The sequence below is a fragment of the Sporosarcina sp. AD_1 genome (assembly GCF_057373025.1).
The window spans coordinates 1-115,343 of the sequence record NZ_JBPVIR010000002.1; the positions used below are offsets into that span (position 1 = coordinate 1).

117 protein-coding genes and 1 other annotated feature (1 of these 118 running past the window's edge) are annotated in these 115,343 nt (G+C 45.7%); of the genes, 104 read left to right on the forward strand and 13 right to left on the reverse strand.

Annotated elements, in window-relative coordinates; genetic code table 11:
• From ACSW3C_RS03210 to ACSW3C_RS03220, 3 genes are all read right to left on the reverse strand, one after another.
• The coding region (locus tag ACSW3C_RS03210; protein ID WP_486560891.1) for a hypothetical protein at positions 1-181 on the reverse strand (181 nt) is incomplete at its 3' end.
• Positions 151-279 (reverse strand): hypothetical protein, encoded by a 129-nt coding sequence (locus tag ACSW3C_RS03215; protein ID WP_486560893.1) that lies wholly within the window; start codon positions 277-279, stop codon positions 151-153. The genes ACSW3C_RS03215 and ACSW3C_RS03210, both read right to left, overlap by 31 nt.
• A 151-nt stretch (positions 280-430) precedes the next feature.
• Positions 431-1,345, reverse strand: coding sequence for a COX15/CtaA family protein (locus ACSW3C_RS03220; RefSeq protein ID WP_486560895.1), 915 nt, complete (start codon positions 1,343-1,345; stop codon positions 431-433).
• A 323-nt stretch (positions 1,346-1,668) separates the two neighbouring features.
• On the opposite strand from ACSW3C_RS03220, the gene cyoE reads away from it, so the two are divergent.
• The 7 genes from cyoE (at position 1,669) to ACSW3C_RS03255 (ending at position 8,187) form a co-directional block, all read left to right on the forward strand.
• Positions 1,669-2,586 carry a heme o synthase gene (cyoE, locus tag ACSW3C_RS03225; protein WP_486560896.1) on the forward strand — a complete coding sequence of 306 codons (918 nt, stop codon included), beginning with the start codon at positions 1,669-1,671 and terminating at the stop codon, positions 2,584-2,586.
• A gap of 98 nt (positions 2,587-2,684) precedes the next feature.
• On the forward strand, positions 2,685-3,749 hold the full coding sequence (coxB, locus tag ACSW3C_RS03230) for a cytochrome c oxidase subunit II (protein ID WP_486560897.1): 1,065 nt from the start codon (positions 2,685-2,687) through the stop codon (positions 3,747-3,749).
• A gap of 32 nt (positions 3,750-3,781) precedes the next feature.
• A complete protein-coding gene (locus ACSW3C_RS03235) occupies positions 3,782-5,656 on the forward strand; it encodes a cbb3-type cytochrome c oxidase subunit I (RefSeq protein ID WP_486560898.1) in 1,875 nt (624 codons plus the stop codon).
• Positions 5,656-6,282 (forward strand): cytochrome (ubi)quinol oxidase subunit III, encoded by a 627-nt coding sequence (locus ACSW3C_RS03240; RefSeq protein WP_486560899.1) that lies wholly within the window; start codon positions 5,656-5,658, stop codon positions 6,280-6,282. The genes ACSW3C_RS03235 and ACSW3C_RS03240 overlap by 1 nt, the downstream gene beginning before the upstream one ends.
• A gap of 1 nt (position 6,283) precedes the next feature.
• On the forward strand, positions 6,284-6,631 hold the full coding sequence (locus tag ACSW3C_RS03245; RefSeq protein WP_238084314.1) for a cytochrome C oxidase subunit IV family protein: 348 nt from the start codon (positions 6,284-6,286) through the stop codon (positions 6,629-6,631).
• 148 nt (positions 6,632-6,779) lie between these two features.
• On the forward strand, positions 6,780-7,694 hold the full coding sequence (gene ctaG, locus ACSW3C_RS03250; RefSeq protein WP_486560900.1) for a cytochrome c oxidase assembly factor CtaG: 915 nt from the start codon (positions 6,780-6,782) through the stop codon (positions 7,692-7,694).
• Positions 7,695-7,725: 31 nt separating this feature from the next.
• On the forward strand, positions 7,726-8,187 hold the full coding sequence (locus tag ACSW3C_RS03255; RefSeq protein ID WP_486560902.1) for a DUF420 domain-containing protein: 462 nt from the start codon (positions 7,726-7,728) through the stop codon (positions 8,185-8,187).
• Between the two features lie 45 nt (positions 8,188-8,232).
• On the opposite strand, the gene ytvI is transcribed toward ACSW3C_RS03255, so the two are convergent.
• On the reverse strand, positions 8,233-9,291 hold the full coding sequence (ytvI, locus tag ACSW3C_RS03260) for a sporulation integral membrane protein YtvI (RefSeq protein ID WP_486560903.1): 1,059 nt from the start codon (positions 9,289-9,291) through the stop codon (positions 8,233-8,235).
• Positions 9,292-9,395: 104 nt separating this feature from the next.
• Complete coding sequence (locus ACSW3C_RS03265) at positions 9,396-9,761, reverse strand: YugN family protein (protein ID WP_238084305.1); 366 nt, start codon at positions 9,759-9,761, stop codon at positions 9,396-9,398.
• Between the two features lie 328 nt (positions 9,762-10,089).
• On the opposite strand from ACSW3C_RS03265, the gene ACSW3C_RS03270 reads away from it, so the two are divergent.
• Positions 10,090-11,175 carry a CAP domain-containing protein gene (locus ACSW3C_RS03270; protein ID WP_486560904.1) on the forward strand — a complete coding sequence of 362 codons (1,086 nt, stop codon included), beginning with the start codon at positions 10,090-10,092 and terminating at the stop codon, positions 11,173-11,175.
• Here the strand turns inward: ACSW3C_RS03270 and ACSW3C_RS03275 are convergent.
• Complete coding sequence (locus tag ACSW3C_RS03275) at positions 11,156-11,896, reverse strand: amino acid kinase family protein (protein ID WP_486560905.1); 741 nt, start codon at positions 11,894-11,896, stop codon at positions 11,156-11,158. The genes ACSW3C_RS03270 and ACSW3C_RS03275 overlap by 20 nt on opposite strands.
• A 77-nt stretch (positions 11,897-11,973) precedes the next feature.
• On the opposite strand from ACSW3C_RS03275, the gene ACSW3C_RS03280 reads away from it, so the two are divergent.
• Together ACSW3C_RS03280 and ACSW3C_RS03285 are read left to right on the forward strand one after the other, a co-directional pair.
• Positions 11,974-13,416, forward strand: coding sequence for a UDP-N-acetylmuramoyl-L-alanyl-D-glutamate--2,6-diaminopimelate ligase (locus ACSW3C_RS03280; protein ID WP_486560907.1), 1,443 nt, complete (start codon positions 11,974-11,976; stop codon positions 13,414-13,416).
• A gap of 87 nt (positions 13,417-13,503) precedes the next feature.
• Positions 13,504-13,944, forward strand: coding sequence for a YlbF/YmcA family competence regulator (locus ACSW3C_RS03285; protein WP_486560909.1), 441 nt, complete (start codon positions 13,504-13,506; stop codon positions 13,942-13,944).
• 447 nt (positions 13,945-14,391) lie between these two features.
• Here the strand turns inward: ACSW3C_RS03285 and ACSW3C_RS03290 are convergent, their stop codons facing one another.
• Positions 14,392-15,300, reverse strand: a complete 909-nt coding sequence (locus ACSW3C_RS03290; protein WP_486560910.1) for a glycerophosphodiester phosphodiesterase family protein — start codon at positions 15,298-15,300, stop codon at positions 14,392-14,394.
• A gap of 138 nt (positions 15,301-15,438) precedes the next feature.
• On the opposite strand from ACSW3C_RS03290, the gene ACSW3C_RS03295 reads away from it, so the two are divergent.
• Positions 15,439-15,711, forward strand: a complete 273-nt coding sequence (locus tag ACSW3C_RS03295) for a YlbG family protein (protein WP_486560911.1) — start codon at positions 15,439-15,441, stop codon at positions 15,709-15,711.
• 3 nt (positions 15,712-15,714) lie between these two features.
• On the opposite strand, the gene ACSW3C_RS03300 is transcribed toward ACSW3C_RS03295, so the two are convergent.
• Positions 15,715-16,107, reverse strand: a complete 393-nt coding sequence (locus tag ACSW3C_RS03300) for a DUF7147 family protein (protein ID WP_486560913.1) — start codon at positions 16,105-16,107, stop codon at positions 15,715-15,717.
• A 92-nt stretch (positions 16,108-16,199) separates the two neighbouring features.
• Between ACSW3C_RS03300 and ACSW3C_RS03305 the strand changes: the two genes are divergently transcribed.
• The 3 genes from ACSW3C_RS03305 to coaD are packed head-to-tail and all read left to right on the forward strand — an operon-like array spanning position 16,200 to position 18,658.
• A complete protein-coding gene (locus ACSW3C_RS03305) occupies positions 16,200-17,621 on the forward strand; it encodes a stalk domain-containing protein (RefSeq protein ID WP_486560915.1) in 1,422 nt (473 codons plus the stop codon).
• Positions 17,618-18,166, forward strand: coding sequence for a 16S rRNA (guanine(966)-N(2))-methyltransferase RsmD (gene rsmD / locus ACSW3C_RS03310; RefSeq protein WP_486560916.1), 549 nt, complete (start codon positions 17,618-17,620; stop codon positions 18,164-18,166). The genes ACSW3C_RS03305 and rsmD overlap by 4 nt, the downstream gene beginning before the upstream one ends.
• A gap of 9 nt (positions 18,167-18,175) precedes the next feature.
• On the forward strand, positions 18,176-18,658 hold the full coding sequence (gene coaD / locus ACSW3C_RS03315) for a pantetheine-phosphate adenylyltransferase (protein WP_486560918.1): 483 nt from the start codon (positions 18,176-18,178) through the stop codon (positions 18,656-18,658).
• A 64-nt stretch (positions 18,659-18,722) separates the two neighbouring features.
• On the opposite strand, the gene ACSW3C_RS03320 is transcribed toward coaD, so the two are convergent.
• Positions 18,723-19,610 (reverse strand): hypothetical protein, encoded by an 888-nt coding sequence (locus tag ACSW3C_RS03320; protein ID WP_486560920.1) that lies wholly within the window; start codon positions 19,608-19,610, stop codon positions 18,723-18,725.
• Positions 19,611-19,854: 244 nt separating this feature from the next.
• Between ACSW3C_RS03320 and ACSW3C_RS03325 the strand changes: the two genes are divergently transcribed.
• Positions 19,855-20,901 carry a SepM family pheromone-processing serine protease gene (locus tag ACSW3C_RS03325; protein ID WP_486560922.1) on the forward strand — a complete coding sequence of 349 codons (1,047 nt, stop codon included), beginning with the start codon at positions 19,855-19,857 and terminating at the stop codon, positions 20,899-20,901.
• On the opposite strand, the gene ACSW3C_RS03330 is transcribed toward ACSW3C_RS03325, so the two are convergent.
• Complete coding sequence (locus tag ACSW3C_RS03330; RefSeq protein WP_486560924.1) at positions 20,902-22,128, reverse strand: nucleotidyltransferase; 1,227 nt, start codon at positions 22,126-22,128, stop codon at positions 20,902-20,904.
• A 118-nt stretch (positions 22,129-22,246) separates the two neighbouring features.
• Between ACSW3C_RS03330 and ACSW3C_RS03335 the strand changes: the two genes are divergently transcribed.
• The 47 genes from ACSW3C_RS03335 to ACSW3C_RS03565 all read left to right on the forward strand — a co-directional run bounded on the left by ACSW3C_RS03335 (position 22,247) and on the right by ACSW3C_RS03565 (position 71,593).
• A complete protein-coding gene (locus ACSW3C_RS03335; RefSeq protein ID WP_238084276.1) occupies positions 22,247-22,780 on the forward strand; it encodes a YceD family protein in 534 nt (177 codons plus the stop codon).
• Positions 22,781-22,803: 23 nt separating this feature from the next.
• Entirely contained in the window at positions 22,804-22,977 is a 174-nt protein-coding gene (rpmF, locus tag ACSW3C_RS03340; RefSeq protein WP_184206909.1) for a 50S ribosomal protein L32, read from the forward strand.
• A 130-nt stretch (positions 22,978-23,107) separates the two neighbouring features.
• Positions 23,108-23,869: an enoyl-CoA hydratase/isomerase family protein gene (locus tag ACSW3C_RS03345; RefSeq protein WP_486560926.1), complete on the forward strand. Its 762-nt coding sequence runs from the start codon at positions 23,108-23,110 to the stop codon at positions 23,867-23,869.
• Between the two features lie 118 nt (positions 23,870-23,987).
• Positions 23,988-25,349 (forward strand): acetyl-CoA carboxylase biotin carboxylase subunit, encoded by a 1,362-nt coding sequence (locus tag ACSW3C_RS03350; RefSeq protein ID WP_486560928.1) that lies wholly within the window; start codon positions 23,988-23,990, stop codon positions 25,347-25,349.
• A complete protein-coding gene (locus ACSW3C_RS03355) occupies positions 25,346-25,561 on the forward strand; it encodes a biotin/lipoyl-binding carrier protein (protein WP_486560930.1) in 216 nt (71 codons plus the stop codon). Before ACSW3C_RS03350 ends, ACSW3C_RS03355 begins: the two co-directional genes overlap by 4 nt.
• A 34-nt stretch (positions 25,562-25,595) precedes the next feature.
• Positions 25,596-27,146: an acyl-CoA carboxylase subunit beta gene (locus tag ACSW3C_RS03360; RefSeq protein WP_486560932.1), complete on the forward strand. Its 1,551-nt coding sequence runs from the start codon at positions 25,596-25,598 to the stop codon at positions 27,144-27,146.
• Positions 27,147-27,219: 73 nt separating this feature from the next.
• A complete protein-coding gene (locus ACSW3C_RS03365) occupies positions 27,220-28,137 on the forward strand; it encodes a ketopantoate reductase family protein (RefSeq protein WP_486560934.1) in 918 nt (305 codons plus the stop codon).
• Positions 28,125-28,514: a DUF3397 family protein gene (locus ACSW3C_RS03370; RefSeq protein ID WP_486560935.1), complete on the forward strand. Its 390-nt coding sequence runs from the start codon at positions 28,125-28,127 to the stop codon at positions 28,512-28,514. The genes ACSW3C_RS03365 and ACSW3C_RS03370 overlap by 13 nt, the downstream gene beginning before the upstream one ends.
• Before the next feature lie 96 nt (positions 28,515-28,610).
• A complete protein-coding gene (gene bshC, locus ACSW3C_RS03375; protein ID WP_486560936.1) occupies positions 28,611-30,227 on the forward strand; it encodes a bacillithiol biosynthesis cysteine-adding enzyme BshC in 1,617 nt (538 codons plus the stop codon).
• Positions 30,228-30,627: 400 nt separating this feature from the next.
• Positions 30,628-31,059: a division/cell wall cluster transcriptional repressor MraZ gene (gene mraZ / locus ACSW3C_RS03380; RefSeq protein WP_238084259.1), complete on the forward strand. Its 432-nt coding sequence runs from the start codon at positions 30,628-30,630 to the stop codon at positions 31,057-31,059.
• A 53-nt stretch (positions 31,060-31,112) separates the two neighbouring features.
• Positions 31,113-32,045, forward strand: a complete 933-nt coding sequence (gene rsmH / locus ACSW3C_RS03385; RefSeq protein ID WP_486561485.1) for a 16S rRNA (cytosine(1402)-N(4))-methyltransferase RsmH — start codon at positions 31,113-31,115, stop codon at positions 32,043-32,045.
• Positions 32,046-32,059: 14 nt separating this feature from the next.
• Positions 32,060-32,431: a cell division protein FtsL gene (gene ftsL / locus ACSW3C_RS03390; RefSeq protein ID WP_486560938.1), complete on the forward strand. Its 372-nt coding sequence runs from the start codon at positions 32,060-32,062 to the stop codon at positions 32,429-32,431.
• Between the two features lie 35 nt (positions 32,432-32,466).
• Positions 32,467-34,650, forward strand: a complete 2,184-nt coding sequence (locus ACSW3C_RS03395; protein WP_486560940.1) for a penicillin-binding protein — start codon at positions 32,467-32,469, stop codon at positions 34,648-34,650.
• 57 nt (positions 34,651-34,707) lie between these two features.
• The gene (locus tag ACSW3C_RS03400; protein ID WP_486561487.1) at positions 34,708-36,621 is read left to right on the forward strand and encodes a penicillin-binding transpeptidase domain-containing protein; all 1,914 of its coding nucleotides are present in this window, start codon (positions 34,708-34,710) and stop codon (positions 36,619-36,621) included.
• 159 nt (positions 36,622-36,780) lie between these two features.
• Positions 36,781-37,758, forward strand: a complete 978-nt coding sequence (gene mraY, locus ACSW3C_RS03405) for a phospho-N-acetylmuramoyl-pentapeptide-transferase (protein WP_238084252.1) — start codon at positions 36,781-36,783, stop codon at positions 37,756-37,758.
• Positions 37,755-39,104 carry a UDP-N-acetylmuramoyl-L-alanine--D-glutamate ligase gene (gene murD, locus ACSW3C_RS03410; RefSeq protein ID WP_486560941.1) on the forward strand — a complete coding sequence of 450 codons (1,350 nt, stop codon included), beginning with the start codon at positions 37,755-37,757 and terminating at the stop codon, positions 39,102-39,104. Before mraY ends, murD begins: the two co-directional genes overlap by 4 nt.
• Before the next feature lie 30 nt (positions 39,105-39,134).
• Positions 39,135-40,229 (forward strand): putative lipid II flippase FtsW, encoded by a 1,095-nt coding sequence (ftsW, locus tag ACSW3C_RS03415; protein ID WP_486560942.1) that lies wholly within the window; start codon positions 39,135-39,137, stop codon positions 40,227-40,229.
• A 12-nt stretch (positions 40,230-40,241) separates the two neighbouring features.
• Positions 40,242-41,024, forward strand: a complete 783-nt coding sequence (locus ACSW3C_RS03420) for a cell division protein FtsQ/DivIB (protein ID WP_486560943.1) — start codon at positions 40,242-40,244, stop codon at positions 41,022-41,024.
• Positions 41,005-41,727, forward strand: a complete 723-nt coding sequence (locus ACSW3C_RS03425; RefSeq protein ID WP_486560944.1) for a DUF881 domain-containing protein — start codon at positions 41,005-41,007, stop codon at positions 41,725-41,727. The genes ACSW3C_RS03420 and ACSW3C_RS03425 overlap by 20 nt, the downstream gene beginning before the upstream one ends.
• Before the next feature lie 31 nt (positions 41,728-41,758).
• Positions 41,759-42,478, forward strand: a complete 720-nt coding sequence (locus ACSW3C_RS03430) for a DUF881 domain-containing protein (RefSeq protein WP_486560945.1) — start codon at positions 41,759-41,761, stop codon at positions 42,476-42,478.
• A gap of 2 nt (positions 42,479-42,480) precedes the next feature.
• The gene (locus ACSW3C_RS03435) at positions 42,481-42,852 is read left to right on the forward strand and encodes a small basic family protein (protein WP_248511412.1); all 372 of its coding nucleotides are present in this window, start codon (positions 42,481-42,483) and stop codon (positions 42,850-42,852) included.
• Between the two features lie 95 nt (positions 42,853-42,947).
• Complete coding sequence (gene ftsA / locus ACSW3C_RS03440; protein ID WP_238084236.1) at positions 42,948-44,234, forward strand: cell division protein FtsA; 1,287 nt, start codon at positions 42,948-42,950, stop codon at positions 44,232-44,234.
• 43 nt (positions 44,235-44,277) lie between these two features.
• Positions 44,278-45,447, forward strand: coding sequence for a cell division protein FtsZ (gene ftsZ / locus ACSW3C_RS03445; protein WP_248511408.1), 1,170 nt, complete (start codon positions 44,278-44,280; stop codon positions 45,445-45,447).
• Positions 45,448-45,635: 188 nt separating this feature from the next.
• On the forward strand, positions 45,636-46,490 hold the full coding sequence (locus ACSW3C_RS03450) for a sigma-E processing peptidase SpoIIGA (RefSeq protein ID WP_486560946.1): 855 nt from the start codon (positions 45,636-45,638) through the stop codon (positions 46,488-46,490).
• Positions 46,480-47,190 carry an RNA polymerase sporulation sigma factor SigE gene (gene sigE, locus ACSW3C_RS03455; RefSeq protein WP_184206871.1) on the forward strand — a complete coding sequence of 237 codons (711 nt, stop codon included), beginning with the start codon at positions 46,480-46,482 and terminating at the stop codon, positions 47,188-47,190. Before ACSW3C_RS03450 ends, sigE begins: the two co-directional genes overlap by 11 nt.
• A gap of 97 nt (positions 47,191-47,287) precedes the next feature.
• Entirely contained in the window at positions 47,288-48,070 is a 783-nt protein-coding gene (gene sigG / locus ACSW3C_RS03460; RefSeq protein WP_375709175.1) for an RNA polymerase sporulation sigma factor SigG, read from the forward strand.
• A 321-nt stretch (positions 48,071-48,391) separates the two neighbouring features.
• Positions 48,392-48,637, forward strand: a complete 246-nt coding sequence (locus ACSW3C_RS03465; RefSeq protein ID WP_486560947.1) for a PRC-barrel domain-containing protein — start codon at positions 48,392-48,394, stop codon at positions 48,635-48,637.
• 70 nt (positions 48,638-48,707) lie between these two features.
• Positions 48,708-49,394 carry a YggS family pyridoxal phosphate-dependent enzyme gene (locus ACSW3C_RS03470; protein WP_486560948.1) on the forward strand — a complete coding sequence of 229 codons (687 nt, stop codon included), beginning with the start codon at positions 48,708-48,710 and terminating at the stop codon, positions 49,392-49,394.
• 2 nt (positions 49,395-49,396) lie between these two features.
• The gene (locus tag ACSW3C_RS03475) at positions 49,397-49,840 is read left to right on the forward strand and encodes a cell division protein SepF (RefSeq protein WP_486560950.1); all 444 of its coding nucleotides are present in this window, start codon (positions 49,397-49,399) and stop codon (positions 49,838-49,840) included.
• Positions 49,841-49,866: 26 nt separating this feature from the next.
• A complete protein-coding gene (locus ACSW3C_RS03480) occupies positions 49,867-50,154 on the forward strand; it encodes a YggT family protein (RefSeq protein ID WP_486560951.1) in 288 nt (95 codons plus the stop codon).
• Positions 50,155-50,225: 71 nt separating this feature from the next.
• Complete coding sequence (locus tag ACSW3C_RS03485) at positions 50,226-51,002, forward strand: YlmH family RNA-binding protein (protein ID WP_486560952.1); 777 nt, start codon at positions 50,226-50,228, stop codon at positions 51,000-51,002.
• An 89-nt stretch (positions 51,003-51,091) separates the two neighbouring features.
• Complete coding sequence (locus ACSW3C_RS03490) at positions 51,092-51,598, forward strand: DivIVA domain-containing protein (RefSeq protein ID WP_238084216.1); 507 nt, start codon at positions 51,092-51,094, stop codon at positions 51,596-51,598.
• 51 nt (positions 51,599-51,649) lie between these two features.
• Positions 51,650-51,863: a binding site (T-box leader), on the forward strand.
• A 79-nt stretch (positions 51,864-51,942) separates the two neighbouring features.
• Positions 51,943-54,702, forward strand: coding sequence for an isoleucine--tRNA ligase (gene ileS / locus ACSW3C_RS03495; RefSeq protein ID WP_486560953.1), 2,760 nt, complete (start codon positions 51,943-51,945; stop codon positions 54,700-54,702).
• 178 nt (positions 54,703-54,880) lie between these two features.
• Complete coding sequence (gene lspA, locus ACSW3C_RS03500) at positions 54,881-55,357, forward strand: signal peptidase II (RefSeq protein ID WP_486560954.1); 477 nt, start codon at positions 54,881-54,883, stop codon at positions 55,355-55,357.
• On the forward strand, positions 55,357-56,271 hold the full coding sequence (locus ACSW3C_RS03505) for an RluA family pseudouridine synthase (protein ID WP_486560955.1): 915 nt from the start codon (positions 55,357-55,359) through the stop codon (positions 56,269-56,271). The genes lspA and ACSW3C_RS03505 overlap by 1 nt, the downstream gene beginning before the upstream one ends.
• A gap of 212 nt (positions 56,272-56,483) precedes the next feature.
• Positions 56,484-57,023, forward strand: a complete 540-nt coding sequence (pyrR, locus tag ACSW3C_RS03510) for a bifunctional pyr operon transcriptional regulator/uracil phosphoribosyltransferase PyrR (RefSeq protein WP_248511823.1) — start codon at positions 56,484-56,486, stop codon at positions 57,021-57,023.
• Positions 57,024-57,050: 27 nt separating this feature from the next.
• A complete protein-coding gene (locus ACSW3C_RS03515) occupies positions 57,051-58,337 on the forward strand; it encodes a solute carrier family 23 protein (RefSeq protein WP_486560957.1) in 1,287 nt (428 codons plus the stop codon).
• Positions 58,338-58,537: 200 nt separating this feature from the next.
• Positions 58,538-59,416, forward strand: coding sequence for an aspartate carbamoyltransferase catalytic subunit (locus ACSW3C_RS03520; RefSeq protein WP_486560958.1), 879 nt, complete (start codon positions 58,538-58,540; stop codon positions 59,414-59,416).
• Position 59,417: 1 nt separating this feature from the next.
• Positions 59,418-60,695 carry a dihydroorotase gene (locus ACSW3C_RS03525; protein ID WP_486560959.1) on the forward strand — a complete coding sequence of 426 codons (1,278 nt, stop codon included), beginning with the start codon at positions 59,418-59,420 and terminating at the stop codon, positions 60,693-60,695.
• Positions 60,695-61,795 (forward strand): carbamoyl phosphate synthase small subunit, encoded by a 1,101-nt coding sequence (locus ACSW3C_RS03530; RefSeq protein WP_486560961.1) that lies wholly within the window; start codon positions 60,695-60,697, stop codon positions 61,793-61,795. Before ACSW3C_RS03525 ends, ACSW3C_RS03530 begins: the two co-directional genes overlap by 1 nt.
• A complete protein-coding gene (carB, locus tag ACSW3C_RS03535; protein ID WP_486560963.1) occupies positions 61,788-64,985 on the forward strand; it encodes a carbamoyl-phosphate synthase large subunit in 3,198 nt (1,065 codons plus the stop codon). Before ACSW3C_RS03530 ends, carB begins: the two co-directional genes overlap by 8 nt.
• Positions 64,982-65,758 (forward strand): dihydroorotate dehydrogenase electron transfer subunit, encoded by a 777-nt coding sequence (locus ACSW3C_RS03540; protein ID WP_486560964.1) that lies wholly within the window; start codon positions 64,982-64,984, stop codon positions 65,756-65,758. Before carB ends, ACSW3C_RS03540 begins: the two co-directional genes overlap by 4 nt.
• A complete protein-coding gene (locus tag ACSW3C_RS03545) occupies positions 65,755-66,669 on the forward strand; it encodes a dihydroorotate dehydrogenase (protein WP_486560965.1) in 915 nt (304 codons plus the stop codon). The genes ACSW3C_RS03540 and ACSW3C_RS03545 overlap by 4 nt, the downstream gene beginning before the upstream one ends.
• Positions 66,666-67,376 carry an orotidine-5'-phosphate decarboxylase gene (gene pyrF, locus ACSW3C_RS03550; protein WP_486560966.1) on the forward strand — a complete coding sequence of 237 codons (711 nt, stop codon included), beginning with the start codon at positions 66,666-66,668 and terminating at the stop codon, positions 67,374-67,376. The genes ACSW3C_RS03545 and pyrF overlap by 4 nt, the downstream gene beginning before the upstream one ends.
• Positions 67,376-68,005: an orotate phosphoribosyltransferase gene (pyrE, locus tag ACSW3C_RS03555; RefSeq protein WP_486561489.1), complete on the forward strand. Its 630-nt coding sequence runs from the start codon at positions 67,376-67,378 to the stop codon at positions 68,003-68,005. Before pyrF ends, pyrE begins: the two co-directional genes overlap by 1 nt.
• Before the next feature lie 142 nt (positions 68,006-68,147).
• Positions 68,148-70,376 (forward strand): S-layer homology domain-containing protein, encoded by a 2,229-nt coding sequence (locus ACSW3C_RS03560; protein WP_486560967.1) that lies wholly within the window; start codon positions 68,148-68,150, stop codon positions 70,374-70,376.
• Positions 70,377-70,906: 530 nt separating this feature from the next.
• The gene (locus ACSW3C_RS03565) at positions 70,907-71,593 is read left to right on the forward strand and encodes a hypothetical protein (RefSeq protein ID WP_486560968.1); all 687 of its coding nucleotides are present in this window, start codon (positions 70,907-70,909) and stop codon (positions 71,591-71,593) included.
• Here the strand turns inward: ACSW3C_RS03565 and ACSW3C_RS03570 are convergent.
• The gene (locus ACSW3C_RS03570; RefSeq protein ID WP_486560969.1) at positions 71,527-73,218 is read right to left on the reverse strand and encodes an Rqc2 family fibronectin-binding protein; all 1,692 of its coding nucleotides are present in this window, start codon (positions 73,216-73,218) and stop codon (positions 71,527-71,529) included. The genes ACSW3C_RS03565 and ACSW3C_RS03570 overlap by 67 nt on opposite strands.
• A 214-nt stretch (positions 73,219-73,432) precedes the next feature.
• Here ACSW3C_RS03570 and gmk point away from each other — a divergent pair, with 214 nt between their 5' ends.
• From gmk to spoVM, 13 genes are all read left to right on the forward strand, one after another.
• Positions 73,433-74,050, forward strand: coding sequence for a guanylate kinase (gene gmk, locus ACSW3C_RS03575; RefSeq protein WP_238084177.1), 618 nt, complete (start codon positions 73,433-73,435; stop codon positions 74,048-74,050).
• Positions 74,051-74,054: 4 nt separating this feature from the next.
• Positions 74,055-74,279, forward strand: a complete 225-nt coding sequence (rpoZ, locus tag ACSW3C_RS03580; RefSeq protein ID WP_486560970.1) for a DNA-directed RNA polymerase subunit omega — start codon at positions 74,055-74,057, stop codon at positions 74,277-74,279.
• Positions 74,280-74,511: 232 nt separating this feature from the next.
• Positions 74,512-75,732 carry a bifunctional phosphopantothenoylcysteine decarboxylase/phosphopantothenate--cysteine ligase CoaBC gene (gene coaBC, locus ACSW3C_RS03585; RefSeq protein WP_486560971.1) on the forward strand — a complete coding sequence of 407 codons (1,221 nt, stop codon included), beginning with the start codon at positions 74,512-74,514 and terminating at the stop codon, positions 75,730-75,732.
• A complete protein-coding gene (gene priA, locus ACSW3C_RS03590) occupies positions 75,722-78,136 on the forward strand; it encodes a primosomal protein N' (protein WP_486560972.1) in 2,415 nt (804 codons plus the stop codon). The genes coaBC and priA overlap by 11 nt, the downstream gene beginning before the upstream one ends.
• Positions 78,137-78,150: 14 nt before the next feature.
• Positions 78,151-78,657: a peptide deformylase gene (gene def / locus ACSW3C_RS03595; RefSeq protein ID WP_486560973.1), complete on the forward strand. Its 507-nt coding sequence runs from the start codon at positions 78,151-78,153 to the stop codon at positions 78,655-78,657.
• Positions 78,654-79,598 carry a methionyl-tRNA formyltransferase gene (gene fmt / locus ACSW3C_RS03600; RefSeq protein ID WP_486560974.1) on the forward strand — a complete coding sequence of 315 codons (945 nt, stop codon included), beginning with the start codon at positions 78,654-78,656 and terminating at the stop codon, positions 79,596-79,598. The genes def and fmt overlap by 4 nt, the downstream gene beginning before the upstream one ends.
• Entirely contained in the window at positions 79,595-80,956 is a 1,362-nt protein-coding gene (rsmB, locus tag ACSW3C_RS03605; RefSeq protein WP_486560975.1) for a 16S rRNA (cytosine(967)-C(5))-methyltransferase RsmB, read from the forward strand. Before fmt ends, rsmB begins: the two co-directional genes overlap by 4 nt.
• 26 nt (positions 80,957-80,982) lie before the next feature.
• Positions 80,983-81,735, forward strand: a complete 753-nt coding sequence (locus ACSW3C_RS03610) for a Stp1/IreP family PP2C-type Ser/Thr phosphatase (protein WP_486561491.1) — start codon at positions 80,983-80,985, stop codon at positions 81,733-81,735.
• A 2-nt stretch (positions 81,736-81,737) separates the two neighbouring features.
• On the forward strand, positions 81,738-83,720 hold the full coding sequence (pknB, locus tag ACSW3C_RS03615) for a Stk1 family PASTA domain-containing Ser/Thr kinase (RefSeq protein ID WP_486560976.1): 1,983 nt from the start codon (positions 81,738-81,740) through the stop codon (positions 83,718-83,720).
• Between the two features lie 18 nt (positions 83,721-83,738).
• Positions 83,739-84,623, forward strand: coding sequence for a ribosome small subunit-dependent GTPase A (gene rsgA / locus ACSW3C_RS03620; protein ID WP_486560977.1), 885 nt, complete (start codon positions 83,739-83,741; stop codon positions 84,621-84,623).
• A 2-nt stretch (positions 84,624-84,625) separates the two neighbouring features.
• Positions 84,626-85,294 (forward strand): ribulose-phosphate 3-epimerase, encoded by a 669-nt coding sequence (gene rpe / locus ACSW3C_RS03625; RefSeq protein WP_486560978.1) that lies wholly within the window; start codon positions 84,626-84,628, stop codon positions 85,292-85,294.
• Positions 85,291-85,947, forward strand: a complete 657-nt coding sequence (locus tag ACSW3C_RS03630) for a thiamine diphosphokinase (RefSeq protein WP_486560979.1) — start codon at positions 85,291-85,293, stop codon at positions 85,945-85,947. The genes rpe and ACSW3C_RS03630 overlap by 4 nt, the downstream gene beginning before the upstream one ends.
• Before the next feature lie 14 nt (positions 85,948-85,961).
• The gene (gene spoVM / locus ACSW3C_RS03635; protein WP_207962124.1) at positions 85,962-86,108 is read left to right on the forward strand and encodes a stage V sporulation protein SpoVM; all 147 of its coding nucleotides are present in this window, start codon (positions 85,962-85,964) and stop codon (positions 86,106-86,108) included.
• Between the two features lie 60 nt (positions 86,109-86,168).
• Here the strand turns inward: spoVM and rpmB are convergent, their stop codons facing one another.
• Both rpmB and ACSW3C_RS03645 read right to left on the reverse strand, forming a co-directional pair.
• Complete coding sequence (gene rpmB, locus ACSW3C_RS03640; protein WP_184206806.1) at positions 86,169-86,357, reverse strand: 50S ribosomal protein L28; 189 nt, start codon at positions 86,355-86,357, stop codon at positions 86,169-86,171.
• Positions 86,358-86,566: 209 nt separating this feature from the next.
• Entirely contained in the window at positions 86,567-86,908 is a 342-nt protein-coding gene (locus ACSW3C_RS03645) for a hypothetical protein (protein ID WP_486560980.1), read from the reverse strand.
• Positions 86,909-87,392: 484 nt separating this feature from the next.
• Between ACSW3C_RS03645 and ACSW3C_RS03650 the strand changes: the two genes are divergently transcribed.
• From ACSW3C_RS03650 to topA, 29 genes are all read left to right on the forward strand, one after another.
• Positions 87,393-87,752, forward strand: a complete 360-nt coding sequence (locus ACSW3C_RS03650) for an Asp23/Gls24 family envelope stress response protein (protein WP_238084145.1) — start codon at positions 87,393-87,395, stop codon at positions 87,750-87,752.
• Between the two features lie 18 nt (positions 87,753-87,770).
• On the forward strand, positions 87,771-89,438 hold the full coding sequence (locus ACSW3C_RS03655; protein ID WP_486560981.1) for a DAK2 domain-containing protein: 1,668 nt from the start codon (positions 87,771-87,773) through the stop codon (positions 89,436-89,438).
• Positions 89,439-89,679: 241 nt separating this feature from the next.
• The gene (sdaAB, locus tag ACSW3C_RS03660) at positions 89,680-90,342 is read left to right on the forward strand and encodes an L-serine ammonia-lyase, iron-sulfur-dependent subunit beta (RefSeq protein ID WP_486560982.1); all 663 of its coding nucleotides are present in this window, start codon (positions 89,680-89,682) and stop codon (positions 90,340-90,342) included.
• A 12-nt stretch (positions 90,343-90,354) separates the two neighbouring features.
• Positions 90,355-91,263 carry an L-serine ammonia-lyase, iron-sulfur-dependent, subunit alpha gene (sdaAA, locus tag ACSW3C_RS03665; protein ID WP_486560983.1) on the forward strand — a complete coding sequence of 303 codons (909 nt, stop codon included), beginning with the start codon at positions 90,355-90,357 and terminating at the stop codon, positions 91,261-91,263.
• Positions 91,244-93,292: an ATP-dependent DNA helicase RecG gene (recG, locus tag ACSW3C_RS03670; protein ID WP_486561492.1), complete on the forward strand. Its 2,049-nt coding sequence runs from the start codon at positions 91,244-91,246 to the stop codon at positions 93,290-93,292. The genes sdaAA and recG overlap by 20 nt, the downstream gene beginning before the upstream one ends.
• A 306-nt stretch (positions 93,293-93,598) precedes the next feature.
• Positions 93,599-94,183 (forward strand): transcription factor FapR, encoded by a 585-nt coding sequence (fapR, locus tag ACSW3C_RS03675; protein ID WP_486560984.1) that lies wholly within the window; start codon positions 93,599-93,601, stop codon positions 94,181-94,183.
• Positions 94,180-95,175 (forward strand): phosphate acyltransferase PlsX, encoded by a 996-nt coding sequence (gene plsX / locus ACSW3C_RS03680; RefSeq protein ID WP_486560985.1) that lies wholly within the window; start codon positions 94,180-94,182, stop codon positions 95,173-95,175. Before fapR ends, plsX begins: the two co-directional genes overlap by 4 nt.
• Complete coding sequence (gene fabD, locus ACSW3C_RS03685; protein ID WP_486561493.1) at positions 95,169-96,113, forward strand: ACP S-malonyltransferase; 945 nt, start codon at positions 95,169-95,171, stop codon at positions 96,111-96,113. The genes plsX and fabD overlap by 7 nt, the downstream gene beginning before the upstream one ends.
• Positions 96,113-96,859, forward strand: coding sequence for a 3-oxoacyl-[acyl-carrier-protein] reductase (fabG, locus tag ACSW3C_RS03690; RefSeq protein ID WP_486560986.1), 747 nt, complete (start codon positions 96,113-96,115; stop codon positions 96,857-96,859). The genes fabD and fabG overlap by 1 nt, the downstream gene beginning before the upstream one ends.
• A gap of 98 nt (positions 96,860-96,957) precedes the next feature.
• On the forward strand, positions 96,958-97,194 hold the full coding sequence (locus ACSW3C_RS03695) for an acyl carrier protein (RefSeq protein ID WP_184206791.1): 237 nt from the start codon (positions 96,958-96,960) through the stop codon (positions 97,192-97,194).
• Positions 97,195-97,331: 137 nt separating this feature from the next.
• Positions 97,332-98,099, forward strand: a complete 768-nt coding sequence (gene rnc, locus ACSW3C_RS03700; protein WP_486560987.1) for a ribonuclease III — start codon at positions 97,332-97,334, stop codon at positions 98,097-98,099.
• Positions 98,100-98,101: 2 nt separating this feature from the next.
• On the forward strand, positions 98,102-101,662 hold the full coding sequence (smc, locus tag ACSW3C_RS03705) for a chromosome segregation protein SMC (protein WP_486560988.1): 3,561 nt from the start codon (positions 98,102-98,104) through the stop codon (positions 101,660-101,662).
• A 27-nt stretch (positions 101,663-101,689) separates the two neighbouring features.
• Entirely contained in the window at positions 101,690-102,682 is a 993-nt protein-coding gene (gene ftsY, locus ACSW3C_RS03710; protein WP_486560989.1) for a signal recognition particle-docking protein FtsY, read from the forward strand.
• 86 nt (positions 102,683-102,768) lie between these two features.
• Positions 102,769-103,101 (forward strand): putative DNA-binding protein, encoded by a 333-nt coding sequence (locus ACSW3C_RS03715; RefSeq protein ID WP_486560990.1) that lies wholly within the window; start codon positions 102,769-102,771, stop codon positions 103,099-103,101.
• A 13-nt stretch (positions 103,102-103,114) separates the two neighbouring features.
• On the forward strand, positions 103,115-104,470 hold the full coding sequence (gene ffh, locus ACSW3C_RS03720; protein WP_486560991.1) for a signal recognition particle protein: 1,356 nt from the start codon (positions 103,115-103,117) through the stop codon (positions 104,468-104,470).
• A 103-nt stretch (positions 104,471-104,573) separates the two neighbouring features.
• Positions 104,574-104,846, forward strand: coding sequence for a 30S ribosomal protein S16 (gene rpsP / locus ACSW3C_RS03725; RefSeq protein WP_060209070.1), 273 nt, complete (start codon positions 104,574-104,576; stop codon positions 104,844-104,846).
• A gap of 15 nt (positions 104,847-104,861) precedes the next feature.
• On the forward strand, positions 104,862-105,095 hold the full coding sequence (locus ACSW3C_RS03730; protein ID WP_486560992.1) for a KH domain-containing protein: 234 nt from the start codon (positions 104,862-104,864) through the stop codon (positions 105,093-105,095).
• 105 nt (positions 105,096-105,200) lie between these two features.
• Positions 105,201-105,716: a ribosome maturation factor RimM gene (gene rimM, locus ACSW3C_RS03735; RefSeq protein WP_486560993.1), complete on the forward strand. Its 516-nt coding sequence runs from the start codon at positions 105,201-105,203 to the stop codon at positions 105,714-105,716.
• On the forward strand, positions 105,716-106,453 hold the full coding sequence (gene trmD, locus ACSW3C_RS03740; RefSeq protein ID WP_486561494.1) for a tRNA (guanosine(37)-N1)-methyltransferase TrmD: 738 nt from the start codon (positions 105,716-105,718) through the stop codon (positions 106,451-106,453). The genes rimM and trmD overlap by 1 nt, the downstream gene beginning before the upstream one ends.
• Before the next feature lie 130 nt (positions 106,454-106,583).
• The gene (rplS, locus tag ACSW3C_RS03745; protein WP_184206775.1) at positions 106,584-106,928 is read left to right on the forward strand and encodes a 50S ribosomal protein L19; all 345 of its coding nucleotides are present in this window, start codon (positions 106,584-106,586) and stop codon (positions 106,926-106,928) included.
• A 105-nt stretch (positions 106,929-107,033) separates the two neighbouring features.
• Entirely contained in the window at positions 107,034-107,591 is a 558-nt protein-coding gene (gene lepB / locus ACSW3C_RS03750) for a signal peptidase I (protein ID WP_486560994.1), read from the forward strand.
• A gap of 20 nt (positions 107,592-107,611) precedes the next feature.
• Complete coding sequence (gene ylqF, locus ACSW3C_RS03755; RefSeq protein ID WP_486560995.1) at positions 107,612-108,490, forward strand: ribosome biogenesis GTPase YlqF; 879 nt, start codon at positions 107,612-107,614, stop codon at positions 108,488-108,490.
• Between the two features lie 135 nt (positions 108,491-108,625).
• A complete protein-coding gene (locus ACSW3C_RS03760) occupies positions 108,626-109,456 on the forward strand; it encodes a ribonuclease HII (RefSeq protein WP_486560996.1) in 831 nt (276 codons plus the stop codon).
• Positions 109,404-111,341, forward strand: coding sequence for a hypothetical protein (locus ACSW3C_RS03765; protein ID WP_486560997.1), 1,938 nt, complete (start codon positions 109,404-109,406; stop codon positions 111,339-111,341). Before ACSW3C_RS03760 ends, ACSW3C_RS03765 begins: the two co-directional genes overlap by 53 nt.
• Positions 111,338-111,643 carry an EscU/YscU/HrcU family type III secretion system export apparatus switch protein gene (locus tag ACSW3C_RS03770; protein WP_486560998.1) on the forward strand — a complete coding sequence of 102 codons (306 nt, stop codon included), beginning with the start codon at positions 111,338-111,340 and terminating at the stop codon, positions 111,641-111,643. Before ACSW3C_RS03765 ends, ACSW3C_RS03770 begins: the two co-directional genes overlap by 4 nt.
• A gap of 94 nt (positions 111,644-111,737) precedes the next feature.
• Positions 111,738-112,898 (forward strand): ADP-forming succinate--CoA ligase subunit beta, encoded by a 1,161-nt coding sequence (gene sucC / locus ACSW3C_RS03775; protein WP_248511307.1) that lies wholly within the window; start codon positions 111,738-111,740, stop codon positions 112,896-112,898.
• Positions 112,899-112,916: 18 nt separating this feature from the next.
• Positions 112,917-113,819, forward strand: coding sequence for a succinate--CoA ligase subunit alpha (gene sucD, locus ACSW3C_RS03780; RefSeq protein ID WP_486560999.1), 903 nt, complete (start codon positions 112,917-112,919; stop codon positions 113,817-113,819).
• Between the two features lie 67 nt (positions 113,820-113,886).
• Positions 113,887-114,762, forward strand: coding sequence for a DNA-processing protein DprA (gene dprA, locus ACSW3C_RS03785; RefSeq protein WP_486561000.1), 876 nt, complete (start codon positions 113,887-113,889; stop codon positions 114,760-114,762).
• Between the two features lie 175 nt (positions 114,763-114,937).
• A protein-coding gene (topA, locus tag ACSW3C_RS03790) for a type I DNA topoisomerase (protein ID WP_486561001.1) crosses the window boundary here: on the forward strand, positions 114,938-115,343 show its 5' portion. It continues 1,673 nt past the right edge of the window; 406 of the gene's 2,079 nt are visible here — the first part of the coding sequence; its start codon is at positions 114,938-114,940; the stop codon falls past the right edge of the window.

The following is a 115,343-nucleotide window of genomic DNA, read 5'->3' on the forward strand; positions in this document are numbered from 1 at the left end:
ATATCCGTGGCCGAACCACTCGTATATTCTTACAACCGTTCGTATCCCTCGCCCAATTGCTCGTATATTCTTCCAAGCGCTCGTATCCGCCGAACCACTCGTATGTTCCTCTAACCGCTCGTATCTGCGGCCGAACCACTCGTATATTTCTCATAACCGCTCGTATCCGTCGTCGAACCACTCGTATATTCCTCTAACCGCTCGTATCCGCCGCCGAACCACTCGTATATTCGTCCAACCGCTCGTATCCGTTGCCGTACGCATCCCGCGTCTACTCATATCTTCCTTCCAAGTGCTCGTCCGTTCTCAGTAACTGTTTAAATCCCTGTGTTTCGACAGGGGATACCTATGGAACAATGAAGCCAGCCATTAAGAAAGGACTATCCTGAAAGTCAGCTTCACTGACGATCGAGATAGTCCCTTTTCCATATTATTTGTCCCTTTGGCGGCTTCGTGAAATTAGCAATACCATATAAGTCAGCAAACCGAATAGCAATGTGACAAACAAGGAATGCAGCAAAGCCAGATACAAGTTAAGTCTAGTCAAAACAACGGATGCTCCTGCAAGGACTTGCATAGTGACAAGGATGAAAGCGATGATCCATCCCCAATAAATAATACGGGAGTTTTTATAGTTCCGGTACGCATGGAGAGCTATGATGGCAATCCAGATGAAAATCAATGCTGCGGCAAATCGATGGCTCATTTGGATCCATTCCCAAAAGTTTGCGGGAAGCTGGAAGTCTCCATTGCGGCACATCGGCCAGTCGGTACAGGCAAGTTCAGATTCGGTATGCCGTACAAGTGCTCCGGTGTAGATGACGAGATAAGAATAAATTGTCACGCCAATCGTATGCCATCGCATTTTTTTACCAATGATAATCTTGTCCGCATCGAACTTCTTGTCCACTTCGAAAATCAGAAGTGTTAACAGGAACACGGAGGCAAATGAAATTAGTGATATGCCGAAATGCAGAGCGAGAATAAAGTCTCCTTGGCCCCATAGTACTTGGGCAGCTCCAATCAGTGCCTGAAGAATTAAAAAGAATAAAGCCATGAATGAAAGGAATTTTGTCTCGCGTATATGGCCGATCGATCTCCACGACCACACAGATAAGATGAGAATAAAGATTCCAACTGCTCCGGTGACTAACCGGTGGGAGAATTCGATGAGCACTTCTGGTGTGATTTCATCGGGAATCAGTTGTCCGTTGCAGCCAGGCCAATGTCGGCCGCAGCCCATGCCGCTGTCTGTTTTTGTGACAAGCGCACCGCCGAGGAGGATTAAAAGCATCCCGATCGTGGAGGCGACTGCAAACCACTTCAAATATTTATGATAACGCAAATTTAGCACCTTCTTTGTGAATGATGACCATCGTGCAAAAAGGCCCTGTTTTTTGATGATAGCGAAAAAGCCGGCAAAAAACAACGTCCATTGGGTGAAAAGTGAGCATTCTATGTCCTTTTCACAAATTGTTCATAAAAAAGCCCCTTTAACTTCACAAAAGGTATACGGAAATGATTTACTATAGATAGGGTGAAGGGGTAATTATGTCGAAGTATTGCGCATTCTTAGCTGTTTTTTTGTTTAAGTATAGAAATCAGCGCAGGATTTCGATATAGTTAAATATAGTGGCTATTGCCGACATCATGGAAAGGAGGGTAACTATGTCAAACGGTCGAACGATATCAACGTCCACTGAAACGTCCGTCGAATCGGCTTCCTTATTAAAAGATTTTCTAGCACTCATTAAGATCGGCATTGTCAATTCAAATCTCATAACGACATTTACAGGCTTGTTCTTGGCAATCCGGCTGGCTGATAAGAGCTTCATCCAAAACTTGGATCTGCTTATCTATGCCTTGCTTGGTACTGCTTTGATCATTGCCGGGTCTGCAGCTTTGAATAACTTGATTGACCGGGATATTGATCCCATCATGTCAAGGACAAAATCACGTCCGACGGTGACTGGGCGATTCAATGCGACGGCTGTGTTGGCACTTGCACTCACTTTCTTGGCAATTGGAGAAATCATGCTGTTCCTTGCATCCGCTACAGCAGGATGGCTGGGGCTTGCTGGCATTTTCAGCTACGTTGTGCTCTATTCCATGTGGTCCAAACGGAAACATGTGGGCAATACAGTAGTAGGAAGTTTGTCAGGCGCGATTCCGCCGCTGATTGGTTGGGCTGCAGTTGAACCGTCTCTTGGAATGGGCGCGTGGGCTTTGTTTTTAATCATGTTCGCTTGGCAGCCGCCGCACTTTTATGCGCTTGCTATGCGAAGAACGGAAGAATACCGTGCCGCGAACATACCGATGCTGCCAGTTGTAAAAGGTTTTGCAAGAACGAAGAGATCGATATTCGGATGGATTCTGATCTTATTCCCATTGCCATTCCTATTATCTGAACTTGGCATCGGATTCATCATCCTAGCCACACTATTGAATGTAGGCTGGCTATACTTAGCGATCAAAGGCTTTAAAGCAAAAGAGGATCTGAAATGGGCGACTTCCATGTTCGTTTATTCTTTGAACTACATGACGATCCTTTTTGTCTCCATGATCATCTTTTCTATTTTCATTTAAAGGCGGGAATTTCTTCTTTTTGACAGGAATTCATTATAGAGAGGTCTAGCGTCCTCAGTAAAAGAAAACATTTTTTAGAAAGAGAGGTATACGAAGCGATGATGAAAGGACTCAAAAAATGGCGTCTCTTTTCTCTATTAGCAGTTCTTACGGTTTTCCTTGCAGGATGTGGACAAGAAGAACTTTCCACGCTTCTTCCGGCTGGTCAGGTCGGTAAGGATCAGTTCAATCTACTGCTATTATCATCAGGAATCATGTTACTGGTCATTATTGTTGTAGTAGCAATCTATCTGATCGCCCTATTCCGTTTCAGACGTTCGAAACTAGGTGAAGATCATATTCCTGAACAAGTGGAAGGAAGCCATACGCTTGAGCTTGTATGGACGATCATCCCGATTCTTCTTATTTTGCTTCTTGCTGTACCGACAGTTTATTACACGTATAAACTTGGAGATGTTTCAGCAATGGGAGCAGTTGATGATGAAGGGAATCCTGAAAATCTAGTTGTCGATGTTACAGCTAAATTATACTGGTGGGAATTTGAATACCCGGATCTAGGAATTGTAACTGCACAGGAACTCGTTGTACCGACAGATGAAAAGGTTTACTTCAACCTACTTGCTGCTGATGTAAAGCACTCCTTCTGGATTCCGGCAGTTGGCGGTAAGATGGATACGAACGTTGAAAACGTCAACAAATTCTATTTGAAATTTGACAAAGATTCCACTGACCTGAAGGACGGCGTCTTTTACGGTAAGTGTGCGGAGCTTTGCGGACCGTCTCACGCTTTGATGGATTTCAAAGTAAAGACAATGCCTCGTGCTGATTTTGATAAGTGGGTTGCTGCAATGCAAGCGACGAAAGATGAGCAAGTTGTAGCGAACCCGCAAGGTGAAGAAGTATTCCAAAAGAGCTGTATCGGTTGTCATGCAAACTCAGGAGTTGGAGAGGGCGGTGCTCAAGGACCGAACCTTGCTACTTTTGGGGATCGCAATCGAATTGCCGGTTATATGGACCATACAAAGGAAAAATTGATCGATTGGATCAAAGATCCTCAAACACATAAACCGGGCAACACAATGCCAGCTTTCCAAGATCAGCTTTCAGATGAAGAACTGGACGCGTTGGCTGAATACTTAATGGGATTATCAGTAGAAAAATAATTTCCACTTGAATTTGTAGAGGAGGTAACAAAGTGAGTTCAGTTGCTCAAAAAAAGGGTTTTGGCGCAACGCTATGGGATTGGCTGACAACAGTCGACCATAAGAAGATCGGAATCCTTTACTTCCTTGGAGGCGGATTCTTCTTCGTTGTCGGCGGAATCGAAGCGATGTTGATCCGTTGGCAGCTCCATAAGCCAAACAACGATTTCGTCAGTGCGGGACTTTTCAATGACTTGATCACGATGCACGGAACGACGATGATTTTCTTAGCGGCCATGCCGATTTTATTCGGATTTATGAATGCCATAGTACCGCTTCAAATTGGAGCACGGGACGTTGCGTTCCCATTTATTAACTCGTTAGGTTTCTGGATGTTCTTCTTCGGAGGATTATTCCTGAACATTTCTTGGATTTACGGTGAAGTGCCGGATGCAGGATGGACTTCTTACGCGTCCCTATCCCTTGCATCACCTGGCCATGGTATTGATTTCTACGCTATCGGGCTTCAAATAGCCGGTGGTGGTACGTTGATGGCGGGGATCAACTTCCTGGTCACGATCATTAATATGCGTGCACCAGGGATGACTTACATGCGTATGCCATTGTTTACATGGACGACGTTTGTAGCGTCTGCGATGATTCTCTTCGCATTCCCTCCATTGACAGTTGGTTTGTTCTTCTTGACATTTGACCGTATGTTCGGAGGTAACTTCTTCCATCATGCGATGGGTGGTAACACGATCATTTGGGAGCATATTTTCTGGATTTTCGGTCACCCTGAAGTTTACATTCTAATTTTGCCGGCCTTCGGTATTTTCTCTGAGATTTTCTCTACATTCTCAAGGAAACGTCTATTCGGTTATCCATCCATGGTATTCGCGACTGTCCTTATCGGATTCCTCGGATTCATGGTTTGGGCTCACCACATGTTCACAGTTGGCTTAGGACCGACAGCGAACGCAATCTTTGCGGTTGCTACAATGGCGATCGCTGTTCCGACAGGGGTTAAGATCTTCAACTGGCTCTTGACTATGTGGGGCGGTAGCATCAAAGTGACGACACCAATGTTGTACGCGCTTGGATTCATCCCATCATTCGTAATGGGTGGAGTTACAGGTGTCATGCAAGGTGCTGCACCACTTGACTATCAATTGCACGATTCTTACTTTATCGTTGCCCACTTCCACTACGTAATCGTTGGTGGGGTTGTGCTTGCGATCTTGGCAGCGACTCACTACTGGTGGCCAAAAATGTTTGGTACCATGCTGCATGAAGGCCTTGGAAAAGTGACATTTGTGTTCTTCTTCATCGGTTTCCACATGACATTCCTTATCCAGCACTGGTTAGGATTCTGGGGTATGCCGCGCCGAGTATGGACATTCATGGACGGCCAAGGATGGAATATGGCGAACTTTATCAGTACGATCGGTGCTATTCTCATGGCAATCGGCGTTATTGTACTCGTCATTAACATCATTATTACATCTGTTAAAAATGTTAGAGTTTCCAATGACCCATGGGGTGACGGACGTACACTTGAATGGGCGATTGAATCTCCGCCTGTTTATTACAACTTCCCGACAACACCGCTTGTCCGTGGATTGGATACAGTGTGGATCGAGAAAATGGAAGGAAATGAAGCCGGTTATACAGCAGCGGAGCCTGTTAAGGATATTCACATGCCGAATGGTTCCATCATTCCGTTTTTGATGTGCGTTGGCTTATTCGTTGCTGGTTTCGGTGCGATGTTCCGTACGGAAACAAGCTGGGGACTTCCAGTTCTTATCATCGGTCTAGCTTTCACATTTGTCTGCATGTCGGCCCGTTCATTGATTGATGACACTGGCTATTACATTAAAAAAGATGAATTGCTTCGTGATATGAAGCGCAAAGGAGGTCAAGCATAATGGATTTGAATAAAAAATTCACTCCAGAAACATGGCCTGATCATCCGGAAAAAGCGACACTTGAAGCAAAAAATAAGTTTGTCGGCTTCTGGCTATTCCTTGGGGGGGAAACAATTCTCTTCGCAACTTTGTTTGCGACGTATATCGCGCTTAAAAACTCCGGGCCAAGTGGTTTCGGGTTTAGCACGCAAGAACTTTATGAATTGCCACTTGTTTTTGTTATGACGATGTTGCTTTTAACATCCTCTTTAACAAGTGTTTATGCTATGTATCACCTTCGGAACTACAACTTCAAAAAGATGCAGCTTTGGCTTGCAATCACAGCATTGCTTGGTCTCGGCTTCCTTATGCTTGAAGTATATGAGTTCTCCCACTATGTGAAAATCGGATTTACTTTTGGCAACAGCGCATTCAGTTCGTCCTTCTTCACATTGGTAGGAACTCACGGTTTCCACGTTGCGATTGGTCTTGTTTGGATCACATTACTTATTTTCCGTAATGCGAAAAGAGGCTTGAACCTTTATAATGCAACTAAGTATTACACCTTCTCGCTTTACTGGCACTTCATTGACGTTGTGTGGGTATTCATCTTCACTGTAGTCTACTTGATGGGAGTGATAGGTTAAGATGGCAGAGATCGAAGTTTACAAAAGGACGCCTGCTGAGCAGGCCATGTTGAAGAAACGGGCAAAGCAGTCGATGAAAGGCCAAATCATGATGTTTTCCCTCATGATCTTCTTGACTCTTATTTCGTTTTCGATGGTTGTCGCATTTGAAAGTGGGGTAGCTGGTTTCTCCAAATACTTCGTTGTTCCAATGCTGATGCTTTTCGCGGCTGTCCAAGTCGGTTTACAGTTGTATTATTTCATGCATATGAGTGAAAAAGGCCATGGCATTCCACAAATGTTCATGTTTACAGGAGCGCTATTCGGTTTCCTCATTCCATTGACTTTCGCTACGATTGTTTGGTGGTAATCGAAAACTCCACGGATTCCAAATCCGTGGAGTTTTTTATGATTTTGCATGACTAATTCGTACAATTGCAAATGTCAAAGTTCGTTCATTGTCATCGAAGACGGAACGTTCTATAATGGGGGTAGTCTGAAAAAGGAGCGATGGCATAATGCCTTTAAGTATTTTTGGGTTTCGTGCCTTATGGAGTCCTTATTTTTTGTTCTTCATACTGGCTGGTATTGTTTTATATTTCCTGCTTACGAAAAAATGGAGGAATCGGTTTGAAGGCAGTGAACAGGTGACCCGCAGGGAAATTACCTATTTTCTGCTTTCCATGTTTCTTCTTTACGTGGTAAAAGGATCTCCAATGGATCTGCTCGGACATATTCTATTCTCTGTCCATATGGCACAAATGGCCATCCTGTTATTAATTGTCGCACCGTTTTTCATCATCGGCATTCCGGATTTTATTTGGAAAAAGGTCTTATCCGTTTCAATCATTGACCGTATCGTCCGGTTGTTTACCAAACCGATTATTAGCCTGATGGTTTTCACACTGATGTTTTCGTTATATCATTATCCGTTAATTTTGGATTATGTTAAGCTCAGTCTCGTTCTTCATGCTGTTTTTACCATCACTTTATTCATAGCTGCACTATTCCTTTGGTGGCCAATTGTTAATACACTCGAAAGCCAGCCAAAGCTACATGGATTGAAAAAAATTGGCTATGTTATTCTAAGTGCTATTCTTATAACACCTGCATGTTCACTTATCATTTTTGTGGACGTGCCTGTGTACGAAACGTACTATAGCGGGGAAGCTTGGTTGAAAGCGATGGCACTATGTGTTCCGCCAGGGACCTTGTCGGGCTTATCCATTTCCGGTCCTGAGCTCTTTACGAATATGCCAACATTATATGACCAGCAATTGGGTGGTATCATTATGAAAGTGATCCAGGAGCTGATTTATGTTGTTGTGATCGGAAAGATTTTTATCCAGTGGTATCGTGACGAGCAGATGAATGCCGATGAAATTACGAAGAAGGCATTGATTGACCGTCAAAACCTGGAGTATCATAACTAAATTGCACAATTTCTAGACGAGGGGATTCCAAATGAACGTTCCTTTATTGCCAACGATTAGTACTTTTTTTATTGTGTTATCCGCCATTTTTGTTGCAATTGGCTGGAATTTGATTCGACAAAGAAAGATTGAAGCGCATAAAAAAACAATGATAGCTGCTGCTGTATCAGCATTGATCTTTTTTATCATCTATCTTTCCCGAACGGTGTTCATTGGCAACACTGCTTTCGGCGGACCAGAACATTTGAAAATTTACTACACGATCTTTTTAATATTTCACATTACCTTGGCGACTGTCGGTGCCGTCTTAGGGATTTTCACACTTGTCGCAGGGTTCAAAAACAATCTGATACGACACCGGAAATTAGGACCGGTGACCAGCATTATCTGGTTTTTCACTGCGATTACAGGAGTTGCTGTCTACTTGCTTCTGTATGTTTTTTACCACGGCGGGGAGACAACTTCCGTCATCAAAGCTATTTTAGGATTATAAAAAACGCGCTGCCTTTTACGAAAGGCGCGCGTTTTTTGTGCTTTCTCATATCTTGAAATTCATTTTGATAATGCCGGCTTCACGGGCTGTGTTAAAGAGGATGACAATGAGCGGACCGATAAAGAAGCCGAGAAATCCAAATAGCTTCAAGCCGATGAACATTGCAATTAATGTTGGTAGCGGGGAAAGGCCAATTTGGTTCCCCATCACTTTCGGTTCTACCGTTCTTCGGATAATGAGCAGGATGACTGCAAGAACAGCCAGCTTCGTTCCCATTCCGACATCTCCGCTAACAAGCTGATACAGCGACCAGGGAGCGAGTATGATGATTGATCCCAATATTGGGATAACATCGATGATCCAAATAATCAGCGACATGACGACTGCATACTTTGGAGTAATTACGAGAAGGCCCACAAATGTGACGGCTAGGATGATCAGGCTGACAAGCAATTGGGCTTTCATGAACCCGAAGAAGACAGAGTTCAATTTAGACATCATATATCGGACTTTCTTCGCGGTATCGTCGGTTAAATGACGGAAGAACATCTTTTTTAAGTCCGGCAATTCGAGCATGAATAAGAAAAGGGCAATCATAAAGACGATCAAGCTGACAAGGAAATTGGGGATTTCGCCTGCCAATGTCATGATCTTATCGGAACTTAACAAACTGGTTAAAGAATTCCGAAGGGACACGATCATTTTATCAAATTCATCTTGAATGGCTTTTACGAATTCAGGAGGCATGCCGGCTGTATAATTTGACATCTTGCTCTGCAAATCAATCCAGACACCAGAGAGCTTATTTAGATGATCCGGTGCATCTTTTGTAAATTGAATCAATTTACCGATCAGGGAATTGACAGTGTAGTATAGTAGAGCTGCTAATAAGGCGACAAAAAAGATGTAAATGGTGATAACGGAAACTTTCCGCTTCCACTTGAATTTTGATTCAACCAATTTAACGAGCGGTTCAAATACCATGGCGGTAAGCAGGGCAATAATGATTGGTACGGAGACAGGCAAAATGAACAGGCAGATCAGAATGAGAGCTATTATGGAAATCGCAAAAATGAGAATTCGTTTTGTAAACCAACGGGACAACGGCAATTCCTCCAATTAATTCATTGTTTCCATTATAACCAAAAAAATGAGGAATGAATAGGCAAAAAAAGCCGGAGAACCTGTCGTTCCCCGGCTGTAACGAATTATTTTGCCAAATTAAAAGTTTGAAGTTCTTCATACACTGCTTTAAGCGTCGCTTTGCAGTCTTTGATCAAGCCTTCTGGATAGACTTCGTCTTCTCCGTATTCAACACCATGTGGATAGTAATGCTTGCCCACAGCCGGCGTTTTCAAATGGATGACGGCTTCACGTGTGCCGATATCCTCGTCGGGTGTATAACCGAAAACACGCAAATAATAAGTGCCTTCTTTGATCACATATTTTTTATCATACGTCACCCGCTCATAATCCCATTGACCCGCACGGATCAGATCATGCTTTGTCATAACTTCATCCAGAACGGACAATTCGGCAACGATGCCTTCGATTCCAGTATTTAGAATGTCCATAATTCAAATCCTCCTTCATTCATAACCAGTCATTTGCCTATACTTCATAATCATAGAACAAATTACCGGTAGTTGCAATGACAACATTGTGTCATGCAGGATTCGTACAGCATTTCAAGTGGTTTCACCGATAGCTTGGCTACTATGTATTCAAGAACTTCGATGTCAATCAAGGCGTCCTATTGACAGTTGAATTGGAATCTATTTGCCGCAGCTTACATATTGTTATCTGAAAAATGCCGAAATAAGCAAAAAGGGTGTAAAACTCATTCTCTCTCATGTTAAAGTAGTACTAATAATCATGAATCGAAAGTAGGGCGCAGTCGAAGTGAAAGTTATTTGGAAAATAGCTCTGTTACTCGTCATCCTTCTCGGCCTATTTTATTTGATGGATACGCGTATAAAAGAGAATGAACCATTAGAATCGCCTGTCAAGCACGGCACGGCAATACCGGTTCCAGAAAAAGAATTGAATAGCCAGGTTGCTGGAGCAGAACGGCCTGACCAAGGCTTATCCATCTTTGTCGGTAAAACGACTGACCAGCTCATTAAGAAGTATGGAGATCCCGACCGAATTGAGCCGTCCGCATACGGCTATGATTGGTGGATTTATTCGGAAGAGCCATATTTTATGGCCGGTGTGAGCGGGGACCACATCAATCAAGTGTTTAGTGCAGATAGCCAAGTGGATATGAGCCCATTTACAATCGGCCAGGATGTCAATCAAGTATATCGCTCAACGATTATAGAATCGGAAGTGGATGTGCAGCTAGGCTCTAATCTATATATGTTTTCATTAAAAAGTGAGGATATTGCCAATCGGGCGCTCGTGAAATTCAAGGATTTGTATGCTCAAGTATACGTCGATGAAGAGGATGCCAAGATTGAAGGAATCCGTTTTATCGAGCCTGAGACTCTGGTAATTCATCAGCCATATGATATGGAATATAGCGGAGAAATGATCAGTATTTCTCCGCCTTCAGCTTCCATGCAAATGGAAGTGGACCGTGCCATGGAACGACAAGTTTTTGAATTAACAAATGGATATCGGAAAAATCATGGTCTGACCGAGTTGAAAAACGATTATTGGCTTGGTGTCCTGGCACGAGAACATAGTAAAGATATGGCTCTGGAGAATTATTTCTCGAACGAATCCCCTTCCACCGGCACGCTTAGCGACCGCTTGAAAACTTCGGGCATTGTGCAACGCAAAGCCGGCGAAAATATTGCATTCAATTATGTGGATGCCATTGAAGCGGTGCATGGTTGGCTGAATTCATCAGCTCACCGTCAAGTGTTGCTGGATAACGATTTTACACATTTAGGTACTGGGGTATACGGCAAATATTATACGCAGGACTTTATCCAGACCGAAAATAAAAAGAAAGAAAGCCTTAATCCGAATACGGAATGATCCACGTTCCTTTTTCAATCGTATCGATGCCTCTTATGTATAGGGGCATCGATTTTTTATGTGCATAAATAGCAGCGCGTTTCTGGATGATGGGACGCGCCTCCTCCAGTAGCGGAAGTAATTCCGGAATGGTGAGGCGGTCGATTTTTTTACTCTCTGCCGAACGTTTTGGATCGGTTGTCATAACGCCTGGCACATCTTTAAAAAACTCCACATGGATGGCCTGTAATGCTGCTGCCAATGCAACAGCGGTCAAGTCACTGCCTCCGCGGCCGATTGTCATAATCTGACCACGCTCGTTGACTCCCTGAAAGCCGGGGATGATGATGCAAGCGGATTCCTTCAACCCATCAATAATCATGGTCGGATCAATATCTGTAATGATGCCGTCGCCAAATTCTCCTTCTGTCCAAATGCCTGCATGGATGCCGTGCAAGACTTGATTGTCGATGCCCGCCTCAATTAACTCGGCTGATAATACAGCAGAGGCGATAATTTCACCGCAAGACGCGGCCAAATCTGATGCCGCTTTGGAAAAATTGAAAGCATCGGTCAGCCGCAATAAGCTATCGGTGGAATAGGGATCACTTCCTCTGCCGATTGCTGAAACGACGACAACGACATTTTGATGATCCCTGATACCGGCAGCGATATGCCTGATGCATTTTTCTCTCGTTTGTTTATCTTTCATGGCGACGCCGCCAAACTTCTGAACAATCATTTCGGCCCCCAACTTTCTTCGTGACGTTCGTTTACTGCCCTACATACGATAAAGTATAGTTCGCTCTCAATATATTCGTGTCGATTCAAATTTGTTCGGGAAAGGGGAGAGGACTTCTGTTACTTTCGGAGCTATTAAAAGACTGGCCTTGTCAAGTGCTTGGAGGTATTCATACCGAGGTAAAAGGGGTAACTGAGCATTCGACAAGGATAAGCGAAGGGTACCTGTTTGTAGCAAGGAAGGGAGGGAAGACGGACGGGATCTGTTATGTCGAGGAGGCGATTGAGAAAGGTGCTTGTGGTATTGTGATTGATCGCAATGCTGCGATGGAAATGACGGATCAAATGTCCATCCCGCTTATTATTGTCCCGGATTGCAGGAAATTCATTTCTTATGCGAGTGCAAGACTGGCAGGGAATCCGTCGGAATTATTGACTATAGTGGCCGTTACAGGAACGAACGGTAAAACAACGGTGACGTATTTTGCCAGCCAGTTGCTACAGATGGCCAATGTGAAAACGGCAGTCATTGGAACGACGGGTATTTTCATTGATGGCCATCAAACTGTCACCTCGTACCCAGAAATGACAACGTTGCCTCCGGAACATTTTCATCAGCTGCTGAAAGACCTTGTGGATGCCGGTGTGACGCATGTTCTCCTGGAAGCCTCCTCCATGGGGCTGGCCACAAGCAGATTAGCCCACTGCAACATTGATATTGGCGTATTTCTTAATATTGGCATCGATCATTATGAGGAGCATGGAGGGAAGCAGCAATATTTAGATTCCAAGAAAATATTGGCGTATCAGGCGAAAACGTTGATTGCCAATTCGGAAGATGAGATTTGCAAACAAATGGTGGGTGATGCGAAGGTGCCTGTCCATTATTTTGACTATGGAACGATCTGCGGGGAGCAGATTGATGAGGAGCTGATCCGTCTGCAGCTCCCGGGCAGGCACAACCGAATGAACGCGGTTGCAGCCCTGGCAGTACTGCGTGTACTTGGTTACGAACTGGCAGACATTCTTCCGCTAAGTCAATCACTGCAGTTGCCTGAAGGACGATTGCAATCACTTCAACAGGATGGCATTACCGTTTATGTTGATTATGCCCATACACCGGATGCGCTCGAAAATGTACTGCAGGCATTAGCAGGCGAGTGTTCCGGGAATCTGATTACGGTCTTTGGCTGCGGCGGGGACCGAGATCATGGCAAGCGTCCGAAAATGGGGGAAGTCGCCTCAATGTATTCGACGGAAGTTATCATTACATCGGATAATCCGCGATCGGAAAATCCATCTCAAATTATTGAAGAAATATTACAAGGAATACGTATGAAGGAAAATGTGCGTGTCCAGGTAGATCGAAAAACGGCCATCTACGAAGCGATTGCACTGGCAAAAACCGGAGATATGGTCCTAATCGCTGGAAAAGGGCATGAGAAGACACAATACACGAAAGAAGGAGTCTTCCCATTTTCCGATTATGAGGTAGCGGCAGAGGCATTTCAGAACAGATAACGAGCCTGTTGGAAAAGAGTAGTTCAGAAAAGATGCGGGGGAACCCATTTCTTTGGTATAATTGCTTGGAATGGAGGGGTTGTCTCAATGATGATGACGGATGAATGGCTGAACATCATCGAATGCGCGGAAGAACTCTCCGAGATGATATTGCGTTCTGATGTCGCGGCGGAATATCGGAGGGCGAGCCAGGCAGTTTACACGGATAAGAATTTGGTGAAAGCGATTCAATCGTTTACAGATTTGAAAGAACGATACGAAGAAGTACAGCGCTTCGGAAAATACCATCCGGATTACAATATAGTAATGAAAAGCATCCGTGCCGACAAAAGGGCACTCGATGTCAACGAACAGGTCGCTGCTTTGCGTCTGTCCGAGAATGATGTACAGCAGTTGCTGGATGAAGTTAGCACAATCATCGCCCAGTCTGTTTCGTTGGCGGTAAAAGTCCCTGCGGGCAATGGTTTGTTCACGACCTCCTGTGAAGGCGGATGCGGGTCGGGTGGAAGTTGTTCCTGCTCGGCTTGATTGCATAATCCAAGTGATTCTGCACGAAACAAAGAAGACAATAAGGCTATCCAGAAAGTCAGAGACATCTGATTTTCTGTGATAGTCTTTTTTAAGGTAAGGGGAGGGGGTACAGCCTGATTTATTGGCGTTCGTCCTGACATATTGGCGTTCACTTCGATTGATAGTCGCCCAGCCTGAATTTCTGCTGTTCAGGAAAATGACCACACTATTATCACCTTCAAATGATATCAACCAGTTACTATAGCTCATTCAAGACTTCGCATGTCCAGCCAATTATGTTGTTCTACATTCGAGAGGATTTCCACTAAATGAAAAAATCAGCGGGAAGAGAACGAAATGTTCTGCTCCAGCTGATTTATTTTTCTCTATGGGTTCTGTTTCATTTCAATCAGGTTATCAGGAACCTGGATAACCCAATGCTACACTATGAGACTTTACCCCATTCTATTGTTCTGCTGATTGGACCAATTTCATCATGGCAGAAGGGTTGTCTGTTATGAAGCCGGATGCTCCGGCAGTCATAAGTTTAGCTGCTCGTTCAGGGTCATTTACACCTTTATAATACACTTTAATATTCAATCCTTTAAGAAACTGGATGAATGCTTCTGTCCGTAACGAGAAGACGCCTTTCTTATTGGATAAGCAGAAAAGGTCGGCGTTCGGTTTGTATAAATGGCCGAATTGGCTTGTGAATGAAGTGTATGCTTTCATTTGTTCATCATTGCCTGCGCCAATGGCCACTTTGTTTTGTGCATAGAGATTGAAGCGATCCGTTTGCTCATCGAACGGGCTTGTGACGGCTACACGATCCTGGTCGCCGGTCGTTTCCAATAAACGCCATAGTTTGGATGGCATCAGGCTGCCTTCATATGTGTCAGGCGAGTCTTTAATCGTAATGACAAAAAGGAGATGCGGAAATGCGGCGAGAAGCTCTTGTAAGCGTAAGATTTTTTCCCCTTTTCCTCGGTATGCGTACGCTCCGTCTTCGTCTTGGAACATATATCCCGCGTCGGCACGATTCAATTCTTCCCATGTGTAATCGGCTACTTTTCCGGAAAAATCCGTCGTTCGATCGGTCATTTCGTCTTGGAAGACGATGATTTCCTCGTCTTTCGTCAGCCGGATATCGATTGCAAAACCATGCACACCGGTTTCCGCAGATTTTGAGAAAGCGGCCATCGTATTTTCTGGTGTTTCGACAGAGCCGCCATGCGCGGCCAATACGACGGTTTCATTGAATTCCAATGCGGTTTTCGGTTCGCGTGGAACTTGTTTTGATACGACTTTGGATGCTGCCCATGCCGCTACACCGGCAGCTCCTACTGTTAATGCGATTGTCGTCTTCTTTCCCATTTCCTAACCTCCTTCCAAATTTCAACGGCTACTCCTTCCTATATTATAGGCGAAAAGAATAGGGATGTCAGCAATGTTCAGTTGCAGTGCTTTTCCTACCTATGGTATCGTATGGAGTAGGAAAAGAGGGAAAATTTTATGATTGATCGACAAGGAATCATTGTGTATCTTCAGCACTTGAAGCAAGCAAAATCATTTCGAAAATACGGTCATGTCCATTATATTTCACGTCGAATGAAATATGTCGTCCTGTATTGTGATCGAGATGAAGTGGAAGCGACCATCCGAAAAATTGAACGGTTGCCATCCGTGAAAAAAGTGCTGCCATCTTATCGCCCATTTGTCAAAACGGAATATGAAAATGCCAAACCGGACAAAGCGAAGGAATATGATTATAAAATTGGGCTTTGATCGTTACTGCAATGGCGGCAGTAAATGGTTCAGCCGTAAGATGCCGATAATGTACTGATAATAGAGCGAAGCTTCGGCGAAGGCGGTGGAGTGCTGCAAATCAATTGGAATCGGAGCGCATCCATTCTCTTGGGATGCCTGTTCGAACAGCAGCCTCCTTTTCGGCAATTCCTCGCCCTTCTGCAAAATCCCTTCCCTGCAAATATAAATCGGCATGAAGTGGCCCTCTCCAGCTGGATGGAAAGCGGCAGCTAGGGAGATGACATTTCCTTTGTCAGTTGCGGCGGAAAAGATGAATGTGCGATGGAGGCGCCGGGCATTTGTATTCATCAGTTCAATCAATTCAAACACGTCGGAAAAGCCTTCACCAAGTTCGATAAAACGTTGCTGAAGCATGAACAGACACTACCTTTCAAAAACTAGTTGTACGGGTATCATAACATGTATGATTCCTCGTGCCTATCATTCCATGTAATGAGGTGCCATCGTTGAAAATCATCATGAGGACACTAGTCCTTCTCGTTTTAATCAATGCCGTATTATTGTATATGCATTACTCTCAAATGGAGGGCGCTTCAGGGAAAGGCTCAGAAACCGCGAAGTATGATCAGGAAATCGAAGTGACCCAGCGGAACGATGGACTGTATATCAGGCAGCATTTCAAAGGGCTTGAAAATGGCAGATATGAAATTGTCTGGCCTGAACTTAGTGAGAATGAAGCATGCTACATAAAAGACAAATCATCCTGCACTCGGATGAATGATTCTGTCACCGCCATCTTGGAAGGGGACGCTGCAGAACAATCCATATCATATCAAATCCCGATTAAATCATCCGATTCTTCCATTCTCTATGAGGAATTATTCGCAAAGTTGAGGAATGGGACAGTTGGGACCACTATGCTTCATGTCACGGATGAAACAAATTCAGGCGGTGTCTGGATAAGTGAATTGGATCGGATCGGTACGAAAAAACTAAACCGAATTGAATATACAATGTTCTACGGCAGTGGAAAAGCGGACCTGCTTTACTGGCAGAACAAAGAGCTGCCGGAAGCATATCGAAGCGAACAAATTTCAATCTTTGGAAATGGTGTTCATAAAGAACAGGCGGCTCAATTGGAAGGGTTGCTGAAAAAAGTTGACGCCCCTCATATGACCGTTGTCGTGGGTGCGAATCAAAAGCCGTTCATGAAAGGACGTCTGGTGTTAACTGATCAAGTCGACACAGAGCTTCTTGAAGGCCGGTTAGTCCAGTATGGCGTAATGGCACGCTATGGTATTGCAAGCAGTGAAAGAATGACGGCAAACATCGCAGCTTCCTTACTGATTGGCGAACCATATGGGAATGGTGCTGCCAAAAAAGCGTATGAAAAAATCACAGAAAAACTGTCAGCTACTCAATTGGAGCAATTGAACAAAAAATTAGGCAACACCTCAAAATTAGATCCTCAGACAATGGATCAGCTTATCGGGGAAGTCAGCGGCTTAAAGACAACATTTTTGGAACATGCTGCAGACGAACAGTATGGTTTTTATTTTGAAGATCCTAGAGAATTGAAAATCAACGGAGAAAAAGCGGAAGGCGTCTCGGTTTTATTGGAAGACGGACAAGTATTTTACTCGGGCAAAGAACTGTTCAGTCAATTGGGATACACACTGGAATCCAATCAGCAGTCCATATATGTCACAAACGAATCTAATAAATACAGATTTTCTTTACGGGATCCTTTCTATGTGTTGAACGAAAGAAAATACTCTTTGCGGACGGAACCATATAAAAAGATGAATGGCGCTTATTATTTTGAGGAAGATGCAATAAAAAGAATCTTTTCATTGAAAATCCAAAAGACCGATGGCGCAATTGATATCAGCTCTGCAGTGGGCAAGGAAGGGGAAACCGATAAATGAGAATTGTTTCGGGATCTCGGCGGGGTATTCCATTAAAAGCTTTGCCGGGTGATACGACAAGACCTACGACAGATAAGGTGAAGGAGTCCCTCTTTAACATGATCGGCCCTTACTTTGATGGTGGAACGGCAGTTGAACTTTTTGGCGGCAGCGGATCTTTATCTTTGGAGGCTTTATCGAGAGGCGCGGATCAAGCTTATGTGTTTGAGCGAAATGCAAAAGCCTGTGCCATTATTAAAGAAAATGCTGGAAAATGCCGATTTGTAGATGAGTTGGCCATTTTCCGCACGGATGCACGCAATGCTGCAAAAAAATTGAAGACGATGGATGTACAAGCAGATCTGCTGTTTGTTGATCCTCCTTATGCAAAAACGGAGTTTTACGGCTTAGTCAATGATTTTATCGATCTGGAGCTGATGGCACCCGAAGCGATTATCGTCTGTGAACATGACAAGAAAATGGAGCTGCCTGAGTCGTATGGTGATTTTTCTAGAGTGAAGCATGTGGTCTATGGCAGCAGTGCGATTTCGATCTATAGGAAATGAGGTTTCAACATGACAAAAATAGCAGTGGTCCCAGGAAGTTTCGATCCGATTACGAACGGCCATCTCGATATTATTGAGAAAGCGGCAAAAGTTTTTCCTGAAGTCAGGGTGGCAGTAATGAATAATTCCTCGAAGAATCCGTTGTTTACGGTGGAAGAACGAATACAACTCATTCGGGAAGTTACATCCGCCCATTCGAATGTGGTGGTCGAATCGTCTTCCGGGCTTCTCATCAATTATGCCAGGAAGGTGGGCGCCTCAGTGATCGTTCGCGGTTTGCGGGCCGTATCCGACTTCGAATATGAAATGCAGATCACATCGATGAACAGAATGTTGGATGAAAGCATTGAGACGTTTTTCGTCATGACGAAGAATAATTATTCGTTCCTCAGCTCTAGCATCGTCAAGGAAGTTGCCCAGTACGGCGGGGATATTTCCGCCCTTGTTCCGGTTCAAGTGGAGACTGCACTTAAAAAGAAATTCAATCAGTAACGAATGGTAAAAGGACGGAGGAGCGTGTTTGCATCCTCTCGTCCTTTTTTATCGTATAACATTGTTATGTGTAGATTAAAAACAAAATGAGCGGGACTGCTATCACGCTCCAGAGCCGGCTGAGCAAATACGGCTTCAATGAGAGATTGGCCGCCTTTGCAATGACATAGACTTGCATATGGATGCTCAATCCGTTGACAGAGATGATGGCTGCAATGATGAAGGGATAAAAACTCATCGAATAAAAATGATCTGTGGCGGACTGGACGCCGGAGGTCATTTCGAAAAGGGACAGAACAATCGTTTTCGCTATGCCGATATCCACAGTGAACGCAGATGAGGCGGTCGTTGTTATGACATTACCTAATGAGGAGAAGAATATGACGGTAGTTGCTACAAGTATGATGACAGAGGAGCTGTCTTTTATCGCATCAAGCAAAGGTCCTGAACTTTTCGTTTTCGTTTGGATTTCTCGATCATCTTGTCCCTCCTCCGCGCGCAAAAGGAAGAGAGTCAGCAAAAAAAATAATAAATTTGCAATATGAATGGCGGCTAACAATTTCCAGCCTGACTGGACGTTGCCAAATAACTCTGTCCCGACGAAGCCGATGATAAACATTGGACCTGGCGCATGGCAAGCGGCAAGCAGTAAGCTGCTCTCTTTTTTTGAAAGCTCTCTGTTTTTATACATTTCCGTGACCGTGACCGCGCCGACTGGAAACCCGCCGAAAGAGCCGAGAACGTAAGCCTTCAGATAGCTTTTCCAACTTTTTGGCCGATTCCCAGCAGAAGGTGTCTTTAATAGCCATTGTGTCAAAATGATGTACGGGAGTAAATAAGGCAATAGCGCATTTACAAAAAGATAGGCGCCAGCTTCTGCACCGTCATGGGCCGTTCCAGGCTGGAAAATGAACAGCAGGATCAATCCCCATATAATGATGATGTTAATCATGTATCGGATGGGCGCGTAAGAGGATACTAGTCATTGGAAGCTGCTCCTTTCGAATAAATTTGCACCTTCGATAGCGTCTTAAGAAATTGGCAAAATGCTATACGAAACAGTGCGTGTGGGATAATATGGAGAGAGTTAAATTGCTTTGCCGAATGTTCTTTGCCATGAATATAACTTCCTGATTTACAGGAACCACTTATATATATGTGTGAATGGAACAGGCTATTAATGGAGGTGTGCTTTTATGAAGATGAGAAAGCTGGGATTGTACGGCGTAATCGTTGTCGTATTAATATTCTTGTTTTTTTACCCGTTGGACTCATATATTTCGAAGCCAGGAGGTGCATATGACCTTGCACCACTTGTAGAAGTGGCTGGAGGCAATGATCATGAAAGCGGGACATTTAATTTGATGACAATCTCCATTGCGAAAGCAACCCCGCTATCATACGCCTTTTCCAAATTCTCCGACGAACGTAAAATTATGCCCGTCCAAAAAGTTCGGAGAGAAGGGGAAAATGACAAGGAGTATAATATCCGGCAAAGAAAATTGATGTCCGATTCACAATTTAATGCGATTACAGTTGCTTTTGACCGTACCGGCCTGCCTGTCGATATTCAATTTGATGGTGTCTTCGTTGTCATGGTTCTTCCAGGCAGTGCTGCAGATAATATTTTGGAGGTCGGGGATAAAATTCGATCTGTTGACGGCAAGGAACTGACTGAATCTGGTCAATTTGCTTCTGTCATTTCTGAAAAAAAAGAAGGCGACAAGGTGGATCTTTCTATTGAGAGAGGCGATAAACGCCTCAATGTTACAGTTGTATTGAAAGAGATACCAAAAGCGGAAGGTAAAGTCGGTTTGGGGATTCAATTCCAGGAAGATCGTCTGTTGACGACTAAACCGGAAGTGAAATTCAGTACGGGAGAAATTGGCGGCCCATCTGCAGGACTAATGTTTACACTGGAAATCATGAACCAATTGACAGATGAAGATTTGACAAAAGGCCATCAAATCGCCGGAACTGGCGAAATGCTCGCAGATGGAACAGTCGGTAGGATTGGGGGAGCGGAGTTCAAAGTGATGGCTGCGTCCAAAGATGGAATCGAAATCTTTTTTGCTCCGGATGATGAACTTTCAGAGGAAGTAAGAAGTGCCAACCCGGGAATCAAAACAAACTATGAAGAAGCCGTTGCAGCGGCGAAAAAAATAGGCACGAAAATGAAAATCGTGCCTGTCAAGACAGTGGATGATGCTCTCGATTACTTGATGAATTTAGAGCCCAAATGATTAGAGGATAAGAGGACGGTTGAGGTAATCCGTCCCCAGCGTCGCACTCCCTTGATCTTGTGTGATAGCTAATGCATAAATATCAGATGCCCGAATATCAGCGGTTAAGGAAGGATCCTTAAAAGAGGCTGCTTTGCTGACTAATGGGAGTTTCAATTCCTTTTTGGTACGGTTTAAGTAGTCTCTTCCATTTGCTGTCATGCCGAGCAACCGCAAATATGAAGCGTGGGGTATTTCTTCCTGCATACTTGTGGTGAAGCCTGTAAGAATGTGTGTGATCATCCGCTGGATGCGTGTCCACGTGTAACGCTTTGACTTAACTTGTTCCATGAAACCGCTAAATGTTTGATTCGACAAAGCGGCTTTATAGATCGAGTTCTCTATACCCTCTACAATATCAGCAATGGAAGTGAGCCGGGAAGGTCCTTCTCGGACAATGATTAGCCGCAAATAAGGATAGAAATGTTCCCAGCTCCCGAAAGCCTCCCGCTCTTGCTGCCATTTTTGCAATAAACGCTCCGATGCTGCGGGAAGAAAGCCGGATACTTCTTCCAAGGCGCCGCTTGTGAAAAACGTTTTGCGGATGCCTGTAGCGCTCGCTATGGCGTTTCCGGCAACAGCATCATCATGATACTGGGCGACAATTCGGGGAATGGTAACAGGAGTCATAGATGAATGGATTTCCTTCGCCGCCTCCATATAATGATAACCTAGGATGTTATTCGGTTTCGTCAGGTCGACCGGGGGATCTGTTTTTAGGGCATCCTCAAGTATGTGCCTGTAGGCCTCGTTAAGGGCTTTCGGATAACTCATCCCGGAAGACATGGCTTCCTTGACGGCTGCATCATAGCTGACCCGGTGCTGTTCAATTAAATCCAGGCTTTCCAGGAAAGGCTGGATCGTGCCATCCTCACTTCCGAAACAATAAGCATGGCAATGGGCTGCATCCAATATTTCGATCGCCCCTCTAGCAAAAATGGGCGCATTTGCAGTAGCAAAGCGATAAGGCAATTCAAAGACAAGATCGACGCCGGACTGTAAAGCCATTTGAGCACGAGTCCATTTATCGGCAAAAGCAGGTTCGCCCCGCTGAAGGAAGTTTCCGCTCATCACAGCGATCATTACATCCGCACCGGTCCGCTTTTTTGCTTCCTGGACATGATGAAGATGCCCGTTATGAAACGGATTATATTCCACCACTATTCCTGTAGCTTTCAAAGTGACCATCCTTTCGGTATAATGTTAGATAGATTATACCTTTGTAGCAATAGGAGTGACAAGAAAAAATCTTGACATCCCTTTTTATGCATATTATAATCAACAGTGTTGTCTTGAGGTGATAGACATGAAATGGTCCATTCATCAATTACAGAAATACAGGCAAGGTTCCATGCCGCTTGACGAAGCGGTGAATCTTGAATCCGTCAAAGAACGGAACCCTGAAATCAGGGATATTACGCCTGTTCACGTAACTGGTAGCTGCACCATTGGTTCAAAAAAATTGACTTGCCGATTCAAGTTAGAAGGGAAGATGATCCTTCCGTGTTCTAGGACATGGGAAGATGTCGAATTTCCTTTTACAGTCGAGTCGGACGAGCAATTCAGTTGGGATGAAGCTGTCCTTGCAACGGATGATTCCATTCATCCGGTTGTAGGTGAAGTGATCGATCCGACCCCGATTTTGGAGGAACTTGTTCTTCTTGAAGTGCCGCTTCAAATATTCGGCGATACAGCTGAAGAGATGAAAACGGCAGAGGGGAAGGGTTGGTCCTATACTACGGATGAACAATACAATGAACAGCTCCAGAAAGAAAAGGAATCGAAAGTGGATCCGAGACTTGCAGGATTGGCTAAATTTTTTGATTCCGACAAAGACTAGGCGATCATAAGGAGGTGCCCCCGATGGCAGTACCAAAGAGAAGAACATCTAAAACAAAGAAAAGACTTCGTCGTACACACTTCAAATTACAAGTACCTGGCATGACAACTTGTGAAAACTGTGGCGAAATGAAATTGGCACACCGCGTTTGCAAATCTTGCGGTCATTACAAAGGTAAAGAAGTTGTAGGTGAATAATCAAGATTCGCTTGCAAATTGCCCTCCCCGATAGACGATTCCTCGTCCAGGGCGGGCGGAAGGCCACCGAGAGACCATGGCTCCGGTGGCTTTTTTCTATTCAAATACGGATTAGAAAGGGATGGCTGGGATGGATTATCTAATAGAGTTCACTGATCAGACCGCAATGTTTACGATCAATCGGCCGGAAATGCGGAATGCTATTAATTCCAACGTGATGAAAGGGCTGGAAAGCTTCGTTGCGGAAGTGGAAAAGAACCAAAGTATCTCGTTTGCGGTCATTACAGGAAGTGGGGAAAAAGCATTTTGCTCTGGCGGTGATCTTTCGGAATTTCATCAGTTGAGAACGGCAGAAGATGCTTATCCGATGTTGAGCAGGATGGCGGGAATCCTGTATCGTTTGTCTACATTGCCGGTACCTGTTATTGCCCTTGTCAATGGCGCTGCTGTTGGCGGAGGATGTGAAATTGCGTCGGCCTGCGATTACCGTCTTGTGTCTAACAATGCTAAAGCAGGCTTCATTCAAGGGACGCTTGCCATCACAAGCGGTTGGGGCGGAGCTACTCAGCTGATCGAGAAAATGGCCAGGCACGATGTCATCCTCCGGTTTATAAGTGAAGCTTCCATTTTAGAGGCATCCCGTCTAGTGGACATTGGGTGGGCAACTGAACTATACGCTGGGGACAAGGAGCAGGCGCTTGAGCAATTCCTGAAAAGAATGGTTTTAATTCATCCTTCCGTTCACAGAGCGTATAAATCACTACTGATTCGTTCGTGGGAAGGGAAGGCAGTGAAGCAAAGGATGCTGGAGGAAGCGGAACAATGCGCACGACTATGGGAAAGCGATGCACACCACGAGGCGGTCGCCAGATTTCTTGGAAGGAAGCAATAAAACAAGCAGTCTTTGAATTTGCAGAATAATTTAGTAGTCAAATAGTTGAAAACGGTTACATTGATAGTTTACACTGAAAGGGGGAGAGATGATCAACTCACTGGATGGGGGTATGACGTTGGATAAAATATTGATTGCAAATCGTGGGGAAATTGCACTCAGAATCGTAAAAACATGCAAAAAGCTCGGCATTTCGACAGTTGCCGTCTACTCGGAAGCCGACAAAGAAGCTCTCTTTGTTAAAGAGGCGGACGAGGCGTTTCCGATTGGTCCTCCGCCTGTTCAACAATCGTACTTAAAAGCGGATGAAATTATCGGAGTAGCGAAAACGAGCGGTGCACAAGCAGTTCATCCTGGCTACGGCTTTTTATCCGAGAATGCAGAATTTGCCAGGAAAGTCCGGGAAGCCGGGTTAGTCTTCATCGGTCCTGATGAAGAGACGATCGAACGGATGGGAGATAAGATCGAATCACGCAAGACGATGCAGGCTGCCGGGGTTCCGGTTGTACCGGGGACAGACGATGGTGTGGCGACTCTCGAAGATGCGTTGCAGGAAGCAGAGAACATCGGTTATCCCGTCATGCTGAAAGCGAGCAGCGGCGGTGGAGGAATCGGTATGGTGCTTTGTCAAAATGAGCAAGCGCTCAGTCAACAATTCCAAACCGTGAAAAATCGTGCGAAAGCTTATTTTGGTGATGATGTCGTATTTCTTGAAAAATATATTGAAAACGCGCGTCATATAGAAGTCCAAATTTTCGGTGACCACCAAGGCAATATCGTCCATCTTTATGAACGAAACTGTTCGGTTCAGAGAAGGAATCAAAAAGTTATTGAGGAATCACCGTCTCCTTGCTTATCTGAAGATGTCAGGGAGAGACTGCTGGCTTCTGCTGTGGAAGCGGCGAAAGCGGTTCATTATAAAAACGCAGGGACAGTGGAATTCATTGTCGGGGAAGATGACAGCTTTTATTTCTTAGAAATGAATACCCGCCTGCAAGTGGAGCATCCGATCACGGAAGAGGTGACTGGACTGGATCTTGTCGAGTGGCAGCTTGAGGTGGCAAAAGGAAATCCGTTGCCGATAACTGAGCAGCACGATATAGAAACTACCGGCCATGCTATGGAATTTCGACTGTATGCGGAAGATCCTCACACATTCATGCCATCTCCCGGCTCGCTGCAAAAGCTGGATTGGGGTAATGCAGATGGAGTCCGGATTGATGCCGGGTATCAGGAAGGGGATCAAGTGACGCCTTTCTATGACCCGATGATTGCGAAAGTAATCATTCAAGCAGAAAATCGGGAAAAAGCGATGGAGCGATCGAAGACGTTTTTTTCACAAGTTGGTATCGAGGGGCTGAAAACGAATTTGCCTCTATTTAAGGAATTTATCGACTCAGAGGAATTCAAACAAGGGGATTATCATACGAAAGTTTTGGCTGATTGGCTGAAAACGCATAAAGGGGAGTTGGCGAAATGACAGAAGTGAAAGCGGCAATGGCAGGAACTGTTTTTACAGTTAATGTGTCAGTCGGAGATGAAGTAGAAGCAGGTCAGGTCATAGTTGTTCTGGAATCAATGAAAATGGAGATTCCTGTGGAAACGGAGACTGCTGGCAAGGTGGCTTCCATTAACGTGAATGTCGGGGATTTTGTTAATGAAGAGGATGTCTTGGCAACTGTGGAAGCGTAAAGAGGAAAAGGTTTGACGGAAGGGGTAATGATTCATGACGAAGACAACAGAGGGGCCGGCATATAACGAGAAATTGCAAGAGAAACTGCAAACGATCTTTCAAGGCGGCCATTCAAAATATCACGAAAAGCTAAAAGAGCAGAACAAGTTATTCGTCAGAGACCGGCTGGAATTATTATTCGATGACGGAGAGTATATGGAAGATGGACGGTTTGCCAATTGCGAAGCATCTGATTTGCCGGCGGATGGCGTGGTCACTGCGATGGGGAAAGTGAATGGGCAAACTGTATGTGTGATGGCGAATGATTCCACTGTAAAGGCCGGGTCGTGGGGATCCCGGACAGTCGAAAAGATTATTCGCATTCAAGAAATTGCAGAAAAGAACCGGGTGCCGATGCTTTACTTGGTGGACTCAGCAGGGGCAAGAATCACCGATCAGCTGGATATGTTTCCGAATCGCCGTGGTGCTGGACGTATTTTCCATAACCAAGTTAGATTATCAGGGTTCATTCCACAGATTTGTATTTTGTTCGGACCATCGGCAGCTGGCGGCGCCTACATCCCTGCGTTTTGCGATATTGTCATTATGGTAGACAAAAATGCTTCAATGTATTTGGGCTCTCCGCGAATGGCTGAAAAAGTAATTGGGGAAAAAGTGACGCTTGAGGAAATGGGTGGCGCGAGAATGCATTGTACAGTTAGCGGGTGTGGGGATGTCTTGGCTGCTAATGAACACGAAGCGATTGCCGAAGCAAGGCGCTACTTGGCGTACTTCCCTGCAAATTACACAATGGACCCGCCTGTCAGGGAAAAGGTAGAAGCGAAGGCAGGACGGACGCTTGAAGAAATCATTCCGGAAAATCAGAATGCGCCGTTTGATATGTATGAGGCGATCGATGCCATTATAGACAAGGGCAGTTTTTTTGATATTAAAAAACGTTTTGCGCCAGAAATCATTACAGGGCTTGCCAGGATTGAAGGACAGCCCGTGGGGATTATTGCAAACCAGCCGAAAGTGAAAGGCGGCGTACTTTTTGTTGATTCTGCGGATAAAGCGGCAAAATTCATCAATCTGTGTGATGCGTTTTCGATACCGCTTGTCTTTCTTGCTGACGTCCCTGGATTCATGATCGGGACGAAAGTAGAACGTGACGGAATCATTCGTCATGGGGCTAAGCTGATTATGGCAATGAGTTCAGCAACTGTCCCTAAAATTTCAGTTATTGTCCGAAAAGCATACGGAGCCGGACTTTATGCAATGGCAGGGCCTGCATTCGAGCCGGATGTCTGCATAGCACTGCCGACAGCTCAAATCGCGGTCATGGGACCGGAAGCAGCTGTCAATGCTGTGTATTCCAATAAAATCGAAGCTATCGAAGATCCGAAAGAGAGAATGGCGTTTGTTCAAGAGAAACATAAGGAGTATAAAGCCGAAATCGACATTTATAAGATGGCATCAGAAATGATTATTGATGAAATTATCGCTCCCTCTGATTTACGGATGGTTCTCGCAGAACGGTTCCGCTATTATTCAACTAAGAATATTCCGTTACCGCCTAAAAAACACCCTGTATATCCTGTATAATCAAAATATGTACGACAGAAAAGGTCCGCCTGATTGCCAAGGGGGGCCTTTTCGAGTAAAGGAGGATGGCAAAATGGATGTTGTTATCGCAGGGGCAGGTTCCATCGGACTGCTGTTCGGCTCCTTCTTGGCTGAAAAAGGCCACCGCGTTACGTTTCTTGTCAGGCGTGCAGAACAGGCGGAACGTTTAGTAAAGGAAGGATTAGTTCGGTATAGAAACGGGCTGGAAGTTTCCAGACAAGAAGTGAAGGTCATCCTTAATGAAGCCGACATTCCGGAAGATGCATTCATAATTGTTGCGGTAAAAACGGGAGGGATTACCGAGGTCGTCAATAAACTGAGGAGTCTTCCTAATCCACTGCTGTTCATTCAGAACGGACTGAGTCATTATGAAATGGCGATGAACCTGGACGCAACCTCTAGAAGCATGGCATTTGCGACAGTTGAACATGGGGCGGAAAGATTAGGTGATAACATGGTGGCCCATCATGGCATCGGATTCACCAAAATTGCTGTGGGCAGAGGTATCGAAACTGATTTTCGTTGGTTTGAAACGCTCCAATCTGAAGTGTTTCCCGTTGAATTTCATCCGAATGCGGAAAAACTGCTGCTTCGTAAGGTCATTGTCAATTGCTTGATAAATCCATTAACAGCCATCTTGCTGCAGAAGAATGGTGAATTGCTGCGTAATCGACATAGCAAGGAACTGTTTGACCAGTTATACGATGAGATCATGGATGTATTTCCTGAAATGAAAACGGATCTGCCATATGACCAGGCTGCAGAAATTTGTCTGAGAACCGCATCCAATACATCTTCTATGTTAACGGATCGCATGCGAGGCAATCGGATGGAGATTGATGCGATAGTCGGTGCGCTCATTAGAAAAGCCGAGGCTCGCGGCGGTGCATTGCCAATGTTGTCGATTTTTGAGAAACTATTAGTAGCAATGGACGGAGCGGGAGGTCTCAAGTGGTCATGGGCGGATTAATTTCAATTGTCATCGGCATTCTTATTTTATTTCCATTTATCGTTACGTTGCTTTATCTTTTATTTGTCCGCCAAACAGGAAGAGCTTCACGGAAATCGTTTGGGCAAGCGGCCGATATTACAACGCCATTCCTCTTCCTGGCTGTCTATATTGTTTCAGATTCCATCTTTGGATCTCATGCAGGCATTTATGTAGTCGTCATCGCTATCATCATCGCAATCTGCTATGCCGTGATCGAGAGGCTGAGAGTGAAAGAGTTTGAAATCATGCACTTGCTGAAAAAGATCTGGCGGTTATTTTTCCTATTGCTTGTCATTACATATGCGTTGCTTCTCATCATAGGGTTAGTACTGAATATTATCAGTCATTTAAAATGATTTGCCCTGAATTCAAGACTTTCAGTGCGTAAGTTTTTTAACAAGCGGGTTGTAATGTTATACTCTGTGCATACGAAGAAAAAAGGGGCATGAATGATGGAACTTGAAACACAGTCACTGCCGATTACAAACAAAGTAATCGAGGCGTATTATCATGATCAGCAATTCATACATACATTTTTTGATTACGAACTTAATGAGGCGTCTTTCCGAGACCGTGCGCAGGAATTGGCAGAGAGGACATTCAAAAGGAATGAACTTTCCGAGGTAATCCGTTCCTTTATGGGACCGTTTGGCATTTCACAACAGGCGGACCTCCATCTCCGTGAACTGGCATCCGATGCAGTTGCTGTAGTGGGAGGCCAGCAGGCCGGAATCTTGACGGGTCCGCTCTATTCAGTCCATAAGGCAATAACCGTCATTTTGCTGGCTAAAAAGCAAAGAGAACAACTGGGAATCCCTGTCGTTCCTGTATTTTGGATTGCTGGGGAAGATCATGATTTGAATGAAATCAATCATGTCTACACTCATAGCCGGGGCCAGGCGGTAAAACAGCAATATGAGGAAAAGTTTATTTTTAAATGGATGGCTTCAGATGCGGAATATGATAAAGAGTCGATGAGACAGTATGTTCAAAGTATCTTTTCCAAGTACGGGGAGGCCGAGTATACGAAGCCATTATTGGCGGAAGTGCTTTCGGCAGTTGAGTCTGAATCAACATTTACCACCTTCTTCGTCCGGCTTATGAATGGAATGTTCAAGGAAGAAGGCTTGTTATTTATCGATTCGGCTTTTGAAAGACTGCGGAAATTGGAATCCGATTATTTTATTCGGTTGATCGAAGAGTCCGAGCAGCTGGCAGAATTAATAGTTCAACAAGAATCGATGTTTTCCGAAGCTGGTTTGGGCCATCCCATTTTTGCGGAAAAGGACGCTGCCAATCTTTTTTATATACATGAAACAGGGCGCATTCTTCTCACGAGAGAGGCGGGTGATTTCGTCAATCGCCAGACCGGTGTCCGTTTCACAAAAGCGGAACTGGTAGACATTGCAAAAGAGAAGCCGGAATTACTAAGCAATAATGTTGCAACAAGACCCATCATGCAAGATCTTGTTTTTCCGGTCCTGTCGTTTGTCGGCGGGCCAGGGGAGCTATCTTATTGGGCATTATTAAAAGAGGCATTCCACCATATGGGAATCCGGATGCCGCTGTTTGTGCCGAGAATTTCAATGACACTTGTTTCCCCTCAAGCTGCCAAAGCGATGACAAAAACCTCCCTTTCATTTAATGATGTAGTGGGCGGCCGTCTCCAGCCAGCTTATGAGGACTATGTTTCTTCCTTGCGAAACGAACGGCTGGACAGCGTATTAAATGAAACGGAAGCATTGCTCGAAAAGCAATACGAGGAAATGGCGCTGACGTTAGATGCAGAAGATGAAGGCATGAAGCAAATCCTGCTGAAAAACATAACGTTCCATAAAAAACAGTTGGACTTTGTCAGAAGAAAATCACAAGAGTCCATCCTTTTGAAAGACGACCAGGCATTGCGCCAATATCTCATCTTGGGAGGCGAGTTGTATCCTGGCGGCTCGCTGCAGGAAAGGGTGTACACCCCGTATATGTTTATGAACAATTACGGACCGTCTCTAATACAAGATCTACTCAAAATGCCATTTGAACTCAATGGGCAACATTATCTCGTCTATTTATAAGAAAGAGATTGATTTGGGATTGACTGCTGCGTATGTAGCAATAACAGGTGACAGCTTCTATTGCTAGCTGAGCAATTGCTTACACTCGTAAAGCCGTTTTAGCTTTGCGCAGATGGCTCTGTAAAACGATCGCCTTAAATATGTATCGATTTTTTATGCAATATGTATTATTCGGGTGCTGCAAATAATAATTTGCCTTTGAGAATGTCCTTACCTCTTGGTATATGCCAAGAGGTTTTTTTATGTTCATTTATGAAAATTGTCTTCCCTGACATTGTTGGTTTATGTAAAAATCTCAATGAAACAAGTACTATTGACACATTTTCATAGGAAAGAGGAATATGGGTGGAGGAATGTGGAGGGATGTGGTACATTAAATTCATATAGTGGGGTGAAGAGTATGTTCATGGGTGAATATCAACATACTGTCGATACAAAAGGCCGGCTGATTGTCCCTTCTAAATTCAGGGAACATTTGGCGGACGGTTTTGTGTTGACCCGTGGATTGGATAATTGTCTCTTCGGTTACCCTATGGATGAATGGAAGCGACTGGAGGAGAAGTTGAAAGCGTTGCCCGTAACGAAAAAAGATGCGCGAGCATTCGCAAGATTTTTCTTCTCAGGTGCCACTGAAGTCGAGATAGACAAGCAGGGCCGGGTCAATATTCCATCATCGTTGCTCAACTATTCAAAGATTGAAAAGGACTGTGTGGTCATCGGGGTTTCCAGCCGGATTGAAATTTGGTCAAAATCACTTTGGGATTCCTATTACGATGAATCTGAACAGTCATTTAATGAAATAGCGGAGAACATCATCGACTTTGACTTTTAACAATACCGATGTTGGAAGCGCTATTGAACACACACAGAAAGAGGGCGGTTTCGATTTTTAACCATGTTACAGTTTTGCTTCATGAAGCCGTCGAAGGCTTACATATAAGAGAAGATGGTATTTATGTGGACTGCACACTTGGCGGCGCCGGCCACAGTTTGGAAATTGTAAAAAGGCTATCACCTGAAGGCAGACTGATCTGCTTCGATCAGGATACGACAGCGATTGAGGCGGCCAAGGTTACGCTGAAGGATTATTTGGACAGGGTTACATTTATTCGTTCAAACTTCCGATATCTTAAACAGGAATTAGAGGGCATTGGCGTCACTGAGGTAGATGGTGTGTTGTATGATTTAGGCGTATCGTCTCCACAGCTGGATACACCTGAGAGAGGATTCAGCTATAACCATGAAGCACAATTGGATATGCGTATGGATATGGAAGCTGATTTAACTGCCTTTGAAGTTGTGAATGAATGGCCGTTTGAAGATTTGGTCCGGATTTTTTATCGGTATGGTGAAGAGAAATTCGCAAAGAATATTGCGCGTAAAATAGAAGAAGCGCGCAGTAAACAACCGATTCAAACGACTTCTGATCTAGTTGAGCTCATTAAAGCTGGCATACCAGCCGCTGCTCGCAGAACAGGTGGACATCCAGCCAAGCGTGTATTCCAAGCGATTCGAATTGCGGTCAATGATGAGCTGGGTGCAGCTGAAGAGTCGATTTCCGATGCGATCGGACTGTTGAGAAAAGGCGGCCGTATTTGTGTCATTACCTTCCACTCATTGGAGGACCGTCTATGCAAAACGATATTTAAGGAAGCTTCCTCCTTACCGGAACTTCCACCGAATTTGCCGGTCATCCCGGAAGGAATGGAACCGATACTCAAGCTAGTATCACGGAAGCCGATTCTTCCAAGCGAAACAGAAATAGAGGAAAATAAGCGTTCGAGATCTGCAAAACTGAGAATCGCAGAAAAATTGTAAAGGAGGAATAACTGATGGGATTGGCCCAAAAGAAGATGCAGACATATAGTAATCCGGCAATTGAGACGACGAAATCGCCGAATCAACAACCTTCACAGCGTCCTTCAAGAAAACTGTTTTCCAAAGGTGAAAAATTTCTCTTTATGGTGTTCGGCGCCGTGGTCATCGCTTTTTCCGTTATGATTTTGCACACGCAAGCGCAAATCAATGATACCAATAAGGAAGTGCAGCTCATTAACAAACAAATTGAAGAAACTACAAAACAGAATACGGAGTTGTCCTTCCAAGTAAGTGAGAAATCTACATACGAAGTCATTTGGGAGAAAGCGAAAGCGCTCGGCTTGGACCTTAACGAAAAGAACGTGAAGGTAGTGTCTGGACAATGAAGAAGAAATTTCGATTTCAATGGGGAGCCTTTCTGATGTTTGTAGTTTTTGGGGGGCTCTTTTTTTTATTGATGGTCCGATTTTTATCCATTCAGATTACCGGACAAGCTGAAGGGCGGCCGCTCGCCGCAATGGCCGCATCTAAATATGCGAGAGAAAATGTATTAAAAGCGCAGCGCGGCGAAATCGTGGATCGCAACGGTGAACTGATTGCATCCGATACAATAAGCTACCGGCTGTTTGCTGTCATCAGCGATAAAGCGACTCCAAACGGATCCAAGACCCTCTACCATGTCGTGGATTATGACAAAACGGCAGAGGTCTTGAGTCAATATATCGCGATGCCGAAACAAGAGATTCTGCAGAAGCTGGAAAGTGCAGCGAACAAGGAAAAAGTGCCTTGGCAAATCGAATTCGGGAAAGCCGGGAACGGCATCAACCATGAAACGATGGAAAAAATAAAAAAAGCGATGAAGAGAGAAGGCCTTACCGGAATTAACTTCATGGAAGAGAAAAAGCGGCTTTATCCAAATGGAAATTTCGCTTCTTACCTGATCGGTTTCGCAATGCGTGAGGAGCAAAAAGATGGTTCTTATAAGACTGTAGGAAAGATGGGTCTGGAAAAGACGTACGATAAGGAATTGACAGGCACTGATGGGAAAGTCGATTTCCAGTCGGACGTATGGGGGTTCATCCTACCGAAAAGTGAGAAAATCATTACTCCGCCACAAGACGGAAATGAAATTCATTTGACGCTTGATAAAACGATCCAAAATTTTGTGGAAGATGCCATGTCGCGGGTGGAAAAGGAGTATTCTCCGAAAAAAATGCTTGTCATTGTGGCGAATCCAAAAACAGGTGAAATCTATGCGATGAGCCAGCGGCCGTCCTTCCATCCGGGTACGAGAGAAGGGTTGACGGAAAACTGGTTGAACGAAGCAGTGGAAACGACAGTCGAACCGGGTTCCACAATGAAAATGTTTACACTTGCCGCAGCGATTGAAGAAAATAAATGGGATCCTGCTGCTAAGTATAACTCCGGGCAATATACGATTTACGATCGTACGATACGAGACCATAATCGTGTAGGGTGGGGACGTATTACATTTTTAGAAGGGTTCCAGCGTTCTTCTAACGTGTCGATGGCCTACTTGCTAGAGCGTTTAGGAGATCGTAAGTTCATAGAGTACTTAGAGAAGTTCGGCTTTGGAGAAAGGGTCGGAATAGATCTGCCGCACGAAGCAGCGGGGCATATTTTGGACAGCTATCCATCTGAACGATTGACGACATCATACGGACAGGGCTCCACAGTGACACCGATTCAAATGATTCAAGCTGCAACCGCTATAGCGAATGATGGGGTGATGATGAAGCCGTATGTCATTGACCAAATCATTAACCCGAATACAGGTGACACAGTTCAAAATCACAAGTCGGAAGAAAAGGGACGTCCGATCTCAAAAGAGACGGCTAAGAAAGTGCGGGACATTTTGGCGTCCACTGTTACGTCAGAAGTCGGAACGGGACGGAAGTTCGCAATTCCTGGGTACGATGTCGGCGGAAAGACAGGAACTGCAGAAATACCTGATTCCCGTGGTAAATATTTGTCAGGGGATGGAAATTACTTGTATTCATTCCTAGGGATGGCACCGATCGATGATCCGCAGCTCGTCACTTACGTTTACGTTCAACAGCCTCAATTAAAGCTAGGTGAGATTGGATCGGATCCGGTATCAAAAGTATTCAAGCCGGTTATGGAGAGCAGTTTGAAGTATTTGAATATCGTACCAGAAAATGTTGAGAAGACTGAGATACTCAAGTTGGATGATTATGCCGGGAAAGATTCGGCAACAGTCATTGAGGGATTGACGGCAAAAGGAATCCGGCCGGTGCTCATCGGCGAAGGCGGGGAAATTGTCTCGCAATATCCGAGCAAGGGAACGAAACTGACAAAAGATTCATTAGTGCTGCTGAAAACATCTGGTAAAACAGAGCTGCCTGATTTCACTGGCTGGTCCAAAAAAATGGTTTTGTCCTTTAAACAGCAATCCGGACTCGATATTCGGTTAAATGGGGATGGTTTCGTCATGGAACAAAGTTTGTCCCCTGGCACGGTTGTGAACGCCAATGAACCATTGGTTATTATTTTACAGCCTCCAAAAGAGCAGTACGAACAGCAAGAAACGGAAGACGAAGAAGAACAGATTATCGGTGGTTGACGAATAGCAGCGTCCATACATTCATAGGTTGTTATAAAAAACGGAAGGTGTGGAGTCCTGCGAAAAGCCATTACCATTCAATCGAAAAAGAGAATCCGCGCTGTATTCGTCCTCTTTCTCATTGCATTGCTGCTTGTTGTTGGAAAGCTGTTTCATGTACAAATTATTAAGCACGAATGGTTGAAAGAACGTGCGGAAGCGAATTGGGACAGGGAAATACCTTTTGGTGCTGTTCGGGGCAATATTAATGATCGCAATGGCAAGATGATTGTCGGAAATCAATTAGCCCCTACCTTGTATTTTATGCCATCCCAAAACAAGGACATTGAAAAGAGTGCAGCCCTTCTGGCCCCGATTTTGGGAGCTGACAAAGAAGAATTACTTGAGAAAATGTCTAAAAAGGGATATATGAACAAATTGGCGCCTGAAGGCAAGAACATTACGAAGGAACAAGCGGATGAAATTGCCAAGCTTCAAATAGAAGGGCTGTACACAGGCGTAGATTTTATCCGTACGTATCCATATAAAGATTTACTGGCCCGTCTGATTGGATTTACGGGCTACGACGGAGATGGCCTTGCAGGAATTGAATTTGCGTATGATGAATTTCTTAAAGGTACAGGCGATATCATCCGGATGTATACCGATGCAAGGACTATCCCGCTTCCTCATGTAGATGACGGGTTTCAAACAGGGAAAAACGGTGCTACAGTCGAACTGACCATAGATCTGGATATGCAGCAGATCGTGGAACGGGAATTAATGCAGGCGATGGAAAAGTATGATGCGGCGCAAGCGCTCGGCATCGTTATGAATCCGAAAACTGGTGAAATTTTATCGCTGGCCTCTTTTCCGACTTTTGATCCCGCCAATTACCAAGAAGCTGATCAATCGATTTACAACCGAAATCTGCCGGTTTGGATGACATTTGAACCGGGCTCGACATTTAAAATTGTTACGCTGGCTGCAGGATTGGAAGAGAAGGTCATCGATCTACATAATGATCACTTTAATGATCCGGGCTTTTCCATGGTAGCAAATGCGAAATTACGGTGTTGGAAGCGTTCCGGTCATGGACATCAGTCCTTTTTGGAGGTCGTAGAAAATTCATGCAACCCAGGTTTCATTGAAATCGGCCAACGTCTTGGAAGTGAAAGATTGGATAAATATATTCGCGATTTCGGTTTCGGTGAATCCACTAATTCAGGAATAGCGGGCGAAGCGAAGGGAATCCTATTTTCCAAAGAAGCATTCGGTCCTGTCGAACAAGCGACCACTTCGTTTGGCCAAGGGATTTCCGTTACACCCATCCAGCAGGTGCAAGCTGTTTCAGCAGCCATCAATGGGGGTAATCTTTATAAGCCTTATATCGTAAAAGAGATAAAGGACGAGAAAGGGAACACAATCCAGTCATTTGAGCCTGAATTGAAACGGAGAGTCATTAGCGAGGAGACATCTGCACAGGTGCGGGGCGCATTGGAGTCAGTTGTCGCAAACGGTTCTGGCCGCAACGCTTTTACAGATGGTTTGCGGGTCGGTGGAAAGACAGGGACTGCACAGAAAGTCGTTGACGGCACGTATAAGGATGGAGATTATATCGTTTCCTTTATTGGTTTTGCACCAGCGGATGATCCGGAGCTTCTCGTCTATGTCGCAGTGGACAGTCCTCAAAACTCGATTCAGTTCGGCGGTGTCATCGCGGCTCCCATTGTGGGACGAATCATTGAGGAGATCGCACCTTTGGCTGGCATAACGAAAAGAGAGGGCCAGCTGGAGAAAGAATATCGATGGGGCGACCCACTTACGCATCGTGTTCCCGATCTAACAGGCATGACGAAAGGTATGATCGCAAGGCAGCTTCATACGTACCGGATTGAGTGGCATGGAGATGGCGAGCAAGTGAAGTATCAGCTGCCTGCTGCAGACACACTGATGGAAGTGGATGATGTCATCCATTTGTATACGGAATGATTTAAGAATGTCTGTCTTTTGCTAGGAAGTCCTCATCGATTATATGGAAAAAAGAGTGGGGACTTCCAAGTATAAGTGGTAAAAAATTATAGCGCGATATTAATATTTACTTTAAGATGGTAGAAGATCTTGTTTCAAAACAATTAAGGAGAACTTACTATGACACTCGTCACTACTTTATCGGCAATCGCCGTTACATTTGTATTGACAGCAATCATCGGTATTGCTGTTATACCAATACTTCGAAAGTTGAAGTTTGGCCAGAGCATAAGGGAAGAAGGCCCGGAAGCCCATCAAAAGAAGGCAGGTACGCCGACGATGGGCGGCCTTATTTTCCTGATTTCGATCATCATTTCAATGTTCGTTTTATCATACATATATGAAGATGTGTTGACTACTCAGACGATTGTCTTGATGCTTGTGCTGGCCGGTTTCGGGATTATCGGATTTTTAGATGACTTCATCATTGTCGTCATGAAGCGGAATCTGGGCTTGACATCGATCCAGAAATTGATTGGCCAAATCATTATTGCCATTGCAGCTTTCTTCCTGTTGAAAATGGGGCCATTCGATACGACATTGCAGATCCCTTTCACTGATATCAAACTCGAGATGGGCGTATTCTACGTAGCGTTTCTCGTCTTTTGGCTCGTAGGGTTTTCAAACGCAGTCAATTTATCAGACGGTTTAGACGGTCTCGTCGCAGGTACTTCCACGATCGCATTTGCAGCTTTTGGTGTGCATGGGTTGTTTTATGAACAATACGATATTGCGATGTTTGCTTTTGTCGTTTCAGGAGCGATGCTCGGCTTTTTGTTGTTCAACATGAAACCGGCGAAAGTGTTCATGGGAGATACCGGATCTCTTGCTCTTGGAGGGGCACTGGCTATGTTGTCTGTTCTCGTAAAACAGGAACTGCTCCTTCTGTTGATCGGCCTTGTCTATGTCATTGAGACATTGTCCGTCATGATCCAGGTGGCGAGCTTTAAATTAACTGGTAAACGGGTGTTTAAAATGAGCCCGATTCATCACCATTTTGAATTGTCCGGCTGGTCGGAATGGAAAATTGTCGTTGTGTTTTGGGGAGTTGCTTTACTCTCGGCCTTATTGCCAGTCATGTTGGAGGTGTTATCATGAAAAATCCCGATCAATTTTCAGGAATGAAAGTTCTCGTGCTTGGACTTGCAAAAAGTGGATTCGCTGCTGCTAATATGCTTCATGAAGCAGGCGCAGAGGTTGTAGTCAACGATGCATCTCCTGAAGAGGGGAATCAAGAAGCGCACCTCTTGAAAGAAAAAGGAATTGAAGTCATATGTGGAGGACATCCGTCTGAGATCCTTGATTTCGGCTTTGACCTCGTCGTGAAAAACCCGGGCATCCCTTATTCGAACACTGTTATTGAAAAAGCGATTCAAAAGGGGATTCCGGTCTGGACAGAAGTGGAGCTCGCTTACCGTATTAGCGAAGCACCCGTTATAGCAGTAACAGGTTCGAATGGTAAAACGACGACTACTACACTTCTGTTCCATATTTTAAATATTGGCGGAAAGAAGCCGCTAATAGCTGGAAATATCGGGACGGTTGCTACTTCTGTCGCGCAGGAAGCTCATTCCGATCAGTTGATTGTCATGGAAGTTTCCTCCTTTCAATTGGCTGGAACAGAGATGTTTAAGCCGCATATCGCCATTTGGACGAATTTATACGATGCCCATTTGGACTATCATGGCTCGCCCGAGGCTTATGCACAGGCGAAGGCCAATATTACAAAAAACCAAACTGCTGAGGATTATTTAATTTATAATGCAGATCAACCCGAGCTGTTGGAACATATGAAAGACAGTCATGCTACGATGGTGCCATTCTCTCTTTCAGGGCGTACAGAAACCGGCATCTCTGCAGATGATCAATTTATTTATTGGAAAGGCGAGCCTTATGCGGAGCGCGCCATGATCAAACTGCCGGGCAGGCATAATCTTGAAAACATACTGGCAGCAACTGCCGCAGCTATTTTGATGGATTGCGATAAGGAAACGGTAGAGGATGTCTTGAGCTCATTTACAGGCGTCCGCCATCGTATGCAATTTGTGAAAGAAATAAAAGGCCGCAAGTTTTATAACGATTCCAAGGCGACCAATACACTGGCTACAAAGAGTGCGCTCTCCTCATTTGAATTGCCAACGATCTTAATTGCGGGCGGATTAGACCGTGGCCATAGCTTTGAGGAATTACGGCCTCATATGACGCATGTCAAATCCGTCATAGCAGTAGGGGAGACGGCAGAGCGTTTTAATGAGTTTGCGTCCTCCTGTGGTATCTCGCAAATTACTGCAGCTGGCACGATGGATGATGCGATCCAGCAAGCGTATGGGCAATCGGAGCCAGGAGACGTTATTTTGCTTTCTCCCGCCTGCGCAAGCTGGGATCAATATAAAAACTTTGAACAGCGGGGGGATGCGTTCATAGAAGCAGTCATGAAGCTATAGAGCGGCTTTTCTTAATTTAAATACGGAAGGATGCGTTCACTGGAGCAGAAACTGAAAGCGGCGTTTGTCATTTCGGCAGTGGCGCTGTCGTTCATCGGGCTTATTTTTGTCCATTCGGCAGGTTCTTACTGGGGAAAAATCCATTATGCCGATTCGTCACCGTTCATTGTAAAACAAGGAATCTATATGGCAATATCAATTGGGGTTGCCTACCTGATGATGAAAAGTCCTCTTCTGTCGAACTCGACATTCTGGACCTATTTCTATTACATTGCGATTATTTTGCTAGCTGCAGTGCTGATTCCTGGCATTGGTGCGGTTCGGAACGGATCGCAAAGCTGGATTGCTCTTGGACCTTTTAGCATACAGCCGGCGGAGTTTGTGAAGGTTGCGCTAATTGGCAAGCTAGCGTGCAGCATGAGAAAGCCGAGCGGAAAAAATCCATTTGAGATCAAGCACTTTGCTCTCATTTTGCTGCCGGCCGCTCTGATTATGATGCAACCTGATTTAGGCTCAGCCGTCATCATGATTGTATCTGCGTTCGTCATCTTGTTCATTGCCGGATATCCATTAACGTTTTTTGGGTTGCTAGGCGTCGGCGGTGTTGGTGCTTTTATCGTCCTGATTGCTTCTGCCGCCTATCGGATGGATCGGATTAAATCTTATATTGATCCGTGGAGCGATCCGTTAGGAAAAGGATTTCAGGGCATTCAATCCTTATTTGCAATCGCGCCTGGCGGGTTGTTTGGGCATGGTTTCGGGAATAGTCGTCAAAAGTATTTATACTTGCCTGAACCTCAGAATGACTTCATCTTCTCCATCATTGCGGAGGAGACCGGGTTCATCGGAGCAACGACGTTATTAATCCTGTTTGGAGTCTTGTTGTTTTCGGCATTCGGCATTGCAATACGAACAAAAACGTTTCATGCGTTTCTCATTACATCCGGGATGGCATCCATGATCATTTTTCAAACCTTTTTAAACACCGGTGTCGTATCAGGACTATTACCGGTCACAGGAGTTACATTGCCTTTCATCAGTTATGGAGGATCCTCTCTTTTGACGACTTGGATGGCAGTTGGTACGATTTTGCATTTTGCATTCTATCGGGAACAAAGTAGATAAGGAGGGGACAATATGGACAAAGTCATAGATATTCAAGACAGAATACCATCCATGCGTGAAAAGCGCCGCAGAAAAACAAATAAAAAGTTTATCTTCATATTGGCTGTGTTCTGTATTGCCCTTCTATTCCTGCTTTATTTCCAATCGCCACTAAGTAAAATCGGCACCGTTCATGTGAAAGGCGCGGAGTTGCAGGACGAGAATTTCTACATCCAAGAAAGTGGAATTGAAACAGCTGGCTCCTTGTGGGGGTTTAAATTGGATGAGGCCGAACATGCACTAAAAAAGCTGGAAGGGGTAAAACAAGCAAAAGTTTCGAGAAAGTGGTTCCGTGATGTTGAGATTTCAATCACAGAATGGAAGACGGTCGCATATTTGGAAACGAAAGGCCAGTACAGCGTCTTGCTAGAAAATGGGAAGGCGTTTCATGGCGAGACGGTGAAGCCAGATGTTCCCATTTTGTCAAACGTGGATGATGTGGAACTAGCAAAAAGGATTATTAAACAAATGTTGAAAATGGACAAGAATGTCTCGCAGTTGATTTCAGAAATCATCTACGCAGGAGATGAGGTTGATCCGGACAGTCTGGTCATTTATATGGACGATGGATATGAAGTACATGCGGAGATCCCATCGCTGGCAGAGAAGATGGATTACTATCCAGAAATTACTGCGCAGTTATCAGGCTATGAAAAAGGTATAATCGATATGGAAGTCGGCACCTTCTTCACTCCGTTTAGCGAAGCGTATGGGACTGGAAAGGAAGGTGAGGTGGATGAAGAAGAAAGCGAATGACGATAACCGGAAAGGGGGACGGCACATCCTGTTTCCGTTAGTCTTTCTTGTTCTAGGATTCATTTTCGCTTTTTCTTACCGGATGTTGGGAAATCAGCATGACGAGGAGTCTTATCAATACCCGTCCCTCTTGCAGGAGGAACGGTATCGGGAAGAACTGATCGAGCAGCAGGAAAGGAACAAGGAGCTGGCTGACGAAATAGCTTCCAAGCAAGAGGCGATCCGGAAGGCAGAACAATCTTTCTCTGAGAAGGAGAAGGATCATGAAGGGCTTGTTGAAGAAGCACAGGACTTGCGGCTTCTGCTAGGCGCCATACCGTCTACTGGATCAGGCGTTAAAGTTACATTGAAAGACGCTGACTACAATCCGGTTGAACAGAATCCGAATGATTACATTGTTCATGAATCCCATATTTTGCGAGTCATTAATGAGTTGCGGATATCAGGGGCTCAGGGGCTGGCGATCAATGGTCAACGGATCACTTCCAATTCTTCTATCAAGTGTACAGGCCCTGTCATTACCATTGACGGAAGAACATTTCCTGCGCCATTCGTCATCGAGGCTGTAGGCGATTCAGATGTCCTCGCCTCGGCATTAAGTTTAAAAGGTGGCGTACTGGATGGACTGGCAAGGGAAAACATTGTTGTAACACTGGAACAGCTGAAAGATATCCGGTTGCCTGCACTGCGGAATGAAAGATAAGAAAAATGGGCTGAAAGGGGGACGGTAACAATTGAAGAGATCTATCGGTTGGAAATTTTCAGTCGTCCTGCTCATCATCGGCTTTATGGTGTCCATCCAATATAATACGATCAAACATCCTGAGGAACGTGATACAAGGGATATATGGGCAATTCGCCAAGAATTGGCTGAGGAGAAAAAGACGCATTCCGAACTGTTGAAAGAAATACGTGAGTTGGACAAGACGATTGCGTCCTATCAGTCGATGACGGAAAAGAATACGGGAAAAGCATTGGCGGACACGGTGGATAAACTGCGTCAGCAAGCGGGTGAGACAGATTTACAGGGGCCGGGGCTCATTATAGAAGTAAAGCCTTCTCCCGAAAGCATCGCGTATGGAATGCCAATCACGAGCATTTCATCAGACTTGCTCAACCGTTTTGTCAACGACTTGAACCGATTCAAAGGGCATGATCTTGAAATAGACGGGAAACGGTATACCATACTGAGTTCCATACGAGACATCAATGGCATGACGGCCGTCAATGGTCTCGACGTCGCCACTCCGCCTTTCAAAATCAAAATTGTGACACAAACAAAACAGGATTGCGAAAAGCTCTATAATTATCTGCTGGCTTCATCCATCCATGATGACTTTTACTTGGAAAATCTGATCATGGAAATTAGTGAACCGCAGGAAGAGGTAGCGATCCGCGGATGGCCAGAAAAATTTGAAAATCTGTATTTAGAAGAACTTCCGAAAGGGGAATGACAATGTGGTTGCCGTTATTAGGACTGTTGCTCGGAATATCGCTTGGTCTTCTATCAGATATTCAGATACCGCAAGTTTATGCAAACTATTTATCCATAGCGGTATTGGCTGCATTGGATACACTTTTCGGCGGCATCCGGGCACATCTCCAGCATATTTATGACGACAAAGTGTTTATATCCGGATTTTTCTTTAACATCGCGTTAGCAGCCGCTCTTGCCTTCCTTGGCGTGCATTTGGGCGTCGATCTGTATTTGGCTGCGGTATTTGCATTCGGAGTCAGATTGTTCCAAAATATAGCGGTTATTCGTAGGATCCTTCTGACCAAATGGACGGATCGGGGGAAGGTTTCTGAGGCGAACGATTTGAAATGAAAGGATTTGGGTTGATGATGGCGAAAATATTTAGACAATACGACTATAATACAATAGAATGGAATGTAAGAGTTGTTATGGGAGGTGCCATATAATTGAGTCAATCTACTATCTATGTATCACTTGATATAGGATCTTCTTCCGTGAAAGTGCTGATCGGGGAAGTCAATGGCGGATCCCTGCATGTTATCGGCGTGGGCAACGTCCAATCCGCTGGCATACGGAAAGGGACGATCATTGACATTGACGCGACTGTGCAGTCAATCCGTAAAGCGGTTGACCAGGCAGAACGGATGACCGGTATGCAAATCCGGGATGTGATCCTTGGAATTCCTGCGAATGGCGTTATTTTGCAAGACGTTAAGGGAGTCGTCGCAGTCAATTCCGAAAACCGTGAAATTACGGATGATGACTTAGGACGCGTCATTACATCCGCGCAAGTGATGTCTGTCCCGCCGGAACGAGAAATCGTCAATATTATTCCAAAGCAGTTTATTGTGGATGATTATGATGAAATAAAAGATCCGCGCGGCATGATTGGCGTCCGGCTTGAAATGGACGGTACGTTAATTACAACATCAAAAACATTAGTGCATAATATTTTGCGTTGCGTGGAACGTGCAGGCCTGACGATTCGGGAGATTTATTTGCAGCCGCTTGCGGCAGGCACCTTTGCATTAACGGACGATGAAAAAAATCACGGTACCGCTTTTATCGATATCGGTGGCGGTTCAACAACAATTTCAATCTTTAGGGACAACCGTTTAATTACCACATCGGTTCTTCCGGTCGGTGGAGACCATCTCACAAAAGATTTATCAATCATTTTGAAGACACCGACAGAACAAGCAAGAAAGATCAAACATCAATATGGACATGCCTTCTATGATGATGCGTCCGATGATGAGCTGTTTGAAGTACCGGTCATTGGAGCTGATTCCAAAGATCAGTATAGTCAAAGATACATATCGGAGATCATTGGGGTCCGGCTTGAAGAGCTATTTGACCTAGTGCTCGAAGAGTTTTATCAAATGGGCATCCGTGATCTGCCGGGTGGCGTCGTCTTGACAGGCGGCACAACAAAGCTGGAGGGCATCTTACAGCTGGCCCGCCACGTTTTGAAAACTAGGGTTAGAATTCATACGCCAGAGTACATTGGTGTTCGCGAACCGATGTATGCAACGGCGGTGGGTCTCATCCGATATGCTTACATGGAAGATGCTTACTTCGGAGTATCCCCATCCTCTCCTGCAACTGTGGTGGATGAAGGAATTGAACGAGGACAAGTCAATGTGAAGAAACAAGCTAACGACCGTCCGAGAGAGAAGAAATCATCATTGATAAGCAAAACGAAAAAATTCTTTGATGGATTTTTCGAGTGACTGCGAAATTTTACTTTGTTAAGAGAATTAGGAGGAGAGACGGATGCTAGATTTTGATACAAATATCGACTCGCTTGCTGTCATTAAAGTGATTGGCGTAGGCGGAGGCGGAAACAATGCGGTAAACCGGATGATTGAGCATGGAGTGCAAGGCGTGGAATTTATTGCGGTCAATACAGATGCACAAGCGCTTAAGTTATCGCACGCAAGTGTCAAACTTCAAATTGGGGCAAAGCTCACGAGAGGTCTTGGTGCTGGAGCCAATCCTGAAGTCGGAAAAAAAGCAGCAGAAGAGAGTAAGGAACAGATTGAGGAAGCGCTACGCGGAGCTGACATGGTATTCGTTACTGCCGGCATGGGCGGCGGGACAGGCACAGGTGCCGCTCCGGTCATCGCCCAAGTGGCAAAAGATCTAGGCGCATTAACTGTCGGTGTCGTGACTCGTCCTTTCACGTTCGAAGGAAGAAAACGTTCGACTCAAGCAATCGGCGGAATTTCAGCGATGAAAGAATCTGTCGATACACTTATTGTCATTCCAAATGACAAATTGCTTGAAATCGTCGATAAGAATACACCGATGTTGGAAGCGTTCCGCGAAGCGGACAACGTACTTCGACAAGGTGTACAAGGTATTTCAGACTTGATCGCCACGCCAGGTCTTATCAACTTGGACTTTGCGGATGTTAAAACAATCATGTCCAACAAAGGCTCTGCTTTAATGGGGATCGGTATGTCCACTGGTGAAAATCGTGCGGCAGAAGCGGCGAAAAAAGCCATTTCCAGCCCATTGCTTGAAACGTCCATTGATGGAGCTAAAGGCGTCATCATGAATATTACAGGCGGCTCCAACCTAAGCCTGTTTGAAGTGCAGGAAGCTGCGGATATCGTAGCGTCTGCGTCAGATGAAGATGTTAATATGATTTTCGGTTCGGTCATCAATGATGATCTTAAAGACGAAATCATTGTTACGGTCATTGCCACAGGCTTTAACGAGGAGCAACTTACACAAGTGCGTTCCAACCGCGGTGGAGGTTTTGGCAGCACCCGTCAACGGGAAGCGCAGCCTGCCCAGCAAGCCGCTCCTGCAAGACGGGAAGAACCGCTTCAGCACCACACGCAATCCGAGCCGCAACGGCAACCGCAGCAAACGAATCAGCATGAGGATGCGCTCGATATTCCGACGTTCTTGCGGAACCGCCAGCGCAGACAATAAAATCAATATCAAAGGACTTCCAGCTATTTCTGCTGGGAGTCTTTTTTTGTCTGTATCTAGGTGAAATGAAAGAGGCTAGATTAGGCATGTAACATGTGGTCTGTCGAATAATCAAAGAAAATAAATTCCCATTCCGACAAACATTTCATGGACCAAGTGTTATCCTAACCATCAAGGGAGGGTGGTTCATGTATGGTGAGCTGATCATCGCGATTAATATGGTTTTTAATTTTGCTGTGCTTTCTTTTGCGAACAAGACAGGGAACCTGCAGGCCGCCCGTGGACGACTTTGGTTCGCCTCCTTTGCAGGTGCCTTGCCCGTCACATTATTTTCATCCTCTTTCATCAGCATGATCATCTCGTTTCTGCTCATGACATTTTGTGCTTTTGGGAAAGCCTTGGCCGTATGGAGGAAAGCGATAGGAATTGTCTTGGTGGGTGCCTTGTTTTCCGGTGGGCTGCTGACCGTCTACTCCGCACAGTCCTTCCCGATGCCAGCTTACCTTTCTGTCTTTCTTAGTGCACTCATTGCTTTCATTTCATTATCAATCTTTAAAGGAAAATGGCTGGATGTACGTGTGGCTAAGCAGATGGATGATTTTGCATGCATGTCAACTCTGCGAATATGGAAACAAGACATTCGGATGCAGGTGTTCATTGACACCGGAAATAGTTGTACAGAGCCGATGACAGGGGCGCCGGTACATTTCGTTTCTTATCGGGCGGTTAAACAGATGATCCCACAGGATCTAATTGGCCCGCTCGAACAATGGAACCCGAAAAAACTGGCTAATGTAAGTTCTTTTCCAGCTGAATATCAAAAAGGGATCCGGCTGATCCGCCTTACTACTGTACAAGGCGTAAGCTGGGCGATCGGATTTAAGTACGAGTGGTGGAAATTGGATGATGGTGATCAATTGCAGCCTGGTTACCTCGTGCTGACAAAAGAGGACAATCGTTATCCGGATGGGGCGGACGCAATATTACACGTTTCTGCTATGGAGTCCATATCAAAGGAAAGGGGAACTGCGCATGTGGTATAAGTTGAAGAGTTGGTTGTCGATCTTAACAAGTTTTTTCCGGAGAAAACGGGGCACCTTTTATATTGGGGGCCATGAATCACTTCCGAAGCCATTGACGAGGGAAGAAGAAGCGCAGACCATCCGTGCTTTCATGGAAGGCGATATGGAAGCAAGAGATACATTAATTGAAAAGAATCTTCGGCTAGTCGTCTATATTGCAAGACGTTTTGACAATACGAATACTCATATCGAGGATTTGATCAGTATCGGGACAATCGGGTTGATTAAAGCGATTGAGACATTCAAAAGCGACAAAAACATAAAATTGGCTACCTATGCTTCTAGATGCATTGAAAATGAGATTCTTATGCACTTACGAAAAACGAATCGTACCAAATCAGAAATTTCCTTTGATGAGCCACTGAATTCAGATGCAGACGGCAATGAATTGCTCTTATCTGATATTCTGGGCACGGATGAGCATATTATAATTGATGATGTCGAAAAAAAATTGGAAAGGCAGCATATGATTGAAGCGATCATGCTGCTCGATGAACGAGAGCGTTATATTATGGAATGCCGGTTTGGCCTGACGGGCCAGCTCGAAATGACGCAGAAAGAAGTGGCGGAGTTATTAGGGATTTCCCAGTCGTATATCTCCCGGCTTGAGAAGAAAATCATATCAGATTTACGTGATCGGCTGAATCATCCGATTGCCTGATGGTTATAATTGGCGCTTCCCTTTTTCGCATATTCTGTAATTCAGAGGACAAACTATCCACTACAGTCATCTACAGAAAGCGGAGGAAAAGCGAATGATGCGTACTAGAGTGGAAATCTGCGGTATCGATACGTCCAACTTGCCTTTACTGTCGAACGAAGTGATGAAAGAAACTTTTATTCGGCTTCAAAACGGTGACGAATCAGCTCGGGAAGAACTTGTCGTCGGAAACCTACGATTAGTACTAAGCCTCGTTCAACGCTTTGCATATCGCGGTGAACAGGCGGATGACCTTTTCCAAGTCGGGTGCATCGGCTTGCTGAAATCGATTGATAACTTCGACTTGAAACATAACGTCCGGTTTTCAACATATGCAGTTCCGATGATCATCGGAGAAATCAAGAGGCACTTGCGTGATCATCATGCAATCCGTGTTTCCCGATCCTTGCGGGACATTGCCTACAAAGCGATCAAGGCAAAAGAGCAATATATTAACGAACACCAAAAAGAACCTCGGATATCGGACTTGGCTGAAGCGACCGGCATCCCGGAAGATGATATTTTATTTGCCTTGGATGCCATACAAGATCCAATGTCACTTCATGAGCCGATGAACAGCGATGGAGGCGACCCGGTATTCATTATGGATCAGTTGCAGGACAAAACCGTTTCGGAAGAACGATGGCTCACCTATGTAGCTGTGAAAGAAACAGTATCCGGCATGAGTGAAAGACAGCAGCTGATACTTTCAAAACGGTTCTATCTGGGGCAGACACAAACGGAGATTGCAAAGGAATTAGGCATCTCTCAAGCCCAAATCTCCCGTCTTGAGAAGAATGCAATCAAAATTATACGTGATGGCATGGAAAGCAAAAAATGAAAATAGCAAGGTGGAGGCGGTTGGATTGATTCCAATCGTCTTTTTGCCTATCTTGCAGCAGAATGGGAACACATGCAACTGCCATGCTGTCTAATAGGTATGCGTAATATAGGAACGGTTATACCCACCTGGTACGCCCTTTGGAGTGGACACAGCTCTGTTTGCTCCTTTCGTTGAGATGCTGTCATTATCCTGAAATCATTTTTTGCTCCTTTACTATCACAATCAGCAGTTATGTGGACCTTCTTTTATGATCTAATGCTTGACCTATTGCTTTTTTTGCAGTCCCTTTCATATCTTAGTAAGAAGGGAGGAGAGGCAATGAAATTTACCGATTTGCAGAAGAAGGAAGTCATTGAAGTGAGAAGAGGATCATTCTTAGGTTTTGTTCAAGACGCAACGATTGATATTAAAAGTGGTAAGGTAGATTCACTGCATGTAGGGGGTGCAGAGCGTTCGTTTTTTTCTGATTCAAAAATGAAAGATTTGAAACAGGTCAAGTATGCAGAAGTGGTAACGATCGGAAAAGATATTGTTTTAATTGGAAGGAAAAGTGAGAACGGATAAGCTAAACGTTGATATGTGCGTGTTTGCTTGATACAATAAAGCAAAGTAGAAGAAAAGTAGTGATAATTGTATGGACGCACTCAAGAGTCGAATGGATCATATCGAACAAGAAATCATAGCTGCTTGTGAAAGAAGCGGACGCCAACGGTCTGACGTTACAGTTGTCGCGGTGACAAAGCAGGTTTCTGCTGAAAGGGCAAAGGAAGTTATCACGGATGGAATTGTCCATTTAGGCGAAAACCGTGCTGAAGGGCTTCTAGGAAAGCGGCAGTCGATTACAGATCATGTCATCTGGCATTTCATCGGAAATGTGCAAAGCAGAAAAGTGAAGGATTTCATAAATGAAATTGATTATTTGCATTCCTTGGATCGCTTAGGCTTGGCAAAAGAGATCCAGAAACGGGCGGATCAACCGGTCGACTGCTTCGTGCAGGTCAATGTTTCAGGGGAAGAGAGCAAATCCGGTTTAACCCCTGATGAGGTCGGTACATTTCTAGAAGATCTTGCTGTGTATGATAAAGTCCGTGTGGTGGGCTTAATGACAATGGCTCCTTTTACCGAGGATACAGATTTCATTCGCCGCGTTTTCCGTTCGTTACGGGAGCTGCGTGATGAACTGGCAGAAAAGCAGCTTGAACATGCGCCATGTAAATTGTTATCAATGGGCATGTCGAATGACTATACGATTGCAATTGAAGAAGGCGCGACTCATGTCAGAATCGGAACCGCATTAGTCGGGACAGAGAGTGAGGGATAACAGTGAGCATGAAGAAAAGATTCGAGAAATGGTTCTATTTAGAGGACGAAGAGGAATTTGAGCAAGAACGTTCCGTCCAAGTGCAGCAACCAGTGCAGGAACCTCCTAAACGTGTGAATAGTAGAAAGCAGACTGCAAACGAACCTCAGCCGACTGGCAATATTGTGAGCTTGCAAAGCATTCAAAAATCCTCAAAAGTCATTTTGGTGGAGCCGCGGGTGTATGCCGAAGCACAGGATATTTCCGAACACTTAAAGAACAAGCGCGCTGTCGTTGTCAATCTGCAACGGATCGAAAGAGATCAGGGCGTCCGCATTGTCGATTTCCTAAGTGGAACCGTCTACGCACTCGGAGGCGACATCCAAAGGATCGGCACGGACATCTTCTTATGCGTCCCTGAAAACGTCGAAGTAGCCGGCTCCATAACCGATTATTTTGAACGATAGAATTTAAATGAGGTGTGACAGTCATAATGGCCGTGTTACTATATAAACTATTTCAACTTATAATGTATGGTATTAACATTTACAGTATTCTGCTTGTGATCTATATTTTAATGTCATGGGTGCCTGCTTCCCGGGAAACTAAGGTCGGAATCTGGCTTGGGAAAATTGCTGAACCGTATTTAGGGTTTTTCCGTAAATTCATCCCGCCTTTTGGCATGATCGATTTTTCACCTTTGGTGGCGCTGTTTGCCCTAAGCCTTATTAGACAAGGCCTAGCGCAGGTCTTCACGATCATATTAAGTGCTGTAATCTAAGGGATAAAGCTGTACAGTCCTCACAATTGGGTGAGGATTTTTCTATATAGAGAGCAAAAAGGAGTTTCGACATGGATTCGATTATTCAGCATTTCAGAAAAGATGAACAGCCTTTCATCGAAATGGCGTCTGGCTGGGTTAATGAAGTAGAGAATACGTATTCTCCGAAGCTTACGGGATTTTTAGATCCAAGGCAGCGTTTTATATTGCAGACGATCTCACAAGGGGCTGGATTGCTATCTTCCTCAGATGGAGGATTCCGGGAAGCGGAGAGGGAGCGTGTCCTTCTATATCCCGATTATTATGAGCCTACACCAGAGGATTACCAGATTTCAGTCTTTGAAATTCATTATCCCTCCAAGTTTGTCCAATTGGAGCATCGTGATGTCTTAGGTTCTTTAATGGCGCTTGGCATCGACCGGTCAAAGTTCGGTGATATTCTAATTGAAGATGGACAGGCACAGCTGGCGGCAGCAAATGAGATGAAGGATTACTTGCGAGCCAATTTTGATTCAGTCGGCCGCTCGAAAGTCAGGCTGGATCTTGTCGATAACCCGGAAAAATTGTTAGCATCGACCGAACAATGGCTGGAAAGTTTGCATATCGTCAGTTCGCTTCGACTAGATGTCATTGTGGCTTCTTTGCTGAATTGTGCAAGACAAAAAGCTGCTGCATTGATTCACGGAGAAAAGGTGAAAGTCAATTGGACGACCCGGGATCAAACGTCGTTTGAGGTCAATGAATTGGATATGATTTCGATCAGGGGAGCAGGCCGTTTTAAAATTTTGACGATTGAAGGCAGGACAAAGAAGGACAAAATTCGTCTGAATATTGGTAAGTTAGAATGATTTTTCAGACAATCGCGCGAAAAACTACTGCTTTCTTTCCTGCCAGTATGTATAATAGAATAGAATACCTGAAAGGGGAGATCCACTAGATGGCACTGTCACCACTTGACATACATAATAAAGAATTCAGCCGCGGATTCCGCGGATATGATGAAGATGAAGTGAACGAGTTTCTGGAACAGATTATGAAAGACTATGAAAATGTCTTGGATGAGAATAAGAAATTGAAAAGTGACCTGAAAGAAACGAAGGAGCAGATTTCGCATTTCAACTCGATTGAAGAAACGCTCCAAAAATCCATCCTTATTGCCCAAGAGGCTGCTGAGGATGTGAGACGCAATTCAATGCAAGAATCCAAGCTGATCATCAAAGAAGCGGAAAAGAATGCAGACCGGATTGTTAACGAGGCACTTTCCAGAGCACGCCGGATCGCTCTGGAAATCGAAGATTTGAAAAAGCAGTCCAAAGTTTTCAGAAACCGTTTCAAAATGCTCATCGAAGCGCAGCTTGATTTAATCAAGACTGAGGATTGGGATCGCTTGATGGAATATGTTCCAGATACAGAAAAGCTCGAAGCGGCTGCTGATCAGGAATGAAAGCTTGACTTTTCTTTTCATTCACAACTATAATAATGTGCATATAATGAACGACAGGCATTGAAAGAGACAGTACTTTCCGATATTCACGCATAGCGAGCCGGGGTTGGTGGAAGCCCGGACGTCGATACGGAGACGAAAATCACTCTGGAGCCGGATTGAAGAAACGCAATCCCGGTACACCCCGTTACGGTGACTGAGAGGCAATGGGAAATAGTCCATTGCAACTAGGGTGGTAACGCGAGATTCATTCCTCGTCCCTTTTTGGGGACGGGGATTTTTTGTTTCTCGGGCTCGATGCGGTTTCTACAAATATGATTTAAAACAATTGAGGAGGAAGTTTGATGGAGTACAAAGATACGTTGCTCATGCCGCAGACGGATTTTCCGATGCGTGGCAATTTGCCTAACAAAGAACCGGAAATGCAGAAGAAGTGGGAAGAAATGGACATTTATAAAAAAGTGCAAAAGCGCACAGAAGGTCGTCCGTTCTTCGTTTTACATGATGGGCCTCCATATGCAAATGGCGACCTCCACATGGGGCATGCGCTGAATAAAGTATTGAAAGACATGATTGTCCGTTATAAATCGATGTCCGGTTTCCATGCACCTTATGTTCCGGGCTGGGACACTCACGGCCTTCCAATTGAACAGGCATTGGTCAATAAAGGGGTTAATCGGAAAGAGCTTTCTGTAGCGGAATTCCGGAAAATGTGTGAAGACTATGCATATAGCCAAATTGATAACCAACGTACGGAGTTTAAGCGGCTCGGTGTGCGTGGCGATTGGGAAAACCCGTACATCACGCTGAAGCCTGAGTTCGAATCAAGACAAATCGAAGTGTTCGGCGAGATGGCGAAGAAAGGCTATATCTACAAAGGCCTAAAGCCAGTCTATTGGTCTCCATCCAGTGAATCTGCACTTGCTGAAGCGGAAATTGAATATAAAGATAAGAAATCACCATCCATCTATGTTGCATTCCCGATCAAAGATGGCCGTGGAGTAGTAGAAGAAGATGTGAAAATCGTCATCTGGACTACGACGCCATGGACAATTCCTGCTAACCTAGGAATTTCATTGCATCCTGAATTCTCGTATGCTGTCGTCGAGACGGGTGGAGAAAAGTTCCTGCTTGCCAAAGACCTCGTTGAACATGTGGCGAAGGATATTGGCTGGGAAACATACGAAGTTTTAAAAGAAATCAAAGGATCCGAACTGGATCGTGTTATTGCGAAACATCCAATCTATGATCGTGATTCTCTCGTCATGTTAGGAGAGCATGTCACAGCTGAAGCGGGTACTGGCTGTGTCCATACAGCCCCAGGACACGGGGAAGACGATTTTTATGTCTCCAAGCAATATGGAATCGATGCGTTTTCACCTATTAATGACCGTGGTGTCATGACGGATGAAGCTCCTGGATTCGAAGGGTTGTTTTATGAGGATGCAAATAAAGAAGTGACGAAGAAACTGGATGAAGCCGGCGCGCTTTTGAAACTTTCTTTCATTACTCACTCGTATCCGCATGACTGGCGTACGAAGAAGCCTGTTATCTTCCGTGCAACTGCGCAATGGTTTGCTTCCATCGAATCTTTCCGAGGTGAATTGCTCGAAGCGATCCGCAATACGAAGTTCACACCGGAGTGGGGCGAAACACGTCTCTATAACATGGTCCGTGACCGTGGAGACTGGTGTATTTCCCGTCAGCGCGTCTGGGGTGTTCCAATCCCTGTATTCTACACGGAAAATGGCCAGGAGATCATTACGGACGAAACGATTGCACATGTAGCAAAATTGTTCCGGGAACATGGTTCAAATATTTGGTTTGAATGGGATGCGAAAGAACTTCTTCCCGAAGGCTTCACGCACGAAGGCAGCCCGAATGGACAGTTTACGAAAGAAACGGATATCATGGACGTTTGGTTCGATTCCGGTTCAACACACCAAGGTGTCTTAGTGGAGCGCGATGACCTTGTCTACCCTGCGGATCTTTATTTGGAAGGGTCTGACCAATACCGAGGCTGGTTCAACTCCTCCTTGACGACAAGTGTTGCCATCAATGGCATCGCACCTTATAAAGGATTGCTGAGCCATGGTTTCACATTGGACGGCGAAGGCCGGAAAATGAGTAAATCCCTCGGCAACACGATTGTTCCAGCGAAAGTTGTAAATCAGCTGGGAGCGGATATTTTACGCTTATGGGTTTCCTCTGTCGACTATACGGCGGACGTCCGGGTATCTGATTCAAACTTCAAGCAAGTATCTGAAGTGTACCGTAAAATCCGGAACACACTCCGTTTCTTGCATGGCAACACGTCAGATTTCAATCCATCCGTTGACAGCGTAGCATTCGCAGACTTGCGGCCGGTCGATCAATACGTGTATGTGAAATTGCAAGACTTGATCAATGAAGTGCATAATGCTTACGAAACATACCATTTTGCAGATGTTTATCATGCTGTAAATAACTTCTGTACAAATGAATTGAGTTCGTTCTATCTTGATATTGCGAAAGATGTTGTTTATATCGAGGGGAAAGATCATCCACATCGCCGTGCGATGCAAACGGTTATGTATGAATCGCTTGTCACTTTATTAAAACTGTTATCACCGATTCTTCCGCATACTACAGATGAAATGTGGGCGTATTTGGAGCACGTCCAGGAAGAAAGTGTTCAATTAGTCGATATGCCGGAAAGCCTAGAGGTTGAAGGTGCAGAAGAGCTTCGTGCGCGATTTGCAAAATTGATGCTCGTTCGTGATGATGTATTGAAAGCATTAGAGGAGGCACGGAATGCAAAAGTAATCGGAAAATCACTTGAAGCGAAAGTGACGGTTGCCTTGCCGGACAAGATGAAAGGAATCTTGGATGCTGGAGATATCGATTTGGCTCAGTTTTTCATCGTCTCCCAATTTGAAGAAGGGGCGATGGATCAAATGCCAGAGGCTTCCTTGCAATTGGATAACGCAAGCGTCCTAGTTGAGAAGGCAGACGGCGAGAAATGTGAAAGATGCTGGACCATTTCTGAAACAGTCGGCTCGGATGCTGACCATCCGGCACTTTGTGCACGATGCGCAAACGTCGTGAAAACATACTACGTGTAAGAATAGCAGCTGCAATAAACTAATTTTACAAGGAACGGCGGAGGAACCGATCAGGACCTCCGCCGTTTTTTGGATGAAGAATTATTGAATATACCGATCTTGTTTTGACTCACATTTCATTTCCTCCTTCTTTTTGTGGTAAAATGAATCAGAATCTGTCGGACGGGGGTTTAGTCGAGTGGTTATTTACTACGGAATTGCCATTATAGTCATCCTGCTGGATCAATTGACAAAATGGCTTGTTGTGAAAAATATGGAGCTTGGTGAGAAAATTACTATTTGGGACCCTTATATCGGGCTCTTATCGCACCGGAACCGAGGAGCGGCATGGGGGATGCTGGAGGGACAAATGTGGCTATTCTATGTGGTGACGCTGCTGGTTGTAGTGGGCATCATTTATTTCTTCCAGAAGGAAGGCAAAGCGAATCGCCTGTTTGCCGTCAGCCTCATGTTTCTGCTCGGTGGTGCCATTGGAAACTTCATAGACCGGATTTGGCGCAAGGAAGTTGTCGACTTTGTGGACGTTCTCATTCCAGTTATTAACTATGATTTCCCGATTTTCAATGTGGCAGATGCCGCATTAACGATTGGTGTCGTATTAATCATCATTCATGTCATAGCGGAAGAAAAAAAGAATAAGAAAAAGGTGTCTTAATGGAACAACACGAAATACAAATAACAGAGCAGCTGGAAGGGAATCGGATTGATAAAGCACTTTCCCTCTATAATCCAGACTGGTCTCGCACGCAAATTCAACAGTGGGTGAAGGACGGGGCTGTTTTAGTAAATGACATGACCGTAAAACCCAATATGAAAGTAAAACAGGGTGATGTCGTAACAGTTACGGAGCCTGAACCTGAGGAATTGGACATCGTAGCTGAGGATCTCAATTTGGATATTGTTTATGAGGACAGCGATGTACTAGTCGTCAATAAACCGCGCGGCATGGTCGTCCATCCTGCGCCAGGCCATCTCTCCGGTACGCTCGTAAACGGATTGATGCATCACTGTACGGATCTATCCGGCATTAATGGCGTCCTGCGCCCTGGTATTGTCCATCGGATTGACAAAGATACATCAGGTCTTTTAATGGTAGCGAAGAACGATAAGGCACATGTGTCGCTAGTCAATCAATTAGTGGCGAAGACCGTGACCCGTGTCTATACCGCGCTTGTGCATGGCCATATTCCACATGATAACGGCACAATTGATGCACCGATCGGCCGCGACCCAAGAGACCGTCAAAGTATGACGGTTGTTGATCATGGCAAGCATGCAGTGACCCATTTTAAAGTACTCGAACGTTTCGGTGATTTCACTCTAGTAGAATGCCGGTTAGAGACAGGCCGGACTCACCAAATCCGTGTGCATATGAAATATATTGGGTACCCGCTGGCAGGTGATCCGAAGTATGGGCCGAAGAAGACAATTGACTTCAACGGACAAGTTCTGCATGCCGGCATCATCGGGTTTGATCATCCTTCAACGGGTGAATATATGGAATTCTCCAAGCCATTGCCGGAGGACTTCCAGCAACTGCTCGAAAAAATGCGAGAAGAAAAACATTGACTTCGGAAATAGATGGCAGTATACTAATCACAGCAAATGAATAGCGATACCTTTAAAGACAGTCCAGAGAGGCTGGGAAGGTTGCACGGAAGTACAGTAGAATTGCTGCGCGCAATTCGTGTATGAATTTTTCTGTACGTATGCCCTCCCGCCATAAATGGCTGGAGGGTTTTTTTATGAAATCAATAGAACAATCGGAGGGGTGCGATTTGGTGGAAAAAGCTAATATTCTTGATGAACAAGCTATAGCAAGAGCTGTCACAAGGATTGCACATGAAATTATTGAGCGGAATCGGGGAATTGACGAATGTATTCTAGTCGGAATTAAAACAAGAGGGGCAGTATTGGCAAAACGTCTTGCGGACAAGATAGCACAGATCGAAGGCCGGCCAATTCTAACGGGTGAATTAGACATCACGTTATATCGGGATGACTTGCAGCTCAAGCATGAAAGCCAGGAACCGGAAGTGCACCAAGTAGATATTCAGCACGACGTTAACAATAAAAAAGTGATTCTTGTGGATGATGTTCTCTATACGGGAAGAACAGTCCGCGCCGCGATGGACGCGGTTATGGATTTAGGCCGGCCTGCCGCCATTCAACTTGCAGTGCTTGTAGACCGGGGCCACCGTGAATTGCCGATCCGGCCGGATTTTGTCGGAAAGAATATCCCGACATCAAGCGAAGAGCGCGTTGTTGTCAATGTCAATGAAGAAGACGGCAAAGACGGAGTCACTATACACATTAAATAGAGAATTGGGTAACGGAGGTACAGGAACATGAGCGACAAAGTATTGGATGTACATGAAAGACCACAAGCGGGCAAATGGTTGGTTCTTAGCTTGCAACACATGTTTGCCATGTTCGGAGCAACAATATTAGTGCCGACGTTAGTAGGATTAAGCCCCGCCATCGCCTTGTTGACGAGCGGAATTGCAACAATGGTCTTCGTTCTGGTCACAAGATTTCAAGTACCCGCTTATTTAGGGTCATCTTTCGCTTTCATTGCACCAATTATTGCGGCGACGAACTCTGGTGGTATAGGAAGCGCTATGATCGGCAGTTTATTTGTTGCTCTGGTCTATTCACTAGTGGCGCTGGTCATCTGGAAAACCGGCTATCGCTGGATTATGAAAATCCTGCCGCCGGTTGTCGTAGGACCGGTCATTATGGTAATCGGGCTCGGCGTAGCGCCGGTAGCAGTGCAAATGGCCAGTATGATTGAAGTGGACGGTGTTCAAACATACAGTCTTCTACATTTTTCCGCAGCACTTGTTACGCTGCTGACATCGATCATCTGCCTGATGTTTTTCCGAGGCGTCATCAGCCTGATGCCAGTATTGATCGGAATTGTTGTTGGCTACTTGTATTCTTGGCAAATCGGTATCATCAATTTTGCACCGATTAAAAAAGCGGATTTCATTCAAATTCCTGATTTCCTGATCCCAGGTGTCGATTATGAATTCGTCATCACGCCAACACTGCTCGCCATCATGGTGCCGATCGCTATCGTAACCATATCTGAGCATATTGGACATCAGCTCGTCCTCGGACGTGTTGTGGAACGGGATTTTATTAAAAACCCAGGATTGAACCGTTCATTACTCGGTGATGGATTAGGGACATTCATAAGCGGATTGCTCGGCGGACCTCCGAAAACGACTTACGGTGAAAACATCGGAGTTATGGCGATTACGAAAGTATATAGCGTTTATGTGATTATCGGCGCAGCTGTATTCGCCATCCTGTTTTCCTTCATGGGTAAAGTGATGGCAGCCATCACAACAATCCCGACAGCGGTGCTCGGCGGCGTGTCCATTCTCCTCTTCGGTATCATCGCCTCATCCGGACTTCGGATGCTGGTCGATCACAAGGTGGATTTTGGAGAACAACGGAATCTGGTTATCGCTTCAATCATCCTTGTCATTGGTGTAGGGGGTGCTTCTATCCACATTAGTGAAACTTTCCAAGTAGGGGGCATGGCGCTCGCAGCGATAGTCGGTGTGGTTTTGAACCTTGTGCTTCCAGGGAGAAAGAACGAAACTATGATGGATGAAACTGAATAAGTAAGACCTTTTAACATTGTCCAGAGAGGCAAGGAAAGGTTCGATTGACGGAGTCATATGCCCCTTAATAAGGGAAATGGCAGTGCCGTCTCTTTAAACGAGCCTTTCCACCACTGGAAAAGCTCGTTTTTTTCGTAAGCATGGAACATATAACGAAACAACAAATCAGGCAAAGGTTGAACAAATAGGAGGGAACAAAAATGAAACATCTACTATCTATGAAACATCTTTCAACTGACGAAATCATGATGATCCTGGAACGTGCAGAGCAATTCAAGAAATATGGGATTCGTCAAACACCATCTCCATACATAATCAGTAATTTGTTTTTCGAACCTAGTACAAGAACTAAAACGAGTTTCGAGATGGCGGAGTTGAAACTGGGTCTTGATGTCCTTCCGTTCGAACCTGGATTCTCCAGTGCATTAAAGGGAGAGAGCCTTTATGATACGGTGAAAACGTTGGAAGCGATCGGCTTGGATGCATTGGTTATCCGGCATCCGGAAGATGGCTATTATGAGCCGCTGCTCGACAACGTCAATGTTTCATTGATCAATGCGGGTGACGGTTCCGGCCAGCATCCGACGCAGTCCTTACTAGACTTGTACACGATCAAAGAGGAGTTTGGCAGTTTTGAAGGCTTGAAAGTATTGATCGCAGGGGATGTTGCCCATAGCCGGGTAGCCCGTTCCAATGCCGATGCCCTGAAACGGCTTGGCGCGGAAGTTACGTTCCTTTGCCCACCAGAGTGGGCTGGAGAGTTTGACTGTCTGGATTGTTGGGATGAAGTCATTAGAACAAGTGATGTCGTCATGCTCCTTCGGGTTCAGCATGAACGGCATGATGAGCAAACGTCACTGACGAAAGAAAGCTATCATGCACAGTACGGACTGACTGTTGAACGGGAGTCGATGATGAAAGAAAAAGCGATCATCATGCACCCGGCACCAGTCAATCGAGATGTAGAAATAGCAGATTCCTTAATTGAATGCGGACGTTCCCGCATATTCAAGCAAGTTGAAAACGGTGTTTACGTAAGAGCGGCAATTCTAGACATGATATCAAGGGGGAGACAATGAAATGAATACGATTCTAACAGATGTCCAGCTGATAAATGATGAAGGAGTTGCCGTTACGGCAGACATAAAAATGAATGGCGATGTAATTTGCGAGATTGGTCCGAATTTAGATCGGCAGGATGCGACAGTCATCGCAGGTGAAGGACTTTGGGCGGCTCCAGGATTCATCGATGTGCATGTTCATTTGCGTGAGCCCGGCGGCGAGCATAAGGAAACGATTGATTCCGGAACACTTGCAGCTGCCAAGGGGGGCTACACAACAATCTGTGCGATGCCGAATACGAGACCCGTTCCTGATACGAAAGAAAATCTGGCGCATGTCAATTCGCTCATTCGTGAAAAAGCACATATTCGTGTGTTGCCTTATGCGTCCATTACGATTCGGGAAGCAGGAAAAGAGCGGACAGATCTGGCAGCACTAAAAGAAGAAGGAGCATTTGCCTTCACTGACGATGGCGTCGGTGTCCAGCAGGCTGGCATGATGTACGAGGCTATGCAGGATGCAGCCAAACTGGATATGGCTATTGTCGCTCACTGTGAAGACAACACGTTAATTTATGGCGGTTCCATGCATGAAGGAAAACGGAACAAAGAACTTGGCTTAACAGGCATACCTTCCATCGCTGAATCTGTGCATATCGCAAGAGATATTCTGCTGGCGGAAGCGGCAGGCGCACATTACCACGTATGCCATGTCAGCACAAAGGAATCAGTGAGAGTCATCCGGGATGCGAAAAAGGCGGGAGTGCGCGTGACGGCTGAGGTCACTCCCCACCATTTATTGCTATGTGAAGACGATATTCCGGGAGATGACGCGGATTGGAAGATGAACCCTCCGCTAAGAAGTAGCGAAGATCGCGACGCGCTTATTGAAGGATTGCTGGACGGGACGATCGATTTCATTGCGACAGATCATGCTCCTCATACGGCTGAGGAAAAGGCAGCAGGATTCGCGAAGGCACCATTCGGCATTACAGGATTTGAGACAGCTTTCCCGCTGTTATATACGCACTTCGTCAAGAAAGGCGAATGGACTTTGAAACAATTAGTAGATTGGATGACAGTGAAACCAGCTCGTGTATTCGGCTTACCATATGGAACAATCGAAGTGGGAGCTAAAGCGGATCTAGTCCTGCTTGATTTGAATAAAGAACAGACCATCGACCGTTCTACGTTCATTTCAAAAGGGAAGAATACGCCATTTGACGGCTGGACATGTTTCGGATGGCCGGCAACAACAATCTTTGAAGGCAAAATCGTCTGGAAGGATGAGGAATGATGAAAACAAGATATCTTGTGTTAGAAGACGGAACAGTTTTCAAAGGAGAAGCGTTTGGGTCAGATCAGGCATCGATCGGTGAAACGGTTTTTACGACAGGAATGACCGGTTATCAGGAAGCGATATCTAACCCATCCGGTTATGGCCAAATTGTTGTTATGACGTATCCAATGATCGGAAATACAGGCATCAACCGTGATGATTATGAATCGATCGAACTTGCAATTAACGGAATCGTTGTCCGGGAATATAGCGACGAGCCATCCAACTTCCGGAGCACCATGACGTTAGGCGACCTTCTTACGTTAAAAGGGATCCCTGGCATCCAAGGAATTGATACACGGAAGCTGACTCGTTTGCTGCGTGAAAAGGGCCCGTTGAAAGGCAAACTGACAGCGGCAGGTGAAGAGTTGGATGTTGTTGTAGCCAACCGTGAAATCGAGGCATATGAAGTCCCGGTAAATCAAGTTGCTTCCATTTCGACCAAGAAGCCATATTCCAGCCCTGGCCAAGGCAAGCGTGTGGTCGTCATCGATTACGGTTTGAAGCATGGGTTGCTGCGGGAGTTGAACAAACGTAATTTTGACGTAATTGTCGTGCCGTATAACACTTCTACTGAAGCCATACTTGCGCTCGTGCCGGACGGAATTTTATTGTCGAACGGACCTGGCAACCCAGAAGATGTCGAAGGGGCGGCACAAACGATTAAGCATCTTATCGGGAAGGCGCCAATCTTTGGTATCGGACTTGGCCATCAACTACTTGCCATGTCATACGGAGCAAAAATCCAGAGGATGAAAAACGGACATAGCGGCGGGAATTATCCCGTTAAGGATTTGACAACAGGAAGGACAGAATTGACTTCCCAAAGCCACAGTTATGTCCTGGAGGAATCTTCTATCGCTTCGACTCCGCTTACGGTTACACATCGGGCGCTGAATGATGGAACGATCGAAGGAATCTGCAACGAAGCGGATCGAGTATTCTCGGTCCAATTCCATCCTGAAGCATCACCAGGTCCACATGACGCAAGCCACTTATTTGACCGCTTCGCCAATTTAATGAATGCCAGCATTCGAAAGGAGAATTTCAATGCCTAAACGTCAAGACATCCAAACGATCCTCGTCATCGGTTCAGGGCCGATTGTCATCGGCCAAGCAGCTGAGTTCGACTATGCAGGAACACAAGCGTGCCTATCCTTAAAAGAAGAAGGGTACCGTGTCATTCTCATCAACTCCAATCCGGCGACGATTATGACAGACACGGAAATTGCGGACAAAGTTTATATTGAGCCGATTACGCTCGACTTTGTCAGCCGTATCATCCGCAAGGAACGCCCCGATGCACTACTTCCGACACTCGGAGGGCAAACAGGGCTCAATATGGCGATTGAACTTCAAGAATCGGGTATCTTGGATGAGCTCGGCATTGAAATCCTGGGCACTAAATTGGATGCGATTCATAAAGCGGAAGACCGCGACTTGTTCCGCACGCTCATGAATGAATTAGGCGAACCGGTGCCGGAAAGTGAAATTGTCCATAACTTGCAGGAAGCCCAGGCTTTTGTAAAGGAAATCGGCTATCCGGTCATCGTCCGACCAGCTTTCACATTGGGCGGTACAGGAGGCGGTATTTGCTACAACGATCAAGATTTAGAAGAGATCGTCACTAGCGGCTTGAAATATAGCCCGGTGACACAATGCCTTCTTGAAAAGTCCATCGCTGGATATAAAGAAATTGAATATGAAGTCATGCGGGATTCCGCCGATAATGCTATCGTCGTCTGCAATATGGAAAACGTCGACCCGGTCGGCATCCATACGGGTGACTCCATCGTTGTCGCACCATGCCAGACGATGACAGACCGCGAAAACCAAATGCTTCGTAATGTATCGTTAAAAATCATCCGCGCGCTAAAAATCGAAGGCGGCTGCAACGTTCAGCTCGCTTTGGACCCACATAGCTTCAACTATTACATTATTGAAGTGAATCCGCGGGTAAGCCGTTCTTCTGCCCTTGCTTCAAAAGCGACAGGTTACCCAATTGCCAAGCTGGCTGCAAAGATAGCGGTCGGCCTGACATTGGACGAAATGAAAAACCCGGTAACCGGTTCAACTTACGCGTGCTTCGAGCCGACGATCGACTATATCGTTAGTAAGATTCCACGCTGGGCGTTCGATAAATTTGAATCTGCAAAGCGAAATCTTGGCACACAAATGAAAGCGACTGGCGAAGTCATGGCAATCGGACGGACATTCGAGGAATCAATTTTAAAGGCAGTCCGCTCATTAGAGACAGGCCAATTCGGCCTTTCATTGAAACATGCAGATGACCTGACGGATGAATGGATCGAAAAACGGATCAGACGTGCAGGAGACGAACGGCTCTTCTTCATCGGGGAGGCACTGCGACGCGGAGTGACAATCGAGACGATCCATGACTGGAGCCAGATCGATCTGTTCTTCTTACGGAAACTAGAGAAGATCGTGGCAATGGAAAGGGAATTGCAAGCTGTTCCATTCAACGCAGATGTGCTTTATAAAGCAAAGCGAATGGGCTTTTCTGATGTGACGGTTGCTGCATTGTGGAATAAAGAGCAACGGGAGGTTTACGACTTCCGTAAAGAAAATGGGATTATTCCGGTCTACAAAAAAGTCGATACATGCGCGGGTGAATACGAGTCAGATACGCCGTACTTTTACGGCACGTACGAAGAAGAGAACGAATCCGTAAAATCTAATAAGAAAAGTGTTGTTGTCCTGGGCTCAGGTCCAATACGGATCGGGCAAGGCGTCGAATTCGACTATGCGACAGTCCATTCAGTATGGGCAATCCAGCAAGCGGGCTACGAAGCAATCATTATCAACAACAATCCGGAGACAGTTTCAACAGACTTCTCGATATCGGATAAATTATACTTCGAACCACTGACGATTGAAGATGTCATGCATATTATCGATTTGGAGCAGCCGGAAGGGGTCATCGTCCAATTTGGGGGACAGACAGCCATCAATCTAGCTGACGCCTTGGAAGAACGGGGTGTCAACATTATCGGCACGTCCCTTGAAGATATCGACCGTGCTGAAAACCGGGATAAGTTCGAGAAGGCTCTTCGTGAAATTGGCATTCCACAGCCGCTTGGCAAAACAGCTGTATCTGTTGAGGAAGCAGTCGTTATTGCGAATGAAATCGGCTACCCTGTACTCGTCAGACCATCTTATGTACTCGGCGGACGGGCGATGGAAATCGTTTATCGGGAAGAAGAATTGCTCCACTATATGGAACATGCTGTGGAAGCGAGCCCTGCGCATCCGGTTCTGATCGACCGCTACTTGACCGGAACCGAAATTGAAGTGGATGCCATTTGCGACGGCATTAATGTATTGATACCAGGCATCATGGAACATATTGAACGCGCTGGCGTTCACTCCGGGGACTCGATCGCCGTTTATCCGCCGCAAAACCTATCAGCAGCGATGGTGGAAACAATCGTCGATTATACGAAACGGCTTGCAATCGGATTGAACATCAAAGGATTGCTCAACATTCAATTTGTTATCTCGGAAGGCCAAGTATATGTCATCGAAGTAAACCCGCGTTCTAGCCGGACTGTACCATTCTTAAGCAAGATTACAAATCTGCCGATGGCCAACATCGCAACGAAAGCCATTCTTGGCCAATCAATCACAGAGCAAGGCTATAAGACAGGGCTTGCCCAGGCTCCAGCCGGGGTTTACGTGAAAGTGCCGGTCTTCTCATTTGCCAAGCTTCGTAGAGTGGACATCACGCTCGGGCCTGAGATGAAATCGACGGGAGAAGTAATGGGGAAAGACATTACACTCGAAAAAGCGTTGTATAAAGGGCTAGTTGCGGCCGGCATGCAAATTAAAGAATACGGCTCGGTGCTGATGACTGTGTCTGACAAGGATAAAGAGGAAATGGTTGACCTCGCTGAAAGATTCATCAAGATTGGATACCGGATTTTAGCGACAGAAGGCACAGCGAAAGTGTTGGAAGCTGCCGGAATGAGTGTGAAAACAGTAGGAAAAATCGGGGCAGAAGGTCCAACTTTACTGGATGTGATCCAAAAAGGGGAAGCACAACTGGTCATCAACACATTAACAAAGGGCAAGCAGCCTGAGCGTGATGGTTTTAGAATCCGGAGGGAGTCTGTTGAAAACGGAATTCCATGTCTGACTTCTATTGATACGGCAGATGCCATGCTGCGTGTGATTGAATCGATGTCCTTCCAGACAGACCAAATGCCAAAACAACAGGTGGTACTATGATTATACAAGAGCAAATGAAAGTCGTGCGACACGCTGAAATCGCCGAACATATTTTTGAATTGACATTAGCCGGAAAACTGGTCGGGGAAATCTCTTCCCCTGGCCAGTTTGTCCATGTCCGCGTATCGGAAACAATGGAGCCTTTGCTTAGAAGGCCGATATCCATCGCCTCTATTGATAAAGAATCATTTCAGATGACGATCATTTATCGAGCTGAAGGGCGGGGTACCAAGCTCCTCTCAAGCAAATTAACCGGGGAAACTGTAAATGTACTGGGGCCACTTGGAAACGGGTTTCCTGTCGATGAAACAGCTGAAGGTGAAACGGCTGTATTGATTGGGGGAGGCATCGGTGTTCCTCCATTATATGAATTATCGAAGCAATTGACGGCTAAAGGTGTTAATTGCATTCACATTCTTGGATTCCAGACGGACGCGGTATGTTTCTATGAGGAACAGTTCAAACAACTGGGCGATACGTATATCGCTACGGTAGATGGATCAAGAGGGACACAAGGATTTGTGACGGATGTGATGGCACAATTGGATAACGATTTTGCTACGTATTACAGCTGCGGCCCAATGCCGATGTTAAAAGCGGTGCAAGCTGCTTACTCGGAGAAAAAAGGGTTTCTGTCATTTGAACAACGGATGGGTTGCGGCATTGGCGCCTGCTTCGCTTGCGTTTGCCATACAACTGAACAAACCGGACAGGACTATGTCAAAGTTTGCTCGGACGGTCCAGTATTTCCAGCGGGGGTGGTCTCCATATGAACAGATTAACAGTGAAACTTCCTGGCTTGGAGCTAAAAAATCCGGTTATGCCAGCATCTGGATGCTTTGGTTTCGGAAAAGAATACGCGAATTTCTATGATTTATCGAAGCTCGGCGCTATAATGATCAAGGCGACGACACTGGAGACAAGATTCGGCAATCCGACCCCGCGTGTGGCGGAGACGGCTTCCGGCATGCTGAATGCAATCGGCCTGCAAAATCCGGGTCTTGAAAGCGTAATGGAAAATGAATTGCCTTGGCTCGAACAGTTTGATGTTCCGATCATTGCGAATGTGGCAGGAACGGAGACAGCGGATTACGTAGAAGTGGCCAAAACCATTTCGACAGCTCCTAATGTGAAGGCATTGGAATTGAATATTTCCTGTCCGAACGTGAAATGCGGCGGCATTACTTTTGGAACCGATCCAGTGCAGGCCCGTGAATTGACGGAGGCTGTGAAAGAAGTATCAAAAGTGCCGGTTTACGTTAAACTATCACCGAATGTGACGGATATTAAAGAAATTGCCAAAGCTGTCGAGGAAGGCGGAGCTGATGGGCTGACCATGATTAATACGCTCATTGGAATGCGTCTCGACCATAAGACGGGCCGTCCGATCATTGCAAACGGAACAGGCGGATTGTCTGGCCCTGCGGTCAAACCGGTCGCCATCCGGATGGTGTATGAAGTGAGCCAGGTGGTCAAAATTCCAATCATCGGAATGGGCGGTATCTCGGAGGTCGATGATGTTATTGATTTCCTATCAGCAGGCGCGAGTGCTGTTGCTGTTGGAACAGCCAATTTTGTCGATCCTTTCGTTTGTCCGAACATCATTGAGGAATTGCCGGCGAAGTTGGACGATCTTGGCATTGGCCAACTATCTGAACTTGTAGGAAGGAGCCATCGATTATGAAAACATCCCCGATCATCGCATTAGATTTTGATTCTGCAGAAAAGGCGCTTGCGTTTTTGCGTCCGTTTGATGGAGATGTCAGCGTTAAGGTGGGTATGCAGCTTTATTACAAAGAAGGGCCATCCATCGTAGCGAAAATGAAAGAGCTTGGATTCGATGTTTTCCTTGACCTGAAATTGCACGATATCCCAAATACCGTTAAGTCCGCTATGGAAGTTCTGGCCGGCTTTGGCGTTGATCTTGTCAATGTCCATGCGGCAGGTGGAAAAACGATGATGGAAGCCGCATTGGAAGGCTTGGACAAAGGAACGCCGTCCGGCTTGAAACGCCCGGCTCTCATTGGTGTCACACAGCTCACTTCGACAGATGAAAAGCAAGTCGCAGAAGAGCAACTGATCCGTGTGCCGCTAGAGGAATCTGTTCTTCACTATGCAAAATTGACGAAAGCAGCGGGTTTGGATGGAGTAGTATGTTCAGTCCACGAGTCAGCTGCCATCGCAGAAGCCTGTGGTCGAGAATTTCTGAAGGTCACGCCCGGCATCCGTCTGCCGCAAGGAGACACGCAGGATCAGAAACGGATTGCAACGCCTGAGGAAGCAAGACTTGCAGGATCAACCCATATTGTCGTCGGGCGAGCCATCACTGGAGCGGCTGAACCGAAAGCGGCATACGACTTAATAAACGCACTTTGGAAAGGACAGAACTAATTATGAGTCAAAAGGAAATTGCTAAAATTTTATTGAATGTCGGTGCAGTCGAATTAAGCCCGAACGATCCTTTTACTTGGGCATCCGGTATTCAATCACCTATATACTGCGATAACCGGTTAACAATGTCCGATCCAGCCGGCCGCAAACAAATCGCGGAAGGGCTAGCTGAACTAATCCGCACTCATTTTCCGGAAACTACATTAATTGCCGGGACAGCAACAGCAGGCATCCCGCACGCTGCATGGGTTGCAGACATCCTTGGACTCCCGATGGTTTACATCCGCTCGAAAGCAAAGGGACATGGCAGAAGCAAGCAAATTGAAGGGAAAGCGGCTGCAACTGACAAAGCCGTGATTATCGAGGATTTGATCTCTACGGGTGGAAGCAGCTTGAACGCAGTGGAAGCTTTACGGTCAGAAGGAGTCAAAGTGACGGGTGTCGTTTCAATCTTTACATATGAATTGGCAAGCGCGGATTCTGCTTTTTCTGAAGCGGGGCTCGTCTACAAAAGCTTGACTAATTTCGGTTCATTAGCTGAAGCTGCAGTTGAAAGCGGCGCAATCAGCAATGAATCAATGGATGGACTGCTGGCGTGGCATGGAAAGTTGAAAGAAGGCTTGTTGTAATAAAATATGTAATGAATGCAAAGCGTTATGTCTTTTCACAGGGCATAACGCTTTTTTACGCAGGATTCGACAGTATATACCTATTTTGTAATTGATGGTAAACTGAATGGTGTATCATGGTGAATGAGGTGAAGATCAACAGATGAGAAGAATGATGAAATTTGCATTTCCCTTCCTCGTTGCAGCTGCACTGGTGACCGCGCCGAATGTAGAAGCCAATGAACGTCAGGCAGTTCAAGAGGAAAGGGTGACTCCTTTTACCGATATTACAAATGAGTTTTGGGCTAAAAATGAAATTATTTGGCTTGTGGATCAGGGTATCATGACGGGATACCGCGATTTGCAATTCCGGCCTTCTACAGCGATGACGATGGGGGAGGCAGCGCAAGCATTCAATCGTGTTATTTCCATTCCAGGAGTGCCTACTGAATCAGGCCAGGAATCGTTGAATGATGAAATGCTCGTTCAAGCGATGCAAAACGCTGGAATTTTTCAATCACCTGCCAATGGATTGTTAACGAAAGAGAGCGCAATGACAATCGGCCACTTGAAATCGGCAATTAACGAAGCATTTGAGTTAACCGATGATCAAATAGCAGAAATTTGGCCAACTGCCAGTCAGATACAAGGAAATACTGCGATATTCGGAATTAAAACACCGATTCCAAAGAAGGTGCTGCTTGATAAGGGGGCAGTCGATCGGGCCACATTCTCAGCAGTCCTATATAATGCGATGATAAAAAAGAACATGGTGCATGGAGATAAAGATTATGAGTTGTCGGCACCAGTTCAATCACCAGAATATTCGCCTGCAATAGGGCGTGTGCATTTAGAGAAGGTTTCATTTGATGAGCATCCAATCTACTTGCGTTCCGAAAAATTAATCCGATTTACAGGACATACTCGAATTGATAACGATTTCTCTAGAGACAATATCTATCTTTATGAGGTTGGCGAAGAAGGAACAACCATCGAATTAACCGTTCGATCATTTGACAACGGGGACTATTTCCTATTCTCTAAGCTAGAAAATCCAACGGACAAAGCGGTGACTGTGGATGTCTTGCAAAAGGAAAACTATGTGGATAGCTATGAGCTGTATCGGTTTGACAAGCACCCAATCAAGCGAAACACCGAGGATTTGTTCAATGCGGATCTAACATCCTATCCGACGGGCGTCCTTCGCTTCCTCAATCAAGACGGGTCGGTGCAGGAGAGGATGGTCGGCCAATCGTACCGATCCAGGCAGCTTGCAATGGACTATGCAGAAGGCGGCCATAGCCGGATGCGTGAATTGCTCGCCGAAGAGCAATCTTTATCATTTACCCAAGTCGGTTCCACTTTCATGTCTATCCATGCCTTGAAATCTGAAGGTAATGACATAGTCGATCAATGGTATTTGAATTCGGAGAATATGCTGTTCAATAAAGATGCGCATCGTGAATCGTGGATGCTGGAAAGCGCGCAGTACTATAAGAAACGTAACAATTGGTACACAGCAATCGGTCCTTTTAATAAGATGGTGACGACGACAGAGCCGCTTCCGGAAAATGGGCAGGGGTATGGCAGAAGCTTGTTGCTCATGAAAGAAGATCGGGCGATGACGTTATTCCATGAACAGCAGGACCGATACTTTGAAAACTTGATTTATAATGCATTCGTCAATCTGAAAAACTTCAGGGGTGATAAGCCGTATTGGGAAACGGAAGTGACGAGTACGTATCTGAAAGGGCTGTATGAAATCACAGCTCCGTTCATTGACACCCGATTTAATGAACAGATCGCCTTATTCTACTACCGGAGCGGTGATGAATTCGATATTGACGATTATAAGGAACCGCTACGGAATTATGCGGATTTATTAGTATCTCAAAAAGAGAAAGGCCATGTCATTCCGGTATCAAAGGACGCGTACTACATTTCGGACTATTTCCCGATCATCCAAGAAGGACCGACGCACGCATCCATGAACCACGTACTCGGCGGCATGAACATCCTATTGATGGCGTACAACGAATTTGGGGACGACAAGTACTTGGAAACGGCAAAGTCGATTCAAAATGCAATCGTCATTAACAAAGATGATTGGATTCGGGATAACGGGGATATATGGTATCGCGTCGCGCCGGACTATAGCTATAAAGGCGATGATTACAAGCATTTGACATTAGAGGACCTGATCAACTCTTACAGCCTATGGGAGCCGATCGATCCAAGCTATCTGCCTGTCCTGGAAGAGATGATTGCATCTAAAGCTTCTTATTTGTCTAATGAAAAGCTCGGCTATACAACGAAAATCAAAAATGGACTTAGCAAACTCGGTTTACTGAAATACTTACCGGATGGCGAGGAACGGACAGACGCGCTGTAAGTAGGTGATTTACTTCATGCTACAACTAGCGGACTGCGGATGAGCTCGTGCTATAGCGGGTTTGTTTGTGGTCTGTTTTTGTGCTGGAATTAATTTTTTTGTGGAGGCTACTGCTGTTCAACTGGATTACTTAGCGTTCGGCAGGAGTTAATGGCGCTCATTACGAGATAATGGTGTTCAGCTCGATTTAATGGCGCTCATTACGAGATAATGGCGTTCAGAATGATTTAATGGCGTTCGTCCGGAGATAATGGCGTTCAGAATGATTTAATGGCGTTCGTCCGGAGATAATGGCGTTCAGAATGATTTAATGGCGTTCGTCCGGAGATAATGGCGTTTAGAATGATTTAATGGCGTTCGTCCGGAGGAAATGGCGTTCAGAATGATTTAATGGCGTTCGTCCGGAGATAATGGCGTTTAGAATGATTTAATGGCGTTCGTCCGGAGATAATGGCGTTCAGCTCGATTTAATGGCGTTCGTCCGGAGATAATGGCGTTCAGAATGATTTAATGGCGTTCGTCCGGAGATATTGGCGTTCAATTTGATTTACTGGCGTTCATCGGAAGATACTGGCGTTCAAATCAATTATCTGGCGTTCGTTATGGTATACTGTCGTTCAGCTCATTTATCTGGCGTTCGTTCTGGTATACTGGCGTTCAACTCGATTATCTGGCGTTCGTTCTGGTATACTGGCGTTCAACTCGATTATCTGGCGTTCGTTTCGGTATACTGGCGTTCAAATCAATTATCTGGCGTTCGTTCTGGTATACTGGCGTTCAGCTCATTTATCTGGCGTTCGCTTCAATATACTGGCGTTCAGCTCATTTATCTGGCGTTCGCTTCAATATACTGGCGTTCAAATCAATTATCTGGCGTTCGCTTCAATATACTGGCGTTCAAATCAATTATCTGGCGTTCGTTCCAGTATACTGGCGTTCAACTCAATTATCTGGCGTTCGTTCCAGTATACTGGCGTTCAGCTCATTTATCTGGCGTTCGTTCCGGTATACTGGCGTTCAACGCGATTATCTGGCGGGGGTCAACCGCCAATACTTACTTCCATCCTACATCTCACGTATCTCCCCAAACACACAAAAAAACAAAACAGGAATGGAAGCAATCTCTCCTTCCATCCCTGCTCAAATTGAATTATTTCTTCAGCTGTCTCACTAAATCTTCATCCGGTGTCACAAATATCGTTTTTTGTTCAAAATAGATAACAAAGCCGGGCTTGGCTCCACTTGGTTTTTTGACGTGCCGGATTTCGGTGAAATCAACTGGGACGGAAGCGGACTCCCTTGCTTTACTAAAGTAGGCGGCAAGCGTGGCAGCTTCTCGAATGGTCTCTTCATCCGGTTCGGCCTCATGGATGACCACATGCGATCCTGGTATATCCTTTGTGTGCAGCCAGACATGGTCACGGGAAGCTGTTTTGAATGTGACGTAGTCATTTTGCTTATTATTTTTACCGACGGAAATCGGAATGCCTGCGCTTGAAACATATTTCTCCGGTGACGGTTTTTTCGGTTTTTGCTTCTTCTTCAGCTTGCGGGCTTTCATATAGCCCAGTTCGGCAAGCTCTTCCCGAATTTCATCGATATCTTCCGTAGAAGCCTGCATCACTTGCTGCTTGATCATTTCAAAGTATTCAATGTCCTCTTTCGCTTTTTCCAGCTGTTCTGCAATCATGATGAGGGCATTCTTCGCTTTTACATAACGGGCGTAATACCGCTGTGCATTTTCAATCGGTGTCTTTCTCGGGTCCAGCGGGATGGTGACCGTTTCACCTTCTGCATAATAGTTGTCTACGGTAGCTTCTGTTTCTCCCTTTTGGATCGCATAGCTGTTGGCTGTTAATAATTCGCCATACAGCTGGAAGGTATCCAGTTTGCTCGCCGCATCCTGTTCTTTTTGTAATTTCTTCATTTTCAATTGTAGTTTCGCAATCTCATTGTCAAGCCAGCGTTCCAAATCGGCTGCCTGTGATTTTACCCGTTCGCGCTCCGCCCGCGCAAAATAAACTTTGTCCAATAGCGTGCCGAGCGTTTCAAAATAAGTCAACGTTGCGTCAGCATGCGTTAACGGAGTGGCCGAAAATGAAATTTTGCCATTGATGACTGCATAATTAGGCTTTGGCTCGTTTCCGTTAAATGATGCAAGGAAGTTTTGATAGATAGCGAACCTTTCGTTTTTGGGAGTAGACCGCAATCTGTACAAAAGCTCCTCCGCATTTTGCTTGGAAAATCCGGATAGTGAGCTGACAAGTTCTCCAGCTGTTTCAAACGACGCGAATAATTCATCGAATTCTTGCTCCGTCAGGGTAAACGGATTCGTCTTCTCTTGTGGCGGTGCTGGTATATACGGCTGTCCCGGCAAAATCGTTCGATAGCTGTTCATTGATGGAGGCAAATGCTTCATGCTGTCGACAATCATATTCCGAGACGGATCAATTAATAGGATGTTACTGTGACGACCCATAATTTCTATGCTTAGCACACGCTCCATGTCATCCCCAATTTCATCCTTCGCACGAATCGCAAGATTGATGACGCGGTCTGTGCCAGCTTGTTCGATTTTTGTTATCATACCGCCTTCCAAGTGTTTCCGAAGTACCATGCAAAACATCGGAGGTTCCGCCGGGTTCACAATCGTCTCTTCAGTAAGCTGAATTCTTGAGTAGGAAGGATGTGTCGAGAGAAGCAATTTATGATTTCGATTGCCCGCTCTGATATGCAAGATAATTTCCTGTATGTTCGGCTGATGGATCTTCGTAATCCTGCCATTTTGAATCTGCTGAAGCTCTGAAGTGACTGCAGCAGTGAATAAACCGTCAAATGCCATAATGAATTCCTCTTTCAAAAAAATCGTTTAGTCCCATTTTAGCACTCTATTGAAGAGATATGTTATAATATGAGTATGCTGTTTAACAAATAACGAAGTTGTTAAGCCTAAGGATGCTTGAAAGGCATCTTTACGTACGTCTGCTGTTTTCTTGCGAGAGTGTAAACTAGAATGAAACGGGACGAATTTGAGAATACATAAGAAGAGGGATTGCATGTACAAACAACGTGGCTTGTTGATCGTTCTTTCCGGCCCTTCCGGCGTTGGCAAAGGGACGGTGCGAAAAGAACTGTTTTCACAACCGGATACGAATTATGAATACTCGATTTCCATGACAACGAGAAGCCCTCGTGAAGGCGAACAGGATGGAGTCGATTATTTCTTTAAGTCCCGTCAGGATTTTGAACGACTGATCGGGGAAGGAAGATTGCTGGAATACGCAGAGTATGTCGGCAATTATTATGGCACACCGCTTGACTATGTGAATGAAACACTGGATGCAGGCAGAGATGTGTTTTTAGAAATTGAAGTGGTCGGTGCCGCACAAGTGCGGGAAAAAATGCCGGATGGTTTGTTCATCTTTTTGGCGCCGCCTAGCTTATCGGAGCTCGAGGACCGGTTGGTTGGAAGAGGCACGGAAAAAGCAGACGTCATTGCGAGCCGCGTACTGAAGGCGCGGGAAGAGCTTGAGATGATGAATCTGTATGATTATGTTGTGGAAAACGACGAAGTCTCCAAGGCATGTGACCGTATTAATGCAATTGTCATGGCTGAACACTGCCGCCGTGAACGTGTTGAAAAAAGATATTTACTTATGTTGGAAGGGGAATAAATTCATGTTATATCCATCAGTCGATTCATTAAAAGAGAAAATTGATTCTAAATACACGCTTGTGACTCTTGCTGCAAAACGTGCAAGAGAGATGCAGGAGACGAAAGAAGTCCTTATTGACTACTATCGTTCTCATAAAAATGTTGGCAAAGCACTTGAGGAAGTGGCTGCTGGTGTCCTTTCCATACAGGCACAGGATGATTCCATCGTATACGAAGACGAAGTCTGATCTTATAACCTGAAACGGTTAGTTCCATATACCAAGCTACGCTCCCTTTGAATTGTTTCTTAGGGAGTTTGTCGTTTTTTATGTAAATTGTATTTGAGAGGGACGGACAGCCATCCGTATTTTGAAAAACACCGCCGTATACTCCATGCCCCGCACAGGTAGGGGCGTCAGGAAGCAACAGTGGTCTGAAACCTTACAAAAGAAGTTGCCGATATGTAGAAAGGGTGGAATGGTGTTGTTGAATAAAAACATACTCCTCTGTGTAACTGGCGGGATTGCAGTATACAAAGCGGTTGCACTCGTCAGTAAATTGACGCAAGCTGGTGCGCAAGTAAAGGTGATCATGACGGAATCCGCCATGAAATTTGTCACACCGCTTTCCTTCCAAGTATTATCCCGAAATGATGTGTACTACGATACGTTTGATGAGAAAGACTCGCGAGTCATCGCCCATATTGATCTGGCGGACTGGGCGGATCTTGTTGTCGTTGCACCTGCGACGGCAAATGCCATCGGGAAAATCGCGAACGGCATTGCGGATGATATGGTGACAACGACGCTGCTGGCTACGACGGCAGATGTCTGGATTGCTCCTGCGATGAACGTCCATATGTATGAAAACCAGGCCGTCATGCGGAACATTGAAACGCTCCATCAGGATGGATACCGTTTCATTGAACCTTCTGAAGGTTTTTTGGCTTGCGGTTATGTAGGGAAAGGGCGATTGGAAGAGCCGGAGAAGATCGTCGCCTTGATTGCCGAACACTTCAACTACAGCGAAAAGCCACTGCCGTTGCAAGGGAAAAAGGTAGTCATCACAGCCGGTCCGACACGTGAACGAATCGATCCAGTCCGCTATGTGTCCAATTTTTCTAGCGGGAAAATGGGATACGCTATGGCGGAGGCCGCTGCTGCTTTAGGGGCAGAAACGGTACTCGTATCAGGACCTGTCTGCTTAGCGAAACCACAAGGCGTGAAAGTCATCGATGTCGAGAGCGCCCAGGAGATGCTGGAAGCCGTCCTCTCCCACTACGGAGATGCGGACATCGTCATTAAATCGGCAGCTGTCGCCGATTATCGTCCTGCTGAAGTCCAAAAGCAAAAGATGAAAAAGAAAGATCAGCAAATGGCTTTGGTGCTTGAGAAAACGACGGATATTCTCAAAACCCTTGGAGAGAGGAAAGAGCGACAGCTCCTCGTCGGGTTTGCGGCGGAGACAGTCGATGCCATTGCATACGGACAATCGAAACTTGAGAACAAGAACTTGGATTATATTATTGTAAATGACGTGACAGATCCGGGAGGCGGATTTGGAAGTGATACGAATGTCGTGACTTTATTATCGAAGAACGGAACTCATAAGCCGTTTGAAGCAATGGCCAAGCCAATGCTTGCCAAAAAACTATTAGAGGCGATCATGGAAGAGGAAGAAGTGATGCCGCATGATCGCTGAGGTCATCGTCGATGTCGCAGCTTATCCAATTGATCGGCCTTTTGACTATGCGGTTCCTCCGCATTTGGAGTCGGTCATTCAGTGTGGATCGCGAATCAAAGTGCCATTCGGTTCGAGGGCTGTTCTCGGTTATATAGTGAATCTAAAAGAAGATAGTGATGTTCCGGCAGATAAATTGAAGCCGATTGCCGAGCTGATTGATTTGGAGCCGGTTTTATCAGAAGAGCTGCTACAGCTGTCTAAATGGCTTGCGGAGAAAACGTTGTCATACGAGATCGACGCATTGCAGGTCATGCTGCCTGCAGCGATGCGTGCGAAATATGAGAAATTCATTACGGTCCATCGACTGGAAGACATTCAAGATGAGGAATTCAGGCAGTTCGTTGGAAATAAAACAAGACTACCCTTAAAGCAGGCGGCTGGTTCTGCCAGCTTATTGAGGAAGCTGAAGTCCTATGTGGCCGAAGGAATTGTTTCCGTAGATATTGCGATCGGCCAACAGACGGAAGTTAAAAAGACACGTGTGGTCAAGATGGCAGACCGAGAGACAATTACTTCCCTGCTCGAAACGATCCATCCGAATGCAAGGAAGCAGAAGGATCTGCTTCACTGGATGGCGGAACGGGCCGGACAGACGATAGCTGCGGCTTCCGTCATTGAACAATCCGGTATCCAAAATCCAGCTTTGAAATCGGTTATCGAAAAAGGCGCAGCAACGGAAGAGTATGTGGAAACGTACCGCGAACCGGCGGCTCCTCGCTTGAAAGATACTGCGATTCCGGTTTCATTGACAGACGAACAAGAGTTATCTTTAGCGAAAGTGACGGCAGCGTTCAATAAGGGTAACGCTGAAACTTTCCTATTGCATGGCATCACAGGAAGCGGAAAAACGGAAGTGTATTTGCGTGCCATCCAACACGTCCTGCAGCAGGGGAAAGAAGCGATTGTCCTCGTTCCTGAAATTTCATTAACCCCTCAAATGACAGCACGCTTTAAAGAGCGCTTCGGTGAATTGGTCGCTGTCATGCATAGCGGATTATCTTCAGGTGAAAAATATGATGAATGGAGAAAAGTGCACCGGGGAGAAGTAAAGGTTGTTGTCGGTGCCCGCTCTGCTATTTTTGCCCCGTTTGAGAATCTGGGATTGCTGATCTTGGATGAGGAGCATGAATCAACGTATAAACAGGAGGATAACCCACGTTATCATGCGCGGGATGTTGCGATCTGGCGGGCGCACTATCATCATTGTCCCGTTATTTTAGGAAGTGCTACTCCTTCGCTTGAGTCATTTGCTAGAGCGTCCAAAGGGGTTTACACGCTTCTCACCCTGTCAGAGCGGGCCAAAAAACAAAGTTTGCCTACGGTCCATGTTGTCGATATGCGGGAGGAATTAAAAGAAGGAAACCGTTCGATGTTCTCTGTCCCGCTTGCCGAAGCGATGAGACAGCGCCTGGAGAACAAAGAACAGACCGTATTATTTCTAAATAAACGCGGATTCTCCTCCTTCGTTCTTTGCCGCGATTGTGGAACGGTCGTTCAATGTCCGAACTGCGATATTTCATTAACGTACCATCGGGCGAACGAATGTCTGAAGTGCCATTACTGCGGCCATGAGGAACCTGTTCCTCTTCAATGTCCGGAATGCCAGAGCGAGCATATCCGGTTTTTTGGAACAGGTACACAAAAAGCCGAGGAAGAGATTGCAAGATTGCTTCCCGAAGCGCGAGTTTTGCGCATGGATGTAGACACAACAAGGCAAAAAGGATCGCACGAGCGGCTCTTGCGCCAATTTAGCGAAGGGAAAGCGGATATCTTGCTCGGCACCCAAATGATTGCGAAAGGATTGGATTTTCCTGCAATCACACTCGTTGGTGTACTTGCTGCAGATACAACATTGCACTTGGCTGATTTCAGAGCTGCCGAGAAGACGTTCCAGCTGCTGACACAGGTGAGTGGAAGGGCAGGCAGGCATGAACTGCCCGGAGAAGTTTTCGTACAAACCTATTCTCCAGAGCATTATGCCATTGAATTATCGAAAGCCCAGCAATACGAACCTTTTTATCATTTGGAGATGGCGTCAAGAAAGCAGTACGGCTATCCGCCTTTTTACTATATTACCTTGCTGCAATTTACTCATGAAGATTTATTGAAGGCGGTGGATTTTGCTGAAAAGGGCACCCGGTTTTTGAAAGATAATCTCTCACCGGAAACGGTCATTATCGGACCTGCTGCCGCAGCAATCAGCCGTGTGAACAATAGATATCGATATCAATGTTTGCTAAAATACAAAAAAGAACCGAAGCTGACGGAAACTCTCCAGCAGCTGATTAAAATCTATCGTACCGATTGGATTAAATCGGGATTGCTTATGTCGGTAGATGTTGATCCAACATCCATTTTTTGAAAAGAGGAATTAAATTGGCCATATTGGAAATTGTGAAGCATCCTTCACCTATGTTGACACAATCATGTAAAGAAGTAGTGGCGTTTGACGAAGAGCTGGCAACCTTGCTGGATGATATGCATGACACCATGGTAGCTGCAGACGGAATTGGATTAGCTGCACCGCAAGTGGGCAAGCCAATCCGTGTAGCGATCGTCGACATGGGCGAAGGAGACGACGTAATCGAAATGGTAAACCCAGTCGTAACTGCGGTAGGCGGTTCAGAAGTCGAAGTGGAAGGCTGCCTCAGTTTCCCAGGACTATACGGTGAAGTCGAACGTCCTTTTTTCGTACGGATTGAAGCGCAAGAAAGGGACGGGTCGCTATATCAATTAGAAGCCGAAGATTATGAAGCAAGAGCTATCATGCATGAGATTGATCATCTCAATGGTGTATTGTTTGATTCGAAAATCCTGCGAGTGGTAGATCCTTCGGAATTCGAGGAGGAGCCAGACGACCTGGAGGAGGATGAGCAGAATTGACGAATATCGTATTTATGGGTACACCTGACTTCTCAGTCCATGTACTTTCCATGCTAGTAGACGAAGGCTATTCCATTTTGGCAGTCGTCACGCAGCCTGACCGGCCAGTTGGCAGAAAGCGTGTGTTAACGCCGCCCCCTGTGAAAGAGGAAGCAATCCGGCTAGGGCTTGACGTTCTCCAACCTGAGAAGTTAAGAGGTTCAGACGAATTGAAGAAGCTGGTCGAGATGGCCCCTGATTTGATTGTTACCGCGGCATATGGTCAAATTTTGCCAAAAGAGCTTCTAGATGCCCCGAGACTTGGCTGCATTAATGTTCATGCTTCCTTGCTGCCAAAATATCGCGGAGGCGCACCGATCCACCAGGCTGTTATGGATGGTGAAACCGAAACGGGTGTAACGATCATGTATATGGCAGAAAAACTGGATGCTGGTGATATCATTTCCCAAGTCACTGTTCCGATCAAAGAGACTGATGACACAGGCATGATGTTCGATGCTTTATCGGCAGCGGGCACGCAGCTTTTAAAAGAAACGTTGCCGTCGATTTTGGATGGAACGAATAAAAGAATACCGCAAAACGAATCCGAAGCCACTTTTGCACATAATATATCTCGGGAACAAGAACGGATCGATTGGAATAAACCGGGCGAGGCGATTTACAATCAAATCCGCGGATTGCACCCATGGCCAAACGCCTACACAACGTTCCAAGGTGACAATGTGAAAATCTACAAAGCTGAAAAGGTGCACCGTAATTCGGCTTCCGGGCAACCGGGCACCATCATCTCGATTGATAAAGATGAAATGATTGTTCAATGCGGCGATGATATCGCATTGTCGATAAAAGAGCTGCAGCCAGCCGGAAAAAAACGTATGGCGATCGACGTGTTCCTTAACGGCGTCGGATCCAAATGGCAAGTAGGAGACCGTTTCGAATGACAACTAGAAAAAAGAAAATATGGAATGGCAATGTCCGTGATGCTGCACTGTCCATCCTGTTGGAAGTGGCAAACAATCAAGCCTATAGCAACCTTTTGCTGCATAAGACAATGGAGACCTATTCGATCGCACCGAAAGATCGGGGATTATTGACTGAGTTGACGTATGGCACCTTGCAGAACAAGATGACACTGGATTATTACGTGAAGCCGTTTGTCCGTGGGAAATTGGACAAATGGGTGAAGGAACTTCTTCGATTGTCAGTCTATCAACTCGTCTATCTTTCTAAAATACCGCCGCACGCCGTTGTGCACGAAGCGGTGGAAATCGCAAAAAGAAGAGGACATAAAGGAATTTCTGCAACTGTGAACGGCATTCTCCGTTCCATCCTGCGCGAAGGTGTACCTTCGGTGGAGGAAATCGAGGACGACATTACTAGATTGTCGATAGAGACAAGCCATCCCGAATGGTTGCTGCGCAGGTGGATCGATCAATACGGCAAAGAGAGCACCATTGCGATGGCCAGCAGAAACAATATGCCCCCGACCATGACGGCGCGAGTCAACACGATGAAAACGACTACGGAAGAAGTAATGAAACAGTTGGCGTCAGAAGGGTTTCAAGTGATGAAAGGAGAAGTTGTGCCGGAATGCATTCGTGTCGATGGAGGGAACTTGGCGAAAACAGAGGCGTTTGCAAATGGCTTAATTACCATCCAAGATGAGAGCTCCATGCTGCCTGTACTCGCCTTAGATCTGGAGCCCGGGATGTCTGTTTTGGATATGTGTGCGGCTCCAGGAGGAAAAACGACATTCATTGCAGAAAAGATGAAGGATGAAGGAAAAGTGTTCGCGCACGACTTGCATGACCATAAATTATCCCTTATTACGTCGAGCGCCAACCGGCTAGGCTTAGAATCAATCGAAACAAGAAGCGGTGACAGCAGGAAGCTGACGGAAATCTATCCAGCTTCATCTTTTGACCGCATTTTGTTGGACGCTCCGTGCAGCGGTCTCGGGGTCATCCGGAGGAAGCCGGAAATTAAATATAATAAACAAGAAAGTGACCTGCATGATTTGGCGGAAATCCAAGCGGATTTGCTGGATACGGCTTACCAGTTAATTAAGGAAGAAGGCATCATCGTCTTCAGTACTTGTACGGTTGATCAAATAGAGAACATCGGGTCCGTTTCCAAATTCTTGCAAAGACATCCTGATATGGAAACGATTCCGCTAGAACATCTGGTGGGGCATGAAACAGAAACAATAAAAGGGGACATGCTTCAAGTCTTGCCTCACCATTTTGACAGCGATGGCTTTTTTGTAGCTGCGTTGCGCAAGAAAAAATCGGAGAGATAAAAGGAAAGCTTGGGGGGGTACAATTGGTGCAGTACGAATTCAGGACAGATATCGGGAAACGAAGGTCCGTAAATGAGGACAGTGCGGCGGTATATGAACTGCCGGGTGGTCCTGTGCTAGCCATTATCGCTGATGGAATGGGAGGCCATCGCGGTGGTGAGCTGGCAAGCACAACGGCTGTGCAATCGATCGGTGAGCAATTCAAGTCAATTAAGAATCCCGACGCCATGGATGAGAAATCATGGATTTCATGGCTGGAGGATGTCATCACACAAACCAACCTGGCGATCTTCAAGATGGCTGAAGCAGATGAGCAATACAAAGGAATGGGAACGACGCTCGATGCAGTAATCATTTTCGAATCATCTTGCATCATATCCCACACAGGTGACAGCAGAGTATACAGAGTGGACAAGAACGAATTGAAACAGATTACGAGAGATCATTCGTTCGTCAATGCCTTATTGGACAGCGGTGAAATTACGGAAGAAGAGGCCGCCAGCCATCCGCAACGAAATTGGATCATGCGTGCAATCGGAACGGAGAAAACAATCGAGCTCGATTTTTACTCCATCCACTTTGAGGATGGTGCCTACCTTCTTATTTGTACAGATGGTTTAAGCAATAAAATCGAGAATGAAAAAATGAAAGAAGTTGTCATGTCGGAATTGCCGCTTTCGCTAAAAACGGAGCAGCTAATTGACTTGGCGAATGATTTGGGCGGAGAAGACAATATTTCGGTCATATTAGTCGGCCCGTTCCGCTCGGAGGTGAGTTAACAGTGATTGGCAAACGAATTGGTGGACGTTATGAAATCATAAGAGGCATCGGCGAAGGTGGCATGTCGAAAGTTTATTTGGCCCATGATATCATTTTGGATCGTGATGTAGCGATCAAAGTGCTTGATTATGATTTTGCAAACGAAGAAGATTTAAAAAGAAGATTCCAGCGGGAGGCTTTATCTGCAACAAGCCTGACACATCCGCATATTGTTAATATTTTCGATGTCGGCGAAGAAGATGAGCTGCACTATCTCGTCATGGAGTATATCGACGGCCGGACATTAAAAAAGTTTATCCAGACAAACGGTCCGCTTCGCCCTGAGCAAGCTGTCCACATCATGAAACAGCTTGTTTCTGCGATAGCAAACGCCCATCATAACGGGATTATCCATCGGGACATCAAACCGCAGAACATTTTAATGGATCAAAACGGAGATGTGAAGATCACCGATTTTGGCATTGCGATGGCTTTGAATTCAACGGCACATACGAAGACGAATTCGGTTCTCGGAACGGTCCATTATTTGTCTCCCGAGCAGGCAAGGGGCGGCATGGCGACAAAGAAATCCGATATTTATTCGCTCGGCATCGTGTTCTATGAATTATTGACCGGGGAGCTGCCGTTCTCGGCGGAAACAGCTGTTGCGATTGCTTTGAAGCATTTGCAGGAAGAGACGCCATCAGTGCGAGCGCAATTCCCATCGATTCCACAAAGCGTTGAGAATGTCATTTTGAAGTCAACGGCGAAAGATTCATTTAACCGTTACCGCTCAGCAGATGAAATGTACGAGGATCTTTTGACTGTTTTATCTCCCGAGAGGGCAAATGAAGCCAAATTTACGGAACCGGTGGACAATGATAAGACCCGTGCCATCCCGATTGTTAATGAAGCGCAGAAGTTTGATCATGCGGAAGAAACAAGGAAATTAGAACCAGTAACGCCCGCAGCGCCTCCGCCGCAAGAGAAGCAGAAAAAGAAGAAAAAGAAAGGGCCGATTATCGCCGGTATTCTCGGCGGAATTCTTCTCGTTGTTATGCTCCTGCTGTTCCTTCCTGGATGGCTAGGTCCTAAAAAGGCTCTTGTGCCAAATGTAGCCGGTGAAGAAGAGCGTGCCGCAATAGAGATCTTGGAGTCGGAAGGGTTCAAAGTAGATGAAAAAATTGAAGAAGTTTCGAATGAAGTGGAAGCAGGAAAGGTAATTCGTACGATTCCTGAAGGTGGCAAGAAGCGGGATGTTGGCACTTCCATTGTTATCTATGTCAGTCAGGGCAAGGAAACAATGGTCATGGCTGATTACAGTGGGCAGAGCTATGAAAATGTGAATAATCTCCTTTCTGAACGATTCAGAACGATCAAGTCGGAAACGGCATTTTCGGACGAACCGGAAGGGACTATTATCGGTCAGTCGCCGGCTGGAGGCGAAGAGGTCGTCCCTGAAGAAACGGATCTCGTATTCACGGTAAGTAAAGGTCCTGAATTGGTCACCGTTCGAAACTTGGAAGGCTATACGGAGAGTGATCTCGATGCGTATGCCAAAGAGAGTGGACTCGTGATCAAGGGAGTCAGTGAAGAGTATAACGAAACTGTGCCTGAAAAGCAGGTTATCAGGCAAACTCCTAGTGCGGGCACCCAATTGAGAAAAGGGGAAGCGGTGAAGGTAGTCGTCTCAAAAGGTAAAGAAAAATTGCCGATGAAATCCTTTTTCAAAACAATAACCATCCCGTATGAACCACAATACAACGATAATGCCGATGAGGACGGCGACGAGGAAGAAGTTTCACCTAAACCTCAATCGGTTCAGATCTATATTAAAGACAGAACTCACTCCATGGACGATGTATATGATGAGTTCGAGATTTATGAGGATACGAAAAAACAAATTAAGATTAATTTGGATGAAGGCCAAACGGGCGGCTATCGCGTTGTGCGCGACAATCAAATCATAGAAAATGTTACAATTAATTACGACGATAAAGAATGATTCAGAAAGAGGGATTGGATGCCGGAAGGATTAATTATTAAAGCGATCAGTGGTTTTTATTATGTTGAGCATGAAGGAAGAGTGATTCAATGCAAAGGCAGGGGAGTATTCAGGAATCGTGGGATCAGTCCGCTTGTAGGCGATCTTGTTACTTTCCATCAAGAGGGCGATAACGATGCGACGATTACAGAGGTCCATGTTAGAAAAAATGAGCTCGTGCGACCGCCCATTGCGAATGTCGATCAATCTTTACTTGTGTTCTCGATCATAGAACCTGATTTGAGTCTCCACTTGTTGGACCGATTTCTTGTCATCGTGGAATCGCTTGGTATCGAGCCGATTATTTGCTTGACAAAAAGAGATATTGCTGGGGAAAAGCAACTTGCTTTTGCTGATTCAGCTGTATCCTATTATAAGAAGATCGGTTATGATGTGCTGGAAACCCATCGGGATGATTCTTCTCTTTTGGCATCGATCCAACCTTATCTTTCTGAAAAGACGACTGTTCTCGCCGGCCAGTCCGGAGTGGGCAAGTCTACTCTATTAAACACGCTGTTGCCGGAACTGCAGCTGAAGACTGGTGAAATATCTGAAGCGCTGGGTAGGGGGCGGCATACGACACGCCACGTAGAATTGATTAAAGTGGCGGGCGGTCTTGTCGCGGACACGCCTGGTTTCAGCTCGTTGGATTTTGAACATATCGAACGGGAAGAGCTACGCCATTATTTTATTGAAATGGATCGACTATCCTCCGAATGCAAATTCCGTGGATGTCTCCATCTGAAAGAGCCAGGATGTGCAGTAAAACGAGCCGTTGAGGAAGGGGAGGTCCTTCAACAGCGGTACGACAACTATTTGCAATTTCTACAAGAAATCACAGACCGAAAGCCGAGGTATATGTAATCATGGTAAAAATTGCTCCATCCATCTTATCTGCTGACTTTTCAAAGCTTGGGGAAGAAGTGAAAGAAGTTGAAAAGGCAGGCGCGGAACTTATTCATATCGACGTCATGGATGGCCATTTCGTCCCCAATATTACAATGGGACCAATCGTAGTGGAGGCGCTGCGGCCTGTTACCACACTACCATTGGATGTTCATCTGATGATCGAAAATCCAGACAATTACATTGAACAATTCGCAAAAGCGGGTGCCGATTATATAACAGTCCACGTAGAGGCGTGCCGCCATCTGCACCGTACGCTGCAATTAATCAAATCCTATGGCGTGAAGCCAGGGGTCGTCTTGAATCCGCATACGCCTGTAGAAACGATCCAGCATGTGCTGGAGGACATTGATATGGTTTTATTCATGACAGTGAATCCTGGGTTTGGCGGACAGAAATTCATTCATTCGGTGTTGCCGAAAGTAGAACAGCTCGCAACGATCATTCGGGAGCGCAACTTATCCATCGAGATAGAAATTGATGGAGGGGTCAACGAAGAAACGATAGTTCCTTGTGTGAAGGCGGGTGCCACTATTTTTGTTGCGGGATCGGCGATCTATAATGAGGCAGACCGGGCGGAGGCATTGCAGCGCATCAAGTCAGCCGGCGAAAGAGCTTTGAACGAATGAGCCAGGTCGTCGTCTGCTCAGGCGGCCCGGAAGAGGATTTATATGATTTAACTGTATTGCCAAAAGAAGAGACCGCATTCATTGGAGCCGATCGGGGAACTCTTTATCTGTTAAACGCAGGAATCCTTCCAATCGAGGCGATCGGGGATTTTGATTCAGTCACGAACGTGGAATACGAAAGAATTTCACATTTTGTGCCGGTCGTGACGAAAGTAGAATCGGAAAAAGATGAAACGGATACGGAATTGGCCATACAGCGTGCATTAACTCTTGACCCGCAACATATTTTGATAACAGGTGTGACCGGAGGGAGATTGGACCATTTCGAATCGGCCCTCCATCTGCTGTATCGAATGCAGCGAATGCATCCGAAAAAAAGATTTACCATCCGCAGTAAATCCAATGAACTGGCTATTTTGTTTCCAGGGGTTCATCGGATGAACAAAGAGGAAGAGCTGGAGTATGTATCGTTCTTTTCTTTTGGCGGGGCAACAGTGGAAGGCATGACATTGACCGGCTTTAAATATGAAGTCGCCAATGCGCTACTGGAAACAGGCATGACTCGATTCACAAGCAACGAAGCAATTTCAGAAGTTTGTACTATCTCGTTCCGAAAGGGCATATGTTTAATGGTAAGGAGTTCAGATTCCTGAAAGGAGCCGGGGAATTGAGAGTCTATACGTTCACAATGCCGAAGTTTCTCAGTAGTTTTGTTAGAAAATGCATGGTCGTCATGAACAAAGAAGAGAAGCAAGCGACAGCGTCTTCTAACAATCGGACAAAGAAGAAGAAAAAAGAAAAAACGCCAGGCTGATCTCCATCGGCTTGGCGTTTTACTTTTTTGTTTTTAAGGAAAAGTGCGTTGAGATTATCCTCAAACGCGTTGAACTTTACCTGATTTAAGGGCTCTAGCAGAAACCCAAACACGTTTTGGTTTACCATTTACAAGAATACGGACTTTTTGAAGGTTTGCACCCCATGTACGTCTGTTTGCATTCATCGCGTGTGAACGGGAATTACCTGAACGTGCTTTACGACCAGTAACTACGCATTGTTTAGCCATTTTATTTCCTCCTCGCTATTGTTGATTAAGCGATTCACTTTATCATTCGCATACCATAATACTTTATCATAGGACCTATAGGCTTGCAACCTTTTTTGGAGTCTCTTTCAAGGAGTAATACTTTACACTTCTTTTTGTAAAGAAGATATATATGTTGCTGAAGAGTTAGACAATACTACACAGTAATATCGGTTAACGTAAAATTGCCGTTAACTCCGGCTGAACGCCAATAACTCGACTTGAACGCCAATAACTTCGGCTGAACGCCAATAAATCAAGTTGAACGCCAATAAATCGGAATGAAGCCCCAACTGTTTTTCTGAACACCAGTTATCGCTGATCGAAAAACAGTTAGTATCCAGCTCCAGTGCCCAGCGTCTAGCAGACTTCGACTGTTCCTTCTTCGATAAGTCAACATCGGTCCGCTTTGCGTACCGTGTTTCCTTTATCTTGAAGGAAAGTCTCCAGTCTGTACGACTCATCCAGCTGCGAGGGCCAGCCTCTCGGGTCGCTTCGGTCTTGGATGTAAGGCAAAAGCGCCTTTCATCCAAGCCCTCCGACGCACACGATATGCTAGTGCCGACGTTGCCGCAGGACGCGGCGGGCTTAGTCGGCCAGCGCCTGTCGAGGCTAAGCGGCCCTCTCCGCTTTAGTCGCTAAACGGGCACTTCCGCTTTTATTCTTAGCTCGACGCAGATTCTTTTATACAGTTAGTATCCAGCTCCAGTGCCCAGCGTCTAGCAGACTTCGACTGTTCCTTCTTCGATAAGTCAACATCGGTCCGCTTTGCGTACCGTGTTTCCTTTATCTTGAAGGAAAGTCTCCAGTCTGTACGACTCATCCAGCTGCGAGGGCCAGCCTCTCGGGTCGCTTCGGTCTTGGATGTAAGGCAAAAGCGCCTTTCATCCAAGCCCTCCAGCGCCTGTCGAGGCTAAGCGGCCCTCTCCGCTTTAGTCGCTAAACGGGCACTTCCGCTTTTAAATGGTGTATAGTACAATTAGGGAAGTTTATTAAGGATGCAGGAGGGACGTAATTATGTCAATCGAATTGAAGAACGAGTACGGTAGAATCGATATTACGAATGACGTTATCGCCCAAGTGGTTGGAGAAGCGGCTGTGGAATGCTATGGCATTGTCGGCATGGCTTCCCGGCACCAGATTCGTGATGGGCTTACTGATATTCTTCGCAAAGAGAATTATGCCCGTGGCGTTATCGTTCGGAATATTGGTGATGAGACACATATCGATATGTATGTCATTATCGGATATGGGACGAAAATCTCGGAAGTTGCTTACCAAGTGCAATCCAAAGTGATCTATACGTTGAAGAAGACATTCTCGCTGACGGTCGGATCAGTCAATATATTTGTTCAAGGGGTTCGGGTAACGAACTAGAAGGAGGATTTAATTTCGATGATCTCAGTAGATGGTTTGAAATTTGCGGAAATGGTGAAGATGGGTGCTCATCACCTTCATGAAAATGCCGATTATGTGGATTCGTTAAATGTGTTTCCGGTGCCGGATGGCGATACAGGGACGAATATGAATTTATCCATGACGTCAGGTGCCAAAGAGACGGAAGCGAATCAATCGGAGCATTTGGGTAAAACTGCACAGGCTCTATCCAAGGGGCTGCTGATGGGGGCACGGGGCAACTCGGGTGTCATCCTGTCACAGCTGTTCCGCGGGTTTGGAAAAGCTGTGGAGCATGAAGCGACATTGACAAGCCAATCATTTGCGGATGCCCTTCAATATGGCGTGGAAACGGCGTACAAAGCTGTAATGAAGCCGGTGGAAGGGACCATTCTGACGGTCGCGAAGGACGCTGCCAAACAAGCGGTGGCTACAGCGGCGAAAACCCAAGATCTAATCGAAGTGATGGAAGCGGTCGTTACGGAGGCGAAAGCTTCTTTGAAACGCACTCCTGATCTGTTGCCCGTTCTGAAGGAAGTAGGCGTCGTTGATAGTGGTGGACAAGGTCTAGTTTTTGTATACGAAGGGTTCCTTGCGTGCTTGCGGGGAGAGCCGCTGCCGGAGCGTTCCGTTATCGATTCGATGGATGAACTGGTTAATGCCGAGCACCATCGTAGTGTACAAGACTTTATGAACACAGAGGATATTGAGTTCGGCTATTGCACGGAATTCATGGTTCGTTTTGAACAAGAGAAAACAGCGGCAACGCCTTTTGATGAAAATACGTTCCGCCTGGATCTCAGTCAATTCGGAGATTCTCTTCTTGTCATTTCAGACGATGAGCTTGCAAAGGTGCATATCCACACGGAACAACCAGGAGAAGCGCTGAATTATGGACAGCGGTATGGCTCATTGATCAATATTAAAATTGAAAATATGCGCCAGCAGCATGCGAATATTGTAGGCGGATCCAATGCAACCGCTCCATCTGCCGGCAAAGGGACTGAGAAGCATCCTTATGCGGTTGTGACTGTGGCGATGGGAGAAGGCGTTGCCGACTTGCTGAGGAGTATCGGAGCTTCTGTCGTGATCGAAGGCGGACAGACAATGAATCCATCAACTGAGGACATTGTCAAAGCAGTTCAGGATGTCCAAGCGGAGCGTGTCATTATCTTGCCAAACAATAAAAATATCGTGATGGCAGCCAATCAAGCAGCAGAAATTGTAGGCATCGAAGCAGGCGTAGTGCCGACAAAATCAGTTCCGGAAGGGCTTGCTGCTATTCTTGCTTTCAATCCAGAAGCTACTGTTGACGATAACGTACAATCGATGATTCAAGCTGCTTCCGGTGTGAAGACAGGACAGGTGACCCATTCTATCCGTGATACGTCCATTGATGGAGTAGAAATCCACAAAGATGACTTTATGGGAATCGCTGGAGGAAAAATTGTCATTTCCACACCTGCTTTGGAGGAAGCAATGAAGGAATTGATCGATTCTTTGATTGACGAAGACGATGAAATTGTTACTCTTATTTATGGAGAAGGCGTTACAGAAACAGAGGCGTCAGCAATGGCAGACTATATTGAGTCTACCCATGATCATGTGGAAGTTGAACTCCATAATGGGAAGCAGCCGCTTTATCCATATATACTTTCAGTTGAATAAGTCATACGGCATGCCAGAAAATTGGCATGCCGTTTTTTTGTTGATTTCATCAGCCGTTATAGAGGATTGTGGAAAAGTAGTATGATATAATAAAATAGAACATACATTCCTTGTTAGGTCATTTCCTTAATCTCTCCATAAGTAGTGTAAACCGTTTGTCGTTCATTCTTTTTTGTCAGAAACTATTATATCGTGTAAAATGAAGAGTAGAGTTTTGGCTTTCATAAGGGGGAGAAATGGCATGAAATACAGATCGGTTTTTGAGATTATCGGTCCAGTCATGATTGGGCCTTCATCATCACATACAGCAGGTGCTGCCAGAATCGGCAGAGTGGCGAGGGATCTATTTGGAAGGCAGCCGAAGTGGGCAAGAATCCATCTATACGGTTCATTCGCCGAAACGTACAAAGGTCACGGCACAGATGTGGCGATCATCGGCGGCTTATTGGATTATGATACAGACGATGAGCGTATCAAAACCGCCTTCGAGGATGCTGCAAAAGCCGGCATGACCTTTGAGTTCATTCCGGAAGAGGAAGAAGCGGATCATCCGAATACCGCACGTATTGTCATCGGAGACAGCAAGGGAGAAATGGAGCTGGTCGGCATCTCGATCGGTGGTGGGACGATGGAAGTGACAGAGTTGAATGGTTTCCCATTGCGGCTTTCTGGACATTATCCTGCTTTGCTCGTCGTTCATGATGACCGTGCAGGTGTTATTGCCAGCGTATCCAATACCATTGCAGAACAAGGCATGAATATAGCCCATATGGAAGTGGGACGGAAAGAAAAAGGAAAGATGGCTTTGATGGTTATTGAAGTGGATCAAATCTTTGATGAAACGTTGATCAACCAATTGCAATCCTTGCCGAATGTGACACAAGTATCTACTTTGGCTAACTAAGGAGGACTCGAAATGGATATTTTATTCAGCTCCGTGAAAGAGCTTGTCTCTTTGGCGGAAACTCAAAATAAACCGATATCTGAAATTATGATTGAGCAGGAAATGCTTATAACACGCCGTTCGCGTGAGGAAATCATTGCCCAGATGGATCGGAACTTGACGGTTATGGAACAAGCGGTGGAACAAGGACTGAAAGGCGTACAATCGACATCCGGACTGACAGGCGGGGATGCTGTTCTTTTGCAGCAATACATTGCAAGCGGTAAATCACTCTCCGGTGATTTAATTCTGGATGCTGTGAGTAAGGCGGTTGCTACGAACGAAGTGAATGCCGCTATGGGCATGATTTGTGCGACACCGACTGCCGGCGCGGCAGGAATTGTGCCTGGGACGCTTTTCGCGGTAAAGAATAAATTGAATCCGACTCGTGAGCAGATGATCAACTATTTATTTACGTCTGGCGCGTTCGGCTTTGTCGTTGCGAATAATGCATCAATCTCTGGTGCGGCAGGGGGTTGCCAGGCAGAAACAGGTTCTGCGGCATCTATGGCGGCAGCTGCTATTGTTGAAATGGCTGGTGGTACACCGCAGCAGAGTGCAGAGGCCTTTTCCATCGTTATGAAAAATATGCTTGGGCTCGTCTGTGATCCGGTCGCTGGACTCGTTGAAGTGCCATGTGTGAAACGTAACGCGATGGGGGCTGCCAAAGCACTTGTCGGTGCTGATATGGCGCTTGCGGGAGTGGTTAGCCGTATTCCAACAGATGAAGTGATCGAAGCTATGCACCGAATTGGACAGACGATGCCTTCCGCCCTTAGAGAAACTGCAAAAGGCGGACTTGCTGCAACTCCGACAGGAAAGGCTCTGGAAGCGGAAATCTTCGGAAAGGATCAGTCTGCTCGTGACACTGTCCAGTCTTGATTCTGTCACAACGTTAAAGGGTGTCGGTAAAGCGACGGCTGAACAGTTTCAAAAATTAGGCATTGAGACGATTGAAGATCTGATTCTGACATTTCCTTATCGGCATGAGGATTTTAGGATCAAGGATTTAGCGGCTACACCTCATAATGAAAAGGTCACCGTAGAAGGAAGGGTCGAAAGCGAGCCTTCCGTTCTTTTCGTTGGAAAAAACCGTTCCCGGTTGCAAGTTCGTGTTCTCGTCGGAAATCATCTGATCAAGGCGGTTTTTTTCAATCAGCACTATTTGAAGGACCGGCTGGAGATCGGCATGATTGTGACCATCACTGGAAAATGGGATCGTGGACGGCAAGTTATTAATGTGAGCAACTTTTCAGAAGGACCTAAAACGGCTCAAAATGATTTTGAACCTGTTTACAGTTTAAAAGGCGTGATGCATCAGAAAACCTTCAGGAAGTATATGAGGATTGCTCTAGATACAGCTGCGCATGAATTACAAGATCCTATTCCATCCGATATTCAAACAGCTTACAAACTCCCACCTCTCTCGGATGCATTGGAATTGATTCACTTTCCGACCAGTCTTCAGGACGTCAAACAGGCAAGGCGGCGTTTTGTTTATGAGGAACTTCTTAAATTCCAACTGAAAATGGTAGGGATGAAGAAAGTCCGAAAAGATCGTGATCCAGGCACGATGATCCCTTATGATATTAACAAACTGAAAACTTTTATTGCAGCACTGCCTTTCGAACTGACAAATGCACAAAAGAAAGTGGTCAACGAAATCTGTGCCGAGTTAAAAAGTCCAACACGCATGAATCGCCTCTTGCAAGGCGATGTTGGATCCGGAAAGACAGTCGTTGCGGCAATTGCCCTTTACGCAGCAGTTACGGGAGGTTTTCAAGGCGCCTTGATGGCTCCGACAGAAATATTGGCGGAACAGCATGCGGAATCTCTTTCCGCCTGGTTTCAGCCATTAGGAGTGAATATCGCCTTTTTATCAGGGTCGACAAAAGGAAAAGTGAGAAGGATCATTCTAGAACAGCTAGAGGCCGGAGAGATTGATATTTTGATTGGAACACATGCTTTGATTCAACCGGAAGTCACTTTCCGTAAACTTGGCTTAGTTATTACGGATGAACAGCATCGCTTTGGTGTGGAGCAACGGAGGGTGCTGCGGGACAAAGGGGTAAGCCCTGATGTTTTGTTTATGACGGCGACGCCGATACCTAGAACATTGGCAATTACCGCCTTTGGCGAAATGGATGTATCGATTCTGGATGAAATGCCGGCGGGTCGGAAAAAAGTGCAAACCTTCTGGCTGAAGGAATCGTCGATCCTGCCCGTCTTGCGGAAAATGGAGAAGGAATTGCAAGCCGGACGTCAAGCATATGTCATATGCCCTCTTATCGAGGAATCGGATAAACTCGACGTCCAAAACGCAGTGGATGTGCATGCACAGCTCACTGCCCATTTTGCGGGAAGGTATAAAATCGGGTTGATGCATGGCAGGCTGCATGCAGATGAGAAGGATGAAATCATGCGGGATTTCAGTGAAGGCAAGATTAATTGTTTAGTGTCCACGACCGTTGTTGAGGTAGGGGTCAATGTGCCAAACGCGACCTTCATGCTGATTTATGACGCAACACGGTTCGGCCTGGCTCAGTTGCACCAGCTGCGCGGAAGGGTCGGCCGGGGGGCGGATCAATCATTTTGTGTGCTGCTGGCGGATCCGAAAAACGAGGAAGGCAAAGAACGGATGCAGTCTATGACGGAGACGAACGACGGCTTTGTACTTGCTGAAAAGGATCTGGAGTTGCGGGGTGCCGGCGAATTCTTCGGCAGACGGCAAAGCGGCTTGCCGGAATTCAAAATGGCAGATCTCGTCCATGATTATCGGGCGCTTGATACGGCGAGGCACGATGCGGAGCGGTTGCTCGAGATGCATGCCTTTTGGGAAGAGCCGGAATACGCGCTTCTACGGGAATACTTGGAGGAGTCAGGGGCTTTAAGCGGGGAGAGGATCGACTGAACGTAGCTCTGCCGCCTGGGATGGTTTGTAGAAAGTGACGGGAAAACAAGTGGTTTACCCGTCACTTTTTTCATTTCATGAATCAAAATAGGCAATATTGAGTTGTATTTGAAGCGTTTCCTGCTGGAACACAATCGTCCGGTTGGTATTTCGTGTATGACCGTTTCCAGACTCGTCAAGGAACAGATTGGATCCCGGAGCGCCAAGTAATTTTGGATTCTGCCAATTCTATTCGGGCTTGCAATCTTATTTTACTCTTTATATACTGATATTAGTACCAAGTGCTAATCCGGAAGGGTGAATGGTTTGAGGATTCCTAAAAAGGAAAGGCAACATCGTCTCGGGGCGTTGCTGGATGAAAATCCGTTTATGACTGATGAGGAGTTATCCAAACATTTTCGAGTCAGTGTGCAGACAATTCGCTTGGATCGCTTGGAATGCGGCATACCTGAGTTGCGAGAACGTCTGAAAAGTGTAGCCACCCGTTCGTTGGAGGCAGAACTGAAGTCGATGCAGTCTGATGAGGTTTTCGGTGAAATCGTCGATATTGAACTGGACCGGCGTGCGGTATCCATTTTTGACGTCACTTCGGATCATGTATTTCAGCGCAGTGGCATTGCTCGCGGCCATCATTTATTCGCACAGGCGAATTCATTGGCAGTTGCGGTACTGGATGATGATCTGGCCTTGACGGTTGACTCGAGATTGCATTTTCATCGTCCTGTTCGAGCCGGCGACCGTGTGATCGCAAGGGCGATCGTGAACTATGATCTTTCAACCGGAAGACGGACGGTTGTCGAAATTACTTCCTCCGTTGAAAATGAACTGGTGTTTTCGGGTGAGTTTCAAATGTATCGTTCTGGTACAGATACGAGGAGGGAATCAAAATGATCATCGCTTTGGATGGGATGGGCGGAGACCACGCACCTAAGGAAATTATAGCCGGAGCGCTTCAAAGCCTTCGTGCATTTGACGATATACATATACATATTTATGGGGATGAGTCGGCAATGGCCCCGTTCCTGGAAACGCATGACCGGCTGCAGGTCATTCCATGCAGTGAAAAGATTGAGGCGGAAGATGAGCCCGTTCGTGCAATCCGCAGGAAGAAGGACGCTTCCATGGTGAAAATGGCGCAGGCTGTCAAAGATGGAGAAGCCGATGCCTGCGTATCGGCTGGTAATACCGGTGCCCTTATGGCGGCAGGCTTATTCATTGTCGGCCGCATTGATGGGATTGATCGTCCTGCTTTATCTCCTACACTTCCAACCCTTGATGGGAAAGGGTTTGTCCTGTTAGATGTCGGTGCAAATTCGGATGCCAAGCCAGCTCATCTTGGCCAATATGCAGTTATGGGAAGCATTTATGCGGAAAAGGTGAGAGGGATATCGAATCCGCGGGTCGGGCTGCTGAACATCGGGACTGAACAAGGCAAAGGGAATGAATTGACGAAGGCTGCTTTTGATATTCTATCGGAAGCGCCCATCCATTTTGTGGGTAATGTGGAGGCCCGTGATTTGCTGGAAGGCGTGGCGGACGTCGTAGTAACGGACGGCTTTACAGGAAACATGGTCTTAAAGACAATTGAAGGAACAGCGGCTGGATTCTTTTCCATGCTAAAGGGCGTATATGGAGCTTCATTCAAATCGAAACTTTCCGCTGTTCTTATCAAAGATGGCTTGCGTGAATTAAAACATAAAATGGACTACACGGAATATGGAGGCGCCGGCCTATTCGGGTTGGCAGCTCCAGTTATTAAAGCCCATGGCTCGTCCAATAGCAATGCCATTTTGAATGCGATTCGGCAAGCAAGAACCATGGTACAGCATAATGTTTGCAAAACAATACAGGATACAGTTAGAGAGGCGGAGAAAGAATCATGAAACTAGCATTTATTTTTCCGGGACAAGGATCTCAATCGGTTGGGATGGGCACAGAGCTGGCTGCGGCTGATGAAAACAGCGCAACCCTCCTCCTCCGTGCGGATGACGCACTTCCTTTCAGCCTGAGTGAACTAATCAAGGAAGGGCCTCAAGAGAAGTTGACGTTGACGTATCATGCGCAGCCTGCGTTGCTTGCAGTCGGTGCCATGATTGCTTCCAAGCTTAACGATGCTGGAATTGTGCCGGATTATACAGCCGGCCATAGTCTTGGTGAATATACGGCGCTTGTCGCTTCAGGCGTGCTTGCGTATGAAGACGGGGTATCTATCGTCCACCAACGGGGACTCTTTATGAATGAAGCGGTTCCTGCGGGAGAAGGGGCAATGGCAGCGATACTCGGCCTTGACGCGGATGCAGTAAAAGTGGTGACGGACGCCATTACAAAGGAAGGCCATGTCGTTCAGCCGGCTAATTTGAACTGTCCCGGCCAAATTGTTATTTCGGGTACGAAAGCAGGAGTGGATCTGGCATGTGTGCAGCTGAAAGAAGCCGGGGCAAAGCGGGCAATCCCTCTGGATGTCAGCGGGCCGTTCCATTCAGCGTTAATGCAACCGGCTGCTCAAAAACTCCAAGAGGCATTGGATCAGTTGACTTGGCAAGATGCAGAGATTCCTGTTGTGGCTAATGTTTCAGCAGAACCAGTAACAGATTCAGCGGTAATCAAGAAATTATTAGTTGAACAGCTTTATTCCCCTGTTCGCTGGGAAGAATCTGTCCGACAATTAATTGACCTTGGCGTGACCCATTTCATTGAGTGCGGCCCTGGAAAAGTATTAAGCGGTTTAGTTAAGAAGATTGATAGAAGTGCTACTGTAATGCCGGTTTATGACAACGATACATTGCAAGCTGTCATGGAAGCTTCGAAAGGATGGTCGTAATGGGGAAATTTGATGGGAAGACTGCGATTGTAACGGGCGCATCCCGGGGAATCGGAAGAGAAATCGCTCTGCGTCTTGCAAAAGAGGGAGCGAACGTAGTCGTCAACTATAGCGGCAGCCAAGGGAAAGCGGAAGAAGTGGTGGCAGAAATCACTACATCAGGCGGCCAGGCGATCTCCGTTCAGGCAAACGTTGCGGATGCGGAAAGCGTAAAAGCGATGATGGACGAAACAATGAAGCAATTTGGCTCTATTGATTATCTAGTAAACAATGCAGGGATTACCCGCGATAATTTACTCATGCGCATGAAGGAAGACGAATGGGATGATGTCATGGCCATTAATCTAAAAGGTGTTTTCTTGTGCACAAAGGCCGTTACCCGTCAAATGATGAAGCAGCGTGCCGGAAGAATTGTCAATGTCGCTTCCATTGTCGGCGTTTCAGGTAATCCGGGTCAAGCCAACTATGTGGCAGCGAAAGCTGGTGTCATCGGACTGACCAAAACAACGGCAAAGGAGCTCGCGTCCCGCAATATTACAGTGAATGCTGTTGCACCGGGGTTCATTACAACAGATATGACCGATGCTCTTCCGGAAGATGTGAAAACACAAATGCTTTCGACGATCCCTCTTGGTAAATTAGGCGATCCGCAAGATGTTGCGAATGTAGTCGCATTCCTTCTTTCGGATGAAGCGGCGTACATTACGGGACAAACAATTCATGTAGACGGCGGCATGGTCATGTAATTTATCAATGAATGATTGGATTTCCTGTTCAAATCCTTATGCAATTTCTGCTACTTGGTATTTTGGATGGGCACTATCTTTGAAAGGAGGTGACTAATTTGTCTACTGTACTTGAGCGCGTAACGAAAGTGGTTGTCGACCGTCTTGGTGTCGATGAAAGCGAAGTGAAACCTGAAGCTTCTTTCCGTGATGATCTTGGCGCAGACTCTTTGGATGTCGTTGAGCTAGTTATGGAATTAGAAGATGAATTCGATATGGAAATTTCTGACGACGATGCTGAAAAAATCGGCACTGTCGGCGACGCAGTTAATTATATCGAAGAAAAAACAAAATAAGAAAATACTTTTCTCCGATTGAGACCCTTTCATTTCACCGGCTGCCGGATTGAATTGAAAGTGTCTCTTTTCGGTTTTGCATGTGCTGCGTGAACGAGGTAAAATGAAAACACCATGAAAGAAAGGCAGATCGTTATATGACACAAAATCGGAATCAAAAAAGCAAATCGACTGGAGGCTCTTTGCCTGTGGCAGAGCGGAAAAAATTTGAGGAACTCCAATCAGCATTAGGAATTCAATTCAAGGACGCCTCTCTGCTGTACAACGCATTCACGCACTCGTCCTATGTTAATGAACATCGAAGAAAACGATTTACCGACAATGAACGACTTGAATTTTTAGGAGATGCCGTATTGGAACTAGGTGTTTCCCGATTTTTATATTCTACAGAACCCAATATGTCAGAGGGCCAATTGACAAAACTTCGAGCGGCTATCGTTTGTGAACCCTCTCTCGTCACTTTTTCAAATGAACTGAAATTTGGTGACTATATTTTATTAGGGCGGGGTGAAGAACAGACAGGAGGAAGAACGCGTCCTGCTCTGCTGGCCGATGTGTTTGAAGCATTTATTGGTGCTTTGTTCTTGGATCAAGGAATGGAAATTGTAACAAAGTTTTTGGAGAAAGTCGTTTTTCCAAAGGTTGGCGTCGGTGCTTTTTCGCATGTGATGGATTATAAGAGCCGTTTGCAGGAAATTGTCCAGCAAAATGATAATGGGCAGCTTCATTACGAAATTATTGAGGAGAAGGGTCCTGCGCATGCGAAAAAGTTCGTGACCGTTGTCAGATTAGATGATCGACAGCTTGGAACAGGCATTGGGAAATCGAAGAAAGAGGCCGAGCAACAGGCTGCCTGCCAGGCAATCCAAGTATTGCAGGGGAAAGGCAACGAAGGAGAGAACTGAGTGTGTTTCTGAAGAGATTAGAGATCATTGGATTCAAGTCGTTTGCGGAACGGGTCGGCATTGACTTTGTACCGGGAGTGACAGCAGTTGTTGGGCCGAATGGAAGCGGGAAGAGCAATGTAACGGATGCGATCCGTTGGGTGCTCGGTGAGCAATCGGCGAAATCGTTGCGTGGATCAAAAATGGAAGATGTTATTTTTGCCGGCAGTGATTCGCGTAAACCACTCAATTTTGCTGAGGTTACGTTAATTCTTGATAATACGCAAGGTCGTTTTCCCCTCGATTACTCTGAGATCAGTGTAAGTCGAAGGGTTTTCCGTTCAGGCGAAAGCGTGTATCTGTTGAATGGTCAACAATGCCGTCTGAAGGATATTAACGATATTTTTATGGATTCAGGTCTCGGCAAGGAAGCGTTCTCCATCATCTCCCAAGGCCGAGTCGATGAAATCCTCAATAGCAAACCAGAAGATCGCCGGAGTATCTTTGATGAGGCGGCGGGTGTATTAAAATACAAGACACGCAAACGTAAAGCGGAGCACAAGCTGTTTGAGACGGAAGATAATTTAGATCGGGTGCTGGATATTCTTAAAGAGCTCGATACGAGAATCGGGCCGTTGCAAAAGAATGCGGAAGCGGCTGAGAAACATCTTGCCCTGTCTGAGCAGATGCGTGCAGCAGATGTGCAGTTATTGAATTTCGATGCTTTTCAGTTGAAACATGACATCATCAGTGAAATGGAAGAGCTGGATAAACTTCAAGCACAAAAAACTGAGGTGGACAGCGCTCTAAAACAGCTGGAGGGCGAGGCAGAGGAAACAAAAGCTGCCCTTGCTGAAAAGGATCAACTGCTGGATGCACTCCAAAAGCAATTAATCGATTTGAGTGCGGCAGCGGAAAAATGGGAAGGACGCCGTCTTCTATCACTCGAACAGCAACGGAATGCTGAGCAGCATTTGGAGCGTATTACGAATGAATTATCCGATGCGCTAGTTGAAAATGAGGAAACTGTCAATAAACTTGAAAAAACGAAAGAAAAATTACAGAAAATCCTTACCGAGAGCCAAGCGGTAAAAAAAGAAATGGACGAAATCTCTCAAGTTCTAAAGCGTTCGGTCAGTGAGACGGAACAGGAAATTGAGGAACTTAAATCGACCTATATCGAACGCTTGAATGAAGAAGCAACCATCCGGAATGATGTAAAGCATATTGAAGAACGGCTGCAAGGAGAAAAGCTGTCAACCGATCGGATCGTGCAGCAAACCGCCTTATTATTAGAACGCCGCAAACAGTTGGAAGAGGAGCGGGAAATTCGCCAGTCGAAATTCGAATCATTGACGGCCCGTCTGAAGGATAGCGAAGATCAATATAAGACGGCGATGGATTCATTGCGTTCTACCGAAAAGGATTTGGCTGAACAACAGCAGTTAATGCAAACTGCTTTGAATAAACAACATGAAATGCAGGGCAGATTGCGGGCGTTGCGAAGTTTGGAAACGGAGTTTTCGGGCTTCTATTCAGGTGTTAAAGAAATACTGGTTGCCAGGAAAGCGGACAAGTTGACTGGGATTGACGGAGCGGTCGCTGAACTCGTCTCCGTCTCGCCTCCTTATGCTAAAGCGATTGAAATCGCACTAGGAGGCGCAATGCAACATATTATTACGGAAACTGAACAGGATGCCCGCAAGGCAATTGCCTATCTGAAATCAAGAAATGCCGGCAGAGCCACCTTTTTGCCGAGAGACGTTATGAAGCCGAGAGTTCTTCCCGAGGCGTCCTTACAGATCGCGAAGCAGCATCCGGAGTATGTTGGAACGGCAGACTCGCTCGTTTCCACTGCGGATGCCTATCGCGTCATTGCTGCCAATCTTCTTGGAAACACGATAGTCGCGAAAACACTGGCCGGAGCTTCGGCCATTGCCAAAACGATCGGCTATAAATACCGAATCGTTTCACTGGACGGCGACGTCGTGAATGCAGGCGGATCATTGACTGGCGGCGGGGTGAAAGGACAATCCTCCGTCTTTTCAAGGAAAGCGGAGCTGGAATCACTGCAGAGCCATCTCGATAAAATGTCTAAATCAATTGATATCGGAACAAAAAAAATTAGTGATTCGAAAATGAAAGTCGCCCAGCAAATGCACGAAGCGGACAGTTTGCAAAAGGAACTTGAAACAATAAGGCAAGAGAAGGCCACGGTCGAAAACCGCTTTCGCGAAACGTTGATGGAGATCCGTACGGTGGAGTCGGAAATCGCCACTTCGGAAATCGGCATGAAAGGGGCGGAAACGGCCGGTTCAGAGCTGGCGGCTAAACGTCAGCACTTGCTTCAAAAGCATCAAACAGTTAAAAACGATCTGGAAACATTGCAGACTGAAATTGCACAATTGGAACGACTGGCTTCTGATCGGAGGACGGAAGAAGCGGCATTGCTAGCCCGTAACTCCGAATTAAGAGAACGGGCAGCCGTCCTTAGAGAACAGGTCACTTTCCATCAGACATCCGTGTCCGATATGGAAAGGCTTCTACTCGACATTCAGCGGAAAGTTGATCGCTTAACAGAAGAACGCCAATTTCTTTCCGGCAAAGGAAAAGGGAACGACTATACGCCGGAGGAAATAGAAATAAAAATTGAAGAATCGGCTTCCGCGAAAAAATCGATCGAATCTAAAGTGGATAAGGAGCGCTCAATCAGGGTTCTTCTCGCAGAAACACTGCAAGAGAAAGAGGAATCCCTCAAGAAGCAGCGTGCTGAATCAGACAGGCTCGTCAGATTGTTGAATGATCTGAATGTCGCCCTTTCCAGACTGGAAGTAAAATATGAATCGATCACAAGCAGATTGCTGGACGAGTATGGCTTATTCCCTGATATGGAATCCGTTCTGGAGGATTTTGACGCACAGCAAATCCGTATGCAAGTCAACGGGCTAAAAGAAGAATTGGAAGAGCTTGGAGCCGTCAACCCAAGCTCCATACAGGAATTCAAGGAAGTGTCGGAACGGCATCAGTTTCTCACTGAACAGCGGAACGATCTGTTGGAAGCGAAGAAGACGTTGACTGAGGCGATGTCTGAAATGGATCGTGAAATGGAAAGCCGGTTCTCGACTACTTTTCATGCTGTGAAAAGCCGTTTTCACATTGTTTTCAAAGAAATGTTTGGTGGCGGGGATGCGGATTTGATTCTCACGGAACCGGAGAATTTGTTGGAAACGGGCATTGAAATAGTAGCCCGGCCGCCAGGGAAGAAATTGCAGAGCTTAAGCCTGCTGTCTGGCGGGGAACGGGCTCTGACTGCAATTGCACTGCTGTTTTCTATCATTGAGGTCCGTCCTGTTCCATTTGTCATTCTGGATGAAGTGGAAGCCGCTCTCGACGAAGCGAATGTAATAAGGTACAGTAAATATTTGAAGAAGTTTTCCGACAATACGCAGTTCATCGTCATCACACACCGGAAAGGGACGATGGAAGGTGCGGACGTCCTATATGGCATTACGATGCAAGAATCAGGCGTCTCCAAGCTTATATCGGTGAAGCTGTCAGAAGTGCCGGTTGAAGCGATGAGCTGAAAATGAATGGATAGAGGAGAGAGTGCATTGTCTTTTTTTAAGAAATTAAAAGAAAAAATTACAGGGTCGAATGAGACAGTAACTGAAAAATTCAAAGATGGATTATCGAAAACCCGGAATTCCTTCACCTCGAAGGTTAATGACCTTGTTGCCCGATTCAGGGAAGTGGATGAGGAATTTTTTGAAGAGCTCGAAGAACTCCTCTTGCAGGCGGATGTCGGTATGGAAACGGTCATGGAATTGATCGATGAACTAAAGTTTGAAGTTAAGCGGAAAAACATTAAAGATACAGCAGGCATCCAGTCGGTCATCTCGGAAAAATTGGTGGAAATCTATAATGCCGGTGACGAAGAGACGAATGAGCTTAACTTGCAGGACGGACGGTTAAACGTCATTTTAATGGTCGGCGTAAACGGCGTGGGTAAAACGACGACGATCGGCAAAATGGCTGCCCGCTTTAAAGCGGAAGGTAAGTCGGTCATGCTTGCTGCGGGAGATACGTTCCGCGCGGGCGCAATCGATCAACTAGTCGTCTGGGGAGAGCGTGTCGGCGTGGAAGTGATCAGACAATCAGAAGGCTCTGATCCGGCTGCTGTCATGTATGATGCGATACGTGCGGCGAAGAACCGGAACGTGGATGTGTTGATTTGCGATACAGCCGGCCGGTTGCAAAATAAAGTAAATCTGATGAATGAGCTCGAAAAAGTGCATCGTGTCATTGGCAGGGAGATTGAAGGAGCGCCGCATGAAGTGCTCCTCGCACTTGACGCGACGACGGGCCAAAACGCTTTAATTCAAGCGCAAACGTTCAAGGAAGCGACAGATGTGACTGGAATTGTCCTGACGAAGCTTGACGGGACGGCGAAGGGCGGTATCGTATTGGCCATCCGCAGCAAGCTGAATATTCCTGTGAAGTTCGTTGGACTTGGCGAAGGCATGGATGATCTTCAGCCGTTTGATCCGGAAAAGTATGTCTATGGACTTTTTGCAGAAGGATTAGAACGTGAAGAAGAGCAATGAGCTCTGTTAGACAAGTAATTTTACTTGACAGATATACGGATCAATACTAATATACAGAGGAAGGCTAGGCGAGGAGGTAGGCAACTATGTTGGAAAAAACGACTCGCGTCAATTTCCTCTTTGATTTTTACCAATCGCTGTTGACCGATAAGCAAAGGTTATATATGCAATTATATTATTTAGACGATCTATCACTTGGCGAGATCGCCGAGGAATACGGCGTTTCCAGGCAAGCCGTCTATGATAATGTACGTCGGACGGAATCGATGCTCGAAGATTATGAGGAAAAGCTGAATCTATTTTCGAAATTTCAAAGCAGGATGGACATCATTGAGCGTCTGGAAGAATTGCTCAATGATCAACAAGATACATCCGAGGAAATGCGGAGATTGGTGAGCCGCTTAAAAGAACACGAGTAGGGGGAGTCTGTGCATGGCATTTGAAGGTTTAGCCCAGCGCCTGCAAGGGACGCTTCAAAAGATTACAGGTAAAGGCAAGATTAGCGAGGCAGACGTCAAAGAGATGATGCGTGAAGTGCGCTTTGCGCTCATTGAGGCAGACGTCAACTTGAAAGTAGTGAAAGAATTTATTAAGACGGTCAGCGAGCGGGCCGTCGGGCAAGATGTCATGAAAAGCCTGACACCTGGCCAGCAAGTCGTAAAAATAGTTAAAGATGAACTGACCAACCTGATGGGCGGAGAGCAGAACCCTATCCAATTCTCCCGTAAATCGCCGACTGTTATTATGATGGTCGGGTTGCAAGGGGCAGGTAAAACGACAACGACCGGTAAACTTGCGACTGTTTTGCGTAAACGGCATAATAAAAAGCCGCTTCTCGTCGCTGCAGATATTTATCGGCCAGCCGCTATCCAGCAATTGGAGACATTAGGGAAGCAACTGACCATACCTGTCTTCTCAATGGGCACTGAAGTTTCCCCTGTGGAAATTGCGCGTCAGGCATTGAAGGAAGCAGAAGAGAATCATCATGACGTCGTCATTATCGATACAGCAGGACGCCTGCATGTCGATGAAGCATTGATGCAAGAATTGAAAGACATCCGGGAACTAAGTAAACCGGACGAAGTCTTCCTCGTTGTCGATGCGATGACAGGGCAAGATGCTGTTAACGTAGCGAAATCATTCGATGAAGCAATCGGCATAACGGGTGTCGTGCTGACGAAACTTGATGGGGATACCCGTGGTGGAGCAGCGCTTTCCATTCGCTCGGTTACCCAAAAGCCGATTAAATTTGTCGGGATGGGCGAGAAGATGGATGCACTTGAACCATTCCACCCGGAGCGCATGGCTTCCCGCATACTTGGCATGGGAGATGTCATGTCTCTTATCGAGAAGGCGCAGGCAAATGTGGATGAAGAAAAAGCGAAAGAGCTGGAGCAGAAATTCAGGACGCAGACTTTTACACTGGATGATTTTCTGGATCAGCTGCAGCAAGTCCGGAAAATGGGACCTCTTGATGAATTGCTGAAAATGATGCCCGGGTTCAATAAAATCAAAGGCATCGAAAACGCCCAAGTCGACGAAAGCCAAATGGGTCGAGTGGAAGCGGTCATTTATTCCATGACCAAGGAAGAAAGAACATCGCCTGAGATGATTAATGCCAGCCGGCGCAAACGGATTGCCAAAGGATCAGGGACTTCCATTCAGGAAGTTAACCGTCTGTTAAAGCAATTTGAGGACATGAAAAAGATGGTCAAACAGATGACCAATATGCAGCAAAAAGGCAAGAAGAAGATGAAAATGCCAGGTTTTGATTCGTTTTTTAAGTGATAATGGAACAATCAGCAGGGTGTTAAGAAAAAACACTTTACAAACATGAGAAAGCTTGATAATATACTATCTTGTGTGAAACTATTCGGAGGTGCAAGTAAAAATGTCAGTAAAAATTCGTCTTAAACGTATGGGAGCAAAGAAAACTCCTTTCTATCGTATTGTAGTAGCAGATTCACGTTCACCACGTGATGGCCGTCAAATCGAAACAGTGGGAACTTACAATCCACTAACGAAACCGGCTGAAGTGAAAATCGACGAAGAACTAGCGCTTAAATGGCTTCAAAATGGTGCGAAACCATCAGATACAGTTCGTAATCTGTTCTCTGAACAAGGCATCATGGAGAAATTCCACAACGCAAAATACGGTAAATAATCAGGAGGGGTGGACATGAAGCAGCTGATTGAAACAATTGTTAAACCGTTAGTCGATCATCCGGGAGATGTCCAAATCGATGTCGATGAACAGGCACATCGGATTACGTACAAACTTTCCGTAAATCCCGAAGATATGGGAAAGGTGATCGGGAAGCAGGGACGTGTGGCGAAAGCGATACGTACTATTGTTTATTCAGCAGCAGGAAGTCACCACGGTAAGAAAGTTTACCTAGACATAGTCGACTAAAGGGAGGAACTTATGTTTCTTCCTTTTTTCGTCTACACTGATCTTGTCCAATCGAAGTGTCGGAGGATCGGCTCCTCATTATGGGAATTAAGGAAGGTGAGCAGCATGCAATGGTTTAATGTCGGGAAAATAGTGAATACGCATGGGATTCGCGGTGAAGTCCGGGTCATCTCACGGACGGACTTTCCGGAGGAACGGTATGCGGTCGGAAGTAAGCTGGCTTTATTTCTTCCGGATGAAAAGAAGCCTTTGATGTTAACAGTGGCGACGCACCGCCGCCATAAGAATTTTGACCTTCTTACATTTGAAGGCCATATGAATATTAATGATGTAGAGAAATATAGAGATGGTATTCTGAAAGTGTCTGAAGAGCAGCTGGGCGATTTGGAAGAAGGCGAATTCTATTACCACGAAATCATCGGCTGTACGGTCTTTACGGATTCAGGAGAAGAACTCGGGAAAGTGACTGAAATATTGGAAACGGGTTCCAATGATGTTTGGACTGTGACCCCTGAAAAAGGAAAGCCGCATTATATTCCGTATATCGAGGACGTCGTGAAAGAAATCGATATCGAAGAGAAGAAAATAATTATCGAGCCAATGGAAGGCCTCCTCTCATGATGAAAATCGATGTACTATCGTTATTTCCTGAAATGTTTGAGGGGGTTCTACACTCTTCTATCATGAAAAAGGCACAGGAGAACGGAGCCGTATCGTTCGGCGTCGTCGATTTCCGGGAGTACTCACCGAATAAGCATAAAAAGGTTGACGATTATCCATACGGCGGAGGGGCGGGAATGGTATTGAAACCAGAACCTCTCTTTGCTGCGGTTAAGGAGTTGACTGCAAACTCGGAGAAGCGTCCCCGCATCATTCTAATGTGTCCTCAAGGGGAAACATTTACCCAGAAAAAGGCGGAGGAGCTGGCTGTGGAAGAGCAGCTCATTTTCCTTTGCGGCCATTACGAAGGATACGATGAAAGAATTCGGGAACATCTAGTCACAGACGAATTGTCTATCGGAGATTTCATCTTAACAGGTGGCGAGCTTGCCGCCATGGCGATGATCGACAGCGTCGTCAGGCTGCTTCCGAATGTACTTGGGAATTCGGATTCTCCTGTTCTCGACTCTTTCTCTACCGGATTGCTTGAGCACCCTCAGTATACACGCCCGGCGGATTTTGAAGGGATGAAAGTACCGGATGTGCTATTGTCCGGGAATCATGCGGAAATTGAAAAATGGCGCGAAGAACAGTCGCTCCGGCGGACATACGAACGGAGAAAAGACCTGCTGGAAAGCGCCACGTTGACAGCTCATCAGCAAAAGATTCTGGAACAGCTGAAACGGCAAGAAAATTGAATGAGAAACCTTGCGCCATAGCGTATTCTATGGTACTATCTACTATGTGCTTCTATGTGAAGCCGTACTGACTGGTGTTCCGCTGCACAGAAAATGTTGCAAGAGCATCTGTGAATAAGGAGAGAAAACCATGCAAAACATTATTGCAGAAGTAACAAAAGATCAACTTCGTTCTGATCTTCCAAGTTTCCGTCCTGGGGACACTGTCCGCTTGCACGTGAAAATCATCGAGGGTACTCGCGAACGTATCCAAATCTTCGAAGGTGTTGTTATCAAACGTCGTGGAGGCGGAATCAGCGAAACTTTCACTGTCCGTAAAATCTCCGGCGGTGTCGGTGTTGAACGTACATTCCCTGTACACACACCAAAGATCGCAAAAATCGAAGTGACACGCCGTGGTAAAGTACGCCGTGCGAAATTGTACTACCTTCGCAACCTACGCGGAAAAGCTGCGCGTATCAAAGAAATTCGCTAATCATACGAACATCAGAGAAGGCCTGCAAAATGGCCTTCTTTCTTTTTGCCTGGAGTACGGATAAAAGGTACAATAACTGTAGGAAGTACTCGGGAGGTTCAGACGATGAAAGAGAAAAAGACGAAAAACGAAACACTGGAATGGGTAAAAGCCTTACTGATTGCTTTCGGGCTAGCTGCCATTATACGTATTTTCTTATTTACACCTATCGTAGTGGATGGCATTTCCATGATGCCGACATTGGAGGATGGGGACCGGATGATTGTGAACAAAATTGGCTATACGATCGGGAAGCCGGATCGTTTCGATATTGTGGTCTTTCATGCTCCTGAACAAAAGGATTATATTAAACGGGTTATCGGCTTGCCGGGTGATACCGTGGAATACCGGGATGATGTACTGTATGTGAATGGAAAAGCCTATGACGAGCCGTATTTGGATCAATACAAAGAGACGGTCACAGATGGACCTTTGACAGAAGACTTTACACTGGAAGAAAAGATTGACAGGAAAACCGTTCCGGAGGGATATGTTTTCGTAATGGGCGATAACCGAAGAAAAAGTAAAGACTCCAGACATATTGGCGCTGTGCCAATTGATGAAATCATTGGCAGTACGAAATTTATCTTCTGGCCCATCGAAGACTTCGGCATGGTGAAATGACGGAAAGGGTTTGATGATAAATGACCATACAATGGTTTCCAGGTCATATGGCGAAAGCCAGAAGGGAAGTTACCGAGCAGCTGAAGCTGGTCGATATCGTTTTTGAATTAATTGACGCAAGATTACCGCTTTCCTCTCGAAACCCGATGATCGATGAAGTGCTTGGACAAAAGCCACGGCTGCTCATTCTGAATAAAATGGATCTGGCTGATGACAGGGAAACGGCCAAATGGATCCGATATTTTGAAAGTAAAGAGCTCCATGCCGTCGCCATCAACTCGTTCGAAGGCAAAGGCCTCCAAGCCGTTACGAAGGCTGCAAAAGAGATCCTGGCCCCTAAGATAGAGCGGATGAAACGCAGAGGTATTCGGCCGGGAGCAATACGGGCAATGATTGTCGGCATTCCGAATGTAGGAAAATCAACGCTGATCAACCGGCTGGCTAAGAAGAATATTGCCAAAACCGGAAATAAACCCGGCGTGACTAAAGCACAACAATGGATCAAGTTCGGAAAGGAACTGGAACTCCTCGATACTCCAGGTATCCTTTGGCCTAAATTCGAGGATCAATCGGTCGGCTACAAGCTGGCGCTGACTGGTGCCATCAAGGATACGATTGTCAATATGGAAAACCTGGCTGTCTATGGCCTGCGGTTTCTGGAACAACACTATCCTGAACGGCTTGAGGAACGCTATCATATCAGTACGGTTGGCGAAGACATCGCCGCAGTATTCGATAATGTCGGTGAAAACCGGAAAGTGTATGCGGCAGGCGGAGAAATTGATTACGAAAAAGTAGCCGAGTTAATTGTACAAGATATTCGAAATGAGCTTCTAGGGAAGCTGACATTCGATTTTGTGAGCGAGACGGAAGAGCAAGCTGATGCAATGATGGATTAATTGCATCAGCTTTTTTGATTTGTTAAAGGCTGCGGAATGGATAAATGGGCCTTTTCTTAGAATGGGTATCGATTCTTACGTTATTTTGTCGATATAATAGGCTAAGGAACAATACTAGTGTCAGAAGGTGTACGGATGCAAACAATAAAGGAAATTGCGGAACGGCTGCAAAATACGGAAGTGCCTGAGTCTTGGATGGATGAATTAGCAAAAGATTCCCGGGCTGGAGTGAAAAATGAACTGAAACGTTGGCAGCGTCGTTATGAAAAACGATTGATTAAAGAAGCGGCATACATGGAAAAAGTAGAATTTGATGAATCGTATAAACGGTTCGATGGTGCAATGCTGGCAGGAATTGATGAAGCTGGAAGAGGGCCTCTTGCAGGACCGGTTGTTTGTGCGGCAGTCATCTTGCCAAAAGAAACGGAAGTACTAATGGGACTGGACGATTCGAAAAAAATTCCGAAACACGAGCGTATCCGTCTGGCGGAATTGATTAAACAAATCGCCATCAGTTATTCAATACATATACAAACTGCAGAGCGCATTGATGAACTGAATATTTATTCCGCAACAAAAGCATCCATGGAAACTGCAATCGCGGAGCTGCAGGTCCGTCCGGATGTCGTCCTTGCTGACGCAATGCCCCTACATACCGGCTGTGAGGCTGTCTCTGTCATAAAAGGGGATGCCAAAAGCTTGGCGATCGCAGCTGCTTCAATCCTCGCGAAAACAACAAGGGATGACTTGATGGAACAGTTCCATGAAAAGTATCCGATGTACAATTTTAAGCAAAATGCGGGCTACGGAACGGAAGAGCATGTCGAAGCCCTATATGCCTATGGCCCATGTGAAATTCACAGAAAAACGTTTGAACCGGTAAAAACAGTAATGGAAAGGGGCTTGTTTGCTGATGAGCCATCCGATGATCAATCAAGTAACAGGAGGATCCTTAACACAAAATAACAGTAAGCCGATTGTCCTGCGGGAAGGCCAGATGTTCCACGGGAGTGTCAAACAATTATTCCCCGGCCAAATGGCTGAAATCCAAATCGGAAACAATCGAATGCTTGCGCGACTGGAAGTTCCGATGAAAGCGGGCGACGCCTATTATTTTCAAGTGGAATCGGTCGAACCGGAGTTGCAATTGAAAATCGTTTCTGGTCCTATGCAATTGGGGGAAAGCCAAGGAAAGCAAATTGCGAGTTTACTGGAATCTTTGGACCTTCCAAAAACAAAGGAGATGCAAAGTCTTCTTGCTTTCTTGTTGAAAAATAAGATTCCCGTTTCGAAGGAGCAGTTAATTCAGGCGGAAAAATTGCTTGGAACAGTTGCCGGCAAGCAACAGACAGCCGCCCTTGCTGCTATTGGAAAACTAATGGCACTGAAATTGCCCCTAACACAAACCAATTTCAGTGCCATTCTCGGTGTAGTGGGGAAAGAACCGCTGCACCCTTTGCTTCAAGCATTACAAGTAGTGTTGAATGAAGATGCTTCCGTCCCTCCCGCTACAAAAAATACCATATTGGACTCTTTGGCATCCGTAACGAAAGGCGGACATGAAGCCGTAGCGAAATTGATTCTAAACGAAGCGATTCTGAAGTTGATGGATAAAACAGTACCGAATGAAGAACGGTTCCAATTATTACAATGGCTGAAAAAGGCGGACCTCTTGCCTGCAAGGGCATCGCTAGCTAACTTTCCGAGCATTCTCCAAGACATAGTAGCCGGCCGTGGGGAATCAGCACCAGCCTCCGTCATCCCAAACCTCTCTGGAATAAGCGCGTTAGAAACAGGCAGCAAAGATGGTATGACGCAACAGACAATGCAGCCTGGCAGCACTGGCCGAATCGTGGCCCTGTTGCAAAATGTATTACATTCATATGGAACGGATTCGGACGCAGTTACTGTATTAAAAAATGAACTGAAGTTGGCGAGCTGGCTCTCTAACGAACAAAAGGCTTCTATTAATATGGCGATGGAACGATTGCAATCGACCCCGGCAGGTTCCCTTACAGAGCCACTGCAACGAGTGACCGAAATGGTTGTCCGTGCAGTCGTAGCGCACCATACTGCGCAGCCGCTTATGCAAGAGACAGACCCAATGGCCTCCCTGCTGGCAGGCAATAAGACGGGGCAAGAGCTACGCAATCTCTTTCAAATGGCAGCAGAGTCCAGTTATCCGGCTGTTCAAGGGCTGGTAGGGGAAGCGAATGAGAAGTTGGCAGAGAATCTCAATGGTCATCTAATAAAAGATGCGATGCAAACGATCGCAAAATCTTTTGGCTTTCAGTATGAAGCCGGTCTTGCGAATAAAGACTCCGATGCAGCAGCCCAGCTTGCGCGCTCGTTAAAACCGCAACTGCTCTCGCTCATCCATGACCCCGCTGCATCTCCCGCTTTGCGGGACTTGGCGGAAGCTGTCATTGCCAGGTTCAATGGACCTTCGCTGCTATCCGGCGAGACATCCTTGAACTATCAGTTGATCATGCAGGTGCCCCTTTCATTTTTCGGTAAAAAAATTGACGCTACGCTGCAATGGAACGGTAGAATGAAAGAAAACGATCAAATCGATCCGGATTATGCAAGAATATTATTTTACTTGGATCTTGAAGCGCTTGACAAAACAATTGTGGACATGCAGGTGCAAAGCAGGATTGTGACTGTGACGATTTTTAATGAAAAAGCAGAGCTGAAACTGGTTGGTGATTTATTTACAGACAGATTGAGAGAAGGGTTGGAAAGTGCGGAATATCATCTGTCTGGTGTATTCTTTAAACCATTTGCCGAAGAGATGAGAAAAAAACCTGTCGAGCAGAGCAGGGAGAACGGGATTGATTTCAGGATATGAATGAGAACAAACATAGGCGGCATGAAGCTGTTGCCTTATCCTATGATCCGGGTTCATTAGAGGCTCCCAAAGTGCTTGCTAAGGGGAAAGGCAAGATTGCAGATAATATTTTGGAAAAAGCGATGGAGCATGGCGTACCCGTTCAGCAGGATCCTACGTTAATTGAACTTCTTGGAAATCTAGATGTAAATGAAACAATTCCGGAGCCTTTATACCAGGCAGTGGCCGAAGTGTTTGCATACATTTACCAACTGGATAGGGAATATGGAAAAAACAGTGTGAAATCTGTCGAAAATCATTAAATCTGCGAAAGACAATTGTGGACATTATATGACAGGTTTACTACAATAGATAGGGCAGTAAATAATAGTTACAAGTTCGATTGGAGGATGTAAGATGAATATCCATGAATATCAAGGAAAACAGCTGCTAAGAGACTATGGCGTCGCTGTTTCAAACGGTCGGGTAGCATTCTCTCCCGATGAAGCTGTAAAAGCGGCTAAGGAACTCGGTACGGATGTTGTCGTTGTAAAAGCACAAATCCATGCAGGCGGCCGTGGTAAAGCGGGCGGAGTCAAGATTGCTAAGAATCTTGATGAAGTGCGTGAATATGCAAAAGAATTACTTGGAAAAACACTTGTCACTCACCAGACAGGTCCAGAAGGCAAGGAAATCAAGAGACTTCTAATTGAAGAAGGCTCTGACATCAAAAAAGAATACTACATCGGCCTAGTCGTTGACCGTGCCACTGATCGCGTTACATTAATGGGATCAGAAGAAGGCGGTATGGACATCGAGGAAGTGGCTGAAAAAACACCGGAAAAGATTTTCAAAGAAGTAATCGATCCGGTTGTCGGCCTTACTGGTTTCCAAGCAAGACGCATGGCATTCAACATGAACATCCCATCCCATCTTGTGAATAAAGCGGCAAAATTCATGACGGGCCTTTATCAAGTATTCGTTGAGAAGGACGCTTCCATTGTTGAGATCAACCCACTCGTCGTAACTGGCGATGACAATGTACTCGCTTTGGATGCAAAGTTCAACTTTGACGACAATGCCTTGTACCGTCATAAGGACATCGTAGAACTTCGCGACTTTGATGAAGAAGATGCGAAAGAAATCGAAGCGTCCAAATATGACCTAAGCTATATTTCCCTAGATGGCAATATCGGCTGCATGGTCAATGGTGCAGGACTTGCGATGGCTACGATGGATACAATCAACTATTACGGCGGTTCACCCGCAAACTTCCTTGACGTTGGGGGCGGCGCGACAGCTGAAAAAGTTACAGAAGCGTTCAAAATCATCCTATCTGATGAGCACGTAAAAGGAATTTTCGTCAATATCTTCGGCGGTATCATGAAGTGTGACGTAATTGCTGAAGGTGTCATCGCAGCTGCTAAGGAAGTTGGCCTTGAAGTTCCTCTTGTTGTTCGACTTGAAGGGACAAATGTCGACAAAGGTAAAGCTCTATTGAACGAATCAGGACTTAACATCATCGCTGCCGATACAATGGCTGATGGTGCACAAAAGATTGTTGAACTCGTAGGCTAAGAAAGGCAGGGACAAACAATGGCTATTTATATTAATAAAGATACAAAAGTGATTGTACAAGGTATTACAGGATCTACAGCACTTTTCCATACTAAACAAATGCTTGAGTATGGTACAAAAATCGTCGGCGGTGTTACACCAGGTAAAGGTGGCACAGAAGTGGAAGGCGTACCTGTCTTCAATACAGTTGAAGAAGCTGTAAAAGCTACAGGGGCTAACGTTTCTGTTATTTATGTACCAGCTCCATTCGCAGCTGATGCGATTTTGGAAGCAGTGGATGCAGAATTGGATATGACAATTTGTATTACTGAACATATTCCTGTTATTGATATGGTAAAAGTAAAGCGTTACATGGAAGGCAAGAAAACACGTCTTGTCGGCCCGAACTGCCCAGGCGTCATCACGGCTGACGAGTGTAAAATCGGCATCATGCCTGGCTATATCCATACGAAAGGCCATGTTGGTGTTGTTTCCCGCTCCGGAACTCTTACGTACGAAGCGACTCACCAATTGAGCCAAGCTGGAATCGGCCAGACGACAGCTGTCGGTATCGGCGGAGACCCTGTTAACGGTACGAACTTCATCGACGTTCTAAAAGCATTCAATGAAGACCCTGAAACATACGCTGTTGTGATGATCGGGGAAATCGGCGGTACTGCTGAAGAAGAAGCGGCAGAGTGGGTTAAAGCCAACATGACTAAGCCGGTTGTAGGCTTTATCGGTGGACAAACTGCACCTCCAGGAAAGCGTATGGGCCATGCGGGCGCTATCATTTCCGGCGGTAAAGGTACTGCTGCTGAAAAAATTAAAGCGATGAAAGAAGCAGGTATTGAAGTAGCGGATACACCATCTGTTATCGGCGAAACATTAATCAAAGTCATTAAGGAAAAAGGCATCTACGACAAGTGTAAAACTCATTAATGACGAATGCAGTATGCTGTAATGGCATACTGCATTTTTGCTATTATTTTCTAAGGAGGTTGACCAATTGTACAGTCCAATGGAGCGCCAGCTGCTCCGCTTGCATTATATTTATCCTGTTCCTTGGAATCGGATCCAGCCACTATTCGAGATAGACCCCGATCTGGAAAGGCTGGCTGCGATGAAGCCTGAACTGCTATCCCGATTGTTGCGACTACCTATCAGCAAAGCCGAGCGATTGAGCGATCGGCTACGAGAACTTGACCAAACCCCTTTAGATCGCCTGTATCGCCAAGAAGGCATTACCCCCATTCCTATCACACATTCCCACTACCCGAACGATTTAAAGCGGCTTATCGATCCTCCGGCAGTCCTCTATGCAAAAGGGGACATCACATTGTTCAGTGCCCATGCAAAAATATCGATCATTGGCTCGAGAAAGGCTTCGGAATATTCCAGAACGGCCCTCTCTATGATTGTTCCTCCGCTGGTAAAACACGGTATAGTTATCGTCTCAGGACTGGCAAAAGGCGCTGATTCACTTGCCCATGAAGCAGCAATTGAGTATGGCGGTCAAACAATTGCCGTGCTTGGCAGCGGCCATTTTCATGTATATCCTAAAGAAAATGCAATGCTCGCTTCCAGAATTGCAAAAGATCATTTGCTGGTTACGGAATATCCTCCATATGTGCAGCCTACCAGATGGACCTTTCCTATGAGAAATCGAATCATTAGCGGATTAGCAGATGCTGTGGTCGTCACAGAGTCCGCGGAGAGGAGCGGCACGATGAGTACGGTAGAACATGCCCTCGATTACGGAAAGGTCGTATACGCGGTTCCAGGGCCAATAACCTCTCCTTTATCGATCGGCCCGAATAAATTAATCGAAGAAGGGGCAAACCCTGTCTGGAACGGCTTTCAAATCATTGAAACTGCCTTCTGAGAAGGAGCTTTTTGGAGACCTTGATATTGAAAAGGTTGATTTTAATTCAAATCTGTTATACATTTTGCAACAGATATTCTTTTAAGTTGCCAGCAGAAAAAGGTATGCTGGTTAGAAGATAACAAATAATATACTTTTTTGATTAAAAGGGTACCTCTTGAGGAGGAGCAAAGTTATGGCGGATTATTTAGTAATAGTGGAATCCCCGGCAAAAGCGAAAACCATTGAACGCTATTTGGGGAAGAAATATAAGGTGCGGGCATCGATCGGTCATTTGCGAGATCTGCCGCGCAGCCAAATGGGTGTAGACACCGAAAATAATTACGAACCGAAATATATTACGGTACGCGGAAAAGGGCCTATTCTGCAAGAGTTGAAAAAAGATGCGAAAAAAGCTAAGAAAGTCTTTCTCGCGGCTGACCCGGATCGCGAAGGGGAAGCAATTGCTTGGCATTTGGCTCATCAGCTCGGCATCGATATTGACTCGGATTGCCGCGTTGTATTCAATGAAATAACGAAAGATGCCATTAAGGAATCTTTTAAACACCCACGGCCGATAGATATGAACCGGGTGGATGCAC

Bases quoted from the DNA above. Each gene is read 5' to 3' on its own strand.
- ACSW3C_RS03215 (WP_486560893.1), bottom strand. From the start codon at position 279: ATGAGTAGACGCGGGATGCGTACGGCAACGGATACGAGCGGTTGGACG.
- ACSW3C_RS03420 (WP_486560943.1), top strand. From the start codon at position 40,242: ATGGACAAAGTCATAGATATTCAAGACAGAATACCATCCATGCGTGAA.
- ACSW3C_RS03630 (WP_486560979.1), top strand. From the start codon at position 85,291: ATGAGCCAGGTCGTCGTCTGCTCAGGCGGCCCGGAAGAGGATTTATAT.
- ctaG (WP_486560900.1), top strand. From the start codon at position 6,780: ATGCCTTTAAGTATTTTTGGGTTTCGTGCCTTATGGAGTCCTTATTTT.
- ACSW3C_RS03285 (WP_486560909.1), top strand. From the start codon at position 13,504: ATGATGATGACGGATGAATGGCTGAACATCATCGAATGCGCGGAAGAA.
- ACSW3C_RS03540 (WP_486560964.1), top strand. From the start codon at position 64,982: ATGATTATACAAGAGCAAATGAAAGTCGTGCGACACGCTGAAATCGCC.
- rpoZ (WP_486560970.1), top strand. From the start codon at position 74,055: ATGTTATATCCATCAGTCGATTCATTAAAAGAGAAAATTGATTCTAAA.
- ylqF (WP_486560995.1), top strand. From the start codon at position 107,612: ATGACCATACAATGGTTTCCAGGTCATATGGCGAAAGCCAGAAGGGAA.
- sdaAB (WP_486560982.1), top strand. From the start codon at position 89,680: ATGAAATACAGATCGGTTTTTGAGATTATCGGTCCAGTCATGATTGGG.
- lepB (WP_486560994.1), top strand. From the start codon at position 107,034: ATGAAAGAGAAAAAGACGAAAAACGAAACACTGGAATGGGTAAAAGCC.
- ACSW3C_RS03245 (WP_238084314.1), top strand. From the start codon at position 6,284: ATGGCAGAGATCGAAGTTTACAAAAGGACGCCTGCTGAGCAGGCCATG.
- trmD (WP_486561494.1), top strand. From the start codon at position 105,716: ATGAAAATCGATGTACTATCGTTATTTCCTGAAATGTTTGAGGGGGTT.
- ACSW3C_RS03240 (WP_486560899.1), top strand. From the start codon at position 5,656: ATGGATTTGAATAAAAAATTCACTCCAGAAACATGGCCTGATCATCCG.
- ACSW3C_RS03520 (WP_486560958.1), top strand. From the start codon at position 58,538: ATGAAACATCTACTATCTATGAAACATCTTTCAACTGACGAAATCATG.
- ACSW3C_RS03485 (WP_486560952.1), top strand. From the start codon at position 50,226: ATGGATTCGATTATTCAGCATTTCAGAAAAGATGAACAGCCTTTCATC.
- carB (WP_486560963.1), top strand. From the start codon at position 61,788: ATGCCTAAACGTCAAGACATCCAAACGATCCTCGTCATCGGTTCAGGG.
- ACSW3C_RS03360 (WP_486560932.1), top strand. From the start codon at position 25,596: ATGACGAAGACAACAGAGGGGCCGGCATATAACGAGAAATTGCAAGAG.
- ACSW3C_RS03525 (WP_486560959.1), top strand. From the start codon at position 59,418: ATGAATACGATTCTAACAGATGTCCAGCTGATAAATGATGAAGGAGTT.
- ACSW3C_RS03450 (WP_486560946.1), top strand. From the start codon at position 45,636: ATGTATGGTGAGCTGATCATCGCGATTAATATGGTTTTTAATTTTGCT.
- ACSW3C_RS03770 (WP_486560998.1), top strand. From the start codon at position 111,338: ATGAATGAGAACAAACATAGGCGGCATGAAGCTGTTGCCTTATCCTAT.
- ACSW3C_RS03515 (WP_486560957.1), top strand. From the start codon at position 57,051: ATGAGCGACAAAGTATTGGATGTACATGAAAGACCACAAGCGGGCAAA.
- ffh (WP_486560991.1), top strand. From the start codon at position 103,115: ATGGCATTTGAAGGTTTAGCCCAGCGCCTGCAAGGGACGCTTCAAAAG.
- ACSW3C_RS03530 (WP_486560961.1), top strand. From the start codon at position 60,695: ATGAAAACAAGATATCTTGTGTTAGAAGACGGAACAGTTTTCAAAGGA.
- rsmB (WP_486560975.1), top strand. From the start codon at position 79,595: ATGACAACTAGAAAAAAGAAAATATGGAATGGCAATGTCCGTGATGCT.
- mraZ (WP_238084259.1), top strand. From the start codon at position 30,628: ATGTTCATGGGTGAATATCAACATACTGTCGATACAAAAGGCCGGCTG.
- sdaAA (WP_486560983.1), top strand. From the start codon at position 90,355: ATGGATATTTTATTCAGCTCCGTGAAAGAGCTTGTCTCTTTGGCGGAA.
- ACSW3C_RS03505 (WP_486560955.1), top strand. From the start codon at position 55,357: ATGGAACAACACGAAATACAAATAACAGAGCAGCTGGAAGGGAATCGG.
- ftsZ (WP_248511408.1), top strand. From the start codon at position 44,278: ATGCTAGATTTTGATACAAATATCGACTCGCTTGCTGTCATTAAAGTG.
- ACSW3C_RS03655 (WP_486560981.1), top strand. From the start codon at position 87,771: ATGATCTCAGTAGATGGTTTGAAATTTGCGGAAATGGTGAAGATGGGT.
- sucC (WP_248511307.1), top strand. From the start codon at position 111,738: ATGAATATCCATGAATATCAAGGAAAACAGCTGCTAAGAGACTATGGC.
- ftsW (WP_486560942.1), top strand. From the start codon at position 39,135: ATGCGTTCACTGGAGCAGAAACTGAAAGCGGCGTTTGTCATTTCGGCA.
- ACSW3C_RS03345 (WP_486560926.1), top strand. From the start codon at position 23,108: ATGGATTATCTAATAGAGTTCACTGATCAGACCGCAATGTTTACGATC.
- rpsP (WP_060209070.1), top strand. From the start codon at position 104,574: ATGTCAGTAAAAATTCGTCTTAAACGTATGGGAGCAAAGAAAACTCCT.
- ACSW3C_RS03275 (WP_486560905.1), bottom strand. From the start codon at position 11,896: ATGATTGTTCAGAAGTTTGGCGGCGTCGCCATGAAAGATAAACAAACG.
- ACSW3C_RS03295 (WP_486560911.1), top strand. From the start codon at position 15,439: ATGATTGATCGACAAGGAATCATTGTGTATCTTCAGCACTTGAAGCAA.
- pyrF (WP_486560966.1), top strand. From the start codon at position 66,666: ATGAAAACATCCCCGATCATCGCATTAGATTTTGATTCTGCAGAAAAG.
- ACSW3C_RS03365 (WP_486560934.1), top strand. From the start codon at position 27,220: ATGGATGTTGTTATCGCAGGGGCAGGTTCCATCGGACTGCTGTTCGGC.
- ACSW3C_RS03335 (WP_238084276.1), top strand. From the start codon at position 22,247: ATGAAATGGTCCATTCATCAATTACAGAAATACAGGCAAGGTTCCATG.
- coaD (WP_486560918.1), top strand. From the start codon at position 18,176: ATGACAAAAATAGCAGTGGTCCCAGGAAGTTTCGATCCGATTACGAAC.
- ACSW3C_RS03290 (WP_486560910.1), bottom strand. From the start codon at position 15,300: ATGGGAAAGAAGACGACAATCGCATTAACAGTAGGAGCTGCCGGTGTA.
- ACSW3C_RS03330 (WP_486560924.1), bottom strand. From the start codon at position 22,128: ATGGTCACTTTGAAAGCTACAGGAATAGTGGTGGAATATAATCCGTTT.
- ACSW3C_RS03425 (WP_486560944.1), top strand. From the start codon at position 41,005: ATGAAGAAGAAAGCGAATGACGATAACCGGAAAGGGGGACGGCACATC.
- ACSW3C_RS03480 (WP_486560951.1), top strand. From the start codon at position 49,867: ATGGCCGTGTTACTATATAAACTATTTCAACTTATAATGTATGGTATT.
- ftsL (WP_486560938.1), top strand. From the start codon at position 32,060: ATGGGATTGGCCCAAAAGAAGATGCAGACATATAGTAATCCGGCAATT.
- ACSW3C_RS03355 (WP_486560930.1), top strand. From the start codon at position 25,346: ATGACAGAAGTGAAAGCGGCAATGGCAGGAACTGTTTTTACAGTTAAT.
- priA (WP_486560972.1), top strand. From the start codon at position 75,722: ATGATCGCTGAGGTCATCGTCGATGTCGCAGCTTATCCAATTGATCGG.
- rimM (WP_486560993.1), top strand. From the start codon at position 105,201: ATGCAATGGTTTAATGTCGGGAAAATAGTGAATACGCATGGGATTCGC.
- ACSW3C_RS03320 (WP_486560920.1), bottom strand. From the start codon at position 19,610: ATGATTAACATCATCATTATATGGGGATTGATCCTGCTGTTCATTTTC.
- ACSW3C_RS03255 (WP_486560902.1), top strand. From the start codon at position 7,726: ATGAACGTTCCTTTATTGCCAACGATTAGTACTTTTTTTATTGTGTTA.
- ACSW3C_RS03545 (WP_486560965.1), top strand. From the start codon at position 65,755: ATGAACAGATTAACAGTGAAACTTCCTGGCTTGGAGCTAAAAAATCCG.
- fabG (WP_486560986.1), top strand. From the start codon at position 96,113: ATGGGGAAATTTGATGGGAAGACTGCGATTGTAACGGGCGCATCCCGG.
- plsX (WP_486560985.1), top strand. From the start codon at position 94,180: ATGATCATCGCTTTGGATGGGATGGGCGGAGACCACGCACCTAAGGAA.
- bshC (WP_486560936.1), top strand. From the start codon at position 28,611: ATGGAACTTGAAACACAGTCACTGCCGATTACAAACAAAGTAATCGAG.
- rpmF (WP_184206909.1), top strand. From the start codon at position 22,804: ATGGCAGTACCAAAGAGAAGAACATCTAAAACAAAGAAAAGACTTCGT.
- ACSW3C_RS03715 (WP_486560990.1), top strand. From the start codon at position 102,769: ATGTTGGAAAAAACGACTCGCGTCAATTTCCTCTTTGATTTTTACCAA.
- ACSW3C_RS03765 (WP_486560997.1), top strand. From the start codon at position 109,404: ATGAGCCATCCGATGATCAATCAAGTAACAGGAGGATCCTTAACACAA.
- coxB (WP_486560897.1), top strand. From the start codon at position 2,685: ATGATGAAAGGACTCAAAAAATGGCGTCTCTTTTCTCTATTAGCAGTT.
- mraY (WP_238084252.1), top strand. From the start codon at position 36,781: ATGACACTCGTCACTACTTTATCGGCAATCGCCGTTACATTTGTATTG.
- ACSW3C_RS03490 (WP_238084216.1), top strand. From the start codon at position 51,092: ATGGCACTGTCACCACTTGACATACATAATAAAGAATTCAGCCGCGGA.
- ACSW3C_RS03730 (WP_486560992.1), top strand. From the start codon at position 104,862: ATGAAGCAGCTGATTGAAACAATTGTTAAACCGTTAGTCGATCATCCG.
- rplS (WP_184206775.1), top strand. From the start codon at position 106,584: ATGCAAAACATTATTGCAGAAGTAACAAAAGATCAACTTCGTTCTGAT.
- ACSW3C_RS03650 (WP_238084145.1), top strand. From the start codon at position 87,393: ATGTCAATCGAATTGAAGAACGAGTACGGTAGAATCGATATTACGAAT.
- ACSW3C_RS03325 (WP_486560922.1), top strand. From the start codon at position 19,855: ATGAAGATGAGAAAGCTGGGATTGTACGGCGTAATCGTTGTCGTATTA.
- ACSW3C_RS03370 (WP_486560935.1), top strand. From the start codon at position 28,125: ATGGGCGGATTAATTTCAATTGTCATCGGCATTCTTATTTTATTTCCA.
- ACSW3C_RS03760 (WP_486560996.1), top strand. From the start codon at position 108,626: ATGCAAACAATAAAGGAAATTGCGGAACGGCTGCAAAATACGGAAGTG.
- ACSW3C_RS03470 (WP_486560948.1), top strand. From the start codon at position 48,708: ATGGACGCACTCAAGAGTCGAATGGATCATATCGAACAAGAAATCATA.
- cyoE (WP_486560896.1), top strand. From the start codon at position 1,669: ATGTCAAACGGTCGAACGATATCAACGTCCACTGAAACGTCCGTCGAA.
- murD (WP_486560941.1), top strand. From the start codon at position 37,755: ATGAAAAATCCCGATCAATTTTCAGGAATGAAAGTTCTCGTGCTTGGA.
- ACSW3C_RS03435 (WP_248511412.1), top strand. From the start codon at position 42,481: ATGTGGTTGCCGTTATTAGGACTGTTGCTCGGAATATCGCTTGGTCTT.
- sucD (WP_486560999.1), top strand. From the start codon at position 112,917: ATGGCTATTTATATTAATAAAGATACAAAAGTGATTGTACAAGGTATT.
- rsgA (WP_486560977.1), top strand. From the start codon at position 83,739: ATGCCGGAAGGATTAATTATTAAAGCGATCAGTGGTTTTTATTATGTT.
- rpe (WP_486560978.1), top strand. From the start codon at position 84,626: ATGGTAAAAATTGCTCCATCCATCTTATCTGCTGACTTTTCAAAGCTT.
- ACSW3C_RS03300 (WP_486560913.1), bottom strand. From the start codon at position 16,107: ATGCTTCAGCAACGTTTTATCGAACTTGGTGAAGGCTTTTCCGACGTG.
- sigG (WP_375709175.1), top strand. From the start codon at position 47,288: ATGCGTACTAGAGTGGAAATCTGCGGTATCGATACGTCCAACTTGCCT.
- rnc (WP_486560987.1), top strand. From the start codon at position 97,332: ATGACACAAAATCGGAATCAAAAAAGCAAATCGACTGGAGGCTCTTTG.
- ACSW3C_RS03265 (WP_238084305.1), bottom strand. From the start codon at position 9,761: ATGGACATTCTAAATACTGGAATCGAAGGCATCGTTGCCGAATTGTCC.
- ACSW3C_RS03465 (WP_486560947.1), top strand. From the start codon at position 48,392: ATGAAATTTACCGATTTGCAGAAGAAGGAAGTCATTGAAGTGAGAAGA.
- ACSW3C_RS03395 (WP_486560940.1), top strand. From the start codon at position 32,467: ATGTTTGTAGTTTTTGGGGGGCTCTTTTTTTTATTGATGGTCCGATTT.
- rsmD (WP_486560916.1), top strand. From the start codon at position 17,618: ATGAGAATTGTTTCGGGATCTCGGCGGGGTATTCCATTAAAAGCTTTG.
- sigE (WP_184206871.1), top strand. From the start codon at position 46,480: ATGTGGTATAAGTTGAAGAGTTGGTTGTCGATCTTAACAAGTTTTTTC.
- ileS (WP_486560953.1), top strand. From the start codon at position 51,943: ATGGAGTACAAAGATACGTTGCTCATGCCGCAGACGGATTTTCCGATG.
- gmk (WP_238084177.1), top strand. From the start codon at position 73,433: ATGTACAAACAACGTGGCTTGTTGATCGTTCTTTCCGGCCCTTCCGGC.
- ACSW3C_RS03570 (WP_486560969.1), bottom strand. From the start codon at position 73,218: ATGGCATTTGACGGTTTATTCACTGCTGCAGTCACTTCAGAGCTTCAG.
- ACSW3C_RS03560 (WP_486560967.1), top strand. From the start codon at position 68,148: ATGAGAAGAATGATGAAATTTGCATTTCCCTTCCTCGTTGCAGCTGCA.
- rpmB (WP_184206806.1), bottom strand. From the start codon at position 86,357: ATGGCTAAACAATGCGTAGTTACTGGTCGTAAAGCACGTTCAGGTAAT.